This window comes from Chryseobacterium sp. Leaf201, assembly GCF_001421435.1.
In the GTDB taxonomy this organism is placed as follows: Bacteria; Bacteroidota; Bacteroidia; order Flavobacteriales; family Weeksellaceae; genus Chryseobacterium.
Map to the genome: position 1 here is coordinate 57,672 of NZ_LMKA01000001.1, position 113,972 is coordinate 171,643.

Annotated in this window: 120 protein-coding genes, 2 tRNA genes and 1 pseudogene (2 of these 123 cut by a window edge); 56 read left to right on the top strand and 67 right to left on the bottom strand. The window is 39.4% G+C overall.

Going from position 1 to position 113,972, the window contains the following annotated elements; genetic code table 11:
- From ASE55_RS00270 to ASE55_RS00280, 3 genes are all read right to left on the bottom strand, one after another.
- Positions 1–283, bottom strand: partial view of a patatin-like phospholipase family protein gene (locus ASE55_RS00270; protein WP_056213909.1) — the start only. It extends 1,877 nt beyond the left edge of the window; 283 of the gene's 2,160 nt are visible here — the first part of the coding sequence; its start codon is at positions 281–283; the stop codon falls past the left edge of the window.
- Positions 284–286: 3 nt separating this feature from the next.
- Positions 287–2,734 (bottom strand): bifunctional UDP-N-acetylmuramoyl-tripeptide:D-alanyl-D-alanine ligase/alanine racemase, encoded by a 2,448-nt coding sequence (locus ASE55_RS00275; protein WP_056213910.1) that lies wholly within the window; start codon positions 2,732–2,734, stop codon positions 287–289.
- A gap of 213 nt (positions 2,735–2,947) precedes the next feature.
- Positions 2,948–3,541, bottom strand: a complete 594-nt coding sequence (locus tag ASE55_RS00280; protein ID WP_027387281.1) for a thymidine kinase — start codon at positions 3,539–3,541, stop codon at positions 2,948–2,950.
- A gap of 61 nt (positions 3,542–3,602) precedes the next feature.
- Between ASE55_RS00280 and ASE55_RS00285 the strand changes: the two genes are divergently transcribed.
- From ASE55_RS00285 to ASE55_RS00300, 4 genes are all read left to right on the top strand, one after another.
- On the top strand, positions 3,603–5,138 hold the full coding sequence (locus ASE55_RS00285; protein WP_056213913.1) for a hypothetical protein: 1,536 nt from the start codon (positions 3,603–3,605) through the stop codon (positions 5,136–5,138).
- An 8-nt stretch (positions 5,139–5,146) separates the two neighbouring features.
- Complete coding sequence (gene rsmI, locus ASE55_RS00290; protein ID WP_056213916.1) at positions 5,147–5,821, top strand: 16S rRNA (cytidine(1402)-2'-O)-methyltransferase; 675 nt, start codon at positions 5,147–5,149, stop codon at positions 5,819–5,821.
- 508 nt (positions 5,822–6,329) lie between these two features.
- Positions 6,330–7,073 (top strand): 3-oxoacyl-[acyl-carrier-protein] reductase, encoded by a 744-nt coding sequence (gene fabG / locus ASE55_RS00295; protein WP_056213918.1) that lies wholly within the window; start codon positions 6,330–6,332, stop codon positions 7,071–7,073.
- An 8-nt stretch (positions 7,074–7,081) separates the two neighbouring features.
- Entirely contained in the window at positions 7,082–8,278 is a 1,197-nt protein-coding gene (locus tag ASE55_RS00300; RefSeq protein WP_056213922.1) for a DUF6056 family protein, read from the top strand.
- A gap of 232 nt (positions 8,279–8,510) precedes the next feature.
- Here ASE55_RS00300 and ASE55_RS00305 read toward each other — a convergent pair whose 3' ends face one another.
- Entirely contained in the window at positions 8,511–9,551 is a 1,041-nt protein-coding gene (locus tag ASE55_RS00305) for a GMP reductase (RefSeq protein WP_056213924.1), read from the bottom strand.
- Positions 9,552–9,774: 223 nt separating this feature from the next.
- Between ASE55_RS00305 and ASE55_RS20865 the strand changes: the two genes are divergently transcribed.
- The 5 genes and pseudogenes from ASE55_RS20865 to ASE55_RS00325 all read left to right on the top strand — a co-directional run.
- Positions 9,775–10,502, top strand: a 728-nt coding sequence (locus ASE55_RS20865) for a transposase (RefSeq protein WP_410492988.1), incomplete at its 3' end; no start/stop codon positions are given.
- 85 nt (positions 10,503–10,587) lie between these two features.
- Positions 10,588–10,704 (top strand): annotated as a pseudogene (locus ASE55_RS20870) (IS5/IS1182 family transposase); the annotation flags it as partial.
- A gap of 223 nt (positions 10,705–10,927) precedes the next feature.
- Positions 10,928–11,692, top strand: a complete 765-nt coding sequence (locus ASE55_RS00315; RefSeq protein ID WP_056213930.1) for a prolipoprotein diacylglyceryl transferase — start codon at positions 10,928–10,930, stop codon at positions 11,690–11,692.
- On the top strand, positions 11,689–11,922 hold the full coding sequence (locus ASE55_RS00320; protein ID WP_056213932.1) for a hypothetical protein: 234 nt from the start codon (positions 11,689–11,691) through the stop codon (positions 11,920–11,922). Before ASE55_RS00315 ends, ASE55_RS00320 begins: the two co-directional genes overlap by 4 nt.
- 11 nt (positions 11,923–11,933) lie before the next feature.
- Positions 11,934–13,337 (top strand): radical SAM protein, encoded by a 1,404-nt coding sequence (locus ASE55_RS00325; protein WP_056213935.1) that lies wholly within the window; start codon positions 11,934–11,936, stop codon positions 13,335–13,337.
- A gap of 109 nt (positions 13,338–13,446) precedes the next feature.
- On the opposite strand, the gene surE is transcribed toward ASE55_RS00325, so the two are convergent.
- A complete protein-coding gene (surE, locus tag ASE55_RS00330) occupies positions 13,447–14,217 on the bottom strand; it encodes a 5'/3'-nucleotidase SurE (RefSeq protein ID WP_056214572.1) in 771 nt (256 codons plus the stop codon).
- 319 nt (positions 14,218–14,536) lie between these two features.
- Here surE and ASE55_RS00335 point away from each other — a divergent pair, with 319 nt between their 5' ends.
- From ASE55_RS00335 to ASE55_RS00345, 3 genes are all read left to right on the top strand, one after another.
- On the top strand, positions 14,537–16,876 hold the full coding sequence (locus tag ASE55_RS00335) for a TonB-dependent receptor domain-containing protein (RefSeq protein WP_056213938.1): 2,340 nt from the start codon (positions 14,537–14,539) through the stop codon (positions 16,874–16,876).
- A 3-nt stretch (positions 16,877–16,879) separates the two neighbouring features.
- Positions 16,880–17,689: a DUF4249 domain-containing protein gene (locus ASE55_RS00340; protein ID WP_056213940.1), complete on the top strand. Its 810-nt coding sequence runs from the start codon at positions 16,880–16,882 to the stop codon at positions 17,687–17,689.
- Between the two features lie 238 nt (positions 17,690–17,927).
- Positions 17,928–20,057: a carboxy terminal-processing peptidase gene (locus ASE55_RS00345; protein ID WP_056213943.1), complete on the top strand. Its 2,130-nt coding sequence runs from the start codon at positions 17,928–17,930 to the stop codon at positions 20,055–20,057.
- 189 nt (positions 20,058–20,246) lie between these two features.
- On the opposite strand, the gene ASE55_RS00350 is transcribed toward ASE55_RS00345, so the two are convergent.
- Positions 20,247–20,750, bottom strand: coding sequence for a superoxide dismutase family protein (locus ASE55_RS00350; RefSeq protein ID WP_056213945.1), 504 nt, complete (start codon positions 20,748–20,750; stop codon positions 20,247–20,249).
- 151 nt (positions 20,751–20,901) lie between these two features.
- Between ASE55_RS00350 and ASE55_RS00355 the strand changes: the two genes are divergently transcribed.
- The 9 genes from ASE55_RS00355 to ASE55_RS00400 all read left to right on the top strand — a co-directional run bounded on the left by ASE55_RS00355 (position 20,902) and on the right by ASE55_RS00400 (position 29,094).
- Complete coding sequence (locus ASE55_RS00355) at positions 20,902–21,807, top strand: GyrI-like domain-containing protein (RefSeq protein ID WP_128414466.1); 906 nt, start codon at positions 20,902–20,904, stop codon at positions 21,805–21,807.
- 289 nt (positions 21,808–22,096) lie between these two features.
- Positions 22,097–24,340, top strand: coding sequence for a TonB-dependent receptor (locus tag ASE55_RS00365; RefSeq protein ID WP_056213954.1), 2,244 nt, complete (start codon positions 22,097–22,099; stop codon positions 24,338–24,340).
- A 96-nt stretch (positions 24,341–24,436) separates the two neighbouring features.
- Positions 24,437–25,087, top strand: coding sequence for a hypothetical protein (locus ASE55_RS00370; protein ID WP_056213957.1), 651 nt, complete (start codon positions 24,437–24,439; stop codon positions 25,085–25,087).
- Positions 25,088–25,223: 136 nt separating this feature from the next.
- Positions 25,224–26,540, top strand: a complete 1,317-nt coding sequence (locus ASE55_RS00375; protein WP_056213960.1) for a 2TM domain-containing protein — start codon at positions 25,224–25,226, stop codon at positions 26,538–26,540.
- Between the two features lie 10 nt (positions 26,541–26,550).
- Positions 26,551–26,856 carry a 2TM domain-containing protein gene (locus ASE55_RS00380; RefSeq protein ID WP_056214574.1) on the top strand — a complete coding sequence of 102 codons (306 nt, stop codon included), beginning with the start codon at positions 26,551–26,553 and terminating at the stop codon, positions 26,854–26,856.
- Positions 26,857–26,895: 39 nt separating this feature from the next.
- Positions 26,896–27,465, top strand: coding sequence for a methyltransferase family protein (locus tag ASE55_RS00385; protein WP_056213963.1), 570 nt, complete (start codon positions 26,896–26,898; stop codon positions 27,463–27,465).
- A gap of 227 nt (positions 27,466–27,692) precedes the next feature.
- Positions 27,693–27,974 carry a 2TM domain-containing protein gene (locus ASE55_RS00390; protein ID WP_056213966.1) on the top strand — a complete coding sequence of 94 codons (282 nt, stop codon included), beginning with the start codon at positions 27,693–27,695 and terminating at the stop codon, positions 27,972–27,974.
- A 43-nt stretch (positions 27,975–28,017) separates the two neighbouring features.
- Positions 28,018–28,293 carry a 2TM domain-containing protein gene (locus ASE55_RS00395; protein ID WP_056213968.1) on the top strand — a complete coding sequence of 92 codons (276 nt, stop codon included), beginning with the start codon at positions 28,018–28,020 and terminating at the stop codon, positions 28,291–28,293.
- A gap of 57 nt (positions 28,294–28,350) precedes the next feature.
- A complete protein-coding gene (locus ASE55_RS00400; RefSeq protein WP_082474306.1) occupies positions 28,351–29,094 on the top strand; it encodes a LytR/AlgR family response regulator transcription factor in 744 nt (247 codons plus the stop codon).
- A 49-nt stretch (positions 29,095–29,143) separates the two neighbouring features.
- Here the strand turns inward: ASE55_RS00400 and ASE55_RS00405 are convergent, their stop codons facing one another.
- Positions 29,144–30,040, bottom strand: a complete 897-nt coding sequence (locus tag ASE55_RS00405) for a hypothetical protein (RefSeq protein WP_056213971.1) — start codon at positions 30,038–30,040, stop codon at positions 29,144–29,146.
- Positions 30,041–30,158: 118 nt separating this feature from the next.
- On the opposite strand from ASE55_RS00405, the gene ASE55_RS00410 reads away from it, so the two are divergent.
- Positions 30,159–30,890, top strand: a complete 732-nt coding sequence (locus ASE55_RS00410; RefSeq protein WP_056213975.1) for a glycine-rich domain-containing protein — start codon at positions 30,159–30,161, stop codon at positions 30,888–30,890.
- A 15-nt stretch (positions 30,891–30,905) separates the two neighbouring features.
- Positions 30,906–31,247, top strand: coding sequence for a hypothetical protein (locus tag ASE55_RS00415; protein WP_056213977.1), 342 nt, complete (start codon positions 30,906–30,908; stop codon positions 31,245–31,247).
- A gap of 88 nt (positions 31,248–31,335) precedes the next feature.
- Here ASE55_RS00415 and ASE55_RS00420 read toward each other — a convergent pair whose 3' ends face one another.
- Positions 31,336–31,539: a hypothetical protein gene (locus tag ASE55_RS00420; RefSeq protein ID WP_056213979.1), complete on the bottom strand. Its 204-nt coding sequence runs from the start codon at positions 31,537–31,539 to the stop codon at positions 31,336–31,338.
- A gap of 75 nt (positions 31,540–31,614) precedes the next feature.
- A complete protein-coding gene (gene mnmA, locus ASE55_RS00425; protein WP_056213981.1) occupies positions 31,615–32,802 on the bottom strand; it encodes a tRNA 2-thiouridine(34) synthase MnmA in 1,188 nt (395 codons plus the stop codon).
- Between the two features lie 114 nt (positions 32,803–32,916).
- On the opposite strand from mnmA, the gene ASE55_RS00430 reads away from it, so the two are divergent.
- Entirely contained in the window at positions 32,917–33,444 is a 528-nt protein-coding gene (locus ASE55_RS00430; RefSeq protein ID WP_056213984.1) for a hypothetical protein, read from the top strand.
- A gap of 96 nt (positions 33,445–33,540) precedes the next feature.
- On the opposite strand, the gene ASE55_RS00435 is transcribed toward ASE55_RS00430, so the two are convergent.
- Entirely contained in the window at positions 33,541–36,072 is a 2,532-nt protein-coding gene (locus ASE55_RS00435) for an ATP-dependent Clp protease ATP-binding subunit (RefSeq protein WP_056213987.1), read from the bottom strand.
- Positions 36,073–36,224: 152 nt separating this feature from the next.
- On the opposite strand from ASE55_RS00435, the gene ASE55_RS00440 reads away from it, so the two are divergent.
- The 4 genes from ASE55_RS00440 to ASE55_RS00455 all read left to right on the top strand — a co-directional run bounded on the left by ASE55_RS00440 (position 36,225) and on the right by ASE55_RS00455 (position 39,049).
- A complete protein-coding gene (locus ASE55_RS00440; protein ID WP_056213990.1) occupies positions 36,225–36,449 on the top strand; it encodes a hypothetical protein in 225 nt (74 codons plus the stop codon).
- Positions 36,449–37,552 (top strand): glycosyltransferase, encoded by a 1,104-nt coding sequence (locus ASE55_RS00445; RefSeq protein ID WP_056213993.1) that lies wholly within the window; start codon positions 36,449–36,451, stop codon positions 37,550–37,552. Before ASE55_RS00440 ends, ASE55_RS00445 begins: the two co-directional genes overlap by 1 nt.
- 109 nt (positions 37,553–37,661) lie before the next feature.
- Positions 37,662–38,081 (top strand): SufE family protein, encoded by a 420-nt coding sequence (locus ASE55_RS00450; protein WP_056213995.1) that lies wholly within the window; start codon positions 37,662–37,664, stop codon positions 38,079–38,081.
- Positions 38,082–38,083: 2 nt separating this feature from the next.
- Positions 38,084–39,049, top strand: a complete 966-nt coding sequence (locus ASE55_RS00455) for a glycosyltransferase family 9 protein (RefSeq protein WP_238584959.1) — start codon at positions 38,084–38,086, stop codon at positions 39,047–39,049.
- Between the two features lie 26 nt (positions 39,050–39,075).
- Here ASE55_RS00455 and ASE55_RS00460 read toward each other — a convergent pair whose 3' ends face one another.
- The 9 genes from ASE55_RS00460 to ASE55_RS00500 form a co-directional block, all read right to left on the bottom strand.
- Positions 39,076–39,528 carry a hypothetical protein gene (locus ASE55_RS00460; protein WP_056213999.1) on the bottom strand — a complete coding sequence of 151 codons (453 nt, stop codon included), beginning with the start codon at positions 39,526–39,528 and terminating at the stop codon, positions 39,076–39,078.
- Between the two features lie 6 nt (positions 39,529–39,534).
- Complete coding sequence (locus tag ASE55_RS00465; RefSeq protein WP_056214002.1) at positions 39,535–40,329, bottom strand: hypothetical protein; 795 nt, start codon at positions 40,327–40,329, stop codon at positions 39,535–39,537.
- A gap of 5 nt (positions 40,330–40,334) precedes the next feature.
- Positions 40,335–40,946, bottom strand: coding sequence for a hypothetical protein (locus ASE55_RS00470; RefSeq protein WP_128414467.1), 612 nt, complete (start codon positions 40,944–40,946; stop codon positions 40,335–40,337).
- On the bottom strand, positions 40,933–43,635 hold the full coding sequence (locus ASE55_RS00475) for a hypothetical protein (protein WP_056214007.1): 2,703 nt from the start codon (positions 43,633–43,635) through the stop codon (positions 40,933–40,935). The genes ASE55_RS00470 and ASE55_RS00475 overlap by 14 nt, the downstream gene beginning before the upstream one ends.
- Positions 43,635–44,105 carry a DUF4280 domain-containing protein gene (locus ASE55_RS00480; protein ID WP_056214010.1) on the bottom strand — a complete coding sequence of 157 codons (471 nt, stop codon included), beginning with the start codon at positions 44,103–44,105 and terminating at the stop codon, positions 43,635–43,637. The genes ASE55_RS00475 and ASE55_RS00480 overlap by 1 nt, the downstream gene beginning before the upstream one ends.
- A 43-nt stretch (positions 44,106–44,148) precedes the next feature.
- Positions 44,149–45,129 (bottom strand): hypothetical protein, encoded by a 981-nt coding sequence (locus ASE55_RS00485; protein ID WP_056214013.1) that lies wholly within the window; start codon positions 45,127–45,129, stop codon positions 44,149–44,151.
- A 127-nt stretch (positions 45,130–45,256) separates the two neighbouring features.
- Positions 45,257–45,331, bottom strand: a tRNA-Val gene (locus tag ASE55_RS00490).
- A 35-nt stretch (positions 45,332–45,366) separates the two neighbouring features.
- Positions 45,367–45,441, bottom strand: a tRNA-Val gene (locus tag ASE55_RS00495).
- Between the two features lie 42 nt (positions 45,442–45,483).
- Positions 45,484–46,728: a bifunctional folylpolyglutamate synthase/dihydrofolate synthase gene (locus ASE55_RS00500; RefSeq protein WP_056214015.1), complete on the bottom strand. Its 1,245-nt coding sequence runs from the start codon at positions 46,726–46,728 to the stop codon at positions 45,484–45,486.
- Positions 46,729–46,826: 98 nt separating this feature from the next.
- On the opposite strand from ASE55_RS00500, the gene ASE55_RS00505 reads away from it, so the two are divergent.
- The 5 genes from ASE55_RS00505 (at position 46,827) to ASE55_RS00525 (ending at position 51,055) form a co-directional block, all read left to right on the top strand.
- Complete coding sequence (locus ASE55_RS00505) at positions 46,827–48,167, top strand: TolC family protein (protein WP_056214018.1); 1,341 nt, start codon at positions 46,827–46,829, stop codon at positions 48,165–48,167.
- Between the two features lies 1 nt (position 48,168).
- Positions 48,169–48,759 carry a SprT-like domain-containing protein gene (locus ASE55_RS00510; RefSeq protein ID WP_056214022.1) on the top strand — a complete coding sequence of 197 codons (591 nt, stop codon included), beginning with the start codon at positions 48,169–48,171 and terminating at the stop codon, positions 48,757–48,759.
- 2 nt (positions 48,760–48,761) lie between these two features.
- Positions 48,762–49,847, top strand: coding sequence for a mannose-1-phosphate guanylyltransferase (locus tag ASE55_RS00515; RefSeq protein ID WP_238584960.1), 1,086 nt, complete (start codon positions 48,762–48,764; stop codon positions 49,845–49,847).
- Positions 49,848–49,911: 64 nt separating this feature from the next.
- Positions 49,912–50,553, top strand: a complete 642-nt coding sequence (locus ASE55_RS00520) for a hypothetical protein (protein WP_238584961.1) — start codon at positions 49,912–49,914, stop codon at positions 50,551–50,553.
- Positions 50,513–51,055 (top strand): GNAT family N-acetyltransferase, encoded by a 543-nt coding sequence (locus ASE55_RS00525; protein WP_056214030.1) that lies wholly within the window; start codon positions 50,513–50,515, stop codon positions 51,053–51,055. Before ASE55_RS00520 ends, ASE55_RS00525 begins: the two co-directional genes overlap by 41 nt.
- 138 nt (positions 51,056–51,193) lie before the next feature.
- On the opposite strand, the gene ASE55_RS00530 is transcribed toward ASE55_RS00525, so the two are convergent.
- The gene (locus ASE55_RS00530) at positions 51,194–51,643 is read right to left on the bottom strand and encodes a peroxiredoxin (RefSeq protein ID WP_056214033.1); all 450 of its coding nucleotides are present in this window, start codon (positions 51,641–51,643) and stop codon (positions 51,194–51,196) included.
- A 33-nt stretch (positions 51,644–51,676) separates the two neighbouring features.
- Here ASE55_RS00530 and ASE55_RS00535 point away from each other — a divergent pair, with 33 nt between their 5' ends.
- Positions 51,677–52,297, top strand: coding sequence for an endonuclease III domain-containing protein (locus tag ASE55_RS00535; protein ID WP_056214034.1), 621 nt, complete (start codon positions 51,677–51,679; stop codon positions 52,295–52,297).
- 91 nt (positions 52,298–52,388) lie between these two features.
- On the opposite strand, the gene ASE55_RS00540 is transcribed toward ASE55_RS00535, so the two are convergent.
- The 3 genes from ASE55_RS00540 to ASE55_RS00550 all read right to left on the bottom strand — a co-directional run bounded on the left by ASE55_RS00540 (position 52,389) and on the right by ASE55_RS00550 (position 55,285).
- Positions 52,389–52,838 carry a DinB family protein gene (locus tag ASE55_RS00540; RefSeq protein ID WP_056214037.1) on the bottom strand — a complete coding sequence of 150 codons (450 nt, stop codon included), beginning with the start codon at positions 52,836–52,838 and terminating at the stop codon, positions 52,389–52,391.
- Positions 52,835–53,326, bottom strand: a complete 492-nt coding sequence (locus tag ASE55_RS00545; protein WP_056214040.1) for a hypothetical protein — start codon at positions 53,324–53,326, stop codon at positions 52,835–52,837. The genes ASE55_RS00540 and ASE55_RS00545 overlap by 4 nt, the downstream gene beginning before the upstream one ends.
- 162 nt (positions 53,327–53,488) lie before the next feature.
- The gene (locus ASE55_RS00550) at positions 53,489–55,285 is read right to left on the bottom strand and encodes a DUF885 domain-containing protein (RefSeq protein WP_056214042.1); all 1,797 of its coding nucleotides are present in this window, start codon (positions 55,283–55,285) and stop codon (positions 53,489–53,491) included.
- Positions 55,286–55,728: 443 nt separating this feature from the next.
- Between ASE55_RS00550 and ASE55_RS00555 the strand changes: the two genes are divergently transcribed.
- From ASE55_RS00555 to ASE55_RS00570, 4 genes are all read left to right on the top strand, one after another.
- The gene (locus ASE55_RS00555; protein WP_056214045.1) at positions 55,729–56,190 is read left to right on the top strand and encodes a hypothetical protein; all 462 of its coding nucleotides are present in this window, start codon (positions 55,729–55,731) and stop codon (positions 56,188–56,190) included.
- Between the two features lie 173 nt (positions 56,191–56,363).
- Entirely contained in the window at positions 56,364–57,071 is a 708-nt protein-coding gene (locus ASE55_RS00560) for a MotA/TolQ/ExbB proton channel family protein (RefSeq protein ID WP_056214048.1), read from the top strand.
- Between the two features lie 7 nt (positions 57,072–57,078).
- Positions 57,079–57,477 carry an ExbD/TolR family protein gene (locus tag ASE55_RS00565; protein ID WP_056214051.1) on the top strand — a complete coding sequence of 133 codons (399 nt, stop codon included), beginning with the start codon at positions 57,079–57,081 and terminating at the stop codon, positions 57,475–57,477.
- A gap of 37 nt (positions 57,478–57,514) precedes the next feature.
- Positions 57,515–58,396: a hypothetical protein gene (locus ASE55_RS00570; protein ID WP_056214054.1), complete on the top strand. Its 882-nt coding sequence runs from the start codon at positions 57,515–57,517 to the stop codon at positions 58,394–58,396.
- Positions 58,397–58,414: 18 nt separating this feature from the next.
- Here the strand turns inward: ASE55_RS00570 and ASE55_RS00575 are convergent, their stop codons facing one another.
- From ASE55_RS00575 to ASE55_RS00620, 10 genes are all read right to left on the bottom strand, one after another.
- Complete coding sequence (locus ASE55_RS00575) at positions 58,415–58,810, bottom strand: hypothetical protein (RefSeq protein ID WP_056214057.1); 396 nt, start codon at positions 58,808–58,810, stop codon at positions 58,415–58,417.
- Between the two features lie 16 nt (positions 58,811–58,826).
- Positions 58,827–59,567, bottom strand: a complete 741-nt coding sequence (locus ASE55_RS00580; RefSeq protein WP_202967098.1) for an ATP-grasp domain-containing protein — start codon at positions 59,565–59,567, stop codon at positions 58,827–58,829.
- A gap of 14 nt (positions 59,568–59,581) precedes the next feature.
- Positions 59,582–60,985 carry a nucleoside recognition domain-containing protein gene (locus ASE55_RS00585; protein WP_056214058.1) on the bottom strand — a complete coding sequence of 468 codons (1,404 nt, stop codon included), beginning with the start codon at positions 60,983–60,985 and terminating at the stop codon, positions 59,582–59,584.
- Positions 60,986–61,355: 370 nt separating this feature from the next.
- On the bottom strand, positions 61,356–61,868 hold the full coding sequence (locus ASE55_RS00590) for a DUF6973 domain-containing protein (RefSeq protein WP_056214061.1): 513 nt from the start codon (positions 61,866–61,868) through the stop codon (positions 61,356–61,358).
- A gap of 54 nt (positions 61,869–61,922) precedes the next feature.
- Positions 61,923–62,777, bottom strand: a complete 855-nt coding sequence (accD, locus tag ASE55_RS00595) for an acetyl-CoA carboxylase, carboxyltransferase subunit beta (protein WP_056214063.1) — start codon at positions 62,775–62,777, stop codon at positions 61,923–61,925.
- Between the two features lie 96 nt (positions 62,778–62,873).
- Complete coding sequence (fbaA, locus tag ASE55_RS00600; RefSeq protein WP_056214065.1) at positions 62,874–63,944, bottom strand: class II fructose-bisphosphate aldolase; 1,071 nt, start codon at positions 63,942–63,944, stop codon at positions 62,874–62,876.
- 69 nt (positions 63,945–64,013) lie between these two features.
- Positions 64,014–64,880 carry an NAD kinase gene (locus tag ASE55_RS00605; RefSeq protein ID WP_056214067.1) on the bottom strand — a complete coding sequence of 289 codons (867 nt, stop codon included), beginning with the start codon at positions 64,878–64,880 and terminating at the stop codon, positions 64,014–64,016.
- A 6-nt stretch (positions 64,881–64,886) separates the two neighbouring features.
- Entirely contained in the window at positions 64,887–65,537 is a 651-nt protein-coding gene (locus tag ASE55_RS00610; protein WP_056214070.1) for a CBS domain-containing protein, read from the bottom strand.
- A 185-nt stretch (positions 65,538–65,722) separates the two neighbouring features.
- Positions 65,723–66,253, bottom strand: coding sequence for an RNA methyltransferase (locus tag ASE55_RS00615; RefSeq protein WP_056214074.1), 531 nt, complete (start codon positions 66,251–66,253; stop codon positions 65,723–65,725).
- Between the two features lie 58 nt (positions 66,254–66,311).
- Positions 66,312–67,193 (bottom strand): bestrophin family protein, encoded by an 882-nt coding sequence (locus ASE55_RS00620; RefSeq protein ID WP_056214076.1) that lies wholly within the window; start codon positions 67,191–67,193, stop codon positions 66,312–66,314.
- A gap of 213 nt (positions 67,194–67,406) precedes the next feature.
- Here ASE55_RS00620 and ASE55_RS00625 point away from each other — a divergent pair, with 213 nt between their 5' ends.
- From ASE55_RS00625 to mutS, 3 genes are all read left to right on the top strand, one after another.
- On the top strand, positions 67,407–68,291 hold the full coding sequence (locus ASE55_RS00625; protein ID WP_056214079.1) for a cupin-like domain-containing protein: 885 nt from the start codon (positions 67,407–67,409) through the stop codon (positions 68,289–68,291).
- A gap of 32 nt (positions 68,292–68,323) precedes the next feature.
- A complete protein-coding gene (locus tag ASE55_RS00630) occupies positions 68,324–68,812 on the top strand; it encodes a hypothetical protein (protein WP_056214082.1) in 489 nt (162 codons plus the stop codon).
- A 119-nt stretch (positions 68,813–68,931) separates the two neighbouring features.
- Positions 68,932–71,520 (top strand): DNA mismatch repair protein MutS, encoded by a 2,589-nt coding sequence (gene mutS / locus ASE55_RS00635; protein WP_056214085.1) that lies wholly within the window; start codon positions 68,932–68,934, stop codon positions 71,518–71,520.
- Positions 71,521–71,526: 6 nt separating this feature from the next.
- On the opposite strand, the gene ASE55_RS00640 is transcribed toward mutS, so the two are convergent.
- From ASE55_RS00640 to ASE55_RS20570, 3 genes are all read right to left on the bottom strand, one after another.
- The gene (locus ASE55_RS00640; protein ID WP_056214086.1) at positions 71,527–71,958 is read right to left on the bottom strand and encodes an energy transducer TonB; all 432 of its coding nucleotides are present in this window, start codon (positions 71,956–71,958) and stop codon (positions 71,527–71,529) included.
- Between the two features lie 40 nt (positions 71,959–71,998).
- The gene (locus ASE55_RS00645; RefSeq protein ID WP_056214090.1) at positions 71,999–72,424 is read right to left on the bottom strand and encodes an energy transducer TonB; all 426 of its coding nucleotides are present in this window, start codon (positions 72,422–72,424) and stop codon (positions 71,999–72,001) included.
- A 61-nt stretch (positions 72,425–72,485) separates the two neighbouring features.
- On the bottom strand, positions 72,486–72,698 hold the full coding sequence (locus ASE55_RS20570; RefSeq protein WP_056214092.1) for a hypothetical protein: 213 nt from the start codon (positions 72,696–72,698) through the stop codon (positions 72,486–72,488).
- Positions 72,699–72,746: 48 nt separating this feature from the next.
- On the opposite strand from ASE55_RS20570, the gene ASE55_RS00655 reads away from it, so the two are divergent.
- Positions 72,747–73,136: a DUF2809 domain-containing protein gene (locus tag ASE55_RS00655; RefSeq protein WP_082474307.1), complete on the top strand. Its 390-nt coding sequence runs from the start codon at positions 72,747–72,749 to the stop codon at positions 73,134–73,136.
- On the opposite strand, the gene ASE55_RS00660 is transcribed toward ASE55_RS00655, so the two are convergent.
- From ASE55_RS00660 to ASE55_RS00670, 3 genes are all read right to left on the bottom strand, one after another.
- Complete coding sequence (locus ASE55_RS00660; RefSeq protein ID WP_056214094.1) at positions 73,137–74,051, bottom strand: YARHG domain-containing protein; 915 nt, start codon at positions 74,049–74,051, stop codon at positions 73,137–73,139.
- Positions 74,048–74,686: a DUF2306 domain-containing protein gene (locus ASE55_RS00665; protein ID WP_056214097.1), complete on the bottom strand. Its 639-nt coding sequence runs from the start codon at positions 74,684–74,686 to the stop codon at positions 74,048–74,050. Before ASE55_RS00665 ends, ASE55_RS00660 begins: the two co-directional genes overlap by 4 nt.
- Positions 74,687–74,806: 120 nt before the next feature.
- Entirely contained in the window at positions 74,807–76,009 is a 1,203-nt protein-coding gene (locus ASE55_RS00670) for an NAD(P)/FAD-dependent oxidoreductase (RefSeq protein WP_056214100.1), read from the bottom strand.
- A gap of 112 nt (positions 76,010–76,121) precedes the next feature.
- Between ASE55_RS00670 and ASE55_RS00675 the strand changes: the two genes are divergently transcribed.
- Both ASE55_RS00675 and thiL read left to right on the top strand, forming a co-directional pair.
- The gene (locus tag ASE55_RS00675) at positions 76,122–76,613 is read left to right on the top strand and encodes an acyl-CoA thioesterase (RefSeq protein WP_056214102.1); all 492 of its coding nucleotides are present in this window, start codon (positions 76,122–76,124) and stop codon (positions 76,611–76,613) included.
- An 80-nt stretch (positions 76,614–76,693) separates the two neighbouring features.
- A complete protein-coding gene (gene thiL / locus ASE55_RS00680; protein ID WP_056214106.1) occupies positions 76,694–77,755 on the top strand; it encodes a thiamine-phosphate kinase in 1,062 nt (353 codons plus the stop codon).
- A 72-nt stretch (positions 77,756–77,827) separates the two neighbouring features.
- Here thiL and ASE55_RS00685 read toward each other — a convergent pair whose 3' ends face one another.
- Together ASE55_RS00685 and pepT are read right to left on the bottom strand one after the other, a co-directional pair.
- Positions 77,828–78,076 (bottom strand): hypothetical protein, encoded by a 249-nt coding sequence (locus ASE55_RS00685; protein ID WP_056214108.1) that lies wholly within the window; start codon positions 78,074–78,076, stop codon positions 77,828–77,830.
- A 166-nt stretch (positions 78,077–78,242) separates the two neighbouring features.
- Positions 78,243–79,490: a peptidase T gene (gene pepT / locus ASE55_RS00690; RefSeq protein WP_056214111.1), complete on the bottom strand. Its 1,248-nt coding sequence runs from the start codon at positions 79,488–79,490 to the stop codon at positions 78,243–78,245.
- A 351-nt stretch (positions 79,491–79,841) separates the two neighbouring features.
- Here pepT and ASE55_RS00695 point away from each other — a divergent pair, with 351 nt between their 5' ends.
- Both ASE55_RS00695 and ASE55_RS00700 read left to right on the top strand, forming a co-directional pair.
- Complete coding sequence (locus ASE55_RS00695; protein ID WP_056214115.1) at positions 79,842–80,690, top strand: hydroxymethylglutaryl-CoA lyase; 849 nt, start codon at positions 79,842–79,844, stop codon at positions 80,688–80,690.
- Positions 80,691–80,720: 30 nt separating this feature from the next.
- Entirely contained in the window at positions 80,721–81,122 is a 402-nt protein-coding gene (locus ASE55_RS00700; protein ID WP_056214118.1) for an OsmC family protein, read from the top strand.
- 46 nt (positions 81,123–81,168) lie between these two features.
- On the opposite strand, the gene ASE55_RS00705 is transcribed toward ASE55_RS00700, so the two are convergent.
- From ASE55_RS00705 to ASE55_RS00720, 4 genes are all read right to left on the bottom strand, one after another.
- Positions 81,169–81,495 (bottom strand): SUF system Fe-S cluster assembly protein, encoded by a 327-nt coding sequence (locus ASE55_RS00705; protein ID WP_056214121.1) that lies wholly within the window; start codon positions 81,493–81,495, stop codon positions 81,169–81,171.
- Between the two features lie 3 nt (positions 81,496–81,498).
- Positions 81,499–82,203 (bottom strand): 3'-5' exonuclease, encoded by a 705-nt coding sequence (locus ASE55_RS00710; RefSeq protein WP_056214124.1) that lies wholly within the window; start codon positions 82,201–82,203, stop codon positions 81,499–81,501.
- Positions 82,204–82,268: 65 nt separating this feature from the next.
- Positions 82,269–82,616 (bottom strand): tRNA-binding protein, encoded by a 348-nt coding sequence (locus ASE55_RS00715; RefSeq protein WP_056214126.1) that lies wholly within the window; start codon positions 82,614–82,616, stop codon positions 82,269–82,271.
- 173 nt (positions 82,617–82,789) lie between these two features.
- Positions 82,790–83,716, bottom strand: a complete 927-nt coding sequence (locus tag ASE55_RS00720) for a DUF3078 domain-containing protein (protein ID WP_056214129.1) — start codon at positions 83,714–83,716, stop codon at positions 82,790–82,792.
- A gap of 271 nt (positions 83,717–83,987) precedes the next feature.
- Between ASE55_RS00720 and ASE55_RS00725 the strand changes: the two genes are divergently transcribed.
- The 3 genes from ASE55_RS00725 to gdhA all read left to right on the top strand — a co-directional run bounded on the left by ASE55_RS00725 (position 83,988) and on the right by gdhA (position 87,451).
- Entirely contained in the window at positions 83,988–84,758 is a 771-nt protein-coding gene (locus tag ASE55_RS00725) for a rhomboid family intramembrane serine protease (RefSeq protein ID WP_056214132.1), read from the top strand.
- Between the two features lie 34 nt (positions 84,759–84,792).
- Positions 84,793–85,902 carry a DNA-processing protein DprA gene (gene dprA, locus ASE55_RS00730; protein WP_056214134.1) on the top strand — a complete coding sequence of 370 codons (1,110 nt, stop codon included), beginning with the start codon at positions 84,793–84,795 and terminating at the stop codon, positions 85,900–85,902.
- A gap of 190 nt (positions 85,903–86,092) precedes the next feature.
- The gene (gene gdhA, locus ASE55_RS00735; protein ID WP_056214137.1) at positions 86,093–87,451 is read left to right on the top strand and encodes an NADP-specific glutamate dehydrogenase; all 1,359 of its coding nucleotides are present in this window, start codon (positions 86,093–86,095) and stop codon (positions 87,449–87,451) included.
- A gap of 183 nt (positions 87,452–87,634) precedes the next feature.
- Here the strand turns inward: gdhA and ASE55_RS00745 are convergent, their stop codons facing one another.
- The 4 genes from ASE55_RS00745 to ASE55_RS00760 form a co-directional block, all read right to left on the bottom strand.
- The gene (locus ASE55_RS00745) at positions 87,635–88,078 is read right to left on the bottom strand and encodes a hypothetical protein (RefSeq protein WP_056214144.1); all 444 of its coding nucleotides are present in this window, start codon (positions 88,076–88,078) and stop codon (positions 87,635–87,637) included.
- Positions 88,079–88,251: 173 nt separating this feature from the next.
- Positions 88,252–88,572, bottom strand: a complete 321-nt coding sequence (locus ASE55_RS00750; RefSeq protein ID WP_056214147.1) for a hypothetical protein — start codon at positions 88,570–88,572, stop codon at positions 88,252–88,254.
- 111 nt (positions 88,573–88,683) lie between these two features.
- Positions 88,684–89,172, bottom strand: a complete 489-nt coding sequence (locus tag ASE55_RS00755) for a YkgJ family cysteine cluster protein (RefSeq protein ID WP_056214150.1) — start codon at positions 89,170–89,172, stop codon at positions 88,684–88,686.
- A 15-nt stretch (positions 89,173–89,187) separates the two neighbouring features.
- Positions 89,188–90,147 (bottom strand): ion channel, encoded by a 960-nt coding sequence (locus ASE55_RS00760; protein ID WP_056214153.1) that lies wholly within the window; start codon positions 90,145–90,147, stop codon positions 89,188–89,190.
- Between the two features lie 294 nt (positions 90,148–90,441).
- Here ASE55_RS00760 and ASE55_RS20575 point away from each other — a divergent pair, with 294 nt between their 5' ends.
- Together ASE55_RS20575 and ASE55_RS20580 are read left to right on the top strand one after the other, a co-directional pair.
- Positions 90,442–90,585 carry a DUF1016 N-terminal domain-containing protein gene (locus ASE55_RS20575; protein ID WP_317041541.1) on the top strand — a complete coding sequence of 48 codons (144 nt, stop codon included), beginning with the start codon at positions 90,442–90,444 and terminating at the stop codon, positions 90,583–90,585.
- 3 nt (positions 90,586–90,588) lie between these two features.
- Entirely contained in the window at positions 90,589–90,912 is a 324-nt protein-coding gene (locus ASE55_RS20580) for a PDDEXK nuclease domain-containing protein (RefSeq protein ID WP_238584962.1), read from the top strand.
- Here ASE55_RS20580 and ASE55_RS00770 read toward each other — a convergent pair.
- Complete coding sequence (locus ASE55_RS00770) at positions 90,891–91,283, bottom strand: winged helix-turn-helix transcriptional regulator (RefSeq protein ID WP_056214156.1); 393 nt, start codon at positions 91,281–91,283, stop codon at positions 90,891–90,893. The two genes, ASE55_RS20580 and ASE55_RS00770, sit on opposite strands and share 22 nt — an antisense overlap.
- A 71-nt stretch (positions 91,284–91,354) precedes the next feature.
- Here ASE55_RS00770 and ASE55_RS00775 point away from each other — a divergent pair, with 71 nt between their 5' ends.
- A complete protein-coding gene (locus ASE55_RS00775) occupies positions 91,355–92,236 on the top strand; it encodes an NmrA family NAD(P)-binding protein (RefSeq protein WP_056214158.1) in 882 nt (293 codons plus the stop codon).
- Between the two features lie 691 nt (positions 92,237–92,927).
- On the opposite strand, the gene ASE55_RS00780 is transcribed toward ASE55_RS00775, so the two are convergent.
- Together ASE55_RS00780 and ASE55_RS00785 are read right to left on the bottom strand one after the other, a co-directional pair.
- The gene (locus ASE55_RS00780; protein WP_056214160.1) at positions 92,928–93,827 is read right to left on the bottom strand and encodes a helix-turn-helix domain-containing protein; all 900 of its coding nucleotides are present in this window, start codon (positions 93,825–93,827) and stop codon (positions 92,928–92,930) included.
- 244 nt (positions 93,828–94,071) lie between these two features.
- Positions 94,072–94,890 (bottom strand): SDR family oxidoreductase, encoded by an 819-nt coding sequence (locus ASE55_RS00785; RefSeq protein WP_056214163.1) that lies wholly within the window; start codon positions 94,888–94,890, stop codon positions 94,072–94,074.
- A gap of 390 nt (positions 94,891–95,280) precedes the next feature.
- Here ASE55_RS00785 and ASE55_RS20815 point away from each other — a divergent pair, with 390 nt between their 5' ends.
- Positions 95,281–95,394 carry an SDR family oxidoreductase gene (locus ASE55_RS20815; protein ID WP_128414470.1) on the top strand — a complete coding sequence of 38 codons (114 nt, stop codon included), beginning with the start codon at positions 95,281–95,283 and terminating at the stop codon, positions 95,392–95,394.
- 356 nt (positions 95,395–95,750) lie between these two features.
- Here ASE55_RS20815 and ASE55_RS00790 read toward each other — a convergent pair whose 3' ends face one another.
- Genes ASE55_RS00790 through ASE55_RS00800 form a run of 3 tightly spaced genes read right to left on the bottom strand, consistent with a single transcriptional unit; the run spans position 95,751 to position 97,834 of the window.
- The gene (locus tag ASE55_RS00790) at positions 95,751–96,530 is read right to left on the bottom strand and encodes an oxidoreductase (RefSeq protein ID WP_056214166.1); all 780 of its coding nucleotides are present in this window, start codon (positions 96,528–96,530) and stop codon (positions 95,751–95,753) included.
- Between the two features lie 44 nt (positions 96,531–96,574).
- Positions 96,575–97,204 carry an NAD(P)H-dependent oxidoreductase gene (locus tag ASE55_RS00795; RefSeq protein WP_056214168.1) on the bottom strand — a complete coding sequence of 210 codons (630 nt, stop codon included), beginning with the start codon at positions 97,202–97,204 and terminating at the stop codon, positions 96,575–96,577.
- A gap of 54 nt (positions 97,205–97,258) precedes the next feature.
- On the bottom strand, positions 97,259–97,834 hold the full coding sequence (locus ASE55_RS00800) for a TetR/AcrR family transcriptional regulator (RefSeq protein ID WP_056214171.1): 576 nt from the start codon (positions 97,832–97,834) through the stop codon (positions 97,259–97,261).
- 828 nt (positions 97,835–98,662) lie between these two features.
- Here ASE55_RS00800 and ASE55_RS00805 point away from each other — a divergent pair.
- Positions 98,663–99,367 (top strand): hypothetical protein, encoded by a 705-nt coding sequence (locus ASE55_RS00805; RefSeq protein WP_056214174.1) that lies wholly within the window; start codon positions 98,663–98,665, stop codon positions 99,365–99,367.
- Positions 99,368–99,642: 275 nt separating this feature from the next.
- On the top strand, positions 99,643–100,023 hold the full coding sequence (locus ASE55_RS00810; protein ID WP_056214178.1) for a group III truncated hemoglobin: 381 nt from the start codon (positions 99,643–99,645) through the stop codon (positions 100,021–100,023).
- A gap of 32 nt (positions 100,024–100,055) precedes the next feature.
- On the opposite strand, the gene ASE55_RS00815 is transcribed toward ASE55_RS00810, so the two are convergent.
- The 11 genes from ASE55_RS00815 to ASE55_RS00865 form a co-directional block, all read right to left on the bottom strand.
- Complete coding sequence (locus tag ASE55_RS00815; protein WP_056214180.1) at positions 100,056–101,126, bottom strand: calcium:proton antiporter; 1,071 nt, start codon at positions 101,124–101,126, stop codon at positions 100,056–100,058.
- Between the two features lie 129 nt (positions 101,127–101,255).
- On the bottom strand, positions 101,256–101,594 hold the full coding sequence (locus ASE55_RS00820) for a DUF6122 family protein (RefSeq protein WP_185116265.1): 339 nt from the start codon (positions 101,592–101,594) through the stop codon (positions 101,256–101,258).
- Between the two features lie 23 nt (positions 101,595–101,617).
- Positions 101,618–102,844: a hypothetical protein gene (locus ASE55_RS00825; protein WP_238584963.1), complete on the bottom strand. Its 1,227-nt coding sequence runs from the start codon at positions 102,842–102,844 to the stop codon at positions 101,618–101,620.
- Positions 102,844–104,904 (bottom strand): hypothetical protein, encoded by a 2,061-nt coding sequence (locus tag ASE55_RS00830; RefSeq protein WP_056214185.1) that lies wholly within the window; start codon positions 104,902–104,904, stop codon positions 102,844–102,846. The genes ASE55_RS00825 and ASE55_RS00830 overlap by 1 nt, the downstream gene beginning before the upstream one ends.
- A 12-nt stretch (positions 104,905–104,916) precedes the next feature.
- Positions 104,917–105,585: a hypothetical protein gene (locus tag ASE55_RS00835; RefSeq protein WP_056214188.1), complete on the bottom strand. Its 669-nt coding sequence runs from the start codon at positions 105,583–105,585 to the stop codon at positions 104,917–104,919.
- A 37-nt stretch (positions 105,586–105,622) separates the two neighbouring features.
- Positions 105,623–106,336 (bottom strand): DNA alkylation repair protein, encoded by a 714-nt coding sequence (locus ASE55_RS00840; protein WP_056214191.1) that lies wholly within the window; start codon positions 106,334–106,336, stop codon positions 105,623–105,625.
- A 1-nt stretch (position 106,337) separates the two neighbouring features.
- Positions 106,338–106,994 (bottom strand): DUF4919 domain-containing protein, encoded by a 657-nt coding sequence (locus ASE55_RS00845; RefSeq protein WP_056214193.1) that lies wholly within the window; start codon positions 106,992–106,994, stop codon positions 106,338–106,340.
- Between the two features lie 30 nt (positions 106,995–107,024).
- Positions 107,025–108,305 carry a cation:proton antiporter gene (locus ASE55_RS00850; RefSeq protein ID WP_056214196.1) on the bottom strand — a complete coding sequence of 427 codons (1,281 nt, stop codon included), beginning with the start codon at positions 108,303–108,305 and terminating at the stop codon, positions 107,025–107,027.
- A 27-nt stretch (positions 108,306–108,332) separates the two neighbouring features.
- Positions 108,333–108,962: a DUF4919 domain-containing protein gene (locus tag ASE55_RS00855; RefSeq protein WP_056214199.1), complete on the bottom strand. Its 630-nt coding sequence runs from the start codon at positions 108,960–108,962 to the stop codon at positions 108,333–108,335.
- Complete coding sequence (gene hflX, locus ASE55_RS00860) at positions 108,962–110,188, bottom strand: GTPase HflX (protein WP_056214202.1); 1,227 nt, start codon at positions 110,186–110,188, stop codon at positions 108,962–108,964. The genes ASE55_RS00855 and hflX overlap by 1 nt, the downstream gene beginning before the upstream one ends.
- Positions 110,189–110,319: 131 nt before the next feature.
- Complete coding sequence (locus ASE55_RS00865; RefSeq protein ID WP_238584964.1) at positions 110,320–110,742, bottom strand: META domain-containing protein; 423 nt, start codon at positions 110,740–110,742, stop codon at positions 110,320–110,322.
- Positions 110,743–110,841: 99 nt separating this feature from the next.
- Between ASE55_RS00865 and ASE55_RS00870 the strand changes: the two genes are divergently transcribed.
- Positions 110,842–113,043, top strand: coding sequence for a S46 family peptidase (locus ASE55_RS00870; RefSeq protein WP_056214208.1), 2,202 nt, complete (start codon positions 110,842–110,844; stop codon positions 113,041–113,043).
- 100 nt (positions 113,044–113,143) lie between these two features.
- Here the strand turns inward: ASE55_RS00870 and ASE55_RS00875 are convergent, their stop codons facing one another.
- Positions 113,144–113,972, bottom strand: the 3' portion of a protein-coding gene (locus ASE55_RS00875) for a hypothetical protein (protein WP_056214211.1). 746 nt of this gene lie beyond the right edge of the window; only the last 829 of its 1,575 coding nucleotides appear in the window; its start codon lies off the right edge, out of view; the stop codon is at positions 113,144–113,146.

Genomic DNA, 113,972 nt, shown 5'->3' on the forward strand with positions numbered 1-113,972 from the left:
AGAAATCCGTATCCATAACAATCTTTTCAATTTCTTTCCCGGAATATCCTGAAGCATACAGGCCGCCGACAATAGCACCCATACTGGTACCGGAAATATAATCTACTTTTACGCCTAAAGAATCCAGCACTTTAAGTACACCTACGTGGGAAAACCCTTTAGCTCCGCCACCGGCAAGCGAAAGTCCGATCCTTGGGTTATTGGGAATCTTCAGGCCGTTCTTCACCTGAGAATGAATCAAAAGCATTTGAAATGCAAATACAAGGATCAGGAACTTTTTCATAAGTTAATCTTTTATATAAATCCGTTTCACCCTCGGCGAAATGGAGGTTAATACTTCGTATGTGATGGTTTTGCAGTAGGCCGCAAATTCTTTCAGGCTCGGTTTTGCGTTAAATATGGTAACCGGGTCACCTTCCTTTACATGCGGAATATGGTCAATATTGATCATCATCATATCCATGCAGATACTTCCTACGATGGGTGCCAGCATTTTATTGATTCCTACGCTTCCTGTCTGATTTCCGATGAGCCTCGGGATCCCGTCTGCATATCCTACAGGGATGGTCGCAATCTTTGTTGTATGCTCTGCTTTAAACCGTCTGCTGTATCCAACCGATTCTCCCTTTTCCACTGTTGAGATCTTAGAAATAACCGTTTTGAAACTTACCACGGAATGCAGCTGTTTCTGTATCTTATCATTCGGCGATTCTCCCAGCATCCCGATGCCTATCCTCACCATATCATACTGATGATCGGTATAACCGGTAATTCCTGAAGAATTCAGAATATGTCGCATAGGAGCATAGCTCAGTTTTTTTATTAAATACGACGAATTTTTCTCGAATATTTTCAGCTGTCCCAAAGTGAATTCTTTTTCATCCGGTAGATCTGAAGACGAAAGATGGCTGAAAATACTTTGAACCTGAAGATTCCTGTGATTTAAAATTTCACTCAGCCCGTCTAATTCACCACCTTTAAACCCCAGGCGGTTCATCCCGGTCTCCAGTTTGATATGGACAGGGTATTTTGAATCATAACCCGATTTCTGAACTGCTTCATAAAACAGTTCCAGAACCCGGAAACTGTAAATTTCAGGTTCCAGGTTATACCGGATTACGGTTTCATAGCTATGCTGTTCAGGATTCATCACAATGATAGGGACGGTAATTCCTTTCTTGCGGAGTTCTACCCCTTCATCTACGAAAGCTACCCCGAGGTAATCTATATGATGGTGCTGCAGGAACTCTGAAATTTCATAGCTGCCCAATCCGTAGGCATTGGCTTTTACCATTGCCATCATTTTGGTAGCAGGCTTCAGCAGCGATTTATGGAAATTGATATTATGAAGAATTGCATTCAGATTAATTTCCAGTACCGTATCATGCTTTCTGAGTTCAAGGATTTCTTTAAGCCGTTCAATTTCAAATTTTCTGGCTCCCTTTAAAAGGATTATCTGGTTTTCTATTTCATTAAGATGCTTGCTTTCAATCAGTTCCTGCGTATCAGTAAAAGTAAAAGTTTCAGCTTTAAATAATTCACTGAAATTTGATATTTCATTACCGATAAGAAATACATGATCGAATTTCTGCTCATTCACCAGTTCGGACACTTCTTCATACAGTTGGTGATGGTTTTCATTCACGCCGATCATATCCGTTAATACCAGAGATCTTTTCTGCTTATTGTATTCATTTAAGAACTGCAGCGCGGTTTTCAGGGAATCCAGATCCAGATTGAAATAATCATTAATAATGATATTGTTTCTTACACCTTCCACGGCCTCAAGACGCATTTCCACGGCCTTTAATGAATTGATCTTCTCAATAATGTTCCGGTTTTCAATATTCAGTTCTTTCAAAACGGCAATCAGGGCCAGCGCATTCGTCAGAGTAGCTTCATCCCTCTGATGTACCGGAAAACTGATCTCTTCCTCAAAATAAAGAACCACGGCATTATCATTTTTAGAAACATCCGCCTTAAAGCGTACCTGGTTGTTTTCTTTAAGGCCGTAAGCAATTAATTTTTTACCTGAATACAGTGCTTTTATCTTTTTGTCAACCAACAGATTGTCTCCATTGTAAATAATCACTTCAGAGGTTTTAAAAAGCTTTATTTTTTCATTGATTAATGCTTCTTCATTTTCAAAATTCGCCAGATGGGCAGTGCCTATATGGGTAAGCAAACCGATCTGCGGATGGAAGATTGATTCCAATATTTCCATTTCATGAGGCTTCGAGATTCCAACCTCAAAAATCCCCAGTTCATGGGCTGGATTGATCTGAAGCAGAGAAAGCGGAAGGCCAATCTGGGAATTGAAACTTTTAGGGCTTTTTACCGTAGAAAATTCATTCCAGAGGCATTGATAGAGCCATTCTTTTAAAATGGTTTTCCCGTTGCTTCCGGTAATGCCTATAGACTTAAGCTGATTGTTTTTGAAATGACAGCGGGCCAGGGCCTGAAGAAAAGCAATGGAATCTTCAACAATAATCCAGGTAATATTCTCGAACTGAGGATACCGGTGTTGTGAAATAATCACGGTAATTCCCCGGGCAATGGCAGATTCAATAAACTTTTCCCCGGAGTTTTTCTGGGTATTGATGGCAATAAATGCCGTATCCCGGGTAGAATAGATAATCCTGCTGTCAAAAGCGATATTTCTGATCACTAATGTATCATCTCCAATAACCTGCGCATTGGTGATCTCTGCAATCTGTTGTATTGTATAGTTCATTGGTACCTGTCTGCTGTATTGCTTTCTTTGTCGGACCGTTTCAAAGATCCTGAGAATTATATTATGTGTTTATAAGCTGAAAATTAAGTATTTCAATAAGATCTGCTATACATTTATTGAAATAAAGTCCGTTCTTTAAGACCTACGTATAAAGTATCTACCTTTAAACATATTCTGATGTGACAGTTAAATTACGCTTTAACCTTAGCTAATTTAATTATTTTTTCTTTTCAAAAGCACTTCATCAATGAAAACACGGCGGCTTACTGCTTCATAGCTTTCCGTTTCACCCAGTTCCACCAGATTATTGCCCTGAGAAATCCTCATGGAATAGTTGGCCAGGTTTCCGGTCCTTTTGCAGATGGCGTGTACTTTCGTCACATACTCTGCAGTGGCCATAAGATTCGGCATCGGTCCGAAAGGCCGGCCGAGGAAGTCCATATCCAGGCCTGCAACCACTACTCTTATTCCGCTGTTGGCCAGTTCATTGGCTACATACACAATGCTCTCGTCAAAAAACTGCGCTTCATCAATTCCTACCACGTCACAATTGGAAGCCAGCAAAAGAATTTCATTTGGGTTTTCCACCGGTGTACTGCGGATCTTGTTCTGGTTATGGGAAATTACATCCTCTTCGGAATAGCGCGTATCCAGTTTCGGTTTAAAAATTTCCACATTCTGGCCTGCCATTTCTGCCCTTCTGAGCCTCCGGATCAACTCTTCGGTTTTTCCGGAAAACATTGAGCCACAAATAACTTCCATCCAACCGCTTTGTTTGGAATGATTAATTGTATTTTCTAAAAACATTTGTTAAATTAGCCGTATATTTTTAAGATCAAAAGTAAGCAATTTTAATAAGATTCTTAATATGCACAACATCCAAGATTTAAAGGAAAAGATTTTTTTTGAATCCAAGAATATCATCCGTATTCTGGACAGAATAAACCACGTTGATGAGTTAATTTCCAGGAAAGATCTTGTGGATGAGCTTGCCGAAAAGATGACATTTTTAAGTTTGCTTGAAAAAAATCTGCAATATGCCGGAGATGGAAAATTTTCACCGGTTCCTGAAAATAAAGAGGGCTTCCCATTAATAAATACCTTTGCTGAGGAACAGAATCAAAACTATGAGGTTACCGAAGAAGAGGCAATCTTTAATAACAGGCTGAACGAAATTGATGAAAACAGGCAGGAAGCTTTCTCGATGGGCGTTACAGAAGAGGAGGCTATTTTCAATAATCAGCTGAATGAAATTGTTGAAGGCGAACTTCATGAGACGCTGGTAAATCTTGCTGAAGAAAATGCGGAAAGAGAAATTACTGAAACCTCAGGAGAGAGAAACCTGAATGAGATAACGGAAGAGGAAGCAGTTTTTAATAATCAGCTGAATGAAATTGATGAAAATGAAAATTCATCGTCCAGCGGAAGCACATTCAATTTTATAGATGAAGAAAGAATTCTTGCAGATTCCGAGCCTGAGGATGACGGGGATATGGATGAAGGAATGTTTGACGAAAAAACAACCCGGGAAGAAGCCGTTTTTAACCATCAGCTGAATGAGATTGATGAGTTTGAAAATGAAATTTCCGAAGATGAGGGCAATGTAACTGAATTTAATGAAGAAGAAAAAATTCAGGATCAATTTGAATCCCATATAAAAAATGAACAGAAGGCTACGGAAACAGCCCATCACATCCCAAGCATGTTTGATATGGAGCCACTGGAAGAGGAAGATATGCTGATCGAAGAAAATGAAGAACAGTTCAATCTGCCGCATATCCTGATAGAGCAGGGTGAAATACCGACAGAAACTTCTGATCCTGAAAACATAGTTAATGAAATCAAGAATGAATCGGTGGCTGAAGAAAAGCAGGAACCTTCAATTTTAGCAGAAATTAACGACAGGAGAAAAATTGTTGAAATTAACAGGCAGGCCTCTGAAATAACCAGAGATACCCCTGCTTCTGATGAAAATTTTGAAAGTCAGGAAACATATCAGGAAAAAAAGATAAAACTGGCCAATATAAAAGGCTTAAAAGCGGTCCAGTCGCTTTTCGGAGATGACCATTTAGAAATAAAGTGGCCTGAAGAAAAGCAGGATCCCGTACATAAAGAAGAAAACACCGGAAGTATTTTAAAGACCAATATCCCGACCGGCTTTATGGAAGCGGAAAAGAAAAAGCCTGAGTTTAAACTGGATCTGAACGATAAAATTGCCTTTTCAAAAACACTGTTCGGGGGAAGCCAGTCTGAGCTTAATGAAGTGATAACAAGGCTTAACAGTTTCAGAACACTGGAAGAGGCAAAAGAGTACCTGAGTGACCTTTACTATTCCAGAAAATGGAACAAGGTAGATGAATATGCCCAGCGTCTCTGGATACTGGTGGAAAATAAATTCTTATAAATTACATTTTGAGCGGAATCCTATATTTTGTTCCCACACCGATCGGGAACTTGGAAGACATGACCTTCAGGGCAGTAAACGTGCTGAAAGAAGCAGATTATATTTTATGCGAAGACACCAGGACTTCCGGAGTCCTTCTGAAGCATTTCGAGATTTCCAAGCCTTTGAAATCTTACCATCTGCATAATGAGCACCAAACCACGGAAAAGATTATAACAGACCTTAAAAGCGGTCAGAATATCGCCATTATTACCGATGCCGGAACTCCCGGTATTTCAGATCCGGGCTATCTTCTGGCAAAAGCCGGTGCAGACAGCCATATAGAAATGATCTGCCTGCCGGGTGCAACAGCTTTTGTTCCGGCACTGGTGGTATCCGGGCTGCCGAATAATGAATTCCTGTTTGCCGGTTTTTTGCCTCAGAAAAAAGGGAGGCAGACCAAACTCAAGCAGCTTGCTGAAGAGAAGAAAACCATTGTTCTGTATGAAAGTCCGCATAAGATCAATACAACGCTGGAGCAGATTAAAGAATTCTTCGGAGAGGAAACCAAAGTGAGCCTGAGCCGTGAAATTTCCAAAAAATTTGAAGAAACCAAACGGGGAACCATTATCGAGCTCATTGAATTCTCAAAAAGTAAAACCTTAAAAGGGGAAATCGTCCTTATTATCAATAACTCAATCTAGAGCCTGCTTAAATTTATTTCTCAAATAACTTCTCGTTGAATATTCAGATCACACAGATTTTTTATGTGCATTAATCTGCTGAATTCAAAAATCAGGAATGATAGAGTTAGAATTCTGATTCTAAAATTTATAAAGTTTCAAGGCTGATGAAACCGGTCCTTAGCTGGCAATTTGTAGAGGTTAATCCTCTGGCTTTGTCAGGCAAATGAATAATATATTCCTTAATAAAATTAGGGAGCATAATTAATCGCGGCCGATTGCTTTTTTCAGTATAAAACGATAATTTTCTATAGAAGAAGCTATAATTTTGCAGATAATAACAATACAGCGCAGTTTTTATGACAGAAAGCATTATAAAATTATGCTAAAAAAATGATTTCAAATGCATTGAATAACATTTTATAATATCTTTGCGCCTGATTGTTGTAATAAATTAAATACTGTATATTAGCCCGTTTTACAAAACGGCTGGTCATGGTCAGGTTATAAAGAAATAATTGTCTTATATATGAAACTATTAGAAGGAAAAGTAGCATTAATAACGGGAGCTACAAGAGGAATCGGTAAGGGTATTGCTGAAATGTATGCACAGCAGGGAGCAAAAATAGCTTTCACTTACGCCGGATCTGTAGATAAAGCAAAGGAATTAGAAGCAACTTTAAGTTCTGTAACTCAAATTAAAGGTTACCAATCTGATGCATCTGACTTTGATGCGGCTCAAATTTTAGTTGATGAAGTAATGGCAGAATTCGGACAGATTGATATTCTGATCAACAATGCCGGAATTACCAAAGATAATCTGCTCTTGAGAATGTCTAAAGATGATTGGGATAAAGTATTGAGAGTTAACCTGGATTCTGTATTTAATCTTACCAAAGCGGTGATCAAACCGATGATGAAGGCAAAATCAGGATCTATTATCAACATGACTTCCGTAGTAGGGATCAGCGGGAATGCAGGACAGGCCAATTATGCAGCTTCAAAAGCAGGAGTAATCGGGTTTACTAAATCCGTTGCTCTGGAACTGGGTTCAAGAAATATCCGTTGTAATGCAATTGCCCCTGGATTTATTGAGACTGAAATGACAGCTGCACTGGATGAAAAAGCCACTCAGAAATGGGCAGAGGCCATTCCGATGAAAAAACTGGGGAAAACCTCAGATATTGCCAATGCGTGTGTGTTTTTAGGAAGCGATATGGCGTCTTATATCAACGGGCAGACCCTGAATGTTGACGGTGGACTGCTGACATAAAAAATAACATGAAATCCGTACAGAATATTGTATTGTTTTTGTCGGTTTTACTATATATCGGTCTGATTTACATTTCTTTTTTTAATGTATATCAGACCGATGATTATATATTCACGTACAGTACAAAAAGACTTGGATTATCAGGGAATATCCGGGATTTCTATATGAACTGGGGAGGAAGGTATTTCGGCTATACCATTAATATGTTCAACCCTCTTTCTCATGATCCGGAAAATACCGTTCCGAAAATTTACCCTGTCGTTTTACTTTCTTCTTTTATTGTGGTTGTTGCCTTAAATTTTAAGCAATATTTCAGGTACCCACTTGCAGAATCTTTCAGAAAAAGCCTTTTGCTGTTCTTTTTTTATACGGTTATGCTGGTAAGCCTTCCCGAACATTATTATTGGTTTACAGGTTCAAATGTTTATTTTCTCTCCGCCATTCTAGGTGGGCTTTTACTTTTGTTTTACGGAAAATTCCAGGATTCAGGAAAAAAAGGCTGGCTGGCTTTATGTATTGTATTGACTATTATAATAATGGGCTCCAATGAAATACTGGCATTGATTCTGTTAGGAATTCTGGGCGTTTTATACAGCAGAAACCGGTCAAAAGCAACCGGTATCTTATTGTTGGCAGGAAGTATAGGACTTCTGATCAGTTTTATGGCACCCGGAAATTTCAGGAGAATGGGGGATTCTGCTGATGTATTTTATATAAAGTGGCTGAAGCGGATTGCTTTCTTTGGCTTGAACAATATTTATATTGCACCTAAGGTAATTTTAATTGTACCGCTTTTCATAGCTGTTTTTGGAAAAGAACTTGATATAATCAGAAAAAAAATCGATTTTAAAAATGCCGTCATCATCTGGAGTATTTCTGTTTTGCCGTTGCTTCTCTTAGGGTATATCATCAACAGCATCGGACGGCAGTTTGAAAGTATTCTTTTCTTCTATCTGGTTACATTGTCAGTTGTGGTAACCTACAGATTCAGGAATATCCGGAAATTCTGGTGGGCAGGTATAATTATCGTATTCTTACCGGAAACAAATATTTTACCGAAAAAATATGCGAATTTTAATATTGATTATAATGTCAACAATATCATTAAAGATGTCGTTTTTACAGATCTTAAGGCTTATGACAGGGAAATAGAACAGGATTTATACAATTCAACACGCAAAAGAAGATTCTTTAGTGCTGGATAAAATAAAAACGGTGCCCAAAGCCCTGTATTTCGATGAACTTTCTTCTGTACACGAAGAAAAAAAGTATGTAAATGATCAGTTACAGAAATATTTCAATAAAAGGTATATTGGTATAAAATAGTAATCAGGCAGCAGATTATCTTCATAAGTTTTCTTTCAGGTAATTGTCCCGCTGGCAATTTCGGTTTCCTTTAATTTTCTGCGGGACAATCTGTATTGGATTATTAAACAGTTAATCCTTAAAGATCTGGTTTTCCTGTTCCTGCACCCTGATGAAAGTCGTTCTTTTTGATAATTGTTTTAATGTTGAGGCTCCGACATACGTACATGTTGAACGGACGCCGCCCAGAATATCCTTTACCGTTTCTGAAACCGGACCTTTGTAAGCCACTTTTACTGTTTTTCCTTCAGAAGCCCTGTATTCCGCAACTCCTCCTGAATGCTTATCCATAGCAGTTTTAGAACTCATTCCGTAAAACAGCCGGAATTTTTTCCCGTTTTCCTCAATGATTTCACCACCGCTTTCATCATGTCCCGCAAACATTCCGCCCAGCATCACAAAATCTGCACCGCCGCCGAAAGCTTTTGCTACATCACCGGGCACCTTACATCCGCCGTCTGCAATGATATGACCGCCTAAACCGTGTGCAGCATCCGCACATTCGATAACAGCAGAAAGCTGGGGATACCCTACACCGGTCTTTATACGGGTAGTACATACAGAACCGGGCCCGATCCCGACTTTAATAATATCTGCACCTACCAGAAGCAGTTCCTCAACCATTTCGCCTGTTACCACATTACCCGCAATAATGATCTTATCCGGAAAATTAGCCCTTGCGCGCTTCACAAAGTCTACAAAATGTTCAGAATAACCGTTGGCTACATCAATGCAGAGAAATTCAATTTTTGGATGCTTTTCGAGTATTGTTCTTATCTTTTCCTCATCTGAAGTTCCGGTCCCCGTACTTAAAGCAATATACTGATGAATATCTCCCGGCTGGGAATTTAAAAAGTCAGACCATTCTTCCGGAGTATAATGTTTGTGAACGGCTGTAATTATCTTATCCTTAGCCAGCTCTAAAGCCATTTCAAAAGTGCCTACCGTATCCATATTAGCTGCTATAATCGGGGTTCCTTTCCATTTCTTCTTCGTATGCCTGAATGTGAATTCCCTCTCCAGATCAACTTCCGAACGGGATTTCAGTGTAGAACGTTTCGGACGAAACATTACATCTTTAAAACCCAGTTTTATATCATATTCTATTCTCATAACTGAAACTATTTTACTTAAAATTAGGAAAAAGATTTGACGGAATATTCAAAATAGAGGATTTTATATCTAAGAGGTCATTTAAACTTTTCTATAAAAAAGGCTTGCTTATTTTTGTGTTGCGAGACATAAAAAKATAAAGCAAGCCTATGATGTACCAAGTACTTGACAAAGATATAATAGAAAATGAGATAGTACCAAATCTTCATAAAGCAAGCCTATGATGTACCAAGTACTTGACAAAGATATAATAGAAAATGAGATAGTACCAAATCTTCCGACTCCAAAACGAGGATTTTCACCAAGAGCTCCTTTGTCCGAGATCGTTAACTGTATCTTATACAAACTTAAAACAGGAGTGCAATGGGCGTATTTACCTGTAAAAAGTCTTTTTGGGGATCAAGTTTTGAGCTATCAAAGCGTTTTTTATCATTATCGTAAATGGTGCATAAGTAATGTTTGGGAAGATTGCTGGATACAATTATTATCCAAAAACAAATCAAAGCTGGATTTATCAAGCGGAGRTTTAGACGGCAGCCATACCTCGGCTTTACGAGGAGGGGAAGAGGTAGCTTATCAARGTCGAAAAAAGAGAAAGACAAGTACTGCACTTTATTTTACGGACAGACAAGGGTTGCCTCTGGCAATGTCTGATCCTATTTCAGGAAATCATAATGACCTTTACCATGTTGAGTCTTATTTTAATCAAATAATTCAAACATTGGAAAAAGCAAATATCGCTGTAGAAGGATTATTTATTAATGCGGATGCTGGTTTTGATTCCGTGAGTTTCATAAAATACTGTGAAAGCAAGGATATTATACCTAATATTATTTTAAATAAACGKAATGGAACAGATAGAGAAGATTATTATTTTGATGAAATTTTATACAGAGAAAGATATGCTATAGAAAGAACAAATGCCTGGCTGGATAGCTTTAGATCATTGCTNGGAACAGATAGAGAAGATTATTATTTTGATGAAATTTTATACAGAGAAAGATATGCTATAGAAAGAACAAATGCCTGGCTGGATAGCTTTAGATCATTGCTYAACCGTTTTGATACAACAGTATCRAGTTGGAAATCTTTCAATTACATAGCTTTTATAGTAATAGCTCTGAAGAAATTTTATAAAACTAAAAAAGTTTAAATGACTTCNTGATACAACAGTATCGAGTTGGAAATCTTTCAATTACATAGCTTTTATAGTAATAGCTCTGAAGAAATTTTATAAAACTAAAAAAGTTTAAATGACTTCTAATTTAAGAAACTTTGACCATCAACATCTCTACATGTCTGACTCTAAGAAATATTAGATATTTGAAGGATATTATTTTCCCGTATTACAAAAAAATAACCCTATTTTTGAATTCATGGATTTCCCTGTTACTTTTCAGATTTTCGGTAAGACGGTTCTTGCCCACCCTGTTTTTGAAACTTTAGGGATATTTATCGGGATGCGGTATTATTTTTATCTAAAAAGAAAATCAGCAGAAAAAGTATCGTTCAATACATCGGCAGCGGTCTTGATCGGGGCTACAGCAGGGGCTTTAATCGGATCCAAATTAATCGGTAATCTGGAAAACCCGTACAGGCTTTTTGAGCATTTTACGGCAAAAAGGTTCTGGACAAACAATACCATTGTGGGTGGACTGGCCTTCGGGTTGGCTGGCGTAGAGCTGGCGAAAAAAATAGTCGGCCACAAAACAAGTACCGGAGACCTGATGGTTTACCCTTTGATGCTGGCCATGATCATCGGAAGGATCGGCTGTTTCCTGACAGGCGTTCATGAAGAAACCTATGGAATTCCTACCGATTCGGTTTTCGGGATGTATCTGGGAGACCAGTACCTGAGGCATCCGGTTGCGCTGTATGAAATTGCTTTTCTGGTCGTTCTCTGGATCTGCTTAAAAACCGTTCAGGCGAGAAAGAAATTTCCGTCAGGTTTTATATTCCAGCTCTTTATGCTCAGTTATTTTACATTCAGATTCATGTTGGATTTCATCAAGCCCAGAATAGAACTGTTAGGAAATTTAGGCACTATCCAGATGGTGTGTATATGTGTAATTATTTATTACATTTATAAGCTTAAAAAAGAGCCCCGTTTATCTGTTATTAAAAACACCAAGAAAATATGAAAATGCTAACGCTTTTGGAAGTCGGAGGCCTGGAAGGATTGGTTGCCATGATCATTCTGATCATTCTCGGTATTTCTTTATTTGTCTCACTGATTATTACTGTTTTTGTCAAACTTATCTATGAAAGCAAAGACAGCCGTAAATTTTCAACCAAACAGTTCCTGCTGACCATGCTGATCTCGTTATTAATTTGCGGACTGATCAGTGGATTTGTCTGCGGAGGAATGTAAAAACCCGAACTATGCCTGTAAGAAATTATACCTATTACGATTATACCATCAGTCTTTGTCCGGAATGCCTCAAAAGGGTAGGTGCTAAGATTATTATTGAAGATGAAGCCGTTTTTATGACCAAAAGATGTCCGGATCATGGATTTTTTAAGACGAAAATTGCCTCAGATGTTCATTACTACAAAAACATCAGAAACTACAACAAAGCCTCTGAAATGCCGGTCCATTTCGGGACTGATGTTGAATATGGCTGCCCGTATGACTGCGGCCTGTGTGTTGACCATGAGCAGCACAGCTGTCTTTCAATCGTTGAGGTGACAGACCGCTGCAATCTTACGTGCCCGACCTGTTATGCCATGTCTTCGCCACATTACGGAAGCCACAGGACCCTGGCGGAAATCGAAGCCATGTTTGATATTATTGTTAAAAATGAAGGCGAACCGGACGTAGTACAGATCAGCGGAGGCGAACCGACGATCCATCCTGAGTTTTTTAAAATCATGGATATTGCCAAATCAAAACCGATCAAGCATCTGATGCTGAATACCAATGGGGTGCGGATTGCCAATGACCCGGGTTTTGCAGAAAAGCTGGCTGCCTATGCGCCGGAGTTTGAAGTTTATCTTCAGTTTGACTCTTTCAAGCCGGAAGTGCTGCAGGATTTCAGAGGAAAAGACCTTACCGATATACGGATGAAGGCTCTGGAAAAGCTCAATGCCCTGAACCTTTCTACCACGCTGGTAATTGTTCTCCAGAAAGATAAAAATATCGATGAGATCGGGAAAATTATTGAGTTTGCCTTAAAGCAGAAATGTGTCCGCGGCATTACTTTCCAGCCTGTGGAAATTGCCGGCAGGAACCGCGATGACTCTGCACACGAAAAAATTACATTGACGGAAGTAAGACAGGAAATCCTGAACCAGTTCCCGCTTCTCAACGGAGATGATATTATTCCGGTTCCGTGCAATCCTGATTCGCTGGCAATGGGATATATTCTGAAGCTGGAAGGCGAGACCATTCCTTTAACACGGTATATCAATCCGGCTGATCTTCTGAACAACGAAACCAAGAATACGATTGTATACGAACAGGATAGCGGCCTTCAGATGAAGCTTCTGGATATTTTCAGTACAGGAATTTCTGTGGACAGGGTACAGCCTAAAGTCAACCAGTTGCTCTGCTGCCTGCCGGACGTGTCGGCTCCGAATCTGGATTATGACAATCTGTTCAGGATTATTATCATGAATTTTATGGATGCCCATGATTTTGATGTGCGTGCCGTGAAAAAATCATGCGTTCACATTGTCAATAAAGATTTAAAACTCATTCCTTTTGAAACCATGAACCTTTTTTACCGGGACGATAAGATCAAATACCTGGAAGAACTGCGAAGAGAAGATAAAGTACTGTTTTAGAATAAGTTTCTGATTCTTGACTACAGATTTCACAATTATAAGGATCTTTCTGCGTATTTAAAACGACATTAAAAAAATGAGGCGTAAATAATCTTACGCCTCACTATATTTAATCAAAATTCATTACTTCTTCCAGCGTTTTCATATACTCATACGCTGTTAAATCAAACTTTACGGGAACAATAGAGATGTATCCATTAGCCAGAGCCGTTTCATCAGCATCTTCAGATTCATCCATATTATTGAAATATCCGGTAAGCCAGTAGTATTTTTTACCGTGCGGGTTTATTCTTTCATCAAAACTTTCTTCCCATTTCGCTTTAGCCTGCTTGCAGACTTTTACGCCTTTTATTTCTTCCTTCGTAAGTTTCGGGATGTTTACATTTAAGACAATCCCTTTGGGCATAGGCTGTTCCAGGGTTCTTCTGACGATATTCTGGATATGTTCCTTCGCCTGCGTAAAATCTGCTTCCCAGCTGAAATCCAGCAATGAAAATCCGATGGCAGGAAGGTTTTCTACACCAGCCTCTACTGCGGCAGACATAGTGCCGGAATAGATCACATTAATGGAAGAATTGGCTCCGTGGTTAATTCCTGAAACCACAATATCCGGCCTCCTCGGTAAAATTTTATCAAGGGCCATTTTTACACAGTCTACAGGTGTCCCGCTGCATGAAAAATCTGTCTGCGGGCCTTCAAGCTGTACTTCTTCATAACTCAGGGTAGAATTGATGGTAATGGCGTGGCCTTTACCGCTTTGTGGAGAGTTGGGTGCTACCACTACAACGTCTCCGATTTCGTTCATAAAACTGACAAGATTTCTGATACCAGGTGCTGTGATTCCATCATCATTCGTAACCAGAATAAGAGGTCTTTCCATATTAAATTTTAATTTTAACAAATATACGATGTAATATAAATACTCAATGATAATTTTACCTGAACTAAGCAGGTGGTGATACATCAATCAATAATAATCCCAAAGGCAGTATTATTTTTCTGTTATGATTCTGAAACGGCAAAATATTTTACCTGTTCCGGCGTTTTCCTGGTGCGGTAATACATTATTAAATCGTATTATTGCGGGTCATTTGCCGGGAGAACATTTTTTTATGATCTGCCGCTGATTCTATGATATTCATATTTTTACAGGTGACTTTAAATTTATTATAAGCGATACGACAATAAAAAATAAAACCATGCAGACATTCCTTTTAAAGGCAGCCACTTCCGCAGCAGCAATCTGTTTCAGTACCGCTGTTTTTGCACAGCAGTATTCGGTAAGCGGCACGGTAAAAGACAAGAAAAACGGCGAATTGCTGATCGGAGTTACCGTAAGGGTTGCTGAAGATCCTTCCATTTCAGTAGTTGCCAATGAATACGGCTTTTACTCGCTTTCCCTTCCGAAAGGAACCTACCGCCTGATGGTTTCCAATCCCGGATTTAAAGATTTTCAGCAGAGCATTACCGTTGAAGACAACATCAAGCAGGATTTGCAGCTGGATTCCGGAGAAGAAGAGGAAGAAGAAAGAACAGGGAAGATTGATGAGGTGGTGATTTCCGGAATTAAAAAAGACAGGAACCTGACTTCCGCGCAGATGGGAACGGAAACGTTAAGCATTAAAAACATCGAGAAGCTTCCGGTCTTATTCGGTGAAAAAGATGTGATGAAAACCATCCAGCTTTTACCCGGAATCAAGAGCAACGGTGAAGGAAGCAGCGGTTTCAGCGTGAGAGGCGGGGCAACCGACCAGAATCTTATCTTATTGGATGAAGCTGCGGTATACAATGCGTCCCACCTTCTCGGCTTTTTCAGTACCTTTAACAGTGATGCCCTTAAAGATGCCAGCATCATTAAAGGAAACAGCCCGGCCCAGTACGGCGGAAGGCTTTCTTCGGTTCTGGATGTCAAGATGAAGGATGGAAACAATAAAGATTACAATATCAACGGAGGAATCGGGCTGATCAGCAGCAGGCTGAGCGTTGAGGGCCCTATCCAGAAGGAAAAGTCTTCATTCATCGTTTCAGGAAGAAGAACCTATGCTGATGTTTTTCTGAAAGCAACGGATGATTTTAAAGACAGCAAACTGTATTTCTATGATTTAAACCTGAAGGCAAATTACCAGATCAATGAAAATAACCGTCTTTATTTATCAGGATATTTCGGAAGGGATGTTCTGGGACTGGGAGATACTTTTTCTACAGACTGGGGAAATACAACGGCCACTTTACGGTGGAACAGTATCATCAGCAGTAAACTGTTCTCCAATACATCACTGATTTACAGCAACTACAATTACAATGTAAGCTTAAGCAGTAACAACAATACGTTCGGATTGGATTCCGTGATTGACGACTGGAACCTGAAACAGGATTTTACCTGGTTTGCAGGGAACAGGCATTCTGTCCGTTTTGGTTTACAGTCTATTTATCATACCATTACGCCAAGCAGTGCTTCCGGAACAAGTGTAAGCAGCTTTCCGAGAAACTCAAGATATTCCTGGGAAAATGCATTCTATATGAATGATGATTTCAAGGCAACCGAAAAGCTGACCATCAATTACGGGGCAAGGCTTTCGCTGTTCAGCGTTTTAGGCGGTGATACTTTTAACACCTATGAAAACGGTGTTTTAACTGATTCTGAATTTCTGGAAAAAGGAAAATTCGGGAAAACGTATGTTAATCTTGAACCGAGGATTACCGCGAATTACAGGATCAATGAAGTGAGCAGCATAAAAGGAGGCTATTCCCGGAATACCCAGAACCTGCATCTGCTGAGCAACAGCGGAAGCGGAAACCCTACCGATCAGTGGATCGGGAGCAGCTATACCGTAAAACCTGAAATTGCAGATCAGGTAAGTGCCGGCTACAGCCGGAATTTCAACAACAATAATTACGAGCTGAATGCTGAGGTGTATTATAAATCCATGCAGAACCAGATAGATTATAAAAATGGGGCACAAATCTCGTTTGATACTGCAGCCGATGTAGAAAGCGAACTGCTTTTCGGGAAAGGAAGAGCTTACGGTCTTGAAATCATTGCCAAAAAGAAAAGCGGGAAGCTGACCGGCTGGATTTCCTATACCTTATCCAAAACAGAAAGGAAGATAAACGGGATCAATGACAACGAATGGTATGATGCAAGAGTGGATAAAACCCACGACCTTTCGGTGGTAGCAACCTATGAGCTGAACAAAAAATGGTCTTTTTCAGGATTATTCCTTTACAGTACCGGAAATGCCGTAACATTCCCTACCGGAAAGTATGAGCTGAACGGTCAGACAATCTTCCAGTACAGCAGCCGGAATGCCGACAGGATGCCCGCTTATCACCGGATGGACCTGAATGCTACCTATGAGCCGGGAGGCAATAGACGGTTTAAAGGCTCCTGGTCATTCGGTATTTACAACATCTACGGACGTGAAAATGCCTACACCATTACTTTTGAAGATAACCCGGACAAACCCGGAACCACGCGCGCAGTACAGACTTCGCTGTTCAAATGGGTACCCAATATCACGTATAATTTCAAATTTTAACTGATGAAAAATATAGTTTTAATCATACTCACCTTATTTTTGGTCACAGCCTGTGAAAAAGAAATCGATCTTGACCTGGAAAACCAGAGCGGGAAAATCGTAATCGAAGGAAATATAACAGATCAGGCCGGCCCTTATTTTGTGAAAATAACAAAATCGGTAGCTTTTACAGAAACCAACCAGTATCCGGCTGTTGCGGGCGCCCAGGTTGTTTTAAGCGATAATGCGGGGCAAACGGAGACCATGCAGTATGTAGGCGACGGAATTTATCAGACGTCCACATTTACAGGGCAGCCCGGGAGAGTTTACACGCTGAAAATCAATGCCGGAGGACAGCAGTATACTGCACAGAGCACGATGCCCCAACCGGTAGATTTTGAGGGGCTTGAGCAGGATTCTTTTATGGTAGGAGGCGAAACAAGCTATACTCTTTTACCTGTTTTTACAGATCCTCCCGCTTTGGGAAACCGTTATCTTTTCGTTTTTACAGTGAATAATAATCCTAAGAAATTCTTCTCGGAATTTTCTGATAATGTAAACAACGGCCTTCCGAACCAGAGACCTCTGCTGTTGCCGAACGATGATGAAGAAGCAGATGATATTAAGGTGGTGGCAGGAGATGTGATCCATGTAGAGATGCAGTCTATTGACAACAATGTCTATACTTTTTATTCCGCTCTTCTGCAGCTTTCAGGAGGAGGCCCGGGAGGAGGCATCACACCGGCCAATCCGCCCGGCAATATCAGCAACGGAGCACTGGGTTATTTTTCTGCCCATACCGTCAGGACAAAAAGCATCGTAATTCAGCAATAACTTTTAAAACTTTATCCTTAAATTCAATAACGTCACTTCTAAGCGGCGTTATTTCAGTTAATTAAACAAAGGTTTAAGATAAGGCTGTATCAGATGGCATGTATTTTAACAAAAAACCTTAAAACTGCCTGATATTTATAAATAAGGTATTAAATTTGATAGTTCGTAACAATAAATTAAAAATTACTACTTATTACAATACTTTTTAAAAAAAATTATTAAAATACATTACAGATTTATGTGGAAAAATTTTAAACTGAATAAATTTTTACTCCTGATTCCATTAACAAGTCTAATGTTTTGTTTCAACTCGCCAAAGAATGATGACGAAAAGATGCAGACGATAATGGTGAGCGTAAAAAATACCCTTTCTTATTTGCATTACAGCCCGAAACCGATCAATGATGCTTATTCCAAAGATGTTTACAAGCATTATTTTGAATTGGTGGATCCGGGTAAAAGATATTTCGTTCAGTCGGATATGGATGAATTCGGAAAGCACGAGACCAAACTTGATGATTATATCAATCAGGGAGACCTTACGTTTTATAAACTGACCATCGACAGGTTATACCAGAGAGTAGACGAGATTGATAAAATTACGCAGGATATCTTCAGCAAGCCCATCAACCTTGAAGAAGATGAAACCCTGATGCTTGAGCCAAAGGTTAAAAAAGTACCTGCCAACAAGCAGGAACAGTATAACGAATGGAAAAAGTTCATCAAATACAATATCCTTCAGGAAATTGAATCCATGAACAGCAAGGAAGAAGCACAGAAAGAGAAAAAAGACTCTGTTCAGAAGTATAACCTTAAAGACACCATCAAATACCAGCCGCTTGCTGCAGACCAGAAGCTTAAAAAAGCTACTGATGAGGTAAAAGACCTGGTAAAAGAAACCTTTACGAGATTCAAAAAGAGAAAGAAAATGGATTGGTTCACCGTATACATGAATGCGTATACTGAAGTGTTCGATCCGCATACCAACTATTACTCTCCGAAAGACAAAGAAGATTTCGATACCAATTTTACAGGAAAAGTAATCGGGATCGGGGCGATCATCCAGGAGAAAAAAGGGAACCTGTACCTGGGAGCCTTAACCATAGGAGCCCCTGCCTGGAAATCTAAACAGCTTTCTGAGGGCGATAAGATTCTGAAGGTAAAATCAAAACCGAAAGATGATGCCGTGAATGTAGTGGGAATGCTCTCTGATGAAGCCGTACGTTTGATCAGAGGAGAGAAAGGGACTCCGGTAACGCTGACGGTTCAGAAAAAAGACGGAAGCATTAAAGATGTTACCATGATCCGTGAAGAAGTAGCCATTGAAGATACCTTTGCAAGAAGTGTCGTAGTCAATTCACCAAACGGAAAAAAATACGGTTTTATCAATCTGCCGAGCTTTAACGCTGATTTTGAAAACCCGAACGGAAGAAATGCTTCAGATGATATCAAAAATGAGATCATAAAACTGAAAGCCCAGAATATTGAAGGTATTGTTTTAGACCTAAGAAATAACGGAGGCGGTTCATTAACTGAAGTAGGGGATATTATGGGTCTTTTCATGCAGGCCGGGCCTTATGTACAGGTAAAAGACGGAAACGGGAAAATCCAGACCTTAAAGAATAAAAACGAGACTCCGATCTGGACAGGTCCTTTGGTGATCATGCAGAACGAACTTTCTGCTTCGGCTTCTGAAATCTTAGCCGGTGTTATGCAGGATTATGGCAGAGCAATGATCATAGGTTCGCCGCAGTCTTTCGGGAAAGGAACCGTTCAGACATTTGTTGACCTGAACAGATTCCTGAATACAGAAGATGATTTCGGGTCTTTAAAACTGACGATCCAGAAATTCTACAGGATAACAGGAGAATCTACCCAGAGAAAAGGGATTGTTTCTGATATCCAAATGAAGGATTTCTTTACGTATGCTGAAATCGGGGAAAGATATGATGACTTTGCTTTAGCATGGGATAAAATTCCGGCTACTAATTTTAAGAAGTTAAACTATTTCGATGTCAAAGCCCTTGAAGCGAAGAGTGCCGGAAGAATGGCTAAAAACAGCAATTACCAGTTATTACTGGAGTCTGCGCAGTGGAGAGAACAGCTGGATAAAGAGGAGAGCATTACTCTGAATATCAATAAATTCAATGAAGTGATGAAGCAGAGAAAAGCGCAGATAGAGAAATTCAAAGTACTGACGAAATTCGATAACGGACTGAAATTCATGATGTATCCTGCCGAAATCGAAAGAGAGAAAAAAGATGAAGCATTCAAGAAAAAGTCTGAAATGTGGATTAAAAATATGAGAAAAGATACCTACCTTCAGGAAGCAATGAATATCATTGCAGACATGAGTGTAAAATCATAACCTCATCCCTAATGAAAATAAAAGAACCGCTGGTGAAAATCAGCGGTTATTTTTTATTATAAAAGTATGTTTACATTTTAATTTAAAAATTTTGAAGTTTAATTTCTGACTCTGTCCTCACTGATTTTTAAATTTATCACATAGAATCTGCGGGAACGTTTTTGTTGAATAACTAACCGGAATCTGAGTTTATTTAATTTCTACGCAGCCCACCCGTCCTCCGGCATTTCCCGTAGGCTGGGTATGGAAGTCATCTGCCGCAGCATGGATGATCAGGCCTTTCCCGATGATATTTTTAGATTCATCGGTACATCCGAGGCACCATTTATCCGTCTTGAATGTCAGCATGGCATTGCCGCTCTGATCAGCTGTCAGGTTACCGATATCGCCCATATGGAAATGTTCGGCACCCCATTTACCGTGGTCGTTTTTAGAAGGGTTCCAGTGGCCGCCTGTTGAAGTTCCGTCTGCCGCTGAGCAGTCGCCTTTTTCATGGATGTGTACCGCATGGATCCCCGGAGTCAGGTTGGTGACATCCAGTTTCATGACCACTTCATTTCCTTTTTGGGTAAACTTTGCCGTTCCGCCGGTCTGTGTATTGCTTTTAGACATCACCTGATAGGTATTGGTGGTACCGCAGGAAACAGCAAACAAAGCAGATGCCGCTAATAATACTAATGTGTTACTTTTCATTTTGAATGATTTAAGTGATTGATTATACGTTAAATTTAGAAAAGATTTTTCAAACCTCTTACAATTGTTTTGTTTTTTAAACAATCAGCAATAAAAGACAAATCGTTTTCATCCGATCCTGATACCTTTGCAGGAAATTAACTGCAGCAAAGTGGAAGAACATAAAAAAAGAATTGTTAATGCCATCCGGTATATTGATGATCATCCGGACGCAGAGCTTACACTGGAAACCGTTTCAGAGGCGGCTGCCTATTCACCGTTTCATTTCCACCGGATTTTCAGGCTGATTACCGGAGAAACCGTGCAGAGCTATATCATCCGGAGAAGGATTGAACGGTGTGCTTTCTATCTGGCTTCACGCAAGACTATGCCGGTAAAAGAGGTATATCTTCAGTTCGGATTTTCCAGCCATTCCTCTTTCAACAAAGCCTTTAAAAAACATTATGGGTTATCTCCTTCTGCTTTCAGAAAGTCGGCGCCTGAAAGCTTTCACAGGATTTCTGCAGAACACAGCAAGAATGGACAAACCAATGCCGTTTTCAGCCAGTACATTTGCCATATCGAAAACCTTTTAAACTGGACTGAAATGAATTTAAACATTAAAGTAACGGATCTTCCGGAAATGAACCTGGCAGCAGTAATGAGTCTTGGTATTGCCCATGTAGAACCCTCTTTTAACATCCTGATCGATTGGGCAAAAGCAAAGAAATTATTTACTGCGGAAAATGTAAAAATGCTTTCCGTGTATCACGACAGCTTCAAAGTAACGCCGCCTGATAAAGTAAGAATTCATGCATGCATGCTTCTGGATGAGCCTTTGCAGCGGCAGGAAGGCGAAGTTTTCCCTGAAACCGCAGAAGCCGGAAAATTTATCGTCGGGAGCGGGGAAGTCACCCTGGCCGATTTCGAACAATGCTGGGTTTCCCTGTTTTTATGGATGAATGAAAACAGGTATTCCATGCGGAAAGCCTTTCCTTTTGAGATCTATCACACCAATTTCAAGGAACATCCCGAAGGGAAAATGACCGTGGATTTCTGTATCCCGATTAATCAGTAAGAACTTATTGTAATAACAGTCTATTGTACAATGATTGTTTATGGTTTGCCATAAAATTCCCCTCCCACGGAAGGTGGCAAAAATTCAAAGGATTTTTGACGGGGTGGTTTAATATATCTGCATTAAAAATAAAACCGACACAGGAAAACAGGCAGCATATTCTTAAAAAACACTTCCATTGCTTCTCAAAAAAACAAAACCAACGGTTCAGATTCCAAATTCTACTACTCGGTAACAAAAATAAAGCAGCAGCAGAATTTCGCCATACTTTTGAATCGAAATCATCACTATGAAAACAAGAATACTATTGTTAATTTCTTTTTTATCCCTTACTTTAAGCTTTGCCCAGGTAAAAATTTCAGGTAAAGTAACCTATAAAAATAAGGGCGTGGGAGAGGTTAATGTTACTTTAAAAAATACCTATGACGGAGCAACAACCGATGCAGACGGAAATTTCTCTTTTGAAACTTCGGAAAAAGGAACCAGAACGCTGACCTTCACCCATCCGAAATACGATGATGTTGAAAGGCCGGTTACCCTTGAGAGTCCGGAAGTTTCCGTAACCGCAGAACTGAAAGAACAGATCAATGAAATTGATGCAGTGGTGGTTTCCGCAGGATCTATCGAAGCCAGTGACAAGAAAAGGGCAACGGCACTCCTGACACCGATTGATATTTATACGACAGCCGGAGCGAACGGGCAGATTTCCTCAGCCCTTACTTATCTTCCCGGGGTGCAGAAAGTAGGAGAAACGGAAGGCCTTTTTATCAGAGGCGGGACCGGTACCGAATCTAAGATTTTTATGGACGGAAGCCTGATCAACAATTATTTTTCCAACTCGGTGCCTGGAATTGCGGGCAGGGACCGTTTCAATACCTCACTTTTCAAAGGGAACATTTTTTCAAGCGGAGGGTATTCTGCCTTATATGGACAGGCTTTATCCGGTGCCCTGATGCTGGAAAGCGTGGATCTCCCAGACCAGAGTTCCTATAATATCGGGATCTCACCCATCTTCCTGAATGCAGGATTCCAGAAACTCAGTGATAACGGCAGCTATTCTTACGGGGCAACCCTGGGATATTCCAACCTGAAGCTGATGCAGGAAGCCCTTAATTTTAACACCAGTTTCACAGATGCGCCTGAAGGTCTCAACAGCGATTTTAATTTCAGGATCAAAACGAAATCAGGAGGGTTTTTTAAATATTACGGAATGTACAGCGCCAACAGTCTGGGGGTAAAAACGGCAAGCCTGGAACCTGAGAATGATTTTTCATTGGTGAACCTGAAAGGAAAAAATACATATCACAATCTTTCATTCAGGCAAAAATTCGGGAAATACCTGCTGAATACAGGAGCTTCATACTCTTTTAACCGTTCAGACCTGGATTTTTCAACAGAAAAGAATGATACGGAAACAGGAAATACGAATCTCTTGACAGATGGAAATTATATCAACTTTAAAGCGGTCCTGGAAAGAAAAATCAACAAGATCAGTGCGTTGCGTGGAGGGTTTGAACTGAACAGGACCGATGAAAAAATGAGTTTCGGGGATTTTGCAGAGAAGGACTATAAAGATTTAATTTCTTCCGCTTTTATGGAAACGGATCTCGGTTTCAGCAACCGGTTTTCAGCAAAGATCGGGGTGAGGGCAGAGCATTCCTCGTATCTGGGAAAAAGCAATATTGCTCCCCGTTTAGCCTTGGCTTACCGTCTGGCTAAAGACTGGACTGCTTCTTTCGCGTACGGGCTTTTCTACCAGAACCCGGAAAGTAAATATATCAACGGGCCGGCAAACCTGGATTTTCAGAAATCACAGCATTATATTTTCCAGTTCCAGCGGGCTGCAGATGGAAGGAGCTTGAGATTTGAAGCATTTTACAAAAAATATGATGATCTTCTGAAAGTGAAGAACTTACCTTTTAAAGATAGTCAGAACCAATATGTCCAGACTGCCGATAATAACAATGGTTACGGTTATGCGAAAGGGCTGGAGCTGTTCTGGAGGGATAAGAAAACATTTAAAAATATAGATTACTGGCTCAGCTATTCTTTCCTGGATTCCAAAAGGGATTTTATGAATTACCCTTTCAGCCTGAAACCCAATTTCGCTTCGGAACATACCTTGTCTGCTGTAGCCAAAAAGTTTGTGACCAACTGGAAAACTGGTTTTAACCTCTCTTATACGTATGCAAAAGGACGCCCGTATTATGATATTGCTTCTAAAAATGTTAACGGCGAACCTGAATATTATATCAGGCATGAAGGCCGCCTGAAGAGTTTCAATGCCCTGAACTTCAGCCTGAATTACCTCCCGAACCTGGGTAAAAAAGATGCGAAGGCATTTACCATATTGGTGCTGAGTGTCTCCAATATCCTAGGATCTAAAAATGTGTACGGCTATAACTTTTCAAATTCAGACGGCGGAGCAAGAAGATCAGCGGTTGTCCCGCCTGTAAACACCTTTGTTTTCGTAGGGGTTTTCATCAGCTTCGGAGTGGATAAGACAGAAGATGCCATTAACAATAATTTATAAAAAGAAGGATAAACGACAGTTATGGTCATTTAAGTATATAAATTAATACATATCTTTGAATAATATATAAAATCTAACCTTTAAAAATTAAAAAAAATGAAGAAATATCTATTAAGCTTTGCTTTAGCTTTTGTAAGCTTAACAGCTTTCGCTCAGTCTGATTATGAAAAAGCAATGAAAGAAAATATTGCTAAAATTGAAACCTCAAAAACCCCTGAAGAATTCACGGCATTATCCAATAATTTCCATAGGATTGCAGGGAAAGATGAGAACAACTGGCTGCCGTTTTACTATGCGGCTTTAACCAATATCCAGAAAGGAAGGATGCTGATGCAGCAGGGGAAAACCCAGGATCTTGATTTTATAGCAGGCGTAGCCGGAAAATACATTGAGGCCGCTTCTCACGTAGCGCCTACGGATAATGCAGAGATCCATCTGTTGAGCAAAATGGTTTATTCTCTGAAAATGATGGTCAACCCTCAGCAGAGATTTATGACAGACGGGACAAAAGCAACCGAAGAGCTTAAAAAAGCTGAAAAGCTGGACCCTAATAATCCGAGGATTGCTTTGATTAAGGCAGAAGATACTTACTTCACGCCTGAGCAGTACGGAGGAAGCAAAGCAAAGGGAATGGAACAGTTTAAGGATGCACTGGCAAAATTTAATTCCTATACTCCGAAATCTGCATTAGAACCGAACTGGGGCAAAGCAGAAGCCGAATATTTTATCAAAGGAGCTAAAAAATAACAGTAGAAATAGATACAATAACCTTCCGGCTGCGGAAGGTTTTTTTATGCCGTTCAGTGGCGGAAAATAACAGCTCAGCAAAAAATAGTTGGCCATACCTGTAATATCCGTTAATTTTGACTCAGGAAAATCAATCATGAAACGCAAGAACCTTATTACTTTATGCTGGATATCACTGGGGACTTCCATGCTTTTTTTCTTTGGCTTTACCGATGAAAAGAACCTGGAAAACTTTGTGCTTACCGTTGCCGTCTGCCTGATGTACTCATTTGTATTAGGGATGGGAAACGGGCTGATCAATGATTTTCTGAATAAAAAGTTCCCCTGGTCCGAAGCAACCACCAAAAGAGCCGTCATAAGTATTGTTTCGATCTTAATTGCCAATATCATCCTGGTGTACTTCTGTAATTATGTGAACTTTGTTATTTTTCAGAAAAACGCAACTACGGAAGAATATTTCTCGGGGAAATACAATTTCATCAATTGGTTTACCATCAATGTGGCACTCCTGATTTCTGCTTTTCTCCATGCCCGGGGCTTTATGGAAGAACTGAAAAAGACATCCCGAAAAGAAGTGGTAGAGCAGAAACTGATTGCAAAATCGGCAAACGCCCAGTTTGAAAGCTTAAAAAACCAGCTGGATCCTCATTTCTTATTCAATTCCTTAAATGTATTAAGCTCATTAATTGACGAGAATCCGCGACAGGCCCAGAAGTTCACCGCTTCCATGTCAAAGATTTACCGGTACGTTTTGGAGCAGAAAGACAAAGAACTGGTAACGATGGAAGATGAGCTGGAATTTGCAAAAACCTACTGTGATTTACTGAAGACAAGGTTTGAAGACAGCGTGGGTTTTGAATTTAACGTCCGGAAAGAAGATTACCGAAGGTTTGTGGTTCCCCTGTCCCTGCAGTTGCTTCTGGAAAACTGTATCAAACATAATTTTGCCACTTCCGGAAAACCGCTGATTATTAAAATATTTTCAGAAAATGATACACTCTGTATTGAAAACAACCTGCAGGTAAGAGAACAGATGAAGGAAAGTTCAGGAATCGGATTACCGAATATTGTACAGAGATACGCCCTGCTTACCAAGCGGAATGTATTCATTGAAAAATCCGGGGATTATTTTAAAGTAAAACTTCCGGTGTTGGTATCTAAACCCAGTGAAATCAAGATTAAACCTGAGGATAACAATAAAGCCTACGAAAGAGCCCAGAAACGGGTCAAGGAAATCAAAGGTTTTTACGGGAACCTTATTTCATACTGTATCGTGATTCCGGTCTTAATCATTATCAACTTAACCACCAGTCCGGATGACATCTGGTTTTATTTTCCTATGCTGGGATGGGGGATCGGGATTGCTGCACACGGGATGAATGTTTTCGCCGTCGGTAAAAACTGGGAAGAAAAGAAAATCAGAAAAATACTCGAAAATCAGAATAAATATTAAAAAACAGCTCATGAAAAATATAGACCAGGACGACTTCAGGTATAAAGAAGCAGAAAGAAGGGTTAAAAAGATTAAGAATTTTTACGTCTTTGCCTTTGTTTACGCAGCCGTAAATATTTTCCTTTTATCAGTGAATTACAAAGCATTAAAGCCCCATGAAAGCATCTGGCAGTTTAAATATTTCAGCCTTCCGGTATTCTGGGGAATCGGCCTTGCTGTTTATGCGCTGCGTGTATTCGTTCCCGGGTTCATCTTCGGAAACAACTGGGAAGAAAAGAAGATTAAAGAACTGATGGAAAAAGAAAAGCAGCTGTAAAATATTAAGGCTACAGGCATTTCTGATAAATAAAACATAATGAATATAGTACAGATCATATTTACGGCTTCCATGGTTGCCTGGTTTCTGAGCGAATTTCTTTACAAAAAGATGCTGAAATCCGGAGAAGGGGACCGGAAAGATAAGGATCATTCAACACTGAATTTTCTCTGGATTGCCATTCCTTTTTCAATAGCAGGTGCGGTTATATCCTCCAACTATACAGAATTTCCGATTTCTGATGAGGTTTGGACAGTATATACGGGCGTGTTTTTTATTCTGACCGGGATTATTGTACGGTTTATCATCATCAGGTCTCTCGGGAAGTATTTTACGGTAGATGTAACCATAAGACAGGATCATAAAATCATGAAACAGGGATTCTACCGGTATGTAAGGCATCCTTCTTATGCATTTTCTTTACTGACTTCCCTGGGGCTCGGATTGTATTTAAATAACTGGCTTTCATTGATTTTCGCAATTGTCCCTCCTTTCATCGCTTTCAGTTACAGGATCAGGATTGAAGAAAAAGCTCTGATTGAGCAGTTTGGTGAAGAATACATCGAATACAGACGGAAAACAAAAAAACTGATTCCGTTTATTTATTAGAAAATCAGAAATATTTTTTGTCCTGAGCTCAGGGTATTTAAACCGGTCCCTTTAATCTAAACCGGCAAACAGTACAGCAGATAAAATCCCGATTCTCCGTTGAGTCGGGATTTTTACCGTTCGGTTGCCATTTCCTGCCGTTCGGTCATATAAAATTGATTTGAAGTGTTATCCTGACCTACATTTGTCTCAACAAAAACAAACAGTTTAACTTAAAAATAAAAATTATGGAAACATTATTCAACCAGGAGAACGCAGCTTACGAAAGAGCCTCAAAAAGAGTGAAAGAATTAAAAGGATTCTACGGGAACCTTACTTCTTACTGCCTGATCATCCCGTTTCTTATTGTTCTGAACCTTATAACTTCCAAGGAATACCTTTGGTTCTTCTGGCCGATGTTAGGGTGGGGAATAGGCATTGCCGCACACGGAATCAATACGTTCGGCATCGGGAAGAGCTGGGAAGAGAAAAAAATCAGGGAACTCATGAAAAAGGAACCGAAAATATAAAAACAATTCAATCTGTACTGTCAACCTTAAAAATTAAATCAAAATGAACTACAATCAGGCACAACAAAGAGTAAGCGACTTGAAAAAATTCTATAAGAACCTTTTATGGTTCGGAATTGTATCCTTTATCATCCTCTTTAATGATATTGTTGAAAAGGGAATTTTTAATTTCTCTATGTGGAACGGCTCTGTCATCCTTCTGATCTGGGGCATTATCCTGACGGTAAAAGCGGTAAGGCTGTTTATCCTGGATGCTGAATGGGAAAGAGGAGTTATGGAAAAAGAGCTTAATAAAACAAAGAAGCCGATTCAGTTTTAAGATCTGCCTTATTTTAAGTATTTTTATTCGGAATTTTAAATCGGAAAAAGAAACCCAATGATCAAAACAGTCATTATTGAAGATGAAAAACCGGCTTCAAGGAAATTGGAAAGAATGCTTAATGAATTTCCTGAAATAGAAGTGGTTGCCAAAATAGAATCGGTAGAGGAAGGCGTTGAATGGTTTTCTGAACATGAACATCCGCAGCTTATTTTTTCCGATATTGTTTTAGGAGACGGCTTATCATTCGATATTTTTGAAAAGATCCCGACGAAAGCCTTCATCATCTATACGACAGCATTTGATCAGTATACCCTGAAAGCGTTCAAATTAAACAGCATTGATTATCTTTTGAAACCGATCCTGGATGAAGACCTATCCGGCGCTGTTGAAAAATTCAAATCTTTTCTCCCGTCAGACCATTCTGTCAGTTCGCAGGAGATTAAGCAGCTGATTAAAACAGAAAAAACCACGCTTTCCAGGATTCTGGTTAAAATAGGGTACAATCTGAAAATAGTGCAGACCCAGGAAATCAGCTGTTTTTACAGTGAAAATAAAATTGTTTACCTGCAGACCCGGGAAAGGGCCTATCCGTCAGATTTCACTCTGGATGAGCTGGAAGAAGTACTGGATGAAAAGAAGTTCTTCAGGGTAAACCGTCAGTTTGTCATTAATTCAGAATACATTAAAAATATCCATACTTCCCCCAATTATAAAGTGGAGATGGAGTTCCAGCCGCAGGAAGAAATTACGGTAAGCCGGGACCGCGTGAAGGATTTTAAAGACTGGCTGGTTGGCTGATTGCAGGCTTCATTACATCGGAATTCCAATCTGACTCTATAAGAGCTAATTATCTGTAATCTATACGGTTAGAATCGGTGTCTTCAAGCTGCTGTACAATAGCTGCAGGGATTTCTTCGCTGTCAATCGGGTAGCTGACGGAATCGGGGATAAACGTTTTCCGGTCTGCCTTCTGGAAGATTTCGAAAAGGGCAATCGGCTCATGGTTAAAACTTATACACGTACTTATAAAATGCAGTTCATGGAGCTTATATTCAGGATTTTTCAGCTTTTCCTTGATGTCTTTTATTCTTGAAATAAAATGGCGCTGGCGGAGGAATGTATTGCTGTTCATGATGATGAAGACATAATCTGAATAGGCCGTTACCTTCCCGAAATACTTATGGCGGTCGCCGCCGCTTCTTTCAATGAAATATTCACCCGAAGTTTCAGACTTGTAAATTTCTGTTGCCGAACGCCAGATCCGGTCTTCTTTTGCCTGTATGGGATTCTCCGGAAGGTTCCTGTTGTAAGAATACCAGCACCCGACGAGCCTGTCAAGCAATTCTGTATTCTGCTTAACATGAGCCATATCAATTCTCAGGTCATTAAAATTAAAGGCTTCCGTATTGGAATTGATAAATTCGATATAATTTGAATATCCTAAAACCTTAACCATCAGGCTTAACTTGGCCAGGTTCGGTTTGCTTAAAACCGCATTGTTATTCTGTTGGTATTTCTTCAGTTTATTGATAATGAGATGCTCATACAAATAGTTCAGACCTAAAAGATCAGGCTTCTTCTTAATGTTTTTCTCTGTATTTTCACTGATGATCAGGTCATTGAGCTCTGCAACAATATAAGACCATTCGGTTTTTGAAACACTTTCCCAATGATTTTTCTTTAAAAAATGGCGGCTTAAAAAGTTCATTAATTTTTCCAGATGCAGAATATCTTCTTTATTCATCGGTCTATTGGTTTTTATAAGACCAATTTAAGATTTTTTTAAAACCAAAAAAGATTATTGTGAGACTTTTATATTTTTATTTCAATGCAAATTTGAGTAAACCTTAAAAGTTAAACCAATGGAAACAAAAATCATTGTACAGGACAGAAACCTATGGAACAGGATCCGGGAGTTTTCACCAGATGCTCCCGGTGCAGACCTCCCTTTTTCAAAGAAATTGGCATTGGAGGAAAACTGGACGGAAAGCTTTACCCGAAAGGCTGTTGAAGAGTATAAAAAATTCGTTTATCTCTGCTGTATTGTACCGGGCGGGGCCTCTCCGAGCCGGGTGATTGATAAAGTCTGGCATATGCATCTGATCTACACCCGGAATTACTGGGAAGAATTCTGCCCAAATGTCCTGCAGCAGAAACTCCATCACCATCCTTCCAACGGAGGCCGTAATGAAAAAGCAAAACATGAAACCTGGTTTTCTGAAACATTAAAAAATTACGGGGAAGTTTTTCATCAGCAGGCTCCGGAAGACATCTGGACAGATAAAAAGGAACAGAAGAAATATAAAAAACCGGGGTTGCAAAACATTAAAATGGTCTCATTACTGTCTGTGATTTTTATGCTGAGTTCCTGTTCAGATGTTGTGTACTCTATATCGGCCCTGTTCATAGTCATCCCCGTACTATTTATTGCCGGTGCTTTCCTCAACAGAAATAATAACCCTAAAGACCGGAACAACAACGGGGGAGGAAGCAGCTGCGGAAATGGCGGAGATGCCGGCTCATCAGGATGCAGCAATTCGTGTGGAAACAGTTGCGGCAGCGGGTGCGGAGGCTGTGGAGGAGGAGGTGATTAATATAAAAAGAGTAGTATGAAAAAAATAATCATCCATACTGTTCCGGTTCTGATAAGCTTGCTGTGGCTTATTTTTGTCAATCACACTTTAAATCCGGTTTCTCTAAAAGGAACTTACTTTCTCAGGTTTTATTTAATCCTGCTGTCCGGATTTTATGTTTCAGTTCTCCTTCTGAAATTATTTATAGAACACATTTCCCGGAGTACTTTTTATTTCACAATGGCAATTTTGATTCTGGGAATTATTAAGCTGATCAGGGGAATGTATCTGGGAAAGCCTGTGGGATATTTACTGATTATTTTAACGGTAGAAATCATTATGATGGTTTATATTAGAATACATCAGTTAAAGAATTAAATAAAGTAACCGCATAACAATACCATTCGTATTCAAACAAAAACCCGAAACAGAATGCTCCGGGCTTATGTATCAGGTAAATTATATTTTATCTTTTATCTTTTTGTTCGGGTTTAATCCCGTATTTATTGATCAGGGCGTACGTCAGTACCATCAGGATAATGCTTAAGGTAAGCTGTGACTTCTCCGGATGCATGATTTCCTGGTACAGGTGATATCCGAAAAATGATGATACAACAGCAATAATAATCTGATGGAATGATGAATAACTGTTTTCTAAAATGGCTTTCATAATGATATTTTTTATTGTTATTTACAGAGTAAGTATAACAACCCAAAATATGTTACAGAAGAATCCGGTTTTTATTTACGATATAACACCGCTTCCCAGAAGCTCTTCATCAATATACCATGCCGCAAACTGTCCTTCTGCAATGGCAGACTGTATTTCTTCAAATTCAATATAAAAGGCATCTTCAAACTGGTACACCGTCGCTTTCTGTAATGACTGCCTGTAGCGGAATCTTGCCATTACTTCCATAGATTCGCCATTTTTTAACTTTAAATCTTCACGTACCCAATGGAGTTCAGCATTATCTATTTTCAGAGCTTTCTTCAGCAGTCCCGGAAACTGGTGTCCTTCACCCACGAAGATAATATTGTTTTCCATATCTCTGGAGATAATAAAACAGCTTTCTTTATGTCCGCCGATTCCTAATCCTTTGCTTTGTCCGATGGTGAAAAACTGGGCTCCCTGATGCTTTCCGATCACTTTTCCATCGGATTTTTTATAACTGATTTTACGGCTTAAAAATTCCAGTTCTTCCTGTTTTGAAGAAAATTCAGGGATTTCCTGAGAAAATAAGGCTGAATCTTTGAAAATTTCCACAATTTCACCTTCTTTCGGAACCAGCTGCTGCTGTAAAAACTGTGGAAGGCTTACTTTCCCGATAAAACATAATCCCTGAGAATCTTTTTTATCGGCGGTTACCAACCCGATTTCCCTGGCAATCTCCCGTACTTCAGGTTTCGTCAGTTCCCCGATCGGAAACAATGCTTTAGACAATTGATCCTGAGATAATTGGCACAAAAAATAAGACTGGTCTTTGTTATTGTCCTGTCCGGCCAGTAAATGGAAAATTTCTTTTCCGTTCTCATCGACTGTTGAGTCTACTCTTGCATAATGTCCGGTGGCTACTTTATCCGCTCCCAGAGACATCGCTGTTTTCATGAAAACATCAAATTTTACTTCTCTGTTGCACAGAATATCAGGATTCGGGGTTCTTCCTTTCTGGTATTCATCGAACATGTAATCAACGATTCTTTCCTTGTACAGCTCACTCATATCGATCACCTGGAAAGGGATACCTAATTTCCGGGCGACCATCAGCGCATCATTGCTGTCCTCAATCCACGGGCATTCATCTTCCAGTGTTACCGAAGCGTCGTTCCAGTTCCTCATAAATAAAGCCACTACTTCATGGCCCTGCTGCTGCAATAAATATGCTGTGACGCTGGAGTCTACACCTCCGGATAATCCTACTACTACTTTCATTTTATTTCAATTTTACGAAACTCTTAACGGGAGTTCTTAGTTTGACGCCGCAAAAATACAACTAAAAAAATTCGTAAAAAAAGCATAATTTTAAACATCGATAAAAACAATGCTATGAAAAAACTGATAGTTCCTTTATTTTTTCTTATTTCAGGGTCTGTATTTTCCCAGGTTGCAGCAGATTCATTATCCGCAAACCGTAACCGCTGGACATTTGGCGGCGGAATCGGCGTGGGTTTCGGAAGCCAGAGTACTTTTTATTTATCAGCTTCGCCGAGAGTCGGGTACAGGCTTATGGATGATCTTGAAGGCGGACTGGCGGGAAGCGTTTCCTGGCAGACTTCAGATTTTTACCGTTCCACCATGTTTGGTATCGGGCCTTTCGTCAATTATTATATTGCTGACATGTTTTACCTGAGTGTCAATTACCAGCATTATTTTATCAATTATAAGGATAAGTTTTATGATTATAAAATGAATAACCAGGAAGATGCCCTGTATCTCGGCGGCGGTTATATGCAGCGAATCGGCAACAATTCTTTTATGCAGATCGGGCTGATGTACAATGTGCTCTGGAAGGAAAACTCAAGCATATTTTCTACAGGACTGGTTCCGAATATCGGTTTTGTGGTTGGACTTTAATATTATTGATTTCAGATTCAGTTTATACCTGATCTTAATAACAAAAAGCACCGGAAACTCCGGTGCTTTCTATTTGTATTGAATTAATTTTTAAAATTAAGAAGATTTTTCAGCCGCAGATTTCTTCGGTTTTGAAGTTTTCCCGGTTAAAGCATCTTTTGCTTCATTTACATCAAGAATTACAGTCTCACCTTCGTTTAACTGCTTGTTTACCAACATTTCGGCCAACAGGTCTTCGATGTATTTCTGGATTGCCCTTTTCAGCGGTCTTGCCCCGAAATCTTTATCCCATCCTTTTTCAGAGATAAATTCTCTCGCTTCATCGGTAAGGTCCACTTTATAGTTTAATTTCTCCAGTCTGCTGTACAGTTTGTTCAGCTCCAGGTCAATGATTTTCTTAATGTCTTCTTTTTCAAGAGAATTAAAGATCACAATATCATCTATCCTGTTTAAGAACTCCGGAGAGAATGCTTTTTTAAGTGCATTTTCAATGGTACTTCTCGCTCTTGAATCTGTACCCGTTTTCTTGGCAGCAGTCCCGAATCCTACACCGTCCCCGAAATCCTTAAGATCCCTTGTTCCGATGTTTGACGTAAGGATAATAATGGTATTCCTGAAGTCAATTTTTCTTCCCAGACTGTCGGTAACATGACCCTCATCCAGAATCTGCAGTAAGATATTGAATACATCAGGATGGGCTTTTTCAATCTCATCCAGAAGAACCACAGCATAAGGTTTTCTTCTCACCGCTTCCGTTAACTGTCCGCCTTCTTCATATCCAACATATCCCGGAGGCGCACCCACCAATCTTGAAACGGCAAATTTCTCCATGTATTCACTCATATCAATCCTGATCAGTGACTCATCAGATTCGAAAAGCTCCCTTGCCATTACTTTCGCCAGCTCGGTTTTACCGACACCGGTTGTCCCTAAGAAAATAAATGTACCGATTGGACGGTTCGGGTCTTTAAGCCCGGCCCTGTTTCTCTGGATGGCTTTTACCACCTTCTTCACAGCATCTTCCTGACCGATTACTTTTCCGTTCAGATGATTATCCATTCCGGCTAACTTATCAAGTTCGTTTTTACCAACTTTAGTTACAGGAACGCCGCTCATCATCGAAACCACTTCGGCAACATTTTCTTCCGTTACGGTTTCTTTTTTCTCTTTTACATCTTTATCCCATTTATCCTGGGCAGAATTCAGTTCCATCTGAAGCCTTTCCTCTTCATCTTTCAGTTTTCTAGCTTCAAGATAGTCCTGCGCTTTTACCGCCTTCTGCTTAAGTTCCTTGATCTCTTCAATTTTCTTTTCAAAATCAATGATTTCAGTCGGAACCTTCATGTTTTTAATATAAACACGGGATCCGGCTTCATCCATGGCATCAATAGCCTTGTCCGGAAGGAAACGGTCTGTAATATATCTTGAGGTCAGATTGACACACGCCAGAATTGCTTCAGGAGTATAAATCACATTATGATGCTCTTCATACTTATCTTTAATCTGATTCAGGATCTGAATGGTTTCGTCAATAGAAGTAGGCTCCACCATTACTTTCTGGAATCTTCTTTCCAGAGCACCGTCCTTCTCAATATACTGGCGGTATTCATCCAGCGTGGTAGCTCCTATGCATTGGATTTCTCCTCTTGCCAAAGCCGGTTTGAACATATTGGAGGCATCTAAGCTTCCTGTAGAGCTTCCTGCACCTACAATCGTATGAAGCTCATCAATGAATAAGATGACATCCCTGTTTTTTTCCAGTTCCGTCATAATAGCCTTCATTCTTTCTTCAAACTGCCCACGGTATTTGGTTCCGGCTACTAAACTTGCCAGATCCAGTGTGATCACACGTTTTCCGTAAAGAACCCGGGATACTTTTTTCTGCTGGATTCTTAAAGCCAGACCTTCCGCAATGGCAGATTTACCAACGCCCGGCTCCCCGATAAGAAGCGGGTTGTTTTTCTTTCTGCGGGATAAAATCTGGGAAACCCTTTCAATTTCTTTTTCACGGCCGATGACAGGATCTAATTTTCCGTCTCTTGCCAGAGAAGTAAGGTCTCTTCCGAAGTTATCAAGGGTAGGGGTTTTGCTTTTAGAACCGCCCAGGTTACCCGTAGGTTTCCTCATCTGTTCAAAATCCTCTCTTTCGTCATCGTCATCATAGGCACTCATCTGCGGTGCCTGCCCGGAATTTTTCAGCATCGTCTGATATTCCTTTGAAACGCCTTCATAATCAATATCATAAGCGCCTAAAACATTAGAAGTAGGATCCTCATATTTATACAGAATGCCTAAAAGCAGGTGAACGGTATTGATTTCATTGCTTTTATACTGTCTGCATTCCAGCTCTGCACGTTTAATGGCATGGTCTGCCATCTTCGTGAAAGAGATATTGGTTACTTCTTCAGAAATAGGATTAAGACTTGATGTATTTAGAGTTTCAATTTTTCTTCTGATCTGTGTTAAATCCGCATTAAGGTTCTGAAGGATTTCTTTTGCAGAGTTTTCTGTTTTTATAATACCTAAAAGTAGATGTTCTGTATTAAGAAATTCACTATTCAGCCTCTTCGCTTCGCTTTTGCTTTGTTTGAACACCTGGCTCAAACCTTGTGAAAACTTATAATCCATAATGTATCTCATTAGAATAAAGGCAACATTACCGTTTATCCATTATCTAAATTACAAATATTTTACCAAAAACCAATAAATGACTTTATGGCAGAAAAAATTTTATTATCTTACTGAAAATGATTAAGTTTGTGACCTTCTAAACTTTTTTCATGAATTCCGAAACTGCTGCCTATATAGGATATTCCGCATCGCTTTTTATCGTACTGAGTTTTATACTGAAGGATATAAGAAAGATCAGGATCGTCAATATGATCGGCTATATATGCTTTGTAATTTACGGTATTTTCAGCGGGCTGCTCTGGCCGGTTATCATCCCGAATGCGCTCATCTGTTTCATACAGGTGTATCATCTTTTATCAGACCGGAATAAATAATGCAACGGAAAAAGATCATTACTTCTGCATTCAGCAACTTATACACGGATCAGCGTATAGAAAAGGTCTGCCATACCTTGTATGAAAGCGGCTATACAATTGAACTTATCGGAAATGACTGGAACGGGGCAGAAGAAATGGTCCGGCCTTATTCTTTTTCAAGAATCCACCTAATGTCCAAAAGCTTAAAAACCGCGTATTTTGAATTCAACTGGAAACTGTATCATCAATTAAAGAAAAAAGCGGATAGGAATACCATTCTCCACGCAAATGACCTGGATGCCCTTCTTCCGAATTACCTTATTGCTAAAAAGTTAAATATACCGCTTGTTTTTGACAGCCATGAGATCTTTTCAGAAATGCCGGCGGTTCAGGGCAAAATGTCACAAAAACTGTGGCGGTACCTTGAAAAATCTGTCATTCCTGATATCAGGCTGATGATAACGGCAAGCGAAAGCTATGCAGCCTGGTTCAGAAACAAGTACGGAATTGATGCCACTGTTGTCCAGAATGCACCGAAAAAAATAGATAACATTCCTGATATTCCTGAAAATTACCCGAAAATCCTTTTATACCAGGGAGTCATCAATCCGTTCCGCGGTATTGATAAGGCAATTCTGGCCATGCATCATCTGGAGGGTGTAATTTTTAAAATTGCAGGCGACGGCCCGAAGAAGAAAGAATATGAAGAGCTTGTGATCCGGGAAAACCTTCAGGGAAAAGTTCAGTTTTTAGGGAAGCTACTGCCGCAGGATTTAAGAAAAATAACATTAACAGCCGATTGCGGAATGAGTATTGAAGAAAACGGCGGAGAAAGCTATTATTATTCTTTGCCCAATAAAGTATTGGACTGTATCCAGGCGCGTGTACCGCTAATTCTTTCCGGGCTCCCTGAAATGCAGAATATTAAGCAGCAGTTTGATATCGGAGAAATCATTATGGATCATCAGCCTGAACATATTGCGCAGGCTGTTAAGACCGTTATCTCTAAGGGCAGGAAAAATTATCAGCCTGAGCTTGAAAAAGCAGCTGCTGCCCTGTGCTGGGAAAACGAGGAAATTAAGCTCCTGCAGGTTTTTGAAAGAGCATCAGAGACACTGTAGCGTCAGCAATTAAGATCAGAAGGCTGTTCATATTATTACATTTCGCCGTACCCTATTGCTTCATGCCTAAGGCATAATTTAGTATCTTTGCCTAAAGAAATCAATTAAAATGACCATTAAAGAAAAACAGCAGGAAATCATCGACGAATTTGCGTTTCTCGAAGACTGGGAGCAGAAATATGAATATATTATTGATCTCGGGAAAGAGCTTAAAGGGCTTCCTGATGACAGAAAAAGCGATGACAACCTGATTAAAGGCTGCCAGAGCAAGGTATGGATCGATGCGGAGTTCACAGACGGGAAACTGTTTTTTGATGCGGATTCTGACGGTATTTTACCGAAAGGAATCGTATCCCTTCTGGTAAGCATCTACAGCGGCCATTCTACCCAGGAAATTTTAGATTCTGATTTTGATTTTATTTCTAAAATCGGATTGCAGGAGTTCCTTTCCCCTTCCAGAGCCAACGGATTGATGGCCATGACTAAACAGATTAAATTTTACGCAGTAGCCTATCAGTTGAAATCATAGTTGTGACCAGAATTTTAGCATACCGCTTTTCCGCATTTGGCGATGTTGCCATGACCGTGCCTGTGTTCCGGGAATTTCTGGAGCAGAACCCTGATGTGGAAATTATTATGGTGTCCCGGAAGAATTTCGGGAGCCTGTTTGCAGGAGTTCCGAATGTTATCTTCAAAGGCATCAATCTGGATGAGTATAAAGGTTTTTTCGGCCTGAGAAAACTGGCCAATGAATTAATCAATGAATTCCATCCCGATCTGGTTGCGAACCTCCATGACGTGATCAGGACAAAAATTTTAGATAAAATTTACCGCCGCAAAGGCCTGAAGGTTTTTAAGATCAATAAAGGAAAGGAGGAAAAGGAACAGCTTACTGACATCTGGAACCTGAACAAGAAGCAGTTAAGGAGAACCGTGGAACGTTATGCTGATGTATTCCGCGAAATGGGCTTTAAGGTGGAACTGTCACATCAGTTAAGGCCGGCAGCGATCCATAAGTCGGGGATTGGTTTTGCGCCTTTTGCACAGCATCGGGGAAAAATGCTCCCGCTGGAAAAATCTTATGAATTAGCCAGGGTTCTGTCTCAAAAAAATACCGTTTATTTCTTCGGAGGCGGGGAAAAGGAAACGGAAGTCCTGCAGAGATGGGAACAGGAAATCCCCAATACCTTCAGCCTCGCAGGAAAGCTGAACCTTACCGAAGAGCTTAATAAAATCGCCCAGCTGGAACTGATGATCTCCATGGATTCTGCAAATATGCACCTGGCCAGCCTGGTGGGCACACGGTGTGTCTCTGTCTGGGGGCAGACCCATCCGTACGCCGGATTCTTAGGTTTCGGGCAGAGTGAAAATGATATCGTGCAGGTTAAGGACCTTACCTGCAGGCCGTGTTCGGTTTTCGGGGACAGGGAATGTTTCCGTGGCGACTGGGCCTGTCTGGAGGAGCTTAATATTCAGAAGATTGTTGAGAAAGTATAAAGTATATTCTTCAGGGAATAGTCTGGCTACCTTAAAATGTTATGTTTCTTCAACACTTCTGCCAGGCTTAATTTATTTTTACTGTAAATAAGTTTTATTCCTTTTATCTGAAAACCGTTATCTGTATCTCTCCATAAAAAGCTGTTTTCTAAATCATTTGGAATGAATACATGATCTAAATTATCAGATAAAATTTTTAACAGTGTATTTAATTCTTTTTCTTCAAAATGTGTTTTAATCTCATTTGAGTTTTTATTAAAAAATTTAAATGCCGCCAATACTGATTTATTGATAAATCCTTCAGATCTTGCTTCAGCGGTAACAGGCGAAACGGTAAATATGAATACCTTAAATTTACCTCTTTCCTGAGACCGGAAAATTAGTATATCGTCAATAGAATCAAATGACATTATCTCTCTTACAAAAGAGTTTTCTATAACAAGATTGCTGTTGTTATGATAAACCGTAAAAAAATCCATTGTAAATTATCTGATTAATGAGAGTTTATTTTCACCGTTTTTACGGTGAAAAAGGGCAAGTTCTGTAATAATCATTCCTTCACTGTTTTCAAAAACAAAACCGCACGGCTGATCATGAGTTTTTATTCCCACCACCTGGTTTTTGTTACCATAAAAATGTAATGAATACTCAGAAAAATCAATTTTCCCGACATTCTGTTTCGAGGAATTCAGGATTGTTTTCTTTCTTGCTTCCTTTTCTTCTTTACTGAGATAAAATGCTGTTGTTATTTCTTCAAATCGTTGACTGTTTAAAGCATTGTACCGGTCAGTTTCCCTGTTTTGTATGATTGTGTGGAAAGTTTCATAATAGATTTCGAGTTCCTTTAAAATACCTTCTTTTACAGGATTATTGCCGTTAATGTAATCTGAGAAATCAAAAGAATTTTTCCAGCCTTCCAAAACATAGGGAACTTCTGCTTCAAAAAAGTCTCCGGATGTATACATCTGTGTATCTTTATCTTCAAAAGAAATTGGGAAGTGCTGCTTTATAACCTGTTTTGGAAAAGAGAAATCAAAGGCATCTCTTACGGTAATTTTAAGGTCAACCGACGCTTGCCTGCTGATCCGTCCTTCATTTTCAAAACAGTTGGCTTTAATAGTGAAAAACTGTTTCCCCGATTTTAAAATATATGAATTGATGGGCCAATCCACTGCCATACCGCCTTCTTTAGAATGTTCAAAACAGGGGATGTCATTAATCAGTAATTCAGCCTGACAGTTTCTTACCTGCAATTCTGCAAGATAGAAAGGGTTTTTCATATTAATTATTTTTTGGTGTATTTTTTTAAACAGATATCTTCGCCTACAAAAACCTGTTCCAAAGGAAATGTGTCGCAGCTGAAATTTTTGTTCACAACAGAAATATTGTAAATATGGTCTCCTTCAAAAGATGAGTAGGTAAAGTGGATAATTTTATCTGGAGCCTCCCAACGGTAAACTGCAGGATCTTTGTATAACTGATTAATATTTACCCTGTTTTTTTTAAACTGATCATCAATATTCTGGATAATCTTGTCTCTCATATTTTCTTTGGAGACAAATGATGTAGAAATACCGATGATTTTGTTGTCCTTACTTATTTTAAAATCATATTTATACGTACTAAGATCAATATTTCCCAGTGAAATTCTGATGTTCTGATTTTCTTTTTTACTTACAATATAATTAAAGGCAATATCATAAGCATTACTGTCTTTTATGGAAGTTTTATAATATTTATTTTTCCCGAAAAGCGTAGTGATATCTTCTTTAAAAGAAATTTTTTCAATATCAAAGTTAGTACTTCCCAATGTCTTCGGATTTTCTTTTTTCTGTGATTTGCAGCTGTAAACGCACAAAACAAAAATTATGGCGAATAAAAACTTACTTCTTTTCATTAATATATATTTTTCCTGAGTCATAGATAGGATCTTTTGGTTCTTCAATTATAGTGAAAACTCGTTGATGGGTGGGTTTAAAATCAATTCTTCTGTTACTGATCAGTTCACTGACTACAATCGTCATTTTTGCCCCTTTGAAATTTACGGTTGATTTTTCATAATATTTTCCCTGTCCTATATCAAATCCCCATTCTTTTTCAAAGGTCAAAGATGTTGCCACATTTCCTTCCACTTTCCATTTTTCCACTTCTGTGTTTCCCGTACCACCGCTGGCAGTAGTTGTGGGGATGAGGACTACTTCATTGCTTTTACATCCTGCACGAAGGGTAACACCGGGCTCCACCCACATTTTTTGTTTTCCGCGGTTGGCAAATCCGTCAATCCGGTTATAAGATAAACTCAAATCTGCTTTTACAGGCAATGAGACTTCAAAAGTGATATAAAGATCTGATTTTGAAAGCCATTCAATAAATTGGATGATCCAGCCTATTACTCTTCCGATCGGGCCTAAAAATCTGACTAAAGGAACAAGATCGACAGCTATGGTTAACCCGATTAAAGGGTCGGCTCTCAGGCCTCCTGTGTAAATCGGAACGATCTCATTTGTACTTGCTTTCCCGAATTTCCAGCCCAGTGCAAAACCTATATTGGGCGGATCGATCGCAAAATCGATTTCAATTACCCGTCTGGATTGTGCTAAACTGGGCGTTCCGTCGCTATGGCTCGGATTAAACACGTCAAGATATTGTCTTGTCATGTTAAAAGCTCCGACGGCAGTATCAACAACTTTTTTTATGCTTTCAATACCGATCTCGTGTTCTTTGCCATTTTCAACAGCTTTTGCTTTTAAAACCCAGCCTAAATTGGAAGTCTGTGTACCTTCAATATTAAGTTCACTCCTTAAATATCTGAAATTATAATTTTGATGGTGGCCATTCAGCCTTTCTCTTGAATATTTTATTTTTCCTGAATAACCCCGGCCGATGGTTACTAAAAAAGCAACTTCCCATTCTATATCAGGATATACTTTGATTTTGGCAATCTGGTTTGGGTACCTGCAGGTGCTGATAGGAACAAAATAGCTTTGGGCAAGATCATCAGAAAGAATGAAATAATTAAAAAGCCACATTATATTGGCAACCTGAGCCGGATATTTATTTATTCTGCCTTCTAAAAATGTTTTATTATAAACATATTTTGGCATTAATATCATCTTGTTGTCACCTTCAAATTTATAATCTGTTCCGAATTGCCATTGCTGAATCTGTGCAGGATTGTAGGATTTGTCGGATTTTATGACATCTCTGTCCGTTCTGTTTTCGTTGGTCGTTGCAACACCTGCATTTTTTTGTTGCTGATTATGTGTGGAGTCTTCCTGTGTAGAGAAGCCTTCGGAAGTCCTTACGGCTGCATTTACTTTTTCTACCTGAAAGACGTTGGTCTGTACCGTATGTTTTTGGCCTTCATCCAATAACAGGCCCTGGCAAAAAACATCCTTTGTCGTGAGCTTATCTAGTGTGATAGAAATTTTTTTTCTCGAGTCTCCGGCTGTAATGCCAAAAACCTGCGAAGTCCTGTCAATGTTCGCATCATCTTCATTAAAAATCACTAAAGGGGTTCTGTCACCGTCATTTTCATCTTTGATCGTGATTTTTGAATACCCACAGGGGTCATATTCTCTTTTGGTATAGCGAATGTCCCCGATGTACTGGATCTGGTTATTTTTCTGAACCTCAAACTGCCCCATCATAGAGCTCATGGTGTCGTAAGGAACCAGTAATTCCCTGGACGTATCATAGACCCATTTGCCATGTTCAAGCCTTGACCAGTCTGAAGTTGCCCGTTCAGAATCATATTCCCCCGTAGTTCGCTGTGCATCAGCAGAGATAAGAACGGGAGCAGTAAATCCTATAATACCGCTTAATCTCAGGTAAAATTTTTCATCCTGCTTTTCACTGTTATGGTTTTTCTGCCATTCAGGGTCCAGGAAAAAGCGTACGGATTTTCTCCCGTTATAAACAAACTGTCCCGGATTTGTAATTTCCACATCTTTCTGGAAGGCAACCACTTTTCCTTTGTTAATTAACTCTACATTAAAAACAAATTTGTCCAGCCTGTTGTTGAAATCCGGCAGAAGGTGGGTGTATATTTCTGCCTGTACAGTCTGTCCGTAAGCGGCTTTCTTTTCTGTGTTCTGTAAGGGAAGATAACCGCCTGAAGGAAATTTAAAATGGCAATATAGAACCTGGGGCCGGTCTAATGCCACAACCCTTAACGCATTTACGCCATCCAGTTCAGGATAAACGCTGAAAGGGATCAACAGATGTATAACGCCGACATTTCCGTTAGAAGTTTTAATGTCTCCAATATTTATTTCTTTATTGTTTCCCTCAAAAGTCTTATGATCCTGGGTCTGAGTCTTTAAGGTTTCAAAAAAATCATTCGGTCCCAGTGTAGGATAAAGAGCTTTGTAGGCCTGCCAGATATGCTCTCTCACCAGAAACCATTTTACGCTGTTGATGGTATTGTCGGGATTCTGAGTTCCTGCTCCCAGGCAGCTCCTGTCTATATAAGCGGTAAAAGCGTTTTGGGAATGCCCCAGTTCTACGATAAATCCAGTTCCGTATTGCTTTACATTCTGTTTAGGCTCTTTAATTAAAGCTTTTTTTATGCCGGCTGTTCCCATTAAAATCCGAATTTATAGGCGTCATTGGTCTGGTAATTCCTCATATCAATAACAGGATTGACATGGGACTGGAGGTCTTCATCAGCATTTTTTATATTGTTCTGAGAAGGCTCGCCCATCTGTCCGGTTTTGATGATGCTGATGCAGTCTTTTCCACCGATAGGGCAGGTGGCTTTGCTGTCCTGAAGCAGGATATAGCCGTCCGGCGGCGAATATTTCTCCTTTTCGTAATATCCGCTCCATTCGGTGACGATGGCATTACAGGGTTTGTTATTCTGTTTTTTGCAGGGTCCGAACGTGTTTTTCTCAAAAGTGGTGCCTATATCTTTGTGGGTGGCAGCCAGTTTTGAGCTTCCGTTTAAGTCGTTTACGAAATATTTTTTTTGAGTAAGTACTTTTAATTTGTCCGGAGTAGTACCAAACTGACATTGGCATAGGGCTCCCTGTACTACTTTTTCTTTTAAAGACATATTAATTGATTTGTGTGGTGTGTAAAATTAGTGTTTTTTTATTTTACCAGTCGTTTTCATATTTATTTTTGTAAAATCCCCATTTATTAGGCTCCGAAACCACGAGTCCGCCCGTGATGAAAGGACTGCCCGGACTTAGTTTCATAAATCTGAACCCGTCAGTATTCTGCTGAAACTGGGTGTATTTTATCTTTTTGATTAAATTCCTGTTTCCGGTGAGATCTTTTGAGAACACTTCAAAGTCTGCACGGATATGCATCGGAAAATGATGATAGACATCCAGGTCGAAAATGACCTTTAATGTCATAAAACAATTTGAATGCACCGCATTTTTAGGAATAAAATAGGGGTGGGCCGGCTCTTCTTTACTTTCAAATTCTATGATGAAAGAATGGTAATCCGTGGGAATTTTATTAATTGTCTGGATTCCCTGGAACCTCAATGGAAACTGATAGGGAATAACCGGTAAAAACAAGGCTGTTTCTGTTTTTCTTGCTTCTCCATAATTGATAAATTTCGGATGGAAAAATAAATTCCAGAACCAGTCAAACTGCAGGCTTTGTTCCAATCCGGATCTGTTGCTGATTTTTTTATCAGCTGCGAGCAAGAAATCGTTCAGAGGGCCGCTGCTGTATTTTTCAAGGATGCGTGCTTTTTCTTTTTCCCAACGTTGTTTTATATCTTCGTGGTTGAGGATTTCATTTGTGGTTAATCCCTTTTCGTTAAGATGGGTCTGGATAGGATAGAATGCCCTGGAAATGGCGTTTCCTAAAATTTCATTCACTCCGTCTGGTTCATGTTGGTTATAAAAAATATGATCCTTATGAATGGTCAGAATACCTCTGTGGTGTTCAAGCTCAAGATCGACAGCGATTTCGTAATCAATTCTCTTGTCAGGAATAGGTTCGTTACCGGAAAAATATTTTACAGAAACGCCATATTTCCTTTGTGATAAACCGTCCGGTTGTATTCTGAGACTGTTGAGCCTTCTGAGGATCTCTTTTTTTGACATCAGTATGTCCATGGAAATTATTTTTCTTTCTACATTACACTTGGCCCATCAAATGTAAAGAAATAGTCGTTAAATAAAAAGTGATGATGGATTTAAAGATAAAAACAAAAAAAATCTCCCAGTTTCCTGAGAGATTTTGTGGGCCCTGAGGGATTCGAACCCCCGACCCTCTGGGTGTAAACCAGATGCTCTGAACCAACTGAGCTAAGAGCCCTGAAATTTTTTAAAAGGCTTCAGTATCCTTTTTAGTGGGCCCTGAGGGATTCGAACCCCCGACCCTCTGGGTGTAAACCAGATGCTCTGAACCAACTGAGCTAAGAGCCCCACTATCTTGTTTCCTCGATTAGAGTGGTGCAAATATACGACTTATTCAGAAATCTCCAAATTTTTTTCTAAAAATTCTCCGACTACAAAATTACTTCCGCCGATAAAAATCATTTCTTCATTTGTACATTGTTCTTTTGCAGACAGATATGCTTCCTGCACGGAATTGAAAATTTTATAAGAAATTTTTGCCTCCCGAAGCAGATTCTCATAATCTTCAGGATGCCGACCCCTGAAAATAGAAGGTTTCGCAAAATAGAAATCAGAATTTTCCGGTAAGATTTTCATTACGTCATCAATCTTTTTATCATTAACGAAGCCCAGGATAACATGTTTATGCCTGTTTATGGAATTCAGCTGATCAAAAACATATTCCAGGCCCGCCTGGTTGTGCCCTGTATCGCAGATCGTGAGCGGACTCTTTGAAAATTCAAACCAGCGGCCTATAAATCCCGTATTTCTATGGACGTTTAAAAGTCCGTTTTCAATATTCTGATCAGAAATGGCATAATCCATTTTTTTCAGTTCATGAATTAATGCCAGAACCACTTTGATGTTTTTTTTCTGGTAATTTCCTTCCAGGTCAGATTTAAAATCCGTTTTTAATATGGCCGCATCAATAAAAGGAGCCTTTTCTTTTTCTGCCTTTTCTTTAAGAATAGCTTTCACTGTTCCGTTTTCTTCCCCGGAAACCACAGGGATCCCCTGTTTGATAATCCCGGCTTTTTCTCCGGCAATTTCCTCAAGCGTATCTCCCAGAATGTTCTGGTGGTCCAGCTGAACATTGGTAATGGCAGCAATCAGCGGATGGATGATGTTGGTTGAGTCCAGCCTTCCGCCAAGTCCGACTTCGATAATTGCGAAATCTACCTGCTGCTGACAGAAATATTCAAAAGCCATGATGGTGGTAAATTCAAAAAATGAAGGCTGGATATCATCCGGCAGGTTTTTCAGCTTCTGAATAAAATGATATACAAATTCTTTATCGCAGTTTCTGCCGTTTATTTTGATCCGCTCTGTGAAATCAATAAGATGGGGTGAGTTGTATAAACCCGTTTTATATCCCTGTTCCTGAAGCACGGAAGCCAGCATGTTGCTTGAAGAGCCTTTTCCGTTGGTGCCGCCGATATGGATGCATTTTATTTTTTCCTGGGGATTCCCGAAAAATGCACACAGTCTTATAATGTTATCCAATCCGGGCTTATAGGCTTTTTGCCCGTCCGTCTGGTAATTCGGAGCCTGTACGAAAAGCCATTCCACAGCTTCCTGATATTGTTCGGTTGTCATGGTACAAAATTCTCAAAACTTTCATACATATGAAACAATAATTTCCTGAAACTGTAACTTTTTTATATTTGGTTCGTCTAATTATAAAAAAGCGTAACATGAAAAGAGTTTTGGCTGTTGTTTTGGGATTGTCTTGCCTGGCTGTGAATGCCCAGAAGAAATGGTCTTTGAGAGAATGTGTAGACTATGCCACCACGCATAACCTGCAGGTGATCCAAAATGAATATTCAAAACAGATACAGGATCTTAACCTCAACATCGCAAAGAGGAACTATCTGCCGTCCGTTTCCGGAAATTTCGGGAACAGCGTAAGTTTTGGACAGGCTTCTTTAGGGACGGGAAGTATCCGGAATGACAGGTACAGCAACAATGCCAATCTTAGCGCTGATATGTTGTTATACAACAACGGAAGGCTTGAAAAAACCATCAGGAAAACGGAATTTGATGTGGAAGCCAGCCAGTATGATATTGAAACCATTAAAAATGATATCTCTCTTCAGATTGCCCATCAGTATTTAACTACCCTTTTAAACAAGGAAATTGTAAAGATTTCCCAGTCGGCTGTAGAAAATGCCCAGAAGCAGTATGACCGGGCGAAAATAACCACTACCGTAGGCACAACGGCACAAACCATTCTTGCAGAAGCAGAATCAGGACTGGCGAGAGAAAAGCAAAACCTTAAAACTGCGGAAATCAATGTAGGCAGAAGCTTATTTGCTTTGGCCCAGCTGCTGCAGCTTCAGGAATACAAAGATTTTGATGTTGAAGATGTAAATGTTCCGGATCAGCTTGCGCCTCAGCTCAAATCTGTAGATGAGGTATTGACGACCGCTTATGAAAACCAGCCGCAGATTAAAGCGGCAGAAAGCAGGATAAGATCGGCAGAAGCACAGACGGAAGTTACAAAAACAGCTTTCTGGCCAACGTTAACGGCAAGTGTCGGTATCGGGACCTTCTACAATAACCTGTTAAATACAAATAATGTAGGAAGCCCGCTTTTTTACATCCAGGAAGGCGGATTTTTCCCGCAGTATAAAGAAAATTTCGGTCAGCAGGGTGGTGTGAGCTTAAATATCCCGATTTTTAATAAGGGAATTACCAAACTCCAGGTAGAGCAGTCAAGATTGAATGAGAGTATTGCCAAAGTCACCATGCAGCAGCAGAGACAGGTGGTACGGGAGAATGTTCAGAAAGCCCAGTTTGATGTTGATGCCAATTATGAAATTTATTTATCTGCCGTTCAGACTGAAAAAAGCACAAAGCTGGCGCTGGATTTTGCAGATAAAAGTTATGCGGCAGGGAGATCTACGATTTACGATGTAAATATAGCGCGAAACAACTATGCCAATGCGCAGGGATCTGTAGCCCAGTCTAAATTTAATTATCTGTTCAGTCTTAAACTGCTGAACTTCTATGCAGGAATTCCACTAAGTTTGTAGCATGTCTATCGGGTCTTTAGAAAAATATTTACCACAAAATACGCTTCAATATTTAAAAGTCTGGTTTGCAGATTACTATATTCATATCAAAGTCACACGGAACAGGAACTCCAAATTGGGGGATTACCGGAAACTCCCGGACCGTTCTCATGAGATTACCATCAATTCCACCCTGGCACCGCAGCTTTTTTTCTTTGTGCTGACCCATGAACTGGCACACCTTATTGCCTTTGAAAGATACGGCAGGAAAATAGCTCCCCACGGAAACGAATGGAAAGAAACTTTCAGACAGATGCTGTTGCAAAGCCTTGATGTTTATGAAGAAGACTTACGGCCCGTTATTGTGAAATTTTCAAAATCTCCCAAAGCCAATTTCATGGCAAGCCCGGATCTGGTAAAATATTTTCATATTGAAAATCAGGATGATAATCTTGTATTTATTGAAACACTAACCAAAGGAGACCTTTTTATGTACCGGAATGAAAAGTATTTATTGGAAGGTCTTATTAAAAAAAACTATCTTTGTAAACACCTGGCTACAGGAAGGAAGTATTCTTTCAAGCCTTTGGCAAGGGTAGAAAAATGCACTTAAGAATGTCAAAATCAAATAGATATTGCGTGATTATGGCGGGAGGGATCGGCAGCAGATTCTGGCCTATGAGTACGCAGAAATTTCCGAAACAGTTTCAGGATATTTTAGGAGTAGGCCGTACCATGATTCAGCAGACCTATGACAGGATCAGCAAAATCATTCCTGATGAAAACATATTCGTTATTACCAATAAAGAATATGTAGAGCTTACCCATCAGCAGCTTCCCGAAATTGCTCAGGAAAATATAGTGGGCGAACCTTTGCTTAAAAATACGGCACCCTGTAATCTTTACATGGTCAATAAAATCGCAGAGATTGATCCGGATGCCACCATGATCGTTCTGCCCGCAGACCATCTGATCCTGAAAGAAGATGTTTTTTTAGAGAAAGCACTGCTTGCTTTTGATATCGCGGCTGAGCATGAATACCTTGTTACGTTGGGAATTACCCCTACAAGGCCTGACACGGGCTATGGGTACATTCAGTTTGTAGATAAACATGATTCTTCTTACTATAAAGTAAAGACCTTTACAGAAAAACCGATCCTGGAAATCGCAAAAAGCTTTTTAGAAAGTGGTGATTTCCTTTGGAATGCCGGGATTTTTATCTGGAATGTAAAAAGTATCCATCATGCATTTGAGACGTACCTTCCGGAAATGACCCAGCATTTTATGGACTGTGAGTACAATACCGACAGTGAAAAAAGCTGTATTGAGATCATTTATCCTAAAGTTCAGAAAGTCTCTATTGATAACGGTATTTTAGAAAAAGCGAAAAATGTTTACGTGATCCCTGCTGACCTGGGATGGAGTGACCTGGGAACCTGGACTTCAGTATATGAAAATGCGGATAAGGATGATAACCAAAACGCAGTACGAACTAAGCAGCCTATTCTTATCTACAATTCAACAGGAAATGTGATACGGCTGAAAAATACCAATAAAGCCGTAATTATTGACGGACTGGAAAATTATATTATTGTGGATACGGATAAAGCATTGTTGATCTGTCCCCTGGATAATGACCAGCTGATCAAGGATTATGTCCTGGACCTGAAAAGCTTTAAGAAAGGAGATAAATTCATGTAAAATAATCGGGGGCTTTCCGCGTTCTTGAAGTATGGTAAAATTTATATGCAAATTCAGTGTGTGCATGCTCAGCTTACTAAGCGTGTCTTTCTATTCACAGGAAAAAAAACAATTTTACGATGTTGCAAGCGTGCTCCAGAATATGATTCCGGACGGTAAACCTAGTTCATGGGGTCTGATTCATCAGAGTTCCGGAAAAGATGCTGTTTTAAAATCATCATCAGCTGATAAAACCTATACTTCACAGTCGTCAGGATTCAATATCGGGATAGCTGAAGAAGGCGAATTTTACTATATTGTATATTCTGCGGGTGGAAAAACCGAGTACATTACTGATCTGGCCGGACTTAAGAAGTTTGCCGGAAAGGTTGACAATATTCACGATGCTGCTGTTTTTGCAGCGTCAGAAGGATATATTATTGATGAGAATTTCAGGGATGTGGCAGGAAATTATTATGAGGATGCGTCTGATTATTACCTGGATCTTGGGAAGCTGACCTCAACAGAATGTCCCTATCAGAAAAAATACTTCACTTTAAGGGTCAGTAAATCAACAGGGAATATTTCTGTCGTAAAAGACAACGGGCCTTATATCGAGCTGTATAATAAAAAGTGTACGAACAATCCGAGGCTTTTAAAACTTGAAAAGAAAGAAGAACCGAAAGATGAGCCTAAAAAACCAGCCAGATCAACAAAACGCAGATAAATTTTACGAGACGGAAAGATTGATTATCCGTCCGATGTCCGTGGAAGACGGAGCGTTTATCCTTGACCTTTACAACAGGCCGAAATTTATCAAATACATCGGAGACCGGAATCTGAAAACAGTTTCCGATGCGGAAAACTATATCAGGAACAGGTTTCTCCCGCAGTTTGAAAAGCTCGGATTTGGCAATTACTTGATGATTACCAAAGAAGGGCGTCACAAAATAGGCGGAGTTGGGATCTTTGAAAGAGAAGGCCTGGACATTGTTGACATCGGCTTTTCTCTCCTCGATGAATTTGAAGGGAAAGGGTATGCATATGAAGCGGCAGTAAAAGTAAAATCCATCGGGATGGATGACTTCGGGTTACAAAAGATTTCCGCCATTACCACAAAAGACAATTTTTCTTCGCAGAAACTGATCGGAAAGCTAGGATTGAAATTTCATAAGTTTGTTCATATTCCCGGTGATCCGGAAGAACTGATGTACTATGAAACAGAATAATAATGATCAATAATTGATTAAATAAGTCACCACTTTTGCCGTTCCGGAAGGATTCCAACAATACAAAATTGCTCATACTTCCGGAATGGCAAAGGTCAGACCTGAAATTTCAATGCTTAACAATCATAAGAATTAAAATTACCCTTCTAAAATCTGTTCAGCAGCGGTTTTTGAAGTTACTTTTTCAATAACTCTCGTACAGATTCCAGCTTCATCAAAAATAAAAGTAGTCCGTACAATTCCCATGTATGTTTTTCCGAATGTTTTTTTCTCCTGCCAAACACCGAACTTCTCAATAATATCACGGCTTTCATCAGCAATTAAATCATAGGGAAAGGCAAATTTGCTGTGGAAATTTTTCTGCTTTTTAACAGAATCCCTGCTTACGCCCAACAGCTGGAATCCTGCTTTTTCAAGCTGGGTATAGTTGTTGCTTAAATTACATGCTTCCACCGTACAGGTAGGCGTGCTGGCCTGCGGATAGAAGAAAATAACTGATTTTTTTCCGATCAGGTTTTCAGACTGTATCGTTTCTCCATCCTGGTTTATTCCTTGAAATGTTGGTAATTTGTCTCCTACTTTCAGCATAATAATTTAATTTTGTTCAAATTTAACGGTTATATGACAAAAAAGCAAAGAGCTGCGCTTGTTCAGCAGGAATTAGAGAAACTGTATCCGGAAGTTCTTATTCCGCTGGACCATACCAATCCTTTTACTTTAATGGTGGCGGTGGCACTTTCTGCCCAGACCACAGATAAAAAAGTAAACCAGGTAACGCCGGGTCTTTTTAAAGTAGCCGGAACACCTGAAGAGATGGCTGAACTGGAAGTGGAGGAAATCAGGGAGCTGATTAAAGAAATCGGGTTATCCAATACCAAAGCCAGAAACCTGAAAAGAATGGCTGAACTTTTACTGGAAAGACACAATGGAGTAGTCCCGCAGACTTATGAAGAGCTGGAAGCGCTGCCCGGCGTCGGACATAAAACAGCTTCCGTGGTGATGAGCCAGGGCTTTGGATTTCCTGCTTTTCCCGTTGATACACACATTCACAGACTGATGACCCTGTGGAAACTGACATCCGGGAAAAATGTGATAGAAACAGAGAAAGATGCAAAGTCCATCTGGCCCGAAAGCGTATGGAACAAGCTCCACCTGCAGATCATTTATTACGGAAGGGAATATTCTCCGGCAAGAGGAAGAGGTGAAAAAGATTTTATTACGAAAATGCTGTTTGAAAAATAAAGTTCAGCTAACAGGCATGAAATTTTTCTCTTTTATTGAGGTTGCTAAAATTTAAAGAATTATAGGGTGATTAAGGAGTAGAACTTAAAAATTAATCCACATCCAGCAATCTTCTGTTGTAATTGATTTGTCCCAAATGGTAATTCAGATGTCCGAACAGGTGGATAAGAAAATATTCGGTTGTCATTGCATACCCTAACGGTTCGTCAGGATAGTCTTTTTTAAGATCTTCTTCCGTTAACTTATCAAGTGAGAAATGGATCATGTCAATCGTTTTTTCTATTTTTTCAAGAAGTTCTGGCCTTGGTATATTTTTTAAGGAAAATTCTAGATCCCGCTGTCTTACATATCCTGAGTTTCCAAGCTGGGCTCCGATATAAGTGTTGAGGTTCCCCACCAAATGAAGGCACAGGTTCCCCGCAGAATTTGAAATGTCTTTATCTGTTTTCCAGAGCATCTCTTCGTTTTGATAGGCTTCGATTTCTGTTCTTAATTTATTTAAATCCCTTATGTACAGGGATTTCAGGCTTTCTGTGATCATTTTATTACTGTTTTAAAATATCCTCTAAAATCTTTTGTAAAAGAATCGACTTTAGTTTTGTAATTTATAAAGCCGTAAATACTGTCATTCTTTTGAAATTTAGCTTTGTTTAAGGTTAATTTCTGATGAAAAGGGTTCGTTTTAATAAACTTAATTTCAGCATGCAATGTTTTGGGATCAACATCTTTTATCAGAAAATGATTGTCAAAAACACTGATCAGAACTCCGTTTCCAAAATAGCTGTTGTTGTTATTTATCCATATCTGTAGTGTATCCATTTTCATTACAGCATTACATTTATAATTATCCATAAGATCAATACCGACATTCTGAATTACATAAGCAGTTCTTGTTTTACTTGACCGTTTTTCTTTGGGAAACAATCTTAACTCGGGAAATTTTGATAAAAGCCTGATGGTGTCGTTTTGCGACAGGCTTTTATCTATAGAAAATCTCTCAGAATTTGCTTCTGTTTCTTTCTTTTCCATGCAGGCCAATATTATCCACGCAAAAAATAACATTACATAAAAAGCTTTCATCTTAGTTCAATGTAAAACATAAATCTAAACAGGAAGCCACAAATTAATTTGTGACTTCTATATTTCAATGAGGAATTTGTCTGATAAACATATTTTTGTATTCCAAATGGCTTATTTCTGCTTCTTCGCCCAAAGCTCCATTTTCCTGTTCAGCACATCCAACGGAAGGCAGCCCTGGCTCAGCACTTCGTCATGGAACTTAGCCAGACTGAACTTTTTCCCCAGTTCCTTCTGGTATTTTTCCCGTAGCTCACGGATTCTGAGGGAACCGATTTTGTAGCCTAAAGCCTGTCCCGGCATCGCCATATAGCGTTCCACTTCCGCGGTTGCACCGGCTTCATCATAAGAAATATTGCTCAGGAAATATTTAATGGCTTCCTCTCTTTTCATGGTTCCGGTGTGCAGGCCGGTATCCACCACCAATCGTACCGCTCTCAGCATCTGGTCGCTCAGATAACCCATTTTCTGATAAGGATCGGTGTATAAGCCGAATTCAGGGCCTAATGTTTCGCAATAATGTGCCCAGCCCTCCCCGTAAGCACCGAACCATCCGAATCTCATGAATTTCGGAAGTTTTGTATTTTCCTGCTGAAGGGAAACCTGGTAGTGATGCCCAGGAATGGCTTCATGTAAGAACAGGGATTCCATTCCTGATGTGACGTTGAATTTCGCAGGATCGGGAAGCGGGACATAAAAAATACCCGGTCTTTTCCCGTCAGGGGTTCCCTGGATATATTCTGCGCTGGCACTGGCCTCCCTGAATTTTTCAGTCTGGCGTATCTCAAATTTTGTTTTCGGAGTGACGGAGAACATAGTTTTCAGCTTTGGGGTAATTTTCGCCAGGATTCCGTTGAATGCGCCCATCACCTCTTCTGAGGAGGTGTAAGGCATCGCTTTCGGATCCGTTTTTACAAAGCTGATAAATTCTTCCAGCGTTCCGGTAAAGCCGACCTGCTGTTTTACTTTTTCCATTTCTGCGCGTAGCATGGCAACCTGCTGCTGTCCGGTTTTATTGATGGCTTGGGGAGACTGGTTGGTGGTTGTCCAGCTTTTTACATAAAACTGATAGATTTCTTTTCCGTTCGGCAGACTGTTATAACCGTCTGTATCCCGAGCCTTCGGCAGGTATTCTTTTTCCAGGAAATCACCCATTTGGGTGTAGGCCGGAATGATTTTTTTGGTAATCACCTCTTTATAAGATGCCGAAAGCCTTTCTTTCTGCTCTTTGGTAAAATCTTTCGGGAAGTTGTTAATCGGTCCGTAGAAAATATTTTTATCAGGATCGGCAGATGTAATTTCTTCCGCCCTCATCTGCGGGATCATTTTAACCACCAGTTTCTTTGGGAGAACCACTTTGCTGTTTATTCCTTCACGGAAATTATCAGTTGCCGCATTCATCCATTCCGGGAATTTTTCCATTCTCTTCAGCCAGTCGCTGTAATCTTTTTCTGTTTTGAACGGCTGGCTTCCCTCGCCGCTTCCATACAGCGGAAAAGTAAGCGGGAGACCGCCAAACTGCGTAAACGGAATGTATTCCGGATGATAGGCATAGGCTTCAATTTTATCTTTTAAGGTGTAGTCCAAAACATCGTAAACCACTTTTTTTTCATCCGAAAGGCTTTTATAATCAACATTCTCAAGCTGTTTCTGTACGGAATGGTAAAAGGCCACCTCCCCGGAAATAAAATCTTTGTCGATGGTAATCGGAAGCTGGTCATTGTATCTTAAATCGCCCTGTGAAGTTGCTTCCAGCGGATAGAGCTTCAGATACTGCTCATAATAATTGGCTGCTATGGAATCCAGGTTGGAAGGGGTTACTTTCGTTAAAGGGGAATCTGATTTTTTGCAGGAAATAAGGCTTGCTATTAAACTTAGGCCCAGAATACTTTTCGATACAATGTTTTTCATTTTTCAGAATATTTGTGAGGCAAATGTAAATATTAAAACGATAAAAAGGCAAAGATTATTTTTTAGCCATAATTTTCTCAGCGCTGCAAAGAATTCCGGATTTAAAGTGATGAAATTTTTTTGATGCTATGGATTTGAAGTGAATGTTCCGGGTTTAATTTATATACGGTCTACCTTTTAGCCCGGATAGAAACGGTTACCCCACAGCAGGAGAGGCAAGCGGCTGCGCGAGGAGTAAGAGTGGATAGCGGGAAACAGCTTCTGAAAAAAATCAAAAGATCCCGGTTTTAATCTTTAAAATATACTTTTCCTAACCCGGTTACTGTAAATTATCACTCATTTTTTAAAAATAATTTTCAAAAAATTTTTCACATTCAATCTATTGTTTATCTTTGTTGAAAACGTTTAACAATCATAGTATTACAGCTCTTTTTTAAGAAATAATGAAAGGGATTTTAAAAATTTACCATCCGGACGAAACGCTAAAGTACAATATCAGAAACACTTATTGTAAAGCGGTTTACAGCAACCAGCAGCATTTATTAGAGGTTGAAATAATTACGGATGACGGCTTGGATCATGTAGATGATGATTCTCTGCAGTACAACTTTCCGCAACTTTCACTTGAAGTTTTTGATTTTCCCCTGGAGTCAGGCGAAATAGAAGGGAAAACCATCAGGATCAATGATTCTGACGAAGATACTTTTACAGAAGTGGATTTGTTTGATGATGAAGATGCTTTTATTTATGATAATGAGCTGCAGTTTGAAAAAAACGAAGAGGATGTGCTCCAGGTGATCTGGAAAGGGACTATTGATGATTTCTATACCGGATCAGGAATCCCGATTCCTTTCAGGCTGAAATGTGAATTCAAGCAGGATGATATTGTGGTAGACGAGGATTAGAAAATCTTTCTCCAACTAATTTATATAAGTAATTTCTTTTCAAAAACGGTTTGAAAAGAAATTTGCTGTTTGGGAAATAAGAGATTTTAAGTGGTTTTTAAGCAATTTTTAAGAGAACATTTCATAATATTCCATTACATTTGTCGTTACAACTTTTATAAAAATACATATTAATGCTGTTAACGGAACTTACTCAGATTTTATTCGCACAGGTTACCACATCTGCAGTGGCAGAGGCTCCCAAGAACGTATTTTCATTTTGGGAAATTATGTTTCACGGAGGAATATTCGCAAAAATAGTAATGGTTACGGTATTGTTACTGGGGATATTCTCTGTCTATCTTTTCTTTGAGCGGTTTTTCTTTATCAAAAGGGTCACCTCAAAAACCGATGCCGATTTCATGAATAACATTGAAGATTTTATCAAGGAAGGGAAGATTGAATCTGCAGCAGATTATTGCAAAAGGCAGAATTCGCCGGAAGGAAGAATCCTGGAGAAAGGAATTTCAAGACTGGGGCGCCCGGTTTCTGATATTGTCAGCGCCATGGAATCCCAGGCGCAGATTGAGGTAGCCAATATGGAAAAAAACCTGAACCTTCTGGCCGTAGTACCCAGTATTGCTCCGATGCTCGGGCTTTTGGGAACGGTAATCGGGATGATTATTGCATTCTTTGATTTATCCAATATGGAAGGGGCTTTTTCCCCGAAAACACTTTCTGAAGGTATTTACACGGCGCTAGGGCAGACGGCAGTCGGTCTTGCAGTAGCCATTCCGGCCAACTTTTTTTACAATATTCTTTTGACGAGGATTGATAAATTTGTACTGAAAGCGCAGAATATGTCCGGTGAGTTCTTAGATTTAATCAACAAACCTTTATAATATTTCAATGAAGATTCAGAGAAAAAATAAAGCCCGTCCGGAATTCAGTTTAGCCGCGATGACAGACGTTATCCTGCTGATGCTGATCTTCTTTATGATCACTTCCTCTGCCGCCAACCAGAGCGCGATTGATGTGAAGCTGCCGAAGACAGGGGCCGTTGATGACAATATCCCGAATCCGCTTACCGTAAGCATTAAGCCGGACGGATCTTATTTTGTGGATGACAGCCCTGTGAACAAAGGAGACCTGGAGCAGATGGTTGTGAATAAACTTGCCGGGCAGAGCAATAAATCCTTTACCATAAGAGCAGATGAAAATACCATGCATAAAGACGTGGTTTTTGCGATGGAAATTGCTGAAAAACATAAATTTAACATTGCCATTGCAACCGTTAAAGATAAATAGCCAATCAATCCGGAAGATCCGGTAAGATCATGTAAAGATGAGAAGCGATATTATAGATAAAAATGAACAGAACAGAGACCGGATAAAAAGCGCGCTGCTTTCTGTCCTGATATGGTCTGCCATCCTGCTGTTTGTTTTTTTATATAAATTAAAACCGAAACTTCAGGAACCACAGCAGGAAGTAATCACAACCATGCTGGTGAACTTTGGAGACAACAGGAACGGGAACGGAGTGGAAGAGCCTGCCGACCAGCCGGGAAGCCTGGCAGCACCGTCAGAAATTACTACTGACCCTTTAGAAGCAGCTGTTCCTGAAACAAAAACGGTGATTGAACCCCAGCCTCAGCCTGAAACTAAAAAATCCGAGGCGAAAGAGAAAATCATCACTGGAAATAATGCTAAGGTTATGGTTCCTAAAAAAGAAGAATCCAAAGAGAATAAAAAATCAACAGCCAGCACAAGTGCTTCCAAAACAGCAAAAAAATCCGGTGCGGCAACGGCCAATTCAAAAATCGGCAGCGGTGACGGAAAAGGGACTGCGGCAATCGGCAACCTGATCAGGGGTAGAGGCTCCAAAGCCGGAAGCCAGGGTGACGGAGACGGAATCGGGAATGCCGGAGATCCGTTAGGCGGTGACGGGAATGGCGACAGCAAAGTAGGAATCGACCGTAAGCTGGTAGGGTTTATTCCCGGAACAATGGGCCGAGGCGGCTCTCAGCCTCCAAACAGCTGTACGGCAAGCGGAACTATTACGGTAGCTTATACGGTAGATAAAGCAGGAAATGTGGTTTCCGCAAGAAGATCAGGTGGAACAGCCGATCCCTGTATCACATCAAACGCCGTATCGTGGGTGAAAAAATATGTGAAAGCAGAAAGATCCAGCGTTTCTTCTACCGGAACATATAAAATTACCTTCTAAAAATTTAAAAGCACTTTACTATGATTCAAGTGCTTTTTTTATTTCATTGATCCTGTTGATCACCGGGAGCGCAAAAATTCCGCTGGTCTGCAGGTACAGTTCATAGCATGTTTTTGATTTGTCTAACCAGTCTTTGTTATTGTTCTGCCTGCCGGTAAAATAGAAAAGGTTTCCCAGCATTTCATAATAATCCTTATGGTCCCTTTCCTGTCTTTCATTAACAATTGCAATCAGTTCTTCTTTTGATTTTGAAGAAATTTCCGTGAAATCCATTTTAAAAATATCCTTCATTAAGGAATCGAAATCCAGTTCTTTCTGCATCAGGCTTTCTTCAGGCTTATCAAGGATCAGTTTTTCCAGGGCCTGGGTCAGCTGGCGGATCAGGCGTAACGTAAATTCTTTATCAGTAATCATATCTATTTATGTTGAATTAAAAGTTCAGGTAATCTTCTGTACGGGTTAGTTCGCTCCATCTTGCGGAAAGGAATTTTGCGTAATGAGCCTGCGAGATTCCGTAAGTCCCCAATGAATGCCCGTCATTCACTTCTACCAAAACGGTTTCATCATTTCCGGTAACACCGAAATCCAAAGCATACGAATTGGGCTGAGAGGTAAACCGCTCAATGGCACCTTCTACCGTTTTTACGTCCAATTTCGTGCCCCAACCGCCTTTGTATCTTCTTATATCCAGAATTTCTTTATACCGGATAAAACAACGCCATTCCGTTTTAAAATCGATACGTTCGGAGCACCAGATTTCTGTATCTTTTTCCTGATCAATCAATCCCAGGAAATCCATTTCATGGCTGATGACCTTTCCGGCAAACAGTTTGGTCTCGGTTTTAGGTTTAATGAAGATGTCCCGGCTGCTTTTATCCTTAAATATTGTATTGATTGTGGATTCCCAGACCTTTCTTTTTAAAAACGGCTTTAGCTCTTCAGGATAATCTATCTCTTTATCAGGGCGGTTTATATTCAGGTTTTTAAGCCTTTTTCTTACATTTCCAATGCCACCGACGACAATATGTTCAGGGTTACAGTCTGAAATCTCATCGGCATCCGTAAATTTTTCAGTTTCAAAGCCAAAATTCCTGAAACCTTCATACGCTATAAATGCATTGACGTTATAGAATTCCCCGCTTTTATCAGTCTGGATATAGGCTTTCATCATATCATCATTGATAATTATGCAAAAAACAAATAAGCCAAAGCAATCGCCGTAATAACGCCTACCAAATCCGCCAGAAGCATGGCAACCACGGTATATCTTGTATTCTTTACGGCTACAGCACCAAAATACACGGCGATCACATAAAAGGTCGTATCTGAGCTTCCCTGAAGGACGGCAGCCAGTTTACCCTGGAAACTGTCGGCTCCGAAAGTAGACATCGTATCCACCATCATTCCCCGTGCTCCGGAACCGGATAACGGTTTGATTAAGGCGGTCGGAAGCCCGTCCACAAATCTTGCATCCAGGTTTGCCGTATAAGCTACCCATTTCATGCCATCGATAAGTACATCAAAAACTCCGGAAGTCCTTAACAGCGAAATGGCAATTAACATCCCGACCAGATAAGGAATAATCTTCACACAGGTCCAGAACCCTTCTTTTGCCCCTTCAATAAAAGCATCAAAAACATTGATTTTCTTATAAACCGCACCCAGGACAATCGCCAGAAAGATAAAGAGAATCAATCCGTTGCTCAGTACTTTGCTGAAAGTATCCAGTTCATCCTTATTTAATTGTACCAGATATAAAACCAGAAGTGCAATCATTGCGGAGATTCCGCCCACATAGGCAATAACAATCGGTTTTAATAAATTGATTTTCTGATATAGTGACACGATGATCATGGCGGCTAAAGTCGCGGCAAATGTCGCAATCATGCAGGGAAGAAAAATATCGGTCGGTGTTTTTGAACCCATGGAGGCGCGGATGGCGATAATCGAAACGGGAATCAGGGTCATTCCTCCGGCATGAAGGCAGAGAAACATAATCTGGGAATTGCTCGCGGTATCTTTATTGGGGTTCAGAGACTGCAGGCTTTCCATCGCTTTCAATCCGAATGGTGTGGCTGCATTGTCCAGTCCCAGGAGATTGGCACTGAAATTCATCAGCATATGCCCGAAAGCTGGATGGTTTTTGGGAATATCAGGAAATAACCGGGAGAAAAAGGGCTGGATCAGCCTGCTTAAAAGATTGATGCCGCCTGCTTTTTCAGCAATACTCATAAATCCCATGAACAGCGTCATAATGCCAATGAGGCCGATGCAGATCTTTACTGCCGTTTCGGAAGTCCCGATAACGCCGTCTGCTTCCTGTACCCGGTACACTTTCACGTCCTGTTTCAGGGAATCGGTCTTATAATGGATCCGGCTGTCTGCAAAATCTGGCTTCTTCATCAGGCTGTCCCGCACTACAGGGGACAGTGCCCTTATATTCTGTGTGGAAATCTGTACGGTATCGCCGCCTTTTCCTACCACCATATCATTGAAAATAGTTTGGTAATGGCTTGATGAAATGTACTTTATACCGGCAATGGCAATGGCAATAATGATAAATGCCGACCAGATTCTGCTGAGGACCATAGATTAAATTAGATGGGTTAAACTTATCAAAAAAACTTCAGATTACAAAGCAGGCAGGTGTATTTAAGGATTTCCGGATGATCAGGTATGTACAATGTTCAGCATCAGGCTTTACAGGAATGTATTTACTGGGAGCTTGTTCCGGCTATCCACTTTTACTCCTCGCGCAGCAGCTGTTCCCGCGCCTGCTGTGGGGTAACCGTTTCTATCCGGGCTAGGGGTGTGGCAGGAGATCTCAGGTTTTTGTTTACAGAAAAGGGCAGGTTGTGGTTGCTTCTGTATGTTAGGAGACTGTAACTAATTTAATTACAGCTGTTTAACAGGTTTTTGTTTAAAATTTTTGATAATGTACGGTGACAATTAAGAAATATTATTTCTCATCCAGATACACCAGAAACCCTTCAAAATCATCATCTGTACTCTTCAGTACTTTGGCATCTTTCATTTTTTTCTCCAGCCCGTTTATGAAAAAGCTCTTTTCAAAAAACTGGCGGTGGACGCCTTCCAGCATTTCCATGAAATAATCCATCCCGATTTTATTGTTGTGAAGATCCATTTTGGTTTCTAACGGTTTGTTGGGGAAGAGTTCTTCATGCAGATCCGTGATTCTTCTGCAGAAATCCAGGGCTTTTTCAGGGGAAGAAACCTTGCTGCAGTACATCAGGATAAAACAGCACCACAGGGCGTGCCTGAAGGAGTTTCCGATGCCGTTGGTAGAGGCAGTATCCGGGAATTTCTTCTGGGCAATGCTGTACGCTTTAAGGGTAGCGTAAAAACTCAACAAAGCAAAAACAGGATGGGGGAGAACAAGCGATAAAAGGCGCATGATCTTCTTAAAGCTCATGCTCCGGATGGTACTGAAAAATATTCTGAAAGTTCTCATCAATAAAAATCTCTCCCTAATCAATCAGGGAGAGAATATTTCTGTTATAATTTTTTAGGCTTTTACCGTCAGTAAATTGATTGTTTTAGCAACAGTATCCTTAATTTCCGTTCTTTTTACAATAAAATCCACAAATCCTTTTTCCTGAAGGAATTCAGAAGTCTGGAACCCTTCCGGAAGGTCTCTTCCGATGGTTTCACGGATTACCCTTGGCCCTGCAAAACCGATCAGCGCCTTAGGCTCGGCCATAATAATATCGGCGGTCATGGCAAAAGAAGCTGTAATTCCTCCGAACGTCGGGTCGCACAGATAGGCAATATATAAAAGCCCTGCTTCTGAAAGCTGTGCCAGCTTTGCCTGAACCTTGGCCAACTGCATCAGTGAATAGGTAGCTTCCTGCATTCTTGCACCTCCTGACTGACAGATAATCATGTAAGGAAGCTTCTTTTCTATACAGTAGTCGATTGCTCTTCTTATTTTTTCTCCCATAACAGAACCCAAAGAACCTCCGATGAAAGCGAAATCCATACAGGAAACCACCATTTCGGTTCCTTTTACGGTTCCTACTGCATTTCTGATGGAATCGGTAAGTTTCGTCTTCGCTCTTACTTCTTTCAGACGGTCTGCATAAGGTTTGGTATCCTTAAAATTCAGGATGTCGATACTTTCAACATTGGCATCCAGCTCAGTGAATTTACCTTCATCAAAAAGGATGTCAAAAAATTCGGCACTTCCTATTCTTACATGAAAGCCGTCTTCAGGAGAAACGTAGTTGTTTCTCTTTAATTCGTCATGCTCAACAATTTTACCCGAAGGAGTCTGATGCCAAAGACCTTTGGGAACGTCTTTTTTCTCATCAGTAGAGGTCGTAATATTTTGTGCTTTTCTTTTAAACCACTCGAATGCCATAGTGTCTGTATTAGTGTACAATGTAAAAAAAGTACAATGTATAAAGCAGGATGTAGTCTAATTACATATTACTCTGTACATTGTACTTTTACAAAATTATTTTAAAGTATTTATGTTATTTAAATCTTCAAATGCGCGAACCAGCCTTTTGGAGAATGTTTCCTCGCCTTTTCTTACCCATACCCTCGGGTCATAGAATTTTTTGTTAGGCTTCTCTTCTCCGTCCGGGTTCCCGATCTGAGCTCTTAAATAATCAATATTGTCAACCATATAATCTCTTACACCTTCCGTGTAAGCAAACTGTAGATCGGTATCAATATTCATTTTGATAACTCCGTAGTCAATCGCTTCCCTGATTTCTTCCAGTGTAGATCCTGAACCGCCGTGGAATACAAAATTCACCGGTTTTTCAGCAGTCCCGAATTTCTCCTGAACATATTTCTGGGAATTGTCAAGGATTTTCGGGGTAAGCACTACGTTTCCTGGCTTATATACTCCATGTACATTACCGAAAGCAGCTGCAATGGTAAAGTTTTCTGAGATGGCCTTCAGCTTTTCATACGTGTAGGCTACATCTTCCGGCTGGGTATACAGTTTGGAATTGTCAACATCTGAATTGTCAACACCATCTTCTTCACCGCCTGTAACACCGATTTCCACCTCCAGGGTCATCTGCATTTTAGCCATTCTTTCAAAATATCTTGCAGATGTTTCAAGGTTTTCTTCCAAAGATTCCTCAGAAAGGTCAAGCATATGGGAAGAGTACAGTGATTTTCCGGTCTGTCTGAAGAATTCTTCGCTGGCATCCATTAACCCGTCGATCCAAGGCAATAACTTCTTTGCGCAGTGGTCCGTATGAAGGATTACAGTAGCTCCGTAAGCTTCTGCCAGGGTATGGATATGTTTTGCTCCGGCTACACCTCCAAGAATGGCTGCTTTCTGTCCTTCATTGCTTAATCCTTTTCCTGCATTGTAGGCAGCACCTCCATTAGAGAACTGGATAATAACAGGCGAGTTCAGCTTTGCTGCAGTTTCCATCACTGCGTTTACGTTGCTGGAACCAATTACGTTAACTGCGGGTAATGCAAATTTGTTTTCTTTAGCATGCTGAAAAATATCGGTAACTAATTGACCTGTGGCAACTCCTGCCGGGAAAATTCTGCTCATGTTTTACTTTTTAATATAAATTATTCGGATTGTAAAATTCCTGTAAAGGTAATCATTTTTGCTTAATTGCTAATTTCTTTTGTCCCGCCCCCAAAGTAGCTTTTGGCGGATGGTTTCATAAAAACTCAGGTTATTGGGCTGCACCAGAAGGATCTGAAAGTTTGCTTTTCTGATGATAATTTCCTTGTCTGTTTCTATGTGGATCAGTCGTGAGTCCAGGGAAAGGGAGTATTGTGATACCCGGCTTTCCACTTTAAATTTAATTTCAACCCGGTCGTTTACCACCAGCGGTCTTACATTAAGATTGTGAGGGGCAATAGGGGTAATGACAAAATTTTCGTTGTTCGGGGAAATAATCGGCCCGCCGCAGCTTAATGAATAAGCAGTAGAACCTGTAGGCGTGGAAACGATAACCCCGTCTCCCCAGAATACATTCAGAAACTCATTATTGATATAAGAATCTACCGTTACCATCGAAGTGGTTTCTTTTCTGGATAAGGTAACGTCGTTCAGTGCATATGGAAAAAAGCCTTCCAGTTCAGGGGAAACCACCTGGATTACAGAGCGCCGGCTGGTTTTTACATCGCCTTTTAAAATAGAGTCCAGTTCATTAAAGGCTTCTTCTTTGGTAAAACTCGCCAGGAAACCTAATCTGCCGGTATTCACCCCTACAATAGGGATTTCAAGATCCTCTATAAATGTCAGGGAATTTACAATGGTGCCATCTCCGCCGAAGGTAAAGAACAGGCTTACTTCCTTGTCCAGAAGATCCTGTTTGCAGTTAAAGGTTTCAAAAATTTTTGAAAACTGAAGCGCTTCAGCCATCTCATCATATAAAACGGACTTTATCCCTCTGTTTTCAAGCTCGGAAATAAATTTGCTTAAATATAAAAAAGTATCAAGATCTTTTTTCTGGGAATATATGGCTGCCTTCATTGGTGTTTATATTTCTATGAATTTCTGGAAAAAACCGAACCTGTCCTGAAACAGATCAGATTTGTCATCAGAATAATATTTCTGTACAATTCTGTAATCGTAACGGTCAAATGTTTCATCAATGGAGCTCAGGTTTTCATTGCTGATCTTGATGGTCACATGAATTGCTTCATCTGACATAAAACTGATAAAAGCCCCGTAAAATTTAGAGTTATTGCTTTCAACGATGTTGGCAATCTCCGTCATCGAATATTTTCTGGCAGGTGTTTCCACTGTAAGAATCGCCCCTGATTCTGAAAACAGCGGATACTTTGAAAGATCCTGGAAAATATCTTCACAGCTGATGTACCCGAGGTATTTTTCGTTCTTGTTGATCACCGGGACCACGTTGGCATTGAATGTATGAAACAACCGGATGCTGTCCATGATATTATTGTCATCAAGAATGGCGAAGCGTTCGATCTGATGTTCAAGATCCTTCAGTGTGCCTTCTTCTTCATAAAGAAAATCTTCGGCAATGGCACCGTAAAAATGACTGGATTTTTTGATGAAAACATGAGAATATCCAAATGCATCTATCATGTCTCTTGCTGATTCTATCGAGTCAGTCAGATTAAAACACGGAAAATCTTTTGAGATATAGTCTTTGATAAACATTGTGCTAATTTATAAAAAATTAAATGAAACTTTTTCTGAAACGCGAACTTTTTTTCGTTAAAAATAAAAAAAATGATTTTAAAATTTGCCCGTGACAAAAAAATGGGTATCTTTGTCGCCTTTCATTTTTACTTTTTATTAGATTTATTTCAAACTGCACTGTCTATTAGGCATTTGCAGTTTTTTTATTGCCATACTTTGGCAAATTCCCACATTACAATTCCTCCGCAAACACTCACATTTAAAGAATGCTTGGTTCCCAATTGCGGAATTTCAATAAAAGAATCGATATGGTTCAGTGCTTCATCACTGATTCCTTCCACTTCATTTCCCAGAACCACCGCATATTTTTTAGAAGGATCAATAGAAAAATCCGTGATCATCCGGCTGTTGGTGGTCTGCTCGATACCTATAACTTCAAAACCCTCCGACTTCAGATGACGGATGGCCGTATTGATATCCGGTTCATGGCTCCAGTCTACGCTTTCCGTAGCACCCAGCGCGGCTTTGTGGATTTCACGGTGGGGCGGCTGAGGCGTAATTCCGCAGAGGATAATTTCCTGAACCAGAAAGGCATCCGCTGTCCTGAATGTCGCGCCTACATTATGCATGCTCCTGATGTTATCCAGCACCACGACCAAAGGAATCTTTTTAACAGTTTTAAAAGTTTCAACATCAATCCGGTTAAGTTCTTCCAGTTTTAGTTTATGTACCAATTGTCTGTATTTAATGTAGTTATCAATATTATTTACGATCTTTTACGGAATAAAGATTTTATTTGGGTAAGCCCATGATCTGGTGAACGCTTTTTTCAATATTCTGGGCGATCGCTTCCATGGGGATATCATTTTCATCATTGCTGAACGGGTCTTCAATTTCTTCGGCAATCATTTCAAGGCTCATCAAAACATAATACACAAAAACCGTCAGCGGAATCATGAATAGTCCGATAGAAATGACATATGCTACCGGTAGAGCTAGTACATACAGAATGATGAATTTTTTTACAAATGAAGAATAGGAATAGGGGATCGGCGTGTTTTTAATCCTCTCACAACCTCCGCAAACATCCAGGAACCCAGAAAGCTGGGTATCCAGATACAGCATTTCCATATCTGAAATTTTCCCCTGTTTTTTAAGCTGGTGCAGTTTATGGGTTAAAAGAATAATAATTTCGCTGGGCCCGTGATGTTTGATGTAGTCTTCAATTTCAGAATAATCCTCATCCAGTGCCAGTCTTGTGGATTCTTTGGAAAGATGCTGGGCCAGAAAATGCGGAAAGTATTTTAAGTACCGTGCAATCTGTTCCAGGTCCTGCCGGTCATTTTCAAGGATAGATTTGATTTTAATTGCAAAGTTCCGGGAATCATTTACCAGCTTTCCCCAGAGCTTCCTGCCTTCCCACCACCGGTCATAAGCGGTATTGGTCCTGAAAACCAACAACAGGGACAGCACAAAACCCAGTAATGAATGAATCATGCTGACATTGCTGATGGGTGATTTGGAAGAAAGATGAAGGTATTTCACTTCCAGGTATTCAATCCCCCAGGAATATAATCCAACCAGAATCATCGTCGGAAAAAGGATTTTCATCGTATCGCTTTTATGCAGGCTGAAAAGGATTTTCAGAAAATGTTTGGTATTGTAAACTCTCATAAGCGGGATTGCTGGTGCAAAGATAAAATTTTCATTTTTACCACAGCTTTACACAGGAATATATAATTATGATCTGATCATCCTTTATTAAATAGATATCCTTTGGATGAAACGGGTGTTACTGACGGAAAATGATCATCCATATTTAATTTAAAATTTTCCTGAAATTCAAAAAAAGCAGTATTTTTATTTCGCATTTAAATAGCAGACCAGATGATTCTCAAAACCGTAGATGTTGTCACAGATATCAGTAAAGAAGATTTTCAGAAAAAATATTTTAAAAAGCGGAAGCCTCTCCTGATTAAAAATTTTGCAAGCCGCTGGGAAGCATTTGATCAATGGAACTTTGATTTTATCCGGGAAAAAGCAGGAGACCAGGAAGTCCCCCTGTATGATAACAAGCCTGCCGATGCTTCGAAAAGTTCAGATGCTCCCGTTACCCGTATGAAAATGAAGGATTATATTGATGTTATTAAAACTAAGCCTTCAGACCTGCGCATTTTCTTCTACATCATTACAGACCGGCTGCCGGAATTGCTGAAAAATTTTACATATCCCGATTTGAGAATCAAATTTTTCAAAAGGCTTCCGACTTTGTTTTTCGGTGGAAGCGAAGCCCATGTGCTGATGCATTATGATGTGGATCTCGGGGATTTTATCCATATTCATTTTGAAGGAAAAAAAAGAATTCTGCTATTTGATCAAAAGCAGTCTGCATTTTTATATAAAGTGCCGTTGTCCGTTCATACCATCTATGAAGTAGACTATGAAAACCCAGATTATGAAAAATTTCCGGCGCTGAAATATGCTAAGGGTTTTGAAATTTTTATGGAACATGGAGATGCGTTGTTTATTCCGGGTGCATTCTGGCATTTTAACCGATACCTTGAAGCGGGATTTTCCATGTCACTCCGTGCCCTTCCGAATAAACCCAATGTCTTTGCAGGTATGCTGTACCATGTTTTTATTATGCGGTATACCGATAAATTAATGCGGAAAATATTTAAAGCGAAATGGGTAAATTATAAGCAGGAATGGGCATATAAAAAGAGCACTAAAGCTGTGGAGAAATTTAAGACAAAGCAAAAACGCTCATAAAAGTTTAAAATGACCTGAGATTTATAAAAATAATGGATAAGAATCTGAGTTTTCAAAAACATATTCTGATTGTTGGAAAAACAGAAATGGAAAGACGAAAAAGGCTGGCATATATCCTGGGAAACTGTGATATTGAATATGTTGTTTTCCCCAAATCAATGAGTTCATTTTCTGATTATTTGAATGTAATTCGATCTGAAAAGCTCTTTTTCCCATTTTACGAATCAAAAGGAAAATATAATTTAAATCAGATTTTAGATTTTCATATCGATTGGATTTCTGATAACAACTGTGTTTTCGTTTTTGAAGATTTTCATAAGGTTGAAGATAAATTCAGTTTGGAAATAATGAGACTTATGATTAATAATTTAGAAACCAACCGTAAATCAGCGGTTAAGATCATAATCACTTTAGAAGATGAAACAGAATTAATTAATAATCTTAATGGCATTGTAAACGAAACTAAATACAAAACCAAAACCCAGGTAGTAGAAAGTAATTTACAAATTATAGTATTATAATTTTTATTTAGATGATATTTTTGAAAGCCTGTAGAGAATTGATGGCAAAATAAAATCAGTACTTTACTCCTTCTGTTTTATTTCCTATTTTTACCATCCTAATTTTAAGATAGATTTTAATGGCAAAGGCAACGAAGAAAGAAACTCCTTTAATGACACAGTACAATACCATCAAGGCTAAGTACCCTGATGCGCTTTTACTATTTCGGGTAGGGGATTTTTACGAAACTTTCGGCCAGGATGCCGTTAAAACCTCCCAGATTTTAGGGATTGTCCTTACCAAAAGGGCGAATGGGGACGGGCATATTGAACTCGCTGGATTTCCGCACCATTCCGTGGATTCCTATCTTCCGAAACTGGTAAGAGCCGGAATGAGGGTAGCCATCTGCGATCAGCTGGAAGATCCTAAAACCGTAAAAGGAATTGTAAAAAGGGGTGTGACGGAACTGGTAACTCCCGGCGTTACATTCAATGACCAGGTTTTAAATTCAAAAAAGAATAATTTCCTGCTTTCCCTTCATAAGGAAAAAGAAAGGTTCGGGATTGCCCTGGTGGATATTTCCACAGGAGAATTCCTGGTAAGCGAAGGCAGCCTTGAAAAACTGCTTCATATCGTCAATACTTTTGATCCCAGTGAAATCATCTACCAGCGCAGTGTACAGATCCCGGAACAGTTTAAAAGTAAAAATGCCTTTAAGCTTGAAGACTGGGCTTTTCAGTACAATTTTGCCTATGAAAAACTGACGAATCATTTCAAAACCAATTCTTTAAAGGGATTCGGTGTTGAAAACCAGCCATTGGCAATCACTGCCGCAGGAGCTATTTTTGCCTATCTCGTAGAAGATACGCATCATAATTTACTGGCTCATATCACCAAAATTCAGATTATTCCGCAGGAGGATTTCCTGATGATGGATCATTTTACCTTAAGAAACCTGGAGATCGTCTGCCCAAGCAACCCGCAGGGGAAATCTTTGCTGGATATTATTGATAAGACCTCCACTCCGATGGGCGGAAGGCTGCTGAGAAGAAGGATAATTCTGCCGCTGAAATCGGTGAGTGAAATCGGGAGGCGGCTTTCTTTAATTGATTTTTTAAACGAAAATGATTCCCTCAAATATGAAATTTCCCAGTTGTTAAAGTCGATTTCCGACCTGGACCGTCTGATGGGGAAGCTGGCCGCAGAGAAAATTTCACCTAAAGAATTAGGGTATCTCCGGCAGAGCCTGATCAATATCCATAAAATTAAATCTTTGCTTCATCCGCATGCCGATGTCCTGGCGTGGCTGGATCCTCTCTATGATCAGGATGAGTTGATTAAATGTCTTCAGAACCATCTCAACGATGAACTCCCGGTGAATCTGGCGAAGGGGAATGTGATTAAGGAAGGGATTTCGGAGGAACTGGACCGGTTAAGAGGGCTTCAAAGCAAAGGACGCGGGTTTCTGGATGAAATGTGCCACAGGGAAGTTCAAAGGACGGGAATTTCAAGCCTTAAGATTGATTTTAATAATGTTTTCGGATATTATATTGAGGTCAGGAATACCCATAAAGATAAAGTTCCATCGGATTGGATCAGGAAACAGACCCTGGTGAATGCCGAGCGTTATATCACGGAAGAACTGAAGGAATATGAAAGCCAGATTCTCGGGGCCGAAGAAAAAATCGGGGTTCTGGAAAATGAGCTGTACCGGAATATCTGTAATGAAACCATGATCTATATTGACCGGATTCAGGAAAATTCAAACATCATCGCACAGCTTGATGTTGCGGTGGGTTTATCGGAGCTGGCCGTTTCCGAAAGCTATACCAAGCCGGTTTTAACGGAGACTTTTTCAATTGATTTGAAAGAAGCCCGTCACCCGATCATTGAAAATGCGCTTCCGCTGGGTGAAAAATATATTCCGAATGATATTTTCCTGGATAAAGATTCCCAGCAGATCATTATGGTCACCGGCCCGAACATGGCAGGTAAATCGGCCATTCTCCGTCAGACGGCTATTGTATGCCTCATGGCACAGATCGGAAGCTTTGTCCCGGCAAAACATGCCGAAATCGGGATTCTGGATAAAATTTTTACCCGGGTAGGGGCATCAGATAATATCTCTGCCGGTGAATCCACCTTTATGGTTGAGATGAATGAAGCCGCCAATATCCTGAATAATATTTCAGAAAGAAGCTTAATTCTGCTGGATGAAATTGGGCGCGGAACGTCTACCTACGATGGGGTTTCCATAGCCTGGGCCATTGCAGAATACCTTCATCAGCATCCTACGCAGGCAAAAACATTATTCGCCACGCATTACCATGAGCTGAATGAAATGACCGTAAACTTTGAAAGGGTAAAGAATTTCCATGTTTCTATCCAGGAGAATAAAGGCAATATTATTTTCCTGAGAAAACTGATTCCCGGAGGAAGCGAGCACAGTTTCGGGATCCATGTCGCCAAACTGGCGGGAATGCCTTCAAAAGTAGTGAACAGAGCCAATGAAATCCTGAAAACACTGGAGGCAAGCCGTACGCAGGGCACATCGTCTGAAGGCATAAAAAGGGTGACCGAAGAAAATATGCAGCTCTCTTTTTTCCAGCTCGATGATCCGGTTCTGGAAAACATCCGTGAAGAACTGACAAAAATTGATATCAATACGCTGACCCCGATTGAAGCGTTAATGAAGCTTAATTCGATAAAAAAAATGATTGGAAAATAAATCCAATCATTTTTGTGTATCAAAATGCATTGTCATTGGAATTCTAAATTTGTAGCGGACTTTTTCACCGTTTCTTTCCGCCGGAATCCATTTGCCTTTAATTTTTGAAATGGCTCTTAAGGCTTCCTGATTAAATTGTTCATTATCTCCGATCGCTCTTATATCTGTCATGGATCCATCCGTAGCAATGATGAAAACAATTTCGCAGGTTTCTTTTTTTCCTGAATAAGCAATTTTTTTCTCCCGGAAATTTTGATAAAGCATCTTTTGGAAAACTTCATTCCCTTTTGAGAACTGAGCGGGCTTTTCTGCATCAATTGTTGCTCTGCCATTTTTCTCTCTTATCACCAGTTCGTTCAGTTCCGTTGTTGCAATCGTCTGTTCCTGGGCCGTGATAAAACCGCTATATGCCAGACAAAGGATTATTATGATCTTCATAAGTAAAGTGTATGCAAAAATAAGCCTTAGCCGCAAAATATCAATACTTTTTTAAAGTCAGAGGAAAAGTATACAGGTAACGGACCGGTTCACCGTTGATGGTTGCAGGCTTCCACCTTACAAACAGCCTTCTTACCGCTACTTCTGCAGCCTGGCCGTGCTGCTTGTTGTTGCTTACGGCCGTTACATATCTTACATATCCGGTTTTCTCTACAATAAAATAAATACGGGTATTGATCTGCTTGGATTTTACATCAATAACATCCATCTTTTCGGCAAACTGTTTTTTGAAAGTCTCCATGCCGCCGGGAAATTCGGCGGGGGTATCTGCTTTGGTAACCGCATCATCGAGTTTCATTTTTGTTTTCAGAACCGCGTAATCCGGAAGCTGGGATACAGAAGCGTACTCCTGTGCCGCGATTGAAACGCTGAAATATAAAGCTAAAAAAAATAGGATCTTTTTCATAATATGCAAAAATAAAATATGTTTTCAGGACAGCAAAAAAAGCACCGAAGCCATCTTCAGCTTATGCCTCAGATGGAGTAACCATCCATTTTACCAGTAAAAACAGCAGGGTGAGTATAGAAAATACCGTAAAGCCTGAGAAAATTCTTAATAAATGGGTTTTAATTTTTTTGTCGGGCTGCTTTATCTTTAATTTAGCAAGTGCAATAAAGCCTGCATAATACATGCATAACAGGACCGGAGGAATAAAAATTAAAAATATAAAATCTGCCATATCGATAATGATTAATTTAACAGCATTCAGGCTATAATATACATTCAGATGATCAAAATAAAATTCAGTACAACCTATTTTCTGCTTACCCTTCTGCTTTTTATCACGGAGGTATTAATTGCCACAAAGTTAAAGGATATTTTCTTTGTAAGGGCCTATCTCGGGGATGTTATTGTCGTGATGCTGCTGTATACTTTCATCAAAAGTTTCCTTGTCATTAACCGTAATGATCAGCTTATTGCAGGAATTTTTGTTTTTTCCTGTTTCATAGAACTTGCGCAGTACTTCAATATAGCTGAACGTTTAGGGTTCCGGCCCGGCAGCCTTATGTATATTGTCATCGGGAATTCTTTTTCCTGGATTGATATTTTGTGTTATGCCGCCGGATGCCTGCTGATGTTTTTATTTTTAAAAGTAAAAAGTAAAAAAATACATTGATTATCTCCCGAAGCTGTCGTATTTATCCTCAGCATATTTGATGAAGCGGTTGAGCAGGGCTACATTTTCTTTTTCCATTGCTGAAAGGTCATTGTCTACATTATTTGAAATGGGGATATACCAATCTGTCTGCTCAAAGAAATTTCTGTAGGTAGCTTTTTTAAACGAGTAGCCATGTCTGGCAAAAACCGAGTTTTTAATGATTTCCATATCTAATTTCCGTAGATTTTTAAGGTCTTTTTCGGTCAGCTTCTGTTTGGAAGCATTGATTTTAAATACCGCATCAGAAGCAATCCTGTTTTTGGAGGCTGTATAACTTTCCGTCTTCCCGGTTTCTTCATCCGTATATTTCTCAACAAAATTTTTCGGATTTTCCCAGTCGATCAGGTCATTATCCGGGCTCAGCATAAAGTTCGGGTTGTAAGCAAACTCCTTTCTTACCAGTCTCACCAGCTTTGAAGGTGCTTTTACCGCAGATTTATTAAATGCATTCCAGTTTCCCGTAAGGCTGTCATTGTTTAATGTAACCTCGAACCTTCCGTCCGTTTTATCATTGCCCGGCTCATCCAGCACAAAAGATTTTGTTGTTTCATTAAAGATCCCTCGGAAGGGCCTCTGGTTTCCGTCTACGATGCTTTGTCCGTAAACACTGTCTCTGGTAATCCTGTTGATTTTCAAAGAAATTTTCTTGAATACTTCACCTTCATATTCTTCACCTATTTCAGGGATGATGATCTCTTTTCCGGCAAAATCGCCCATGTAAATGCCGTAGTATTCCTTGTAAATTTCAGGAGCCACCACAGAGTCTTTTTTTGCTGAAAGGCTTTTTGAAGAGGTATCTGCCGGTGAATCTTTTTTGCAGCTTATTACGCTGGCCGTCAGTAATCCGGCTAATGCTAATGGTACAATTTTCATATCTGTTTTTTTGTGATTAAGTATTCAATTAATAATATATTCGGAATCCAGCCCAGCCATGCAATAATCTGATAAACATCCATCGGATTCGGATGGAATAAATATACAATAATTACCTTCCACATTCTTAGGGTGATTGCAGATAATGTAAGGGCAAAGCTCCGCCACATCCACTGTTTATGTTCCTTAAACTTTTTCTGCTTTGCAAGCTGATAGGCTTTAAAGGTTGAAAACCACCACATACATCCCAGAATAACGAAAGAAATTTTCGATAAGATTCCGCCATTGGCGAAAATCCCCATGTAAATTCCGGATGGTGCTGCAAGAATTAAGATGAGAAAAATATAAATTTTCCCTGCGTTTTTATGGAAATTTTTTAATCCGAAATTTTTTCTGAGCATGGCTGAAAATCCGCACAGCAAAACAAAAATACTGGTATAAACGTGAGTGTAGAAAAAATAAAGATACTCCGGCCGCTGCCCGATTTCTGTCTGTTTGATCATTAAAAAGCTTACATCCGTTTTTAAAGGAATATATTCTAATGTGATTTTCAGCATCAGCCAAAAGAAATATCCGAACCCGATGATTAAAAGGGTTTTAAGTGTGTTTGGAATATTTTTTTTAGCTAAAAGCATTTTAACTGTTTGTATTCATTACCATAAATTTACATCGGGTTTGTCATTTCTGATGAAGCAAGAATCTAAGTTGTAATAATTAAGATTTTTACTCCATTTGTTTCGTTCTGAATGACCGGTTTATAAATTATTTAAATTCTGCGCAATCAGCCATGCCTCACTCCAACACGCCTGGAAATTAAAGCCGCCCGTAACCGCATCAATATTTAAAACTTCCCCGGCAACGTAAAAATCAGGTAAAATTTTTGAAGCCATGTTTTTAAAGTTAATTTCCTTTAAATCAATGCCTCCGGCGGTTACAAACTCATCTTTAAAAGTCGATTTCCCGGTTACCCGGAATTTCTTTCTGCATACGTTTTCAAGAATAGTCTGCATTTCCTTTCCTGAAAGCTGTGCCACCTGTTTATTCAAATCAACCTTTGAAACTTCCAGAATCCTTTGCCAAAAACGGTTTGTGATATCAAATATTTTTGACTGCCCGATGGTTTTTTTCGGATTCGACTGCCTGAAATGCTGGAATAATTCTTCCGCATCATCCATATCTTTGGAAATAAAATTGACTTCAATTTCAAAGTTATATTTTGCTTTCGCCAGGTTGATCGCTTCCCATGCCGAAATTTTCAGAATCGCGGGACCTGAAAGTCCCCAATGTGTAATTAACAGCGGTCCGCTTTCTTCCGTTTTTAAGGCCGGAATGGATGTTTCCGCCATTTCAAAGCTTGTTCCGGCAAGATCATTCAGCAAGTCATCTTTAATATTGAAGGTGAAAAGTGACGGAACCAGATCAATGATTTTATGGCCTAAATTTTCAATCATTTTCAGTGATTTCGGGGAACTTCCGGTTGCATAGATCACAAAATCAGCCTCAAAATCGCCCAGGCTGGTTTTAATGATATATTTCCCGGCTGATTTTTCAATTTCCTTAACGGAGCACTTCGTCTTTACCTCAACATTTTTCTGTTGGATTTCCTGCAATAAAGTATTGATAATGGTCTGTGAAGAATTGCTTTCAGGGAAAACCCGGTTGTCATTTTCTATTTTCAAAGGCACGTTGCGCTGCTCAAACCAATCCATGGTATCACCCGGCTGGAATTTGGTAAAAACACTTAACAGTTCCTTGTTTCCACGGGGATAGAACTGAACCAGTTCCCGCGGATCAAAGCAGGCATGGGTTACATTGCAGCGGCCTCCCCCGGAAATTTTAACTTTCTGAAGGACATCCGAATTCTGTTCGAGAATCGTAATTTTATATTTTGTTTCGTCAAGGTTGGCTGCACAGAAAAAGCCTGATGCACCGCCCCCGATAATGATAATTTGCTTCATAGTCTTTTAATCTTATGCTCAAGATTATTTTTGCAAAACTACAATTTTTATAAACCATCTTATTTGAGTAATTTTGAAGAATATAATTTAATGATACTAAACAGATTTCTAAATGATATTTTACCATAAATTCGAAGTACGCTGGAGCGATCTTGATGCCAACAAACATTTGGCAAATTCATCGTATGTACAATATTGCGCACAGACCAGAATGGCTTTTATGAAGCAGGAAAAAATGGGTGTTACCCAGATGAGCCGATGGGGAATAGGTCCGGTGATCATGCATGAAAGATTTTCTTTTTTCAAGGAAATATTTGCAGATCAGACCGTTATTGTAAGCCTGGAAATTGATGGCTGTGCGGAAGACTGTTCCGTTTATCGTTTCGTGCACAAATTTTATACGCCTGAAGGGGAGCATTGTGCCACCGCAGAAGCAACGGGAGTATGGATTGATACGATGCTGAGAAAGATGACCACGCCGCCGGAAGATGTGGTAGAAGCAATGAATAAATATAAATCCCCGGAAACCGTAGTTTTAACAAGGGAGGATTTCAAAAAACTTCCTTTCCGCCCGGAAAATATTGATCCGGCAAAACTTAACTAATTATGATAGGAGATAAATGACTTATAATAAACTTTTAAAATCATTTGTCGCCGATCAATCATTACTTATAATTAAAAGATATGTTTGAAGATAAAGAACCGGAATTAACACCGATTTCAAAATTAGGGGAATTCGGACTGATAAAACATCTGACAGAGCATTTTCCGTTAGCCAACGGATCTTCTGAGCTTGGGGTGGGAGACGATGCAGCTGTTATCAATCCTGGAAATAAAAAAGTAATCCTTACCACCGATGTTTTGGCAGAAGGGGTACATTTCAATTTAGGTTACGTGCCGTTGAAACACCTGGGGTATAAAGCTGTTGTGGTGAACCTGAGTGATATTGCAGCAATGAATGCAACGCCGACACAGATTTTAGTTTCCCTGGCGGTTTCCAACCGTTTTCCGGTGGAAGCGATGGAAGAGATCTATGCCGGAATCCAGACGGCCTGCAAAAGGTATAAGGTTGACTTAATTGGTGGAGATACAACGAGTTCCAATGCCGGACTGGTGATGAGCATTACTGCTATCGGACTTGAAAATGACGAAAATATTGTGAAAAGAAGTACCGCAAAACCAAATGACCTTCTTGTGGTAACCGGGGATTTAGGCGGAGCATATATGGGACTTCAGATCTTAGAAAGGGAGCACGCGGTGTTCTTGGCCGATCCGAATATGCAGCCTGAAATGGAAGGCTACGATTATATTCTGGAAAGACAGTTGAAGCCGGAAGCAAGAACCGATGTAAAAGCAATTTTAGAACAACTTGATATTAAACCGACTTCGATGATTGATGTTTCAGACGGACTTGCTTCGGAAATCCTGCATCTTTCTGACCAGTCACAGGTTGGATTCAGGCTGTATGAAGAGAAAGTTCCGATGGATAATCTGACGATTACAACGGCAGATGAATTTAATTTAAATCCGGTAATGGCCGCTTTAAGCGGAGGTGAAGATTATGAACTGCTGTTCACCATTTCTCCGAATGATTTCGATAAAATGAAAAACCACCCTGATTTTACGATTATCGGCCACGCCGTTGAGAAAGAAGAAGGAAACTTTATGGTAGCCAGGGGCTCTAATCAATTGGTTGCTTTAACCGCGCAAGGCTGGGATGCTTTTCTTGGAAATCAGCAAGGATAGAATAAATAAATAAGTAAGGATTATAAAGAAATAAACCCCTGTCAGCGATTAAATTCTGACAGGGGTTATTATTTAGTAAGGCTGCTGATCAGTACATCTTGGATCTCCGGGAGGGCAATTTCCACCTCCGCCACCACCCGGGCCGCCGCCTACAGCAACACAGGATCCTGGATTTCCGTCATCATTCATTTCGCATGCTTTTCCATAAGCACATTCACAGTCTGTCCAGCAATAAGCAGAATCCCCGTTGCTGTGACAGCTATCTATTCCGCCGAGAATGGTGGATAAATCTTTTCTGAAAAGTTTTTTGATATTTTTCATGAGTTAAAATTTTGTGGTTTGCATTGTTGAATATAATAAAATTATCAATAGAATAACTATATTAGTGGGAATAATTTATATATTGAGTGGGATTCATGAAAAAAGCCTGGCAGATACCGGGCTTTTCTATATATGATACGTTAATTTTATAATGAATAGGTTATCATTATTTTTTAACAATATTAATAATCACCTCAACGGCTTTCTCCATGCTTTCCAGTGCTACATATTCATACGGTCCGTGGAAATTCATGCCGCCGGCAAAAATATTCGGGCAAGGTAATCCCATATAGGATAATTGCGCTCCGTCTGTTCCTCCTCTGATTGCTTTGATTTTAGGCTCGATTCCTGCTTCTTTCATGGCTTCTGCGGCAATATCAATGATGTGCATTTTGCCTTCAAACTGCTGCTTCATGTTTCTGTACTGCTCTTTAATCTCCACTTCGGCCGTTCCTTTGCCGTGTTTTTGATTAAACTCCGCTACTTTTTCTTCCATGAATTTTTTTCTTGCTTCAAATTTATCAGCATCGTGGTCACGGATGATGTACTGAAGTTTAGCCTCGGAAATATCAGCATTTAGGTCCATTAAATGATAAAATCCGTCAAAACCTTTCGTGGTAGCCGGCGTTTCATCAGCCGGAAGCATCTGGGCAAATTCTGAAGCTAAAAGAGCTGCATTTACCATTTTTCCGTAAGCATAACCCGGATGAACACTCAAACCATGGATTTTCACAACAGCGCCTGCCGCGTTGAAGTTTTCATATTCCAGTTCTCCCACTTCACTTCCGTCCATGGTATAGGCAAATTCTGCCCCGAATTTGGCAACATCGAATTTATGTGCACCTCTTCCGATTTCTTCATCGGGCGTAAATCCTACAGCAATTCTTCCATGCTTGATTTCCGGGTGGGCAATCAGGTATTCTGCGGCCGTTACAATTTCTGCGCAGCCGGCTTTATCATCAGCGCCGAGAAGCGTGTTTCCGTCTGTTGTAATTAATGTCTGGCCGGTATATTGTTTTAAACTTTCAAATTTTGAAGGCGATAAAGTAAATCCTGTAGCCTGATTCAGAAGCAGGTCATTCCCGTCATAATTTTCCCAAACCTGAGGCCTGACATTTTCCCCGCTGAAATCCGGCGAAGTATCATAATGCGAAATAAATCCAATTGTAGGCCGGTCATTATTTTCAAGGTTTGAAGGGACGTAGCCCATGATATAACCGTTATCATCAATTGAAACATCCTCCAGGCCGATGGTTCTTAATTCTTCAAACATATGTTTTGCGATGTCCCACTGTCTTTCTGTAGAAGGGGTTGCTTCACTTTCTGCATCGCTGGTCGAATATATTTTTACGTAAGTAAGAAAACGGTTCAGTAACTTTTCTTTCCATAGTTGGTTAAATTCTATTGCGCTCATTATTCTTATAAATTTTATGCAAATATACAATGTAATTTTCATAAGCGATGGGATCGCCGAAGGGTGTTCTTATTTCCGGTGATCTGGCTATTATGTTTCAGGCATCAAAAGAATTATAAATTGTGGTGATCAAATTCTGAAGCCAGATCATCAGTTCTATTTTATTGTCTGATATTATTTCAGAACGTGCTTATATTCCTCACCCGGTATAAAGTATCCGGCATCTTGATATCCGGCATTGAATTTTTAAATCGGATATAAAAGATTGAGAATCAAAATAATGTTACCTTTGTTCAGTGCATAAACTAAATTGTTTAGTTTTATTATATTTGAAAAAATCAAAAAGTAAAAATGTTTCTTACTGAATGTCCACGAGATGCCATGCAGGGTTGGGGAGAATTTATCCCCACAAATCAAAAAATAGACTACATCAATTCTTTAATGGATGTGGGTTTTGATGTCCTGGATTGCCTGAGCTTCGTATCTCCCAAAGCAATTCCCCAGATGGCTGATTCTGCTGAAGTAGCCGAAAATATAGATAAATCGCGTTCTAACACGAAAGTTTCCGCCATTGTAGCCAATTACAGAGGGGCGGAGAAAGCGCTGAAACATCAGTCGGTGGATGTGATCGGGTTCCCGTTTTCCATTTCCGAAACCTTCCAGCACAGGAATACCAACAAAAGCCAGGAAGAGGCTTTTGGTGAGACGGTTAAAATGCTGGAGCTTGTGAAACAGGAAGGGCGGCAGCTGAATATTTACTTTTCCATGGCATTCGGAAATCCGTACGGTGAAATGTGGAAATGGGAAGATGTGGATTTCTGGGCACAGCGGTTTTCAGAAATAGGCGTTAAAGATGTTTTACTGTCTGATACCACAGGAGTTGCCACACCGGAAAGCATTGCTCTGCTGTTTGAAAAAATACCTTCAAAATATCCTGATATCAATTTCGGGGGACATTTCCATAACCGTTATGAAGATTCCTATTCAAAATTAAAGGCGGCGTATGACCAGGGCTGTACAAGATTCGACAGTGCCATTAAAGGGATCGGAGGCTGCCCGATGGCAAAAGACGACCTGGTTGGCAATATGCCTACGGAACAGGTGATTAATTTTATGAGCGTAGAAAAAGCGGAACACAAATTGAATCTGTTAAACTTTGAAAGTTCTTACAATAAAGCAAAAGATATCTTTCATTTTTAAAAAACAGGTCTTTTTTTAAACTTAAATATTATGACATCAAAAATAACATACATCGGCGGACTGAGGTGTTCAGCAGAACATTTACAGTCCGGAACCGTCATTGAAAGTGATGCGCCGACAGACAATCACGGGAAAGGAGAAAAATTCTCACCTACAGATTTATGTGCAACCTCTCTGGCAGAATGTGCACTGACTACAGTTGCTATTCTGGGTAAAGACAGAAATATAAATATCGACGGCGCGTACTGCACGCTGCAGAAAATTATGAAAACCGAACCGAGAAGAATTGGCGAGATCGTTTGTAATTTTGTGTTTCCGGGTACTTTTTCAGACGCACAAAAGGCATTTATTGAAGAAACCGTTCACAATTGCCCGGTTTCAAGGAGCCTTCATCCGGATCTGGTACAGACCATGATTTTTATATACCAATAGAAAAACCGCAGAAATCTCTGCGGTTTTTTATTTTTAAAATCTGAATTTAAAGCATTCCCAGCTCAAATTTCGCCTCTTCACTCATCATGTCTTTGTTCCAGGTTGGTTCGAAAGTAAGTTCCAGATCTACTTCTTTCACATTTTCCACTTCTTTCACTTTGTCCTTAACCTCCTGCGGAAGACTCTCTGCAACGGGACAGTTAGGGCTCGTTAAGGTCATTATGATTTTAACATCCGCATCTTCGGAGATCTGAACATCATAAACCAGTCCCAGTTCGTAAATATCTACCGGAATTTCAGGGTCATACACGGTTTTCATGACTTTGATGATTTCTTCACCAATGTCAGCAATCTGATCGTCTGTAAATTTCATTTTTTAATCTAAATTGATATACCTTTTCAACAAATCTTCCTGACGCATGCGCCGGAAAATGTTTGCCAAAGTTAACACATCTTTTTCACAATAGTCAACAATTCGCTGCAAGTCTTTCTCTATGTAGTAGATTGATGAAACCATTGATCCGTCAATATCATCTTTAGGTGTAGGAATCCCGAAAAGATGGGCCAGGAGTTCAAGCGATACAAAGCTTTTGTAATCCCCGAATTTCCACAGTTCCATGGTATCCAGATGAGGAATTTCCCATGGCTTTTTTCCAAACATCTGAAACGGTACGGGAGGCATTGTCCCGTTGATTAAAAACCGCCTTGCGATCCACGGGAAATCAAATTCTTTTCCGTTGTGGGCACAGAGGATCACGTCCCGGAGCCGCGGACTGTTGAAAATCTCTCCGAATTCAAGCAAGAGCTTTTTCTCATCATCACCGGCAAAGCTTTTTATTTTTAAGGTGTCGTTTTTTTCAATCATCCCGATCGTGATGCAGATGATCTTACCGAATTCAGCCATGATACCGGCTTTTTCCGAATAAAATTCCTCTGCCGTGCCTTCATCTTTTCTCTGGAACCTGGTTTTTTTATCCCAGAGCATCTGTTCTGTTTCTGATAAATGTTCCCAGGCCCCGAAGCCCGGAACCGTTTCAATATCAAGGAATAAGATTCTTTCTAAAGGGATATTCTGTATCATTGGTTTTTAATTTTTGATGAGTTGAGCTGACAAATGATGAGGTAAATTTGTATGTCAGATTGAAATTAACCGACCGGCATTCCGTTTTTTGCGGGCAGGGAAGGGGTAAGAAGGGTAACTTCTGTTTTATCTTCACCGTAAACCCCTAGCACCAGGCATTCACTGAAAAAGTTGGCAATCTGTTTCTCAGGGAAATTAACAACAGCCAGGATCTGTTTTCCCATCAGGTCTTCTTTTCTGTACAATGAAGTAATCTGTGCGGAAGATTTTTTAATACCTAATTCTCCGAAGTCTATTTCCAGCTGATAAGAAGGGTTTCTGGCTTTTTCAAAATCATTTACAGAAATAACAGTGCCGCATCTGATGTCTATCTTTTCAAAATCTGCCCATGAGATTTCAGGTTTTATAGTCATGATATTGATGGATTAATTATATATTTGATTTTAGTACTGATTGATATTGCAGGCATCTGAACCCGCTATAGACAAATGTATTAAATTAATGAAATCTACAGTAATTTTCAAGCCGGAAATTCCGGACGGGCCATAAACATTATCAAAGTGTACTCAGGATTTTTGAAGATCCGCTACTTTTTAATCCACCACTGGCTGTCTTTTCTGTCAGATCTTTTTACACCGTTATCCAGCAGATAGGAAAACCCGACCCCCAGTGTCTGTTTCAGCTGTGTCCTTTTAATCTGGTTATGGTCATACATAAGGTCAACCGTAATATTGGAAGAGATAAATTTATTCACTTTCAGGTTTAAAATCATTCCGTATGACAGTACCAGTCTTTCGGGATGGTTAAGATAATTGGAAAAAACAGAAGCGGTATTGGTAATATGGATGTTTTCCATCAACTTGAATTTATACAGAGCTGTTCCCAGAAAACCGAACTGCAGCAAAGAGTTATCGCCGTCAGCTTTTAAGCCGTATGTTCCCGCGGTCTGCAGTTCTTTGTCTAAAACCAGAGTCCATCTCGCGTTGCTGGGGCGCAGCGTAACATTTACATTGTCGCTGGGCCTGTAGGTGATCCCCATCCCGAGGTTCAGGTAGCCGGGGGCCATAAAATTGGAGATTTTCTTGGCTTCAGGATTATTGCCGTCCTCATATCCTACAGTAAACTGAGACTGCACGCCTGCTCCTACGGAAAGATACCAGCTGTCTGAAACCTTCCTGCCGTAATTGGTGGAAACATTAATGACATCCTGGGTTTTTCTGATTCCCAGTCCTTTGGTATCATTCTGACCGTAATTTAAAAGAATAAGATTTTCCCACAGGTCCTTGTCTTTTTCATAGGTAATGTTGTAATCAACCCCCAGAAGCCAGCCTACGTTATTTGCTCCTCCGCCAACCCAGTTTGAAAAGGCCGCCTGGTTGATCATTAAAGACTGTTTTCCTAAAACCGACCAGCTTTTTACCGTATCGGTAACCATAGAATCTTTTTTTATTTCTTCCTGTGCGCTGGCAAAAAAACCAGAAGAAAAAGTAAGCAGTAATAAAAACTTCTTCATTATTAATGATTTCATTTCACAAAAACTCTGCACAAAAGTATTAAATATAAATTTGACGCCTTAGGGTTAAACGCTTCAGCATTTTCCATGATATAGCATTATTCACTGTTAATTTTACTTGATTTTGAATATTTCAATGACAAAACAGTACAGGAAAAGCGAAAAGAAGTGAAAATCATTACTTTTTGGCTGAAACAGTTTAAAGACAAAATAATTCATCGACAATTTTTCCGAAATTTATCATTGGCTTTTCATTTGACGTAAAAACGGTATGTTAAAAAACAATGTAATTTCCAAAAAGGCAATCGTCAATCCTTTGCTGATGCTCATGGCCATGTGGTCTGGCTATTTCCTGCAGCTGCACGGCTTTTTTGGAAGTTGCTTCGGCGCTATTATCCCATTGCTGCCGGAAGGCCTGCTGGGGATTTTAACCGCTCCGCTCCTGCATGGGAATATAGATCATATTATAGGAAATTCTATCCCGATTGCGGCGCTGATGTTCCTGTTGTATCAGTTTTACCCTTTGGTGGCAAATAAGGTTTTCGTTATAGGATGGCTGGCCACTGGGCTGCTGGTCTGGCTCCTTCCCCCGATTGATATCATGACGGGACATTACCTTTATACCTGTACCATCGGGGCGAGCGGCGTAGTCTATGTACTGGCTTTTTTCCTGTTTTTCAGCGGCATTTTCAAATGGAATATGACGCTGCTTACCATTTCCTTACTGGTCGTTCTGTATTACGGAAGCCTGATTTGGGGGATGCTGCCGGAGGAACTGTTCAGCAATCTTGAAGAGCCCAGTAAAATTTCCTGGCAGGCCCACCTTGCTGGAGCCGTGGTAGGGGTTACCCTGGCCTTTATGTTTAGAAGGGTAGGGGATAAAAAGAAAAGATACATCTGGGAATTCCCGAATTACTACAGCGAAAAAGATGATAAGCTCTGGCAGGAATACAAAGAAAGCCACCCTGATGATTTCCTTGAGATGCCCTACAAGAAAAAAGATGACATCTGGGACCGCCTGGATGAATTGAGAGGAAAATAAAAGAGAATTTCCTACATTTGTGAAAACAGCACAAATGTACTCTGAAGAACATCTTTATGCCATTGCTTTACGCCAATGCGCCTTTATCGGTGATATTAATTTTTACAAACTGGTCCGTACTTTCGGGGGTGCCAGACAGGCCTGGGAACAGACAAAGAACGAATATAAAAAACTCGATGGTTTCGGGAAGAAAATGATTGCCGATATCGGAAATCCCGAACATCTGAAATTCGCCGAAGAAGAACTTAAATTCTGTGAACAGAACAGCATCAAAATTAATCTCAGGCACCTTAACGGGCTTCCGCAGCTTTTAAACGAATGCGATGATGCCCCGGCGATTCTCTACCAGAAAGGGAATTTGGATGACCGTAAAGAAAAAGTGAGTATTGTCGGTACCCGGAACATGACTTCTTACGGAAGCCATTTTATTCAGGATTTTTTTGAAGAAACACAATCCTGCCGTTACAGTTCAGTGAGCGGCCTGGCTTTAGGTGTTGATAAAGAGGTTCATGAGCAGTCTATCCTGCGAAGTATCCCTACTGTCGCAGTGCTGGCTCACGGCTTTCACCTGTTATATCCTGCAAAAAACAGGAAGCTGTCTGAAAAGATCCTGCAGGAAGGTGGTGCCTTACTGACTGAGTTCAATTCGTCCCGGAAACCGGATCGGGAAAACTTTATTCAGAGAAACAGGATTGTTGCCGGGATTTCACCTTCCACCATTGTTGTGGAAACTGCATTCGGGGGCGGATCAATCAGTACCGCCACATTTGCCAACCAGTATAACCGGGAAGTTTTTGCACTTCCGGGAAAGATCACCGACAAACAGAGCCAGGGGTGCAACCATCTGATTTATCAGAATAAGGCCGCGGCAATTTCTACCGTTAAAGATCTTGTAGATAACCTTGGATTTAATAAAGCTGAAGCGAAAACCGGAGACCTGTTTCCCAAAAGCGAAGTGATGGTCCAGTTAACTGAGATCCAGAAATTAATATTATCTGTTATTTCAGACCATCCCAAGATTTCCCTGGATGATATGATTGAGAAAATCAGTCTCTCTTCCCATAAAATTTTACCGGTAATTTTAGAATTGGAACTTTTAGGGAAAGTAAAATCACTTTCGGGGAGGCAATTTATAGCCATATGACAATTAATGATTTCTTAATATTGCATTGTTTTACAGATAATATTTACTTTTTAATAATATTAACGGGTAAATTATTGATTTAATAATATTAAGTATTTATTTTATTAAACTTTAAACAATCATCAATTAAGGTGTTGTGAATCTTGAAAAAAAAATTAAATTTGTTGACAATAATATTCAACCCTAATATATGGAACAATATAATATTGACCAGAAAATCCAAGAATTTATAGCAAAAATTGAGGCCAAAAACCCTAATGAGCCCGAGTTTTTACAAGCCGTAAAAGAAGTTGCTGTTACCGTAATTCCGTTTATTATGACGAAAAAGGAATATACGGGAATGAAACTTCTTGAAAGAATGGCGGAAGCTGAAAGAATCATCATCTTCAGAGTTCCATGGGTTGATGATAAAGGCGAGATCCAGGTAAACAGAGGTTTCAGAATTCAGATGAACTCTGCCATCGGACCTTACAAAGGGGGAATCCGTTTCCATCCTACCGTGAACCTTTCGGTACTGAAGTTCCTTGCTTTTGAACAGGTATTTAAAAATTCCTTAACCACACTTCCGATGGGAGGCGGAAAAGGAGGTTCAGACTTTGATCCACAGGGGAAATCTGATATGGAAGTAATGCGTTTCTGCCAGGCTTTCATGACGGAGCTCTGCAAGCACATCGGTCCGGAGACTGACGTTCCTGCGGGAGACATCGGTGTAGGAGCAAGAGAGATCGGCTATTTATTCGGCCAGTACAAGAAAATCAGAAATGAATTTACGGGCGTTCTTACCGGGAAAGGCCTTGCTTATGGAGGTTCACTGATCCGTCCTGAAGCTACAGGTTACGGAGTGGTATATTTCGCTGAGCAGATGCTTAAGACTATCGGGCAGACTTTCAAAGATAAGACAGTAACAGTATCAGGTTTCGGAAACGTGGCCTGGGGTGTGATCAAAAAAATATCTGAACTTGGAGGAAAAGTAGTAACGATTTCCGGACCGGACGGCTATATCTATGATAAAGACGGTATCGACGGAGAAAAAATCGATTACTTACTTGAACTGAGATCTTCAGGAAACAACAGAGCGGAGGATTATGCTAAAAAATATCCTTCTGCAGTATTTTATGCAGGGAAACGCCCTTGGGAAGTAAAATGTGATGTAGCCATCCCTTCTGCTACCCAGAATGAACTGGATCTTGAAGATGCCAAATTACTGGTAGAAAACGGATGTCTTTGTGTAACTGAGGCAGCCAATATGCCTTCAACATTAGACGCGATCAATTATTTCCTGGATAACAAAGTATTATTCTCTCCGGGGAAAGCTTCCAACGCCGGCGGTGTTGCCACCTCAGGATTGGAAATGACGCAAAACTCCATCCGTCTGAACTGGACTTCTGAAGAAGTGGATGCAAGGCTGAAAGAAATCATGATCGGGATCCACAAAGCATGCAGAGACTACGGAAAAGAGGAAGATGGTTATGTAAACTACGTAAAAGGCGCCAATATCGCCGGATTCGTAAAAGTTGCAGAAGCCATGTTAGCTCAGGGAGTCGTATAAAACATAAATAAAGGTTGGGGAATCCCGGCCTTTTTTGATATAACCCTGTTCCCGGGAATATAAATGGGAAAAAAGTAAAAAGTGAAAGGAGAAAGCGTTGAATATTCAACGCTTTTTTTATTGGCAGTAAATTTGAAAATAAAAAATCCTGAAATTAATTTCAGGATTGGTATCATTTATATTCTATCTTGTTTTTTTCTTCGTTTTTCTGGTGTCTCTGTCCGTCGAACGTGTCGTGTCATTTTTCGATCTGTCCCAATCGCTGCTCTGGTTCATTGTTCCTGTTGTACCGTTAGTTGATCCGTTATTCAGGGTACCAGTATCTCCACTGTTCAATGTTCCGTTGTTCATGGTTCCGGTAGTCCCGTTGGTTCTGGTACCATTATTCAGCGTCCCATTGTTCATTGTTCCTGTAGTCCCATTGGTTCCGTTAGTTCCATTATTCATCGTCCCGTTGGTTCCATTGTTGAGGTTACCATTATTCAGCGTTCCGTTGCTGTTTCTGGTCCCCTGGTTTGAACTGTTGGTTGTTGAACCTGAAGTTGACGTATCGGTTCTCGTCGTCTGTGCAGTGGCTGTAATCATACCGCCTAATACAAATGCTGCTGTTAAAATTAAATTTTTCATAATACTGATATTTTGGTGTATTATGTTAAATACAATTATCGTACAAAGTGGTATGCCTAAAAATTCTTTTTAACGTGATTTATAAATTTTTAAGAAAATTTACATTATAAGTTACCACAAAAAATCCTGAAATAAGATATTTCAGGACTTCATTCTACTTTGAATATTTATAACTACTTCGATTTCTTACTCTTAGATTTACTTTTTACAGTCTTGTCTTTAGGTTTTGTAGCGTCTGCATTCTGATCCGGTGATGCCGTTACTGCAGTATCATCTACAGCGGTGGTCAATTTGGAGGTATCCGCTACCGTAGCTGCCGATGCTTCCTTTCCCGGAACTTCTGTTGCGGTCGTAACCCCGGAACCGGAGTTGGCCTGGGTGTTCTGTTTTGCCGGCGCAGCCTGGCTGCTCGTACTTTGCGGTGTTGTTGTCTGGGCTGATGCTGCACCTAATCCGATTAGGGTAAATGCTGCGGTTAAAACTAATTTTTTCATATTATTTTTAAATGGTTTGTTTACATGAAACGATGGGAATTCGCTCAATCGTATAACAGGATTCTTTATTTAACGTAGTTTATTATTCTTTAAGATTAATTGGCAGTGCGGTTATTTTTCTGAATTTTTTATCATCCGTTCTACAAATTCATACGCTGCAGGGCATATAACGGTGTTTTTGATCATCAGGTCATTGATCTGATAAATCTTTTTCCGGTCGGTATGAGGGTACTCCCTGCATGCTTTCGGGCGCACATCATAAATTGAACAGGTATTGTCTTCATTTAAAAAAAAGCAGGGAAGGTTCTGTAAAACTTTATCATTATCTTCATCCGTCCTCAGGAACTTCGACTCAAAATCAGCAGGTTTCATCCGGAGATGCCTGGCAATCCTTTCAATGTCTTTTTCCGTATACAGGGGCCCTGTGGTTCTGCAGCAGTTGGCGCACTGAAGGCAGTCCACCTTTTCAAAGACTTCATCATGCGTTTCCTGAACAATATAATCGAGGTTCTTAGGCGGCTTCTTTTTCAGCCCGTCCAGAAATTTTTTATGTTCTTTCTGCTTCTGTAAAGCCTGTTTTCTGTAAAGTTCTACATTCATTATCATTATTCTTTCTTACTTCAGCGCAGGAAGATCTGCTTTCTGATAGTGGTTGATTTTATCCAGATCAAGAACTGTGGAGAGGTTACGGCTGTCAGGATAATACATCGGGACAAATTTAGCACCGTAGATAATTTCGCCGGAAATATAGGAAGACCTCTGGACTACTGTGTTTGAAAAAACTTCATCAAAAGCGCGCACATGGATGATAATCTCAATATCCGTATTTCTGAAATCTTCTTCACCAAAACCGTAAAACGGTGAATCTTCATCTATAATATGCACAACCGTCCAGTTAAGTGCCAGACTGTTAATCTTGCTCAGTTGGGTTTTCAAGGTGTAAAAATGACTTTTCGGAATGTCTTTTTCCATTACTTCTATAGCCGCAGAGACAATTACCTCGGCATCTGTTAATGCATTGTTTTTATAAGGTGCAAGCCTGAACATTAAGGCCGCCTGTTCCTTAAAAGGAGCCACCAGTGCAATATCCGAAAATTTCAGGTAGGCTCTCGGCCTGGAAAACCTTCCGTAGAAAAGTCCGGTTGCAATGGCAAAGGTAAGCAATCCCAGGAAAGCCTCAAACGTAGCCACCATACTTGCCATGAAGCCTACCGGGGCAATCCTGCCGTAGCCAACCGTGGTAAAAGTCTGGGAACTGAAAAAAAATACATCAATAAACTCATTCATCGGATCGCTTTTGTCAATCCCGGTCAGGTGTTCCACACCGATGAGATAATAGATCAGGGCAAAGAAAATATTAACAAGAATGTAGGCAATAACCAGATAGGATAGAAACCTGAACGTCGAAAGTTCAAGCATCGTGTGGTACCAGCTGAACCGTGTAAGAACGTTAACCCCTTTCCGGTTAACATTCGGGAGTCCGTTTTTATTAATAAACCGTCCCGGAGCATGCTCGCCGAAACCACTGTTTTCCGTATTTTTCTGGTTGATTTTTTCCCTGAATCCTTTTGCCATTTATCTCATTTGTTTTATCTGTTTTGTCTTGAGCTTATCGCAAGCTGTTTAATTTTCAGCATACAGAACCGGATCAATTTTATTTCCGTGCTCCGCTTTTAATTTTGTGCAAAGATAAAATATTGTTTTCATGAAATTTATCAAAAGCTTTTGATAAAGTCTGTGAACATTTGTAGACTAAATACGAGCGCAAATCAAAATAATAGAATCTAATTATTAAGTCAGTTTTACCGCACATTTCCAAATGCGAATACACTGTATTCGCATTTGAGCTGGAGCTAGTATAAAATTCTTATAAGACTGGACAATCAGGATAAAATAGAGTTCTATATTGCAGAAACAATAAAGAATAATTGGACAGTCCGTCAATTGGAAAGACAAATTTATAGTAGTTTATACGAGCGACTTTTAATAGGTAATAATAAAGAAGGTGTATAAGCAGTGGCAAGAAATGAGAAGCAGCCCTCTGAGGCTAAAGAAATCATCAAAGATCCTATGATTTTGGAATTTCTAGGATTAAAGAGGGAGAATTCTTATTATGAAAAAGATTTGGAAAGTGCTATCATTACACATTTACAAGATTTTGTTGGAGTTAGGAAATGGCTTTTCATTCGTAGCAAGACAAAAAAGATACATCTTGCAGGAGATGAATTTTTTGTAGATCTGGTGTTCTCCTTTGGCATGATTGCAATAAAATTAATTATCCTGCCAGAAATCTACAGACTTCCTATTGTAAAAGAAAATCAATCAACCTTATCCGGATAAAGTGATTTTATCACTTGCTGGCGGTTAGACAACCCAAAATCAATCAGTGTGTTCAACACTGTCCAGATTTCCTGAGCGTGCTCGGTTAAGGCATAATAGGTGATATCTTGAGTGGGCGTGTACTCAATATTCTTTTGTATTAATCGATGCACCTCCAGTAAAGAAAGTTCAGAACTTAAAACTTTAGGCGATATTCCTTTCAAAACTTCAAAAAAATCTTTAAATCTCAGTTTTTCGTGATAGTGTAATTCCAGTAAAATAGAAAAACGCCATTTTACGCTAAAAAGATCCAAAGTGTCACGTAAAGCTATAAATCTTTGTTTAAGTATCTGTTCATTTTCTATACAGGGTTTTATCTTCTTTTCCATCATACTTTCCTAAAGGTTATCAAATACAAATATACTAAACGGAGAAAGTAAATTTGCTCAAAAGAATTTTATAAATGAAAAAAATATTGGTAGCTGGAGCTACAGGAAAACAAGGCAGCGCCACAGTGTATGAATTATTACAAAACGGTTTTGAAGTATTTGCACTTACCAGAAATCCGCTGTCTCCGGAAGCAGAGCAATTGAAAGAGGCCGGAGCTCAATTAGTAAAAGGGGATTTGGAAGAGGTAGAGATTTTAAGAGAAACATTAAGCAAAGTGGATGGTCTATATTTGGTTTTACCTGGTGTATGGGTCTCTAATGTAGAAACAGATGAAGCTGAAGCTGCATTGGGAATCCAGACTTTGAAATTGGCTGAAGAACAGAATATTCAATTTGTGTTGTATTCTTTAGTCATGGCTTCTGACAAGCAGGATTCGTTTCGTCCGAAATTTAAATTTACCATAGAAAAATATCTACTTGAAAGCCAATTGAAAGGTGCCGTGATAAGGCCTGCTTCTTTTATGGAAAATCTTATTTTACCAAGTTTTGGATTAGGGGAAGGAAAGTTTATCAATCCGTTACCGGAGAAAACTGCTATATCGTGGGTGGCTACAAAAGATATTGGAACTTTTGCCCGTATTATATTTCAGAATTACACAGATTTTAATGGAAAAATAATTGATTTTGGGGGAGAACTGCTTACTCCGAAACAAGTTTTGAAGTTACTGGAGGACAAATTGAATCAAAAAATTGAATTTATTCAGGTTCCTGTCGAAATGCTGTATCAGCAGAGTGAAACGTTTGCAAAATTAGTAGAGATGATTGCCCAAGAAGGTTATGACCCAGTCAATTACGAATTAATCGCATCATGGATGCCGAAATTGACAAGTTTTGATGAATGGCTGGATTCTGAGGGCATAGATAAAATCAAGGAACTACAATCCGCAGCTAATTAAATCCGGCGGAATTTAATTTTTAAAATAGAATCCTCATCATGTAAAATTAATAACGCATGTCTACTATTGGCCGGATGTGCGTTATTAATGAAGCGATCAGTTATGCACCACCCTAACGATCATAATAAATTTATCATAGTAACATAAATAACTGTACGAAAGTTATATAAATCAGATTGACGCAATGCGTAAATTTGAAAGTTATGTGCAACCTATGCAAATCAAACGCTTAATTATAGCTAGTTCATCAAGAAGCCTTTCCAAAAAAAGCCTGTTTAGAATTAGGTCATATACTTTGGCTGACAAGTTTTATAAAACTAACAATGGGGACATGATTACAAATAAATTATATAGCAGTACATTACACAAACTGTGTAAAAAACCAAACATTGTAAGTGTTTTTTAAAATAATATTATCCTGATACATTGTTCTGTTTTTTACTACGCCAAATACAATCTTGAGCAACTTTTTGCACAGCACAGTAATTCCTTCTACCTAATAGGCTTGACATACCGGTATAATTATGGATTTATTAAATAATTTGAAAAAAATTTGAAAAACTTGGTTTTGAAAATGCACAAATAAAATTAACCAGTCCATTGGCAGTATGTTTAACAATTACTGTATATGAAGAATTAGTAAATAGCGATGCCTGATCTGATAGGAGTTATAGTTTAATATCTAGCCTAGTCAGTTTAAATGTCGATATTCGCTCGGGGAGTAGCCTGTTTTACTTTTAAATAATCTTGAAAAATGAGAGGGGTGCTCGTATCCCAGTTTGTACGCAATTTCGCTAACAGACTGATTCGAACCCCATAGTAGTGACTTTGCTATATCAAGAACCTGCAAATGGATATGCTCAAGAGCCGTCTTTCCAGTGAATCGGTGTAGAAGATCGGATAGGTAATTTGGAGACAGATTCATTTCTGAAGCTAGATAGGTGACGGACGGTGGCCCTGAACTGATTAATGTTTCTTCCAGAAAATAAGCGCCCAATAATTTTTCAAACTTTTGTATTGCATCATTGTATACCTTTTCGCGTGTGTAAAACTGCTTGTCGTAGAACCTAGTGCAATAGCTGAGTAATAATTCCAAATTATTCTGGATCAACCTGTTGGTATGTTTGTCAACATTCTTTAAATATTCCGATCGGATATTTTTTACGCAAAGTACAACCGTGGCTTGCTCTTCATCTGATAGGTGCAGTGCCTCATTGATCTCATAATGAAAAAAGCTGTAATCCCTTATCTGGGATCCCAAGGTACCGGTGTTAACAAGGTCTGGATGAAAAAATAAAGCCCAGCCCTTTTCCTTTGAAAGGTCATTGCTTGATGACATGACCTGACCGGGCGCGGCAAACATTAATGATCCTTCGCTAAAATCATAATGGGACTGGCCGTATTTGAAAGCGCCGCTTGATTTTTTGCAAAATATGGTATAAAGCCCCAAGCGATAGCCTACCGCCTTATGCCTATCGATCCTGCTGGTCTCCTCATCAATAACTGTAATTAAGGGGTGCTTCGCTTTGCCAGCCCCATACAGTTCATGAAGCTGGCTAATCGAATTTATGTCTACAATAGTTTCGTGCATAATCTAAATTAGTTAAATAATTCGAGTTGCCAGGTAATGCATCTGCTTAATTGTAGTCCAAAAACCTAACCGGGCCGTCTTATCAGATCGTTATTAGCGGACTGCGTATACAGCTCTTGAAAATTGCTTTCAGATATCGCTAATTTTAACGGATGCTCCCTGTCTGGTAATGGCCGCTTGAGTTAGCAGATGGGCCAGCACTTGGATTATCATTGAACTTGTGCTAACTTAAATTTCCCCTATATTACCTCGTAAAAATATCGTGCATAAAAGCTGTAAACTCCTGTTCGCTTAACTGATGTTTCTTTTCGATGTAAAATTGGCCATCGGCACCTACGGAATAGCGCAGGCGACTTTGCCCATCGGTAGCGGCTTCATAGATAGTGCTGGCAATGTCTTCTGCAGTTGCTTTAGCTAAATTCGCTGTCGCAGCTCCTAAGCGTAACGGAAAGGTTGATAAAAGCTCATCATAAGCAGATATTTCATTCTTAACCATCGCCATAGATTTGCTGAAGTTTGTAGATCGCACGCTGCCGGGCTCGATGATTTTAACAAAAATATTTAATGGATCAAGTTCGTAGTAGAGTGACTCTGAAATTCCCTCGACAGCAAATTTGCTGCTGTTGTAGAGTGATCCTATCGGCATTCCAACTTGGCCGCCGAATGAAGCTACGTTGATAATGGTGCCACTGCCCTGTTTACGCATGTAAGGCAATGTGCTGCGCGTTACGTCAGCCATTCCAAATACATTTATAGCGTACTGTTTTTGCCAGTCTTCATGAGTAAACGATTCAAAAATACCGATGATGCCGTAACCAGCATTATTGACAAGAACATCAATGCTGCCGAATTGCTGATTTGCTTTTTCAAGGGCTTCGGTAATGGATTCCTGATCTTCGACATCTAGGCGGGTAACGAGCACGTTGGGCAGCTGGTTCAATTCCTGTTCTTTTTCAGGCGAGCGCATGGTAGCAACCACATTCCAACCTTCTTTCTGAAATAATTTAGCAGTCTGGTGTCCAAAGCCAGAGGAAGCTCCCGTAATTAAAACTGTTTTTTTCATTGTTAGATAAATTTATTTTTTAAGTATCTTTATTTAAACAAATATCTCGAAAATCATGACGACTGCACGTAACACAATCTACGCAATTCTTACCACTTTCACGGTTTTTGACTAATGATTACCTATCTTATCTCGACAAGAGGTTTACTATCAAATCTCAGATTTATATATACATCTCTAAATTTCAGAATCACTATAATGCTTACCTTGCTTATACAGAAATTACTGTCTGCAGTCTAACAAAGTACTAAAGGTTATCTAGGGCTTGGGATTATGCCGTAAACAGCTGAATGACATAATAGGAATAGCGGCAATGGGAAGACAACAGAAAATACAATGATCTATTCCGACAGAAGATATATGGTTTGGAATTGGCAAAATAAATAATTAATAGATTATTTTGCGAGTTTTACCGTATTGAAGAGATTGGGAAAACCTTATGAAATTGCCCAAATCGTTTTATTTCTTGCTTCCAATGCAACAAGTTTCATTAGCGGAACCTAAACTATCTCTGACGGTGGTTGTTTAAAGTATGCAACTAAATACATTTTATAATAATTCAAAAAAAGGAGCGACGATTGTAGCTCCTTTTTTAGTTTAAAAAAAATTCTTGCAGATGGGTTTATTGTCATTATTATTCTGTTCGAAATATCTTTTTTAAAGCATCATGGAAGCAAATTCATAACAAAAATGTTGGGAATTTTTTCTTTTTTTTATACTATGATATATCGTTGATAATTTTATTTAAGAGATTCATTTTTACATCTGATACCTTTTTAGTGTAATAAAGTAACCTATATTAAAAAGAAAAAAACAAGTATATATATTAGTTTAAAGCTGTTTCTAACTTCAACTTATAACTACTGTACAACTGGAAAAAGTCCACCATCAACATAATAATTAGAACCTGTCACATAACTCGCAGCGTCTGATACAAGAAAAGAAACTACATTTGCTACTTCTTTAGTTGTGGCCATTCTTCCTATTGGTATACCACCTGCTGACTCGATAAATTCCTGTGTTGATTGCTCTACTGAAACTTTGTTATCTGCAGCTTTTTTTTCAATAAACAGTTCTGTCATTTCTGTGTTGATTATTCCCGGAGATACCAGATTTACACGAATACCATTCTGCCCTAGTTCATTTGCCAGACCTTTACTGTATGTGTTTAATGCAGATTTTACAGTAGCATACGTCAGGTTGAATTGATAAAATGGTTTATAAGCAGATACCGTTGTAACGTGAATTACCACACCACTCCTCTGTGCAACCATACTTGGAACAAAAGCTCGGTATACACGAATGCTTGATAATAAATTAAAATTAAATTCAGCTATCCATTGCTCATCCGTTGGAATTTGGTAACCTCCTCCAGGTCCAGTTAGACCTCCCGCATTGTTGATCAGTATATCAATTTTACCATATTTACTTAGTATCTTTTCTGCTAAAGCATTGACTGAATCTGCATTGGTGACATCGCTTGCCATGAATTCCTGTTTCGGTAATTTGTCAGGTTCATTTCTGGCAGACACTATAACGATAGCTCCCTGCTCAGTAAGCTGATCTGCGATAGCTTTACCAATACCTTTTGTTCCGCCGGTAACGAGTGCAATTTTACCAAGCAATGTTTGATTTGACATATAATTACGATTTTAAAATGATTGTTTCAGAATATATAAAAAAATTAGTTTATACTGGTTGAGAATTTGTCAATGGGCAGACGAACTTTTTTCAATTCAATGTTCCAATCATTCTCTACATCTCTGTAGCCCAATCCTAATAATAATACACTATTTAAACTTATTTCGTTTAGGCCAAGTGCCTTATCTACGATTTCGGGATCAAAACCTTCCATTGGAGTAGCATCAACTTTTAACTCTGCTGCAGCAATCAGTGCAGTCCCGAGACCTATATAAGCTTGTTTTGATGCCCACACAGCACTTTCCTCTTGACTTTTATTGAGATGATAGAATTCCAATGCTGTTCTGTAGTCTTCCAATTCGGAAAGCGGAATATCCCTTACCTTGGCATTCAGATTCATAAATTCACTAATATATTCTTTAGTCATTTTGTGATATGACGCAAAAACGATAAGATGAGAAGCATCTTCTATTTGGGCATTAAATGAATCTCCTTTTAATTTTTGTTGGAGTTCCTTATTTTGAATAACAAATATTCTGTAAGGTTGTAGTCCACCTGAAGAAGCTGATAGATTGATAGCCTCCACAATTTTATCTATCTTTTCCTTACTTACTTTCTGGTTACTGAACTTTTTAACGGTATAACGCCAGTTCAAATTTTCTAATAATTTCATAATTGTAACTTTAATATATGTATTTTAAAACGATTGTTTCAGATTTAAAAAAAATTAAAACAGTGTTTTGATTAAAAAATCACCCATTTTTAGAATTTGATCTTTGTTTTTGTTTAAGATATACATTTCATACCAGCCCGTAAAACTGTTGACGATGTAATGCGCGGTAGATTCTGTATCAAACATATAGTTCAGTTCACCAGCAATTACAGCTTTTTCCAACAATCCTTTTACTTGCATATAAGAAAAGTGAGCATCTCTTTTTAAAATGGAATGAATCTGCGGATCATTTTCTGCCATCTCAAAAGAAGTCTTAATAGCCATACAGGCTGCAGGTGTCTTTTCGATGCTTTCAATCACTACCTTAATTAAATATTTTAATTGGTCTAATGGAGATGATTGCCCTTGTGTCAATTGCAGAAATTTTTGCCTCCGTTGTTCTGTATAAGTATCCAAGCACTTGATGAATAATGTGCGTTTATCTCCAATGGTATTGTATAAACTACTGCTGTTAATCTTCATAGCATCCGTTAAATCTCGCATCGAAGTGGCAGTATAGCCATTCTTCCAGAAAACTTCCATTGCTTTCTCGACAGCCCGCTCTTCGTTAAATTCTAAATTTCTTGCCATAACTACTACAAAGGTAAGCTAAATTCTGAAATGATTGTTTTAGAATGTGGATCTTTTTTGGATATTTAATAATGTACTAATTTTTTGGAGAGAATCTTTGCGATCATTTGGGTTGACATAGTTTCTAATAACATCAACAATATCCAAAAAAAGCGATTGGAGTTGTGTTTCGTAATACTATATTTTAATCTTTAATAATCTTTTTCCGATATTCTGTTCCCCAATCTGATAAACTCCAAATTATTGATATTAATTTTTGCCGTAAGTAGTAAGTTAGTACAAAACACTTACAGGATGGGTATTGAGAACAGTTCTTTAAGCGAGCTTATTAATCTCTAATTCTTTCATTTTTTACTTAGCATCTTATTGGGCATTTCGCGAACACCATTCAGCAAATCGGTGAAGTTGTTTTCAACTTCCAACTTGATGTAGATATTTAGAAGGAAAGTATAAAAACCAATTACTGCACATTTGATGAATTACGGCACGCAACAAATTGTAAAGTAAATATTATATATACTTTCATAATAACGACTTCTTTAAAATTGGCATTGTAATTACTAATAACGAAGTTTATCATCAGGACACAAGCTTTTACATAAAAGAAAAAAGATGCCAATGTCGTTTGGTAAGTTGGGGAAAGCAAACCTCCGCTAACAGCGGTTTCACGCAATGGCTGGTTTATATTTTCTTAGTCGAAAATTACTCAGGCGGAAATTTTCATATCTTTACAACAAAGCGAAAAGTTCTCGCCACTGCGCGAAGCCGCGGAATTTATAAGTACTATTTAAATCTCATAAAACGATCATCTGTAATTAAGTAAGCAAAATGAGAAATAATCTATTAATATTAATTTTAACTGCAACAACAGGCGTTTTTTCGTGTAAACAGTCTACTAAATCAAAGAAGGATCAAGTAAGAATAGAAACTTCGGATTCTTTAAAAAATATTCGGAATGAAGAGACATTTGATAATAAAGACATTTACAGCAAATTTGAATATTTTGATTTAAAAAAGAAAAAAATAATCATACAAAACGGCTTTCCAAAAGGTGGTATGAAATACGCTGACGCAAAAGGTAATGAATATAACTATGTTGTATTTTGGACACAAATAATCAACGAAACAGATGATTCAATTGAATTGAATTTGAAAATTCCGTCTGATATATTTGAAGTTCCATCCTTGCCAGGCCAATATTATGAAGTGTTAACGCCTACGGATACCATGACACTTAAAAAATTTCCTATGTTTTTATATGGTCTGAAAAATCTTAAATCTTTTTTAGATAGCAGCATTCATAAATCATCATCGTTAAAAAGAACGATCAAGGCAAAAGAATCGGATGCCTTTTATTTTGTAATACTTTGTTTGACTGAAGGAGCTCACGGAACTATGCGAACAGGTCTAAGTCTAAAAGGAGAAAATTTCTTTTATAAAATAAAAATTGATGGTTCAAACAGTAATAATAAGTCGATTGAAAAAGAAATTAATGTTGGAAACATTAATTTAAAAACTCTGAGATTAAAATAATATATAAATAATAGGTTTACAACACTGTCTTGTCAAATTTGTGCTTCGCTTGCCCAATCTTTAATCTTCAAAACATTAATAAGAGGTATGAATAAGTCTCAAAAAACGATTGTTTTTTCTACCATCATTGAGATCTTTCAATAAAATTATAGAATAGTGATACTTATCAATCAATCCTTTAAAAACATCCTTATACTTAATTTATTTAAATATGCCTTTACCTAAAAGACTTCTAAAACATCAGGCTTTAATTAATTTTCCTGTAAATTTGAGTTATGAAAAAGTTGGAATCACGCGAAGATATTGAGCATCTTATCAATTCATTTTATGCTAAAGTGGTTAAGGATGAAGTGATTGGGTTTTTCTTTAATGATGTAGCCAAAGTTGATTGGGATAAACACCTGCCGAAAATGTATGCCTTCTGGGAGTCCGTGCTCTTCGGGCAGATGACGTATAAAGGAAACCCGATGGGTGCCCATTTTCCCATCAATGAAATTCAGGCGATAGAGCAGAAGCACTTCGACCGCTGGCTGCACCTCTGGACAACCACGATTGAAGAAAACTTTAAAGGGGAAAATGCAGACACCGCCATTTACAAAGCTGAGAATATTGCCAGACTGATGGCATTTAAAATGGATCTGGCAAGAAGGCTGTAAAATTCACTTATATTTATTTTAAAACCAGGGCTTTAAGGAACAATGACTGTAAAAATATAGGCAGCCAGGTTAACCAGCAATACTGTGCCGTACAGGATATTGGTTTTCCCGCGGCTCAGAGAAAGCATCACAATAAATACCGACAGGGAAAGAAGGATAATGTCTTTTTTATCCAGACCCAGTACTAGTGGAATATCATACATGATACAGACTAAGGAAACAGCGGGAATTGTCAGTCCGATACTTGCCAGGGCAGAGCCTAGCGCCAGATTTAAACTGGATTGGATCTGATTGCTCCGTGCCGCCCTGATGGCAGCCAGGCCTTCCGGAAGCAGGACAACCGCTGCGATAATTACACCAACCAAAGATTTCGGTGCCCCGAAACTCTGTACCATATCCTCAATGGTTGAAGAAAGTCCTTTTGAAATCATGACAACAATCGCCAGGCAGATCACCAGGAAAATGAAGCTGATGACGGTTTTTTTCATGGAAGGGATATAAAGCTCTTCAGGATGCTCATCGGGAGGGATAAAGTAATTTCTGTGTCTGATGGTCTGAACCATCAGGAAAACCCCATAGATCACAAGGCAGGCAATAGAAACAAAGATAAGCTGTGCTTTATTGTAGAAAGGTCCGTTAACACTTGAGGTGAAATTCGGGAGTACCAGTGTTAAAATAAGGATGGAAACAATGCTTACCAGATAGGTTGTGGCAGAAGTCCTGGCAAAAAACTGTTCATAATATTTTACGCCTCCTACCAAGATACAGATCCCGATGATCCCGTTCAGGATAAGCATTACTGCGGCAAACACCGTATCTCTTGCCAGTGTTATGGCCTGTTCCCCGCCGGCGACCATGAGCGAAATAATCAGGGCTACTTCCAGGATTGTGATACATAAGGCTAAGATAATTGTTCCGAAGGGTTCACCTACCTTATGCGCCACCACTTCTGCATGATGAACCGCCGAGATTACACTTCCGGTCAAAAGAATTCCGGCAATTACATCAAAAATAATACCCGTACCCATCAGTCCGGAAAAATAATAACCTACTGCCAGAAGAGGGAAAATGTACGTATAATGTAAAAAGTCATTTATTCTCATAGTGTCTACAAAATACAAAAAATCTATGATGTTTGGAATATCAAAAGAAATTATTAATAATATGCTGATCTGAATTCTGTTCCAATTTCTGAATAAAGATCTTATGAGCTTAAGTCCGGTTTTATCCGGTTAATGGTTCCAGAGATAAAAATCCTGGAGGTCCGTCAGCATATGCAACAGCAGTCCGATAGCGATGATCCTGACATTTCCTTTAAAAAAAAGCATCAAAAAATACACCGCAATGGCATAATAAGAATGTAAAAAGTGAAATCCCACACTGGCCCGGTCCGGATCGAAAATAGGGTCTGCAAACAGATGGTCCAGGTCTACCAGCATGGTGGCAAGTAAAATCAGGTATGCTTTTTTCCAGTTGTTACGATAAAAAACCAGCGCAATAAAAACCGGAAATACAAAATGTAAAAAATAGTGTATGAAGGTTTTCAGCAATCCGGTGTCTAAAAATTCCATTGATAATCTGTATTAAAATGTATTTACCACCTCAGGATTAAAGGGAGTTCCTTTTTTTTAAATTTCAGACTCAAATAATAGTACTGATCATTGTTTCCGTAGAAGATATAATCTAAGCCTGAAATTATTTTCTTTTCGGCAGCCGTTAAAGAGTTAAAAGAAGAAGATAACAAAGCATTGTTTCTGATAAAAATAAAATTTTCTTTTAACGATGGAGATAAAGATAGCGGTCTTCCGGTTGATTTTATTTCAAAGCCAGCTTCAGTCCGGGTCATTATATTCGGCTGGAACGGAATTGCCGTAAGCTGGTTCCGGGCATTCATCCATTTTTCATTCTGAAAATAAAGCTGTGTTTTTTCTGAATTTGAACTTTGAAGCGCAATCACATAATCAGGCTGAATAATTTTCTGAACCGTTTTTTTTTCAGTTTCATTAAAATTATCATCGTAGCCATAGGTAATGATGGTGTCATTTACCTGCTTTAGTGTTGCCGCAGTTCTGAAATGACTCACCTGAGAAGAATCTGCAAAGTTTTTATTAAAGAAAGAAGTGAATTTTCTGATGTTTTCTTTATCCAGCTCAGCTTCCAGGAAGAACTTGTTTTGCTGCAGCTTCGAAATAACCCTGGAAAAATCTTTTACATCCGGCTTGTTTTTAATCTCAATGGCATCTGAAAGCAGGTCAATAGAAAAATTTCGGATTTGCCTGCCTGAAATGAATGAAATGCTTCCTGAGCTGCCGTCCAGAAAAGAACCGGCATGATAAGGCTTCTTTCCTGAAAATTGAAAAATCCCGGTATTTGAATTTAAATCAGAAGTTGAGAGAATGCATTTTTCACCGTTAATTTTAATGTACATCTGGTCTTTCTGGAAGACCTCTTTTCCTTTGCTGATAAATTGCTCCTGCTTTAAATATCTTAAAAACTGCTGTTTATCGGTAAGCTCAACAATGCTGTACCATTGGGAATACCGGGTGTTTTTAAGATGGAATACCTGAAAAAAATCGGGAATTTTCACTCCCGATTTTAGTATAGAAATTGTATTTTTTTTATTGCTTTTGCCGTCAAACCATTGAGCAGGATGCATGGCAAGACTTGAGATATACTGCCTCGTAAGGTTTTTTACATCCACCAGAACCACCACATCTGCATTTTCCGGAATATATTCCAGCGTTTTATCTTTATGGTAAAACACAAAATACATGGTGGCTGCGAACAGAATAAATGCTAAAACAACAAGCTTTTTCTTCATTATAAGACCGGTGTTTTCTTTTCAGATTCTTTGATTTTATAAATTTCATCTACCAAATCGAAGAAATACATTAAGCTGTTTTCCGAAGAACTCTTGATGCCATAATCCATTTCCGTCTCTATCCGGTCACCTTTTGCTTCAGTCTTAAAATATACTTCCCCTACGTTTTTCTTAAAGACATCCATGATTTTTCTTTCAGAAGTACTCTTGAATTCCGTTTCCAGGCCAATCAGAAGCCTCTGGATATCAAATCTTCCGGACAATGCATATTTTGAAGCATCTTTCGCCCATCTTTTAGAAACCTCAGACTGGTTTTTAGGCAGGATATTATCTTTAGAAGTTGTTACGTAAACCACGCCGTCTTTTACCGTAAAAAAGAACTGATCCAGGTATCCGCCTGATTTTTCTTCTTTAAATTCATAAAAGTCCCCTTTTTTAGAGAAGTTTTTGGCTGTATTTTTATTGCTTGCCAAAACATTAAAGATGCGGTTCCAGTATCCCTCATTTTCTGTAGCAAAGGCAAAAGTGAAATCCGGTACCATCACTTCCTTCGTTTTCTTTACTTCTTTTTCATTGTAATCATCATCGTAATCATAATCCGTATATTCTACCGTTTTGGATTTTAATTCATTCAGTACAAAAATACCGTTTCCGGGTGCAATTTTGGTAATGGCCTCTTCATCCAGAACAATCTTCATCGTTTCCATCATCAGTTCCATTTCCTTCCGGTATCCGCCTTCACCTGAGTTTTTAAGCAGGCTGTACATCAGGTCAAAATACCTGCTTCCGTCAACATTCATGGCATAATATCCCATGCTTTTATCGTTGATTAAAGCCATCAGCTTTTTATTTTTCCTGCCTTTGTAAACTGCCGAAATCTGTTTCTGAACTTCCGGATCTTTGTGCTGGTAACTGTTGACCAGCCTCACTTTATCATTGTCGAAATACAGGTTGTATGAAGAATTTGAATTGTAAAAATTACTGAAGAACTGCCCGAATTCATACTGTTTAGACATTCTGCCGTAAATTCCCTCGTTCACGATCCTGCCATAATCGGCATACACAAAAACATCGGAATTAGGGTCACGGGCTGAAAGTGTTTCTTTAGAAACTTCAATTTCAAAGTTCGAACTGAAATAAGTATTGAAATCATTTTCTGCCAGCATTTTCACCATTTTGAATTTTTCAATTCTCAAAGAGTCAAATTCCTTTTCATAAGCCAGGTCGCCTGCATTTTCAGTTTCCATGTCTTCCATATCTTCGTGCTCGTCCTGAACCGGTGGTGGTAATACTTCAACAGAATCTTCAGAATAATTTTTATCTGTAGACCCTTTCTTTTCTTTCGGATATTCGTGATGTTTTTCAAGATATTTGATGTCTTTCTGCATTTTTGCGATTTCCGCATTATGCTGTTTGATATCTTCTTTTAAATATTTAATATCATCTTTCAGAATCCGGATTTCATCTTTGTAATTAAAAGGCTGTTCCGGTTCTTCGGCGTAAACACTGTCTATACTCACTATTTCAGTACTGTCTACAGTTGCTACAACGCTGTCTGTTATAACAGTATCATCTTCCATATCATATCTGTATGGTTTGCTGTAGCTTAGCATTTTTAAGACTGCACGGTTTCCGTTCCAGGCAACAAAAATATCATCATCCAGGTTAACGTAGGAATAATTGTTTTTCTGGGTAACCTCCAATCCTTTTTTCTTGGTTGAATTGATAAATTCCTGAAATTTTTCTTTATTGTCTACAATAAAATGAGCGGTATAGGCTTTTACAGAATCATTGAACGTCGCATAGTGATACTGTGTAGCATCATATTTTATCCCTGTTTTGGAATAATCATTCCAGGAAGGTTTCTCTTTGCCTTCTTTAGCCACATCCAATAAAAAAGGATTCAGCTTCTGCCAGTTGATTTTTTTGTCGAGTTGCTTACCGTTGATTTCCATATAGAAAATGGCATCATGCGGAAGCTTCATTTTCTGCTGCGCGAAGGTGAGCACTGATAAAAACAGGAGAAAGGTCAGGTTTATTTTTTGTAAAATAGCTTTCATGGTTTCAGTAAATTATTGGAATAGGATATTATTTTGAATTTGTTTTTTCTGAAGGATAAAATCCAGCACTTTGGCTTCCAGTTTTACGGCTTTCCGGTTTGGGGAAAGCAGGTAAGCACTGTTGGTCTGGGACTTTATCGTGTTTTCGAACTGCAGGACAGAGGTGTATTTGGCATCATTAAAGATTTCTTTATCTGCCTTGCTCATTTTGTCGTACTCGTTTTTAAATGTATTAATTTTGTTTCTGGTAAACGTTTTCTTAGCTAAATTCTGGCTGTAAATCTGAGTCGGGATCATTTTGCCCAAAATATTTTTAGCTTTTAACTGTTCCAGACCGGCGTTGATGTTTTCAATTCTTTTGAAGTTACAGCTCAGCCTGATGATGTAGTTGTCAAAATCCATCGACGTTTTTACATTGGAAATTCCGGGGGTTGCTTTAAAGATCCTTGCCGCTTCATTAATTTTGGCTTCAATCTCAGGCTTTTTAGGAACTTTTTTACCGTTAACTGTTTCCATTTTGGAAATGGAGGCCAGCCGGGTTTTGCTTTTGCTGGCATTGAGGATAAGGGTATACTCACCGCTGCCATCTGCTTTTACACTGGCTTTGTCTACAATATCAAAACAGCTTGTGAGTAATAATAAAGGGATAAATAGGAGAACCTGTCTGAAAAAAAACTTCATAATCTGGCTTTAAAGAACAAAAATACAATCTTATTTTCTAAATCCTGCCTTTTAAATAATCCTGCCGCACTTTGTCATCCAGTTTTTCAATGGCATATCGCAGGCAGGTTCTCGGCATTTCCCGGTAGTGCTGATTAAGGTAGGTAATAAGTTCAGCTTCGTTTTTATTTCCCATCTCCCGCAGCATCCAGCCGTTGGCTTTGTGCATCAGGTCATGCAGATGATGTAAATTCTTTGTGACAAGTTCTTTCGTGAGGTTAAATGATCCTTTCCTGATATAGTACAGTGTTCCGACAACCGCAATTCTTTTGTGCCACATCTCATCAGAAGCAGAAAGTTCCATTAACAGGTCTTCTCTCTGATTTTCAAAAGCATACCGGCCTAAAATCTTGTAACAGCTTGTGTCCACCAGATCCCAGTTGTTGATATAGGGCAGGTGGTTTAAATAAAAACTAATGATCTCATCTTTTATGGCTTGATCTTTTGTTTTTTCAAATTTTAAAATCAAGATCAGTAAAGCGGTTAACCGGTGCTCATGGTATTCTGAAGAAAGAAGTTGACTCAATTCATCCAAAGAAATTTTAGCATAATAATCTTTCGCTACCGCCCTCTGGTCGGGTACAGTGATGCCCAGAAAAAGGTCTCCTTCGCCATATTCGCCATTTCCGGTTTTAAAAAACTTCGGGAAAAATGCCGCTTTTTCAGGAATTGACAAGACGGCTAAAGCTTCCTGGATTTCTTTGATCATCATCTTAATCCAATCTCATTCCTCCGACTAATTTTACAAAGATTTGTTTGCTTCCCATGGAATACATGGTAAGCATACTTCCGTCAGGGAGTATTTTTATTTCCTGCTTAAAATCTCTTACCGTACCATATCCTCTTAAGTCATCTATTCTTTTAATGACATCTCCTGCCCAGATGACACAGATCGGGGAATCTGCAGAATTACCGGTTCCGCTGTTTTTTACTGTGTTTTCAATTGCATGGTATTGGCGGTCAGACAATTCAGATTTAGTTTTATCATCCAAAGCATTGTAAATGTTAGAAAGGCCTCTCAGGATTTCTTTATCTAATGGATATCTTGCATAGGTTTCTTCTGCTTTTGAAACAATTTTCTGCGCCTTGCTTTTGGAAATGCTTCTTTTGGATGCAGGGGTCCAGATTTCTTTGGACTGATTGCTGTAAACGGATAAATTATAATCCAGCTTAACAAACCGGCTTCCGTAATACAGTTGGTTCATTTCTTCTTGGGTGAGCTTTGAGGGATCTTTTTTGAACATTTCAAGATAATCGTAAAAATATTTCTGAGGATTTTCTGTAGCGTTCTTCTTTATTTCCTCCACATTGATCTGAGAGAAAAACAGCAGCGAATGTAGCAACAGCAGTAAAGCAGATATTTTTTTCAAGGTAAATACGTTTATGTAGTGTATAAATAATTATTGTTCTTCTTTTAAAGCAACGGTTTCCAGAATCTCTTCTTCTTTCGCAATCTTGTTTGGGTTGGCTACCTTTCCAATGGTAAGCCCCTGAACGATAATTGAGAATACAACGACACAGTAGGTAATACTTAAAATGATTTCACTGTACTCGCTTTTCGGGATAGACATCGCCAGCGCAATAGAAACACCGCCCCGGATTCCTCCCCAGATCAGAACTTTTACAGTCTGCGGACTGAAGGTTCTTTTCATAAACTTGGTAGGGCCCCAGATGGAAATTACCCTGGCCAGTAAAACAATAACAATGGCCGCCAATCCCGGAATAATAAAATGCCTTAAATCTTTGATCATTAATAACTCAAAACCGATGAACAGGAACAGAACCGCATTCAGGATTTCATCAATAAGTTCCCAGAATTTGATCAGGTAATCCTGTGTGATGGATTTCATTTTGAATTTAACATTAAAATTCCCCATAAACAATCCTGCTGCAACCATGGTAAGAGGTCCTGAAATGTGCATCTGTCTTGCAATCAGATAGCCTCCCATAACCACAGAAAGGGTTACCAGAACAGAAATTATGTAGTCATCCACCTCACGCATCAGCCTGGAAGTAATCCATCCAAGTACAATCCCCAGCAGCAAGCCTCCGCCCGCTTCTTTCAGCAGCAGCAGACCAATGCTTTCAAGCCCAAGGTCTACTTTTTCTCCGATGGCCAGCTGTAAAACAACGGAAAATACCACAACCGCCATACCGTCGTTAAAAAGAGATTCTCCCGCCACTTTCGTTTCCAGTGATTTTGAGACATTGGCCTGCTTCAGAATACTTAAAACGGCCACAGGATCGGTAGGTGAGATCAGGGCTCCGAAAAGGAGACAGTAGATAAAAGGCAGGTGGATCCCTAAAAAAGGCAGTAGATAAAACATCCCGAATCCCACTACAAAAGTGGAGATAACCACTCCCAGTGTCGAAAAAATAAGCACGGGACGGAACTGTTCTTTGAGATCGTCTAAATTGATATGGATACCTCCCGCAAAGAGAAGGAAATTAAGCATGGCTCCCATCAGGACTTCCGTAAAATCAATGCTGCTCATCAGGCTGTGAAGGTGCCCGAATGTCCGGGGTAAAACCGTTTCCCCAAAGGAAACCAGAAAAATAGAAACTACAATGGCGATCACCATAATCCCGATGGTGCTCGGAAGTTTAAGGAATCTGTAATTAAGATATGCGAATATGGATGCTAAAACAATTAAGGCTGAAAATGAATAATATAATTCCAAAGGTGTTTTTAAATTTATTTGAGTTGATTAATAATCGATATACAGTACTTTGATGTATATCTTGGTATTGTCTTTCTCCCAGATATCCAGGACTCCGTCTTTCATGGATTTGGATCCGCGGGTATACTCCTTGCCAATGTTCAGGATATTTAACAGGATATATTCGTCACCCACAGAATTGACCAGGAAAGGGGTTTTATCAGATTTTCCGTCTCCGGAACCTTTTAAGGCATCGGTCAGTACCCGGAACTGGTCAAAATGATGGATGAAGTTTTTCCCGTCTTTTTTTGAGTCGTATGCTTTCAGCAAGATCAGGAGAATGTCGAGGTTTGTCGGATCTCTGTTATATAAAATTTCCCCCTGTCTGATGCATTCATCAAAATCACCTTTTTTAAAAGCTTCTGCCAGGGTTTTAAAGTCATCATCTGTCGTTGAAACCAGATCTTTTCTGAAATTCCTTCCGTAGTAGAGATGCTGTGCTTCCAGCGTATCCAGAGATTTCGGATAGGCTTTATACTTAAAAATCAGTTTCTCGTAATGGTACGGAGACTTATCACTTTTAAGTTCTTTTTCGATGGCTTTAAAGCTGATTTTAGGCTGCTGTGCAAAACCGAAAACCGAAACCAGAAGCAGGAAGAGGAAAAAGTTATATTTCATTAATCTCTCTTGTGTTCTTCGTCGTCATTATCGAAATATTCGAAAAGGAAATCATTGTATGGGAATCTTGAAATATGGATTTTCATTACCTCATCATAGATCATCTTTTTCATATCCGGGAAGTTTTCTTTTGTTAAAGCTGAAATGAAAACCGTAGGATATTTGGATTTGGCCATCCAGGTATTTTTCCATTCTTCCAGGGAAATATTCTTTTTGGTAGACGGAGTCAGATCATCTTCATCCTTTTTATCATAACTGAAATCATCTATTTTGTTGAAAACCATGATCATCGGTTTCTGATGTGCATTGATTTCCATAAGGATCTGATTTACGGAGTCAATATGATCTTCAAAACTTTCATGGGAAATATCCACAACATGAATCAGAAGATCTGCTTCACGCACTTCATCCAAGGTGGATTTGAAGGATTCAACGAGTTGAGTCGGCAATTTCCGAATGAATCCTACCGTATCCGTGAGCAGGAAAGGCAGGTTCCCGATTACCACTTTTCTTACCGTCGTATCCAGTGTGGCAAACAGCTTGTTCTCCGCAAAAACTTCAGATTTTGAAAGGGCATTCATCAGGGTGGATTTTCCTACATTGGTATAGCCTACCAGCGCGGCACGTACTACTTTCCCTCTGTTGTTTCTTTGGGTAGCCATTTGTTTATCAATGGTCTTCAGCTTGTCTTTCAGCAATGAAATCCGGTCACGGATGATACGCCTGTCGGTTTCAATCTCCGTTTCTCCGGGGCCTCTCATCCCAATTCCCCCTTTCTGGCGTTCCAGGTGGGTCCACATTCTGGTCAGTCGGGGAAGAAGGTATTGGTACTGGGCCAGTTCTACCTGTGTCCTGGCGTAGGAAGTCTGGGCTCTCTGGGCAAAAATATCAAGGATCAGGTTGGTACGGTCCAGGATTTTTATCTCCATTTCCTTTTCCAGGTTTTTAAGCTGGGAGGGAGATAATTCATCATCAAAGATTACCGTTCCTATTTCGTTTTCTTTTACGTATTCTTTTATTTCCTGTGCCTTTCCGCTTCCTATGAAGGTTTTGGAATCCGGCTGTGTCAGTTTCTGGGTAAAACGCCTGTCTACGGTAGCTCCGGCTGTAAAGGCCAAAAACTCCAGCTCATCCATATATTCAATCAGCTTTTCCTCATCCTGGTTCTGTGTAATGACACCTACCAAAACAGCTTTCTCGTAATTATGTTCTTTCTTGTCTAGCATTAGGTTCTATCTATATTGTGTGAGATTTACAAGATAGCATTTTTACTGAAAAAAACCAAGGTGAAATTTCAGGTTTACGGTATTTATTATGAATTCAGGGACAGAATATTGATTTTTAGCTTAATAAAGAGCTAATCCCAGTCTGCCGCTACAAATTTCATGGTCTTTCCCTGATCATCCTTTACGGTTAGAAAATGTCCTTCCACGGAGTACGATGTCATATTTTTAAAGCTTTTTGAAAAATCATCTTCCAGTTTCATATCCGGGCAGGCCATCATTGTTGAACCCAGGCCTGAAATTTTCAGTTGACCGTTGTTTTTAAACTCAGAAGAAAAAAACATCCGGTTGCACCCCATAAAAGCACTTCCTTTGATTTTCCCGTTTTCAGCAGGTGCTGTAAGATTAATTCCCGCTTTGTATTTTATTAAATCCGGCTTTGCATACTCCTCAAAAGAAACCAGCATCCATTCTCTCTGGATCTGCGGATTTTTCATCGGAACTGAGGAACAATTCAGGATAAATCCAAGGCATAAAACAGCTAAAACGCTAAGCATTATTTTGTTCATAACACGCTCAGATCCATTTTCATACCATCACGGGCATGAATCCGTAAAAAAATTAGTAAATTAGCGACACAAAAATTATTTTATAAAATGAAAAGAATACTTCTACTATTCACTTTCCTTTTAAGTTTTGTCCAGATGAGGGCTGACGAGGGAATGTGGCTGTTAATGCTCGTGAAAAGACTTAATGGTGTAGATATGCAAAAAGAAGGCTTGCATCTTACACCTGAAGAAATTTACTCAGTTAATAACTCAAGCTTAAAAGACGCAATCGTAAGCTTCGGAGGTTTTTGTACGGGAGAAATTGTTTCCGGGCAGGGACTTATTTTTACCAATCACCATTGCGGATACGGTGCTGTGGCTGCGGCTTCAACACCTGAAAAAGATTATCTGAAGAATGGGTTCTGGGCCATGAAGCAGAAAGATGAATTTAATGCAAAAGATCTGTATGTAAGATTTTTGGTAAGAATGGATGATGCTACACAAAGGATCAATTCCAAACTTAACAATAAAATGTCTGCTGCGGAAAGAAGAGCGGTAATTGATGCGGAAACAAAAGCAATACAGTCTGAAAACTCCGAAAACGGAAAATATACCGTGGTGGTAAAAGACTTCTTTAACGGAAACGAGTTCTATTATTTCGTATATCAGGATTACAAAGATATCAGATTGGTAGGGGCACCGCCTTCTTCATTAGGGAAGTTCGGTGGAGATACGGATAACTGGGAATGGCCGAGACATACTGCAGACTTTACGGTTTTCAGAGTGTATGCTGATGCTGCAGGAAACCCTGCGGAGTTTGCTCCGACCAATGTTCCTCTGAAGCCTAAGCATTTCTTACCTGTTTCTCTTAAAGGCGTAAAGCCGGGCGATTTCTCTATGATCTTAGGATATCCGGGAAGAACAAACCGTTATTTAACGTCTTACGGAATCCAGCAGATGGTTAACAAAGACTATCCGGCCTGGGTGGAAGCTTCTAAATTGGCGATGGACGTTATGAAGAAGTATATGGACAAAGACAAAGCAACTCAGCTTAATTATGCTTCTCAGTATGCTTCTGTGGCCAACTACTGGAAAAACAGACAGGGAACCATTGATGCCGTAATTAAAAACGGAACCATTACAGATAAGCAGAAGCTGGAAGAAACATTCAAAGCATGGGCGGTACAGCCTGCCAATGTTATGGAATATGAAACCGTACTGGATGATATTGCCATCTATTACAAACAGACTTCCGACAGGAATGTTGAAAGAAACTATATGTCCCAGCTTTCAAGAAACTCCAAGTATTTTACACTGGCATTACAGGTAGGATCAGTTCTTAAAGCATATGCAGAACAGGATATGAAAGGCAGACTGGCCATGAAGCCTAAAGTAGATGCAGCCCTGAAAACAGCATACGAAAACATCAATACCAAGCTTGAAGGCGAGATGATGAATTCTATGGTAAACCTTTACCAGAAAAAAGTAAACAAAGAGGTAGCGTCTGAAACCATTATGGAACTTGATGCGAATACACTATCCAACGTAGCATATTCTTCCATCTTCGCGAACAAGGCTTCTGCAACCAATTTTGTACTGAATCCTGACCGTTTGAAATTAGACGCAGATCCGCTTTGGAAAATTGCCAATGCAATTATGGCCGATCAGCGGGTTTCAGCAGAAAGGTTCGTAAAAATTGATGACAATTTTGCTAAAAACAGCAGATTATTCTTAGCGGGATTAATGAAGGCAATGCCGGAGAAAAAATTCTATCCGGATGCCAACTCTACCATGAGACTTACCTATGGAACTGTAACTACATTACCGGTAAGAACAGACAGAAACTATTTCGGGATTACCGATAACTACTATACCGATATGACCGGTCTTGTAGGGAAATATAAGAAAGGGGACGAAGAGTTTGACCTTCCTCAAAGAGTGATCGACCTTTATAACCTTAAAGATTTCGGTCAGTATGCCGATGCGAAAGGGTATATGCCAGTCAATTTCCTTTCAGACAATGACATTACGGGAGGTAACTCAGGTTCTCCGGTAATTGATGCAGACGGAAACCTTATCGGGATTGCATTTGACGGAAACAGTGAAGCGTTAAGCGGAGATATCGTTTTTGAACCGGAATGGCAGAAAACCATCAACGTAGACGTTCGTTTTGTTCTTTGGACCATCGACAAATATGCCGGAGCAAGAAGACTGATTGACGAACTACAGTTGGTAAAAGACGAAAATACGCCGGCGGATACCAAAACAAAAATGCCTAAGGCAACGCCTGCAAAAGGAAAGAAAAAATAATCTTACTGATTTATTTTAAAACCGCGAAAGAAAACTTTCGCGGTTTTTTTATGACTAAAAAGTCTGATTTTTGAGGAAATAAAGGTGGATGATTTAAAGTTTAAACCTTTAATTCTGCTTTTAGATATTGTGCGGCTCCTCCGTTGGTTACTGTTATTGAACCATTATTATGAATAACTGTAACACCCAGTTCATTAATAACTTCCTTAAAATAACCTGTTTTAGCCGTATTTGTAGGATCAATATTTCTTTGCCACAAAAACTGGGCAAACTGATTGTTTTTATTTTGAATCATTAAAGTTCCCAATGTACTTCCAAAGCCATAAGGTTCAATATCTACCACTAGGTTTTCATTTGCTACAAACTCTTTAGACAGCAAATCAATTGAGCCGTTTAAATAGGCTTTAGATTTTTTCCCATTTGTCTGCCAGGTATGAGTCATATAATTTGCATGTGTGGTACTGTCTATCTTGCTTGCTGCAATTTGGTGATCTCCGTCTTCAAAATATCTTCCGTGGAAAACCTGTGGTGTAAAAATAATCGGCACATTCCATTCAGGAGAAATATTAGCTCGTTCAACATCAAAATCTCCAATGAATTCAGAAGAACTGCTTACCGGGAGCCCTACTTGTTGAGATGGAGTATACCTCCAGGCATTCCCGTTATAATTGATGTTTTTTTGTGTTGATTGTGACCAATCACTTTTATCTGCATCAATTCTTACAGCATGTAAAGTTCCGAAATAATTTCCTGTGATGGAAATTCCCGCTACTTTATGCATCTTAAGCGCCTGCATGGCTCCTGTGTAAAAAAGGTTACCTGCAATATTGATACCCGCAGCCCATTCATAATTAGAATTTGGGTTTAATAAAATATATGTATCAACATGATTTTCATTATACCCTTCAAAGTAATTCCCTGTAATATTA

What these genes read in the sequence shown, in the direction of transcription:
- ASE55_RS00340 (WP_056213940.1), top strand. Translation starts at nt 16,880, where the DNA reads ATGAAAAATATAGTTTTAATCATACTCACCTTATTTTTGGTCACAGCC.
- ASE55_RS00470 (WP_128414467.1), bottom strand. Translation starts at nt 40,946, where the DNA reads ATGAAAAGAAGTAAGTTTTTATTCGCCATAATTTTTGTTTTGTGCGTT.
- ASE55_RS00395 (WP_056213968.1), top strand. Translation starts at nt 28,018, where the DNA reads ATGAACTACAATCAGGCACAACAAAGAGTAAGCGACTTGAAAAAATTC.
- ASE55_RS00365 (WP_056213954.1), top strand. Translation starts at nt 22,097, where the DNA reads ATGAAAACAAGAATACTATTGTTAATTTCTTTTTTATCCCTTACTTTA.
- ASE55_RS00400 (WP_082474306.1), top strand. Translation starts at nt 28,351, where the DNA reads ATGATCAAAACAGTCATTATTGAAGATGAAAAACCGGCTTCAAGGAAA.
- ASE55_RS00665 (WP_056214097.1), bottom strand. Translation starts at nt 74,686, where the DNA reads ATGCTTTTAGCTAAAAAAAATATTCCAAACACACTTAAAACCCTTTTA.
- pepT (WP_056214111.1), bottom strand. Translation starts at nt 79,490, where the DNA reads ATGAGCGCAATAGAATTTAACCAACTATGGAAAGAAAAGTTACTGAAC.
- ASE55_RS00830 (WP_056214185.1), bottom strand. Translation starts at nt 104,904, where the DNA reads ATGAAAGCTATTTTACAAAAAATAAACCTGACCTTTCTCCTGTTTTTA.
- ASE55_RS00865 (WP_238584964.1), bottom strand. Translation starts at nt 110,742, where the DNA reads ATGCTTAGCGTTTTAGCTGTTTTATGCCTTGGATTTATCCTGAATTGT.
- ASE55_RS00325 (WP_056213935.1), top strand. Translation starts at nt 11,934, where the DNA reads ATGCCTGTAAGAAATTATACCTATTACGATTATACCATCAGTCTTTGT.
- ASE55_RS00855 (WP_056214199.1), bottom strand. Translation starts at nt 108,962, where the DNA reads ATGAAATATAACTTTTTCCTCTTCCTGCTTCTGGTTTCGGTTTTCGGT.
- ASE55_RS00580 (WP_202967098.1), bottom strand. Translation starts at nt 59,567, where the DNA reads ATGATGAAAGCCTATATCCAGACTGATAAAAGCGGGGAATTCTATAAC.
- surE (WP_056214572.1), bottom strand. Translation starts at nt 14,217, where the DNA reads ATGGAAAGACCTCTTATTCTGGTTACGAATGATGATGGAATCACAGCA.
- ASE55_RS00305 (WP_056213924.1), bottom strand. Translation starts at nt 9,551, where the DNA reads ATGAGAATAGAATATGATATAAAACTGGGTTTTAAAGATGTAATGTTT.
- ASE55_RS20570 (WP_056214092.1), bottom strand. Translation starts at nt 72,698, where the DNA reads ATGGCAGATTTTATATTTTTAATTTTTATTCCTCCGGTCCTGTTATGC.
- ASE55_RS00815 (WP_056214180.1), bottom strand. Translation starts at nt 101,126, where the DNA reads ATGAGAATAAATGACTTTTTACATTATACGTACATTTTCCCTCTTCTG.
- ASE55_RS00500 (WP_056214015.1), bottom strand. Translation starts at nt 46,728, where the DNA reads ATGACAACCGAACAATATCAGGAAGCTGTGGAATGGCTTTTCGTACAG.
- ASE55_RS00625 (WP_056214079.1), top strand. Translation starts at nt 67,407, where the DNA reads ATGATTCTCAAAACCGTAGATGTTGTCACAGATATCAGTAAAGAAGAT.
- ASE55_RS00750 (WP_056214147.1), bottom strand. Translation starts at nt 88,572, where the DNA reads ATGAAAAAATTAGTTTTAACCGCAGCATTTACCCTAATCGGATTAGGT.
- ASE55_RS00520 (WP_238584961.1), top strand. Translation starts at nt 49,912, where the DNA reads ATGCTCAGCTTACTAAGCGTGTCTTTCTATTCACAGGAAAAAAAACAA.
- ASE55_RS00695 (WP_056214115.1), top strand. Translation starts at nt 79,842, where the DNA reads ATGTTTCTTACTGAATGTCCACGAGATGCCATGCAGGGTTGGGGAGAA.
- ASE55_RS00460 (WP_056213999.1), bottom strand. Translation starts at nt 39,528, where the DNA reads ATGGATTTTTTTACGGTTTATCATAACAACAGCAATCTTGTTATAGAA.
- ASE55_RS00610 (WP_056214070.1), bottom strand. Translation starts at nt 65,537, where the DNA reads ATGTTTATCAAAGACTATATCTCAAAAGATTTTCCGTGTTTTAATCTG.
- ASE55_RS00780 (WP_056214160.1), bottom strand. Translation starts at nt 93,827, where the DNA reads ATGCACGAAACTATTGTAGACATAAATTCGATTAGCCAGCTTCATGAA.
- ASE55_RS00475 (WP_056214007.1), bottom strand. Translation starts at nt 43,635, where the DNA reads ATGGGAACAGCCGGCATAAAAAAAGCTTTAATTAAAGAGCCTAAACAG.
- ASE55_RS00435 (WP_056213987.1), bottom strand. Translation starts at nt 36,072, where the DNA reads ATGGATTATAAGTTTTCACAAGGTTTGAGCCAGGTGTTCAAACAAAGC.
- ASE55_RS00785 (WP_056214163.1), bottom strand. Translation starts at nt 94,890, where the DNA reads ATGAAAAAAACAGTTTTAATTACGGGAGCTTCCTCTGGCTTTGGACAC.
- gdhA (WP_056214137.1), top strand. Translation starts at nt 86,093, where the DNA reads ATGGAACAATATAATATTGACCAGAAAATCCAAGAATTTATAGCAAAA.
- ASE55_RS00415 (WP_056213977.1), top strand. Translation starts at nt 30,906, where the DNA reads ATGAAAAAAATAATCATCCATACTGTTCCGGTTCTGATAAGCTTGCTG.
- ASE55_RS00315 (WP_056213930.1), top strand. Translation starts at nt 10,928, where the DNA reads ATGGATTTCCCTGTTACTTTTCAGATTTTCGGTAAGACGGTTCTTGCC.
- ASE55_RS00775 (WP_056214158.1), top strand. Translation starts at nt 91,355, where the DNA reads ATGAAAAAAATATTGGTAGCTGGAGCTACAGGAAAACAAGGCAGCGCC.
- ASE55_RS00410 (WP_056213975.1), top strand. Translation starts at nt 30,159, where the DNA reads ATGGAAACAAAAATCATTGTACAGGACAGAAACCTATGGAACAGGATC.
- ASE55_RS00715 (WP_056214126.1), bottom strand. Translation starts at nt 82,616, where the DNA reads ATGACTATAAAACCTGAAATCTCATGGGCAGATTTTGAAAAGATAGAC.
- ASE55_RS00540 (WP_056214037.1), bottom strand. Translation starts at nt 52,838, where the DNA reads ATGATCACAGAAAGCCTGAAATCCCTGTACATAAGGGATTTAAATAAA.
- ASE55_RS00840 (WP_056214191.1), bottom strand. Translation starts at nt 106,336, where the DNA reads ATGATGATCAAAGAAATCCAGGAAGCTTTAGCCGTCTTGTCAATTCCT.
- ASE55_RS00525 (WP_056214030.1), top strand. Translation starts at nt 50,513, where the DNA reads ATGAGCCTAAAAAACCAGCCAGATCAACAAAACGCAGATAAATTTTAC.
- ASE55_RS00620 (WP_056214076.1), bottom strand. Translation starts at nt 67,193, where the DNA reads ATGAGAGTTTACAATACCAAACATTTTCTGAAAATCCTTTTCAGCCTG.
- ASE55_RS00605 (WP_056214067.1), bottom strand. Translation starts at nt 64,880, where the DNA reads ATGAAGGCAGCCATATATTCCCAGAAAAAAGATCTTGATACTTTTTTA.
- ASE55_RS00700 (WP_056214118.1), top strand. Translation starts at nt 80,721, where the DNA reads ATGACATCAAAAATAACATACATCGGCGGACTGAGGTGTTCAGCAGAA.
- ASE55_RS00870 (WP_056214208.1), top strand. Translation starts at nt 110,842, where the DNA reads ATGAAAAGAATACTTCTACTATTCACTTTCCTTTTAAGTTTTGTCCAG.
- ASE55_RS00350 (WP_056213945.1), bottom strand. Translation starts at nt 20,750, where the DNA reads ATGAAAAGTAACACATTAGTATTATTAGCGGCATCTGCTTTGTTTGCT.
- ASE55_RS00480 (WP_056214010.1), bottom strand. Translation starts at nt 44,105, where the DNA reads ATGTCTTTAAAAGAAAAAGTAGTACAGGGAGCCCTATGCCAATGTCAG.
- mutS (WP_056214085.1), top strand. Translation starts at nt 68,932, where the DNA reads ATGGCAAAGGCAACGAAGAAAGAAACTCCTTTAATGACACAGTACAAT.
- ASE55_RS00755 (WP_056214150.1), bottom strand. Translation starts at nt 89,172, where the DNA reads ATGAATGTAGAACTTTACAGAAAACAGGCTTTACAGAAGCAGAAAGAA.
- ASE55_RS00705 (WP_056214121.1), bottom strand. Translation starts at nt 81,495, where the DNA reads ATGAAATTTACAGACGATCAGATTGCTGACATTGGTGAAGAAATCATC.
- ASE55_RS00710 (WP_056214124.1), bottom strand. Translation starts at nt 82,203, where the DNA reads ATGATACAGAATATCCCTTTAGAAAGAATCTTATTCCTTGATATTGAA.
- ASE55_RS00670 (WP_056214100.1), bottom strand. Translation starts at nt 76,009, where the DNA reads ATGAAGCAAATTATCATTATCGGGGGCGGTGCATCAGGCTTTTTCTGT.
- ASE55_RS00335 (WP_056213938.1), top strand. Translation starts at nt 14,537, where the DNA reads ATGCAGACATTCCTTTTAAAGGCAGCCACTTCCGCAGCAGCAATCTGT.
- ASE55_RS00430 (WP_056213984.1), top strand. Translation starts at nt 32,917, where the DNA reads ATGAAAAAACTGATAGTTCCTTTATTTTTTCTTATTTCAGGGTCTGTA.
- ASE55_RS00645 (WP_056214090.1), bottom strand. Translation starts at nt 72,424, where the DNA reads ATGAAAAAGATCCTATTTTTTTTAGCTTTATATTTCAGCGTTTCAATC.
- ASE55_RS00370 (WP_056213957.1), top strand. Translation starts at nt 24,437, where the DNA reads ATGAAGAAATATCTATTAAGCTTTGCTTTAGCTTTTGTAAGCTTAACA.
- ASE55_RS00320 (WP_056213932.1), top strand. Translation starts at nt 11,689, where the DNA reads ATGAAAATGCTAACGCTTTTGGAAGTCGGAGGCCTGGAAGGATTGGTT.
- ASE55_RS00640 (WP_056214086.1), bottom strand. Translation starts at nt 71,958, where the DNA reads ATGAAGATCATAATAATCCTTTGTCTGGCATATAGCGGTTTTATCACG.
- ASE55_RS00545 (WP_056214040.1), bottom strand. Translation starts at nt 53,326, where the DNA reads ATGGAAAAGAAAGAAACAGAAGCAAATTCTGAGAGATTTTCTATAGAT.
- ASE55_RS00385 (WP_056213963.1), top strand. Translation starts at nt 26,896, where the DNA reads ATGAATATAGTACAGATCATATTTACGGCTTCCATGGTTGCCTGGTTT.
- ASE55_RS00550 (WP_056214042.1), bottom strand. Translation starts at nt 55,285, where the DNA reads ATGAAAAACATTGTATCGAAAAGTATTCTGGGCCTAAGTTTAATAGCA.
- ASE55_RS00280 (WP_027387281.1), bottom strand. Translation starts at nt 3,541, where the DNA reads ATGTTTTTAGAAAATACAATTAATCATTCCAAACAAAGCGGTTGGATG.
- ASE55_RS00465 (WP_056214002.1), bottom strand. Translation starts at nt 40,329, where the DNA reads ATGAAAAACCCTTTCTATCTTGCAGAATTGCAGGTAAGAAACTGTCAG.
- ASE55_RS00530 (WP_056214033.1), bottom strand. Translation starts at nt 51,643, where the DNA reads ATGCTGAAAGTAGGAGACAAATTACCAACATTTCAAGGAATAAACCAG.
- ASE55_RS00515 (WP_238584960.1), top strand. Translation starts at nt 48,762, where the DNA reads ATGTCAAAATCAAATAGATATTGCGTGATTATGGCGGGAGGGATCGGC.
- ASE55_RS00790 (WP_056214166.1), bottom strand. Translation starts at nt 96,530, where the DNA reads ATGTCAAATCAAACATTGCTTGGTAAAATTGCACTCGTTACCGGCGGA.
- ASE55_RS00760 (WP_056214153.1), bottom strand. Translation starts at nt 90,147, where the DNA reads ATGGCAAAAGGATTCAGGGAAAAAATCAACCAGAAAAATACGGAAAAC.
- ASE55_RS00300 (WP_056213922.1), top strand. Translation starts at nt 7,082, where the DNA reads ATGAAATCCGTACAGAATATTGTATTGTTTTTGTCGGTTTTACTATAT.
- ASE55_RS00405 (WP_056213971.1), bottom strand. Translation starts at nt 30,040, where the DNA reads ATGAATAAAGAAGATATTCTGCATCTGGAAAAATTAATGAACTTTTTA.
- ASE55_RS00800 (WP_056214171.1), bottom strand. Translation starts at nt 97,834, where the DNA reads ATGGCAAGAAATTTAGAATTTAACGAAGAGCGGGCTGTCGAGAAAGCA.
- ASE55_RS00285 (WP_056213913.1), top strand. Translation starts at nt 3,603, where the DNA reads ATGCACAACATCCAAGATTTAAAGGAAAAGATTTTTTTTGAATCCAAG.
- ASE55_RS00720 (WP_056214129.1), bottom strand. Translation starts at nt 83,716, where the DNA reads ATGAAGAAGTTTTTATTACTGCTTACTTTTTCTTCTGGTTTTTTTGCC.
- ASE55_RS00675 (WP_056214102.1), top strand. Translation starts at nt 76,122, where the DNA reads ATGATATTTTACCATAAATTCGAAGTACGCTGGAGCGATCTTGATGCC.
- ASE55_RS00505 (WP_056214018.1), top strand. Translation starts at nt 46,827, where the DNA reads ATGAAAAGAGTTTTGGCTGTTGTTTTGGGATTGTCTTGCCTGGCTGTG.
- ASE55_RS00535 (WP_056214034.1), top strand. Translation starts at nt 51,677, where the DNA reads ATGACAAAAAAGCAAAGAGCTGCGCTTGTTCAGCAGGAATTAGAGAAA.
- ASE55_RS00725 (WP_056214132.1), top strand. Translation starts at nt 83,988, where the DNA reads ATGTTAAAAAACAATGTAATTTCCAAAAAGGCAATCGTCAATCCTTTG.
- accD (WP_056214063.1), bottom strand. Translation starts at nt 62,777, where the DNA reads ATGGCATTCGAGTGGTTTAAAAGAAAAGCACAAAATATTACGACCTCT.
- ASE55_RS00835 (WP_056214188.1), bottom strand. Translation starts at nt 105,585, where the DNA reads ATGAAGTTTTTTTTCAGACAGGTTCTCCTATTTATCCCTTTATTATTA.
- ASE55_RS00630 (WP_056214082.1), top strand. Translation starts at nt 68,324, where the DNA reads ATGGATAAGAATCTGAGTTTTCAAAAACATATTCTGATTGTTGGAAAA.
- ASE55_RS00390 (WP_056213966.1), top strand. Translation starts at nt 27,693, where the DNA reads ATGGAAACATTATTCAACCAGGAGAACGCAGCTTACGAAAGAGCCTCA.
- ASE55_RS00450 (WP_056213995.1), top strand. Translation starts at nt 37,662, where the DNA reads ATGACCATTAAAGAAAAACAGCAGGAAATCATCGACGAATTTGCGTTT.
- ASE55_RS00655 (WP_082474307.1), top strand. Translation starts at nt 72,747, where the DNA reads ATGATCAAAATAAAATTCAGTACAACCTATTTTCTGCTTACCCTTCTG.
- dprA (WP_056214134.1), top strand. Translation starts at nt 84,793, where the DNA reads ATGTACTCTGAAGAACATCTTTATGCCATTGCTTTACGCCAATGCGCC.
- hflX (WP_056214202.1), bottom strand. Translation starts at nt 110,188, where the DNA reads ATGCTAGACAAGAAAGAACATAATTACGAGAAAGCTGTTTTGGTAGGT.
- ASE55_RS00560 (WP_056214048.1), top strand. Translation starts at nt 56,364, where the DNA reads ATGCTGTTAACGGAACTTACTCAGATTTTATTCGCACAGGTTACCACA.
- ASE55_RS00275 (WP_056213910.1), bottom strand. Translation starts at nt 2,734, where the DNA reads ATGAACTATACAATACAACAGATTGCAGAGATCACCAATGCGCAGGTT.
- ASE55_RS00565 (WP_056214051.1), top strand. Translation starts at nt 57,079, where the DNA reads ATGAAGATTCAGAGAAAAAATAAAGCCCGTCCGGAATTCAGTTTAGCC.
- ASE55_RS00795 (WP_056214168.1), bottom strand. Translation starts at nt 97,204, where the DNA reads ATGAAATTATTAGAAAATTTGAACTGGCGTTATACCGTTAAAAAGTTC.
- fbaA (WP_056214065.1), bottom strand. Translation starts at nt 63,944, where the DNA reads ATGAGCAGAATTTTCCCGGCAGGAGTTGCCACAGGTCAATTAGTTACC.
- ASE55_RS00555 (WP_056214045.1), top strand. Translation starts at nt 55,729, where the DNA reads ATGAAAGGGATTTTAAAAATTTACCATCCGGACGAAACGCTAAAGTAC.
- ASE55_RS00420 (WP_056213979.1), bottom strand. Translation starts at nt 31,539, where the DNA reads ATGAAAGCCATTTTAGAAAACAGTTATTCATCATTCCATCAGATTATT.
- ASE55_RS00825 (WP_238584963.1), bottom strand. Translation starts at nt 102,844, where the DNA reads ATGAAGAAAAAGCTTGTTGTTTTAGCATTTATTCTGTTCGCAGCCACC.
- thiL (WP_056214106.1), top strand. Translation starts at nt 76,694, where the DNA reads ATGTTTGAAGATAAAGAACCGGAATTAACACCGATTTCAAAATTAGGG.
- ASE55_RS00820 (WP_185116265.1), bottom strand. Translation starts at nt 101,594, where the DNA reads ATGGAATTTTTAGACACCGGATTGCTGAAAACCTTCATACACTATTTT.
- ASE55_RS00660 (WP_056214094.1), bottom strand. Translation starts at nt 74,051, where the DNA reads ATGAAAATTGTACCATTAGCATTAGCCGGATTACTGACGGCCAGCGTA.
- ASE55_RS00805 (WP_056214174.1), top strand. Translation starts at nt 98,663, where the DNA reads ATGAGAAATAATCTATTAATATTAATTTTAACTGCAACAACAGGCGTT.
- ASE55_RS00770 (WP_056214156.1), bottom strand. Translation starts at nt 91,283, where the DNA reads ATGATGGAAAAGAAGATAAAACCCTGTATAGAAAATGAACAGATACTT.
- ASE55_RS00485 (WP_056214013.1), bottom strand. Translation starts at nt 45,129, where the DNA reads ATGGACATACTGATGTCAAAAAAAGAGATCCTCAGAAGGCTCAACAGT.
- ASE55_RS00445 (WP_056213993.1), top strand. Translation starts at nt 36,449, where the DNA reads ATGCAACGGAAAAAGATCATTACTTCTGCATTCAGCAACTTATACACG.
- ASE55_RS00380 (WP_056214574.1), top strand. Translation starts at nt 26,551, where the DNA reads ATGAAAAATATAGACCAGGACGACTTCAGGTATAAAGAAGCAGAAAGA.
- ASE55_RS00570 (WP_056214054.1), top strand. Translation starts at nt 57,515, where the DNA reads ATGAGAAGCGATATTATAGATAAAAATGAACAGAACAGAGACCGGATA.
- ASE55_RS00585 (WP_056214058.1), bottom strand. Translation starts at nt 60,985, where the DNA reads ATGGTCCTCAGCAGAATCTGGTCGGCATTTATCATTATTGCCATTGCC.
- ASE55_RS00590 (WP_056214061.1), bottom strand. Translation starts at nt 61,868, where the DNA reads ATGAGAACTTTCAGAATATTTTTCAGTACCATCCGGAGCATGAGCTTT.
- ASE55_RS00375 (WP_056213960.1), top strand. Translation starts at nt 25,224, where the DNA reads ATGAAACGCAAGAACCTTATTACTTTATGCTGGATATCACTGGGGACT.
- ASE55_RS00510 (WP_056214022.1), top strand. Translation starts at nt 48,169, where the DNA reads ATGTCTATCGGGTCTTTAGAAAAATATTTACCACAAAATACGCTTCAA.
- ASE55_RS00685 (WP_056214108.1), bottom strand. Translation starts at nt 78,076, where the DNA reads ATGAAAAATATCAAAAAACTTTTCAGAAAAGATTTATCCACCATTCTC.
- mnmA (WP_056213981.1), bottom strand. Translation starts at nt 32,802, where the DNA reads ATGAAAGTAGTAGTAGGATTATCCGGAGGTGTAGACTCCAGCGTCACA.
- ASE55_RS00575 (WP_056214057.1), bottom strand. Translation starts at nt 58,810, where the DNA reads ATGATTACTGATAAAGAATTTACGTTACGCCTGATCCGCCAGCTGACC.
- ASE55_RS00810 (WP_056214178.1), top strand. Translation starts at nt 99,643, where the DNA reads ATGAAAAAGTTGGAATCACGCGAAGATATTGAGCATCTTATCAATTCA.
- ASE55_RS00440 (WP_056213990.1), top strand. Translation starts at nt 36,225, where the DNA reads ATGAATTCCGAAACTGCTGCCTATATAGGATATTCCGCATCGCTTTTT.
- ASE55_RS00345 (WP_056213943.1), top strand. Translation starts at nt 17,928, where the DNA reads ATGTGGAAAAATTTTAAACTGAATAAATTTTTACTCCTGATTCCATTA.
- fabG (WP_056213918.1), top strand. Translation starts at nt 6,330, where the DNA reads ATGAAACTATTAGAAGGAAAAGTAGCATTAATAACGGGAGCTACAAGA.
- ASE55_RS00745 (WP_056214144.1), bottom strand. Translation starts at nt 88,078, where the DNA reads ATGAAAAATTTAATTTTAACAGCAGCATTTGTATTAGGCGGTATGATT.